Source organism: Rathayibacter sp. AY2B9 (assembly GCF_002931595.1).
Classification (GTDB): domain Bacteria; phylum Actinomycetota; class Actinomycetes; order Actinomycetales; family Microbacteriaceae; genus Rathayibacter.
This window is the reverse complement of the sequence record NZ_PSUB01000001.1, coordinates 1-109020: the sequence shown is the minus strand read 5'-3', so window position 1 is coordinate 109020 and position 109020 is coordinate 1. Positions and strand designations below refer to the sequence as shown.

The window sequence follows — 109020 nt, the reverse complement described above, 5'->3', positions numbered from 1 at the left end:
GTGACGGGGCCGGAATCCTCCGCAGACGTCGCATCCTCAGCAGGAGCCCCGTCCTCAGCAGGAGCCGCATCCTCAGCAGGAGCCGCATCCTCAGCAGGGGCCGAGTCGTCAGCAGGAGCCATGTCCTGAGCAGGAGCCGAGTCCTCAGGTGTTCCCGCGTCGTCAGCAGGAACCGCATCGTCAGCAAGGGCCGCGTCCTCAGCAGGAGCCGGCACTGCAGCAGAAGCCGTGTCCGCGCCGGGAGCCCCCGCCTCAGCGGCGACATCGTCGGCCGGAGGAGTCTCCTCCGCGGAGGCGGAGTCCTCGCCAGGAGCCTCGGTCACCGGGAGGGCGGCGTCGCTCTCACCCTCGCCGGAGGGAGCGTCGTCGACAGGAGCCGCCTCGTCAGCGGCGATCTCCTCGTCGGCTCCGCTCGCGTCCTCGGCGGAGGAGTCCTCCTCGGCAGGAGTCGTGTCCGGCTCGCCGGAGTCGCCCTCTCCCGAGGACTGCTCCACGCGAGCGTCCTCCGGGGTCGGAGCGGCAACGGTCTCCTCGACCGGGCCCTGCTCGTCGGTCGTGCCGTCGGCGTCAGGCATCCAGCTCGTCCGCAACCCGGCGCAGGAGCGCCGCGATCGTGCGCCCGTGCGCCTTGTCGGGGTAGCGGCCGCGCTTGAGCCCCGCGCCGATCCCGTCGAGCAGCTTGACCGTGTCCTCCACGATCACGGACATGTCGTCCGCGGACTTCCGGTTGAGCTTCACCAGGCTCGGCGGGGCGTCGAGGACGCGCGCCGAGAGCGCCTGCGCCCCGCGCTTGCCGTCGGCGATGCCGAACTCGAGGCGGGTGCCGGCCTTGACCGCGGTCCCGGAGGGCAGCGCGGAAGCGTGCAGGAAGACCTCCTGGCCGTCATCAGTGCTGATGAAGCCGAAGCCCTTCTCCTCGTCGTAGAACTTGACCTTGCCGGTAGGCATGCAGACCCCTCCTGGAAATGAAGCAGCCATCAGTTTAGTCGACCGGGGCCGCCCTATCCTTGACGGGTGAAGCCACAGGAGCCGGCGGGCGTCGGACGCGCGGAGCGCACGCTCGCCTACATGTTCATCGCGATCATCGTCGTGACGGTCCTCGCGTTCCTCGCGATCCTGGTCGCCCCCGCGCTCGGGATCCGCGAGTACGCCGGCCCGTTCTGGCAGTTCGTCTTCGCTGTGCCGCTGGTGGGCCTGCCCATCGCGTTCCTCATGATGATCGCGATGCTCATCGTGGGTGTCCGGCGCCGCCGCGCGCAGCCCTGATCGGACGCGCTCTCCTCCTGCCGCACCGCCTCCGATCCGGCGTTCCCCGCCGCCGAACCTGCACCGAGCGCCCGGACAACCGACTCCCAGACTCCGTACAGCCGACGGCCAGATACTGTCCTGCATGGACGGACCCCGCATTCTCATCGTCGACGACGAGCCCAACATCAGAGACCTGCTCACCACGAGCCTCCGCTTCGCCGGCTTCGCCGTGCGTGCGGTCGGCAACGGGGCCCAGGCCATCTCGGCAGTCCTCGAGGAGGAGCCGGACCTGATCATCCTCGACGTGATGCTCCCGGACATGAACGGATTCGGCGTGACCAAGCGCCTCCGCTCGGCCGGATACACCTCCCCCATCCTCTTCCTCACGGCGAAGGACGACACCGAGGACAAGATCACGGGCCTCACCGTCGGCGGTGACGACTACGTCACGAAGCCGTTCAGCCTCGACGAGATCGTCGCGCGCATCAAGGCGATCCTCCGCCGCACCATGCACGCCGAGGAGGACGCGGTCATCCGGGCCGGCGAGCTGACCATGGACCAGGACACGCACGAGGTCCTCGTCGGCGACGAGCCGGTGGAGCTCAGCCCCACCGAGTTCAAGCTGCTCCGCTACCTGATGCTCAATCCGAACCGGGTGCTCAGCAAGGCGCAGATCCTCGACCACGTGTGGGAGTACGACTTCAACGGCGATGCGGGCATCGTCGAGTCCTACATCTCGTACCTGCGACGTAAGCTCGACACGCATTCGGAGGAATCGCTCATCCAGACCAAGCGAGGATTCGGATACATGCTGAAGGTCGCGAAGGCCTAGCCTCCGCCACCTCGGCGCCACCTCCCGCCGGAGGCGCGGCGCCCGCCGATCCCGAGGGAGTTCCACCGCCATGCACCAGGGTCTGGCCGAGCGGTGGAACTCCATCTCGTTGCGCACGAAGATCACCGCGGTCACGGTCCTCCTGCTCACGCTGGGACTCCTCGTCTCCGGGATCGGGACGATGACGATGCTGAAGCCGCAGCTCGTCGCCCAGCTCGACGCACAGCTGGCCGACCAGGTCCAGCGGACGGCGAGCGACCTCTCCGTCAACGACTTGGCCGCGATCGACGAGTCCAAGGCCGATTTCGGCGCCGTCTACGACCAGTACGGCACGCTCGACAACACGAACGCGTCCGGCGCGGCCGACCCCGCCTTCCCGCAGACCTTCACCCTCGAGCAGGCGCTGCAGGGCGGCGACAAGCCGATGGAGATCTGGAGCTCCAACGGCAAGGTCGAGTACCACGTCATGTCGACGGTGTTCACGAGGGGCACCGAGTACCAGACGCTCCTGCTCGCGGTGTCGACCCGCAGCGTCGACGTCATCATGACGACGTACCTCACGATCTTCCTCGGCTTCGGAGTCGCGATCGTCGTGATCGGCGCACTCCTCACCCGCCTGCTGGTCACCACCACCTTCGCCCCGCTGCGCGAGGTCGAGCAGACCGCCGCCGCCATCGCCGACGGCGACTTCAGCCAGCGCCTGGACGGCACGACACCCAACACCGAGGTCGGACGCCTCAACCGCTCCCTGAACGCGATGCTCGGGCGGATCGACTCCGCCTTCCGCGACCGCGCCCGCACGATCGACCAGATGCGCCGCTTCGTCGGCGACGCCAGCCACGAGCTGCGCACCCCGCTGGTCTCCGTCCGCGGCTATGCCGAGCTGTACCGGATGGGCGCTCTGCAGACGCCCGAGGCCGTCGGCCAGGCGATGGAGCGCATCGAGAAGGAGGCGATCCGGATGGGCGGTCTGGTCGAGGACCTCCTCGAGCTCGCCCGCCTCGACGAGACGAAGCCTCTCGCGCTCGCGCCCGTCGATCTGATGCCGCTCGCCCGCGACGCCGCGATGGACGCGATGGCCTCCTGGCCCGACCGCGACTTCGGCGTCGAGACCCGCGACGACACCCCCGTGGAGACGCCCGCGCTCGAGCCCGACGAGGCCGGCGCCTCCGCCACTCAGACCATGGAGCTGACGAACCCCGGGCTCACCGGCCCGATCGCCGCGGCAGGAGCGAGGCTCGCCCGATTCCGCCGGCGTCCGCGCCGGGTCAACGCCGAGGAGATCGCCGCCGGCACCGCCACCGCCCCCGAGGAGCCGGGCGTGCCCGCGATGGTGATGGCGGAGGAGAACAAGATCCGCCAGGTCCTGACGAACCTGATCGGCAACGCCGTCCGCTACACGCCCGAGGACACTCCGATCGAGATCGGCGTCGCCGTCGACCGCTCCCGCCGCCTCGCCCTGCTGGAGGTCATCGACCACGGCGAGGGCATCCCGCCGCAGATCCGCGAGAAGATCTTCCAGCGCTTCTGGCGCGCGGACACGTCGCGGACCCGCGAGACCGGCGGCAGCGGCCTCGGACTGGCGATCGTGTCCTCGATCGTCGCCGCGCACAAGGGCCGCGTGGACGTCGTCGAGACGCCGGGCGGAGGCGCGACCTTCCGCGTCGCGCTGCCGTTGCTCACGGTCGGCCAGAACGGCGAGACCTCCCCCGCCTCGGTCTGATCCGCACCGCGGTCCGTCTTACCTCGGGGGCCCCTTCGGTCCGAGGTCTCCCGTCGACGTCCGCGAGCGTCACGGATCGATCCGCCCGAGCGACCGTGACCTCGCCCACCCGGCCCGCACGGCCGCGCACGGCCGCGCACGGCTCACTCTCTCCTCTTGGGGACCAACGGGCGGCGAGCCCGCCCGGACCGCTGGAGATGACACCCGACGCTCGACGGATGCCGCGTCGCCGGCTCTTGCAGAGTCGCCGTCCGCATCCGTTCGGCCGAAGACATCCCCGCCCCGACCCCGGACGTCGCGACCCGCACCGGCGCACTCCACGCGCTTCTGGTGCCGGTGTCCGCTGAGGAGACCGAGGCGGCGCGGAGGACGGTGCCACCGCAGGAGGACCGCCGTTGTGGTCGCGGAGCGGATCCAGGACCACCTGCCGGCTCGGTCGCCCGCTGCTCGCTCAGATGCCTCTGGAAACGCCGAAGGCGGCTCCCCCGGAGGGGAACCGCCTTCTGCGTGGTGGGGGGCCGGACTAGAAGTCCATGCCTCCGGTGGGGTCGCCGCCCGCGGCGACCGGGTTCTTCTCGGGCTTGTCGGCGACGACGGCCTCCGTGGTGAGGAAGAGACCGGCGATCGACGCCGCGTTCTGCAGAGCGGAGCGCGTGACCTTGACCGGGTCGATGATGCCCGCGGCGATGAGGTCGACGTACTCGCCGGTCGCGGCGTTGAGGCCGTGTCCGGTAGGCAGCTCGCGGACCTTCGCAGCGACGACGCCGGGCTCCATGCCCGCGTTGAGGGCGATCTGCTTGAGCGGAGCGTCGATGGCGACCTTGACGATGTTCGCGCCGGTCGCCTCGTCTCCGACGAGCTCGAGCTTCTCGAAGGCGAGCTTGCCGGCCTGGATGAGGGCGACGCCACCACCGGCGACGATGCCCTCCTCGACGGCGGCCTTCGCGTTGCGGACGGCGTCCTCGATGCGGTGCTTGCGCTCCTTGAGCTCGACCTCGGTCGCCGCTCCGGCCTTGATGACCGCGACGCCGCCCGCGAGCTTCGCGAGGCGCTCCTGGAGCTTCTCGCGGTCGTAGTCGCTGTCGGTGTTCTCGATCTCGCCGCGGATCTGCGCGACGCGGCCGGCGATGGCCTCGGCGTCGCCGGCACCCTCGACGATCGTGGTCTCGTCCTTGGTGATGACGACCTTGCGGGCCGAGCCGAGCAGGTCGAGGGTGACGTTCTCGAGCTTGAGGCCGACCTCCTCGGAGATGACCTGGCCGCCGGTGAGGATCGCGATGTCCTGGAGCTGCGCCTTGCGACGGTCGCCGAAGCCGGGGGCCTTGACGGCGACCGACTTGAAGATGCCGCGGATCTTGTTGACGACCAGTGTCGCCAGCGCCTCGCCGTCGACGTCCTCCGCGATGATCAGCAGCTGCTTGCCCGCCTGGATCACCTTGTCGACGACCGGGAGCAGGTCCTTGATGTTCGAGACCTTGGAGTTGACGATGAGGATGTAGGGGTCCTCGAACACCGCCTCCTGGCGGTCGGGGTCGGTCACGAAGTACTGCGACAGGTAGCCCTTGTCGAAGCGCATGCCCTCGGTGAGCTCGAGCTCGGTGCCGAAGGTGTTCGACTCCTCGACGGTGACGACTCCCTCCTTGCCGACCTTGTCGATCGCCTCGGCGATGATCGCGCCGATCTCGGGGTCCGCGGCGGAGATGGAGGCGGTCGCCGCGATCTCCTCCTTGGTCTCGATCGCCTTCGCGCCGGCGATGAGCTCGGCGGTGACGGCCTTGACGGCCTTCTCGATGCCCTTCTTGAGGCTGATCGGGTCGGCGCCGGCCGCGACGTTGCGCAGGCCCTCGCGGACGAGCGCCTGAGCGAGGACGGTCGCGGTGGTGGTTCCGTCGCCGGCGACGTCGTCGGTCTTCTTGGCGACCTCCTTGACGAGCTCGGCGCCGATCTTCTCGTACGGCTCGTCGAGCTCGATCTCCTTGGCGATGGAGACGCCGTCGTTCGTGATGGTGGGAGCGCCCCACTTCTTCTCGAGGACGACGTTGCGGCCGCGCGGGCCGAGGGTCACCTTGACCGCGTCGGCCAGAGTGTTGAGTCCACGCTCGAGGCCGCGGCGGGCTTCTTCGTCAAAAGCAATGATCTTGGCCATGTGTGTTTCTCGTCCCTCCCGGACGTCGTGAAATGTCTGTGCTGGCACTCGACCGGAGCGAGTGCCAAGGTCGATTCTGGCACTCGCGGTGGACGAGTGCAAGCGACCGGCACGCGCTCCGACACGAAGGAGCCGCCGCCCGCACGAGGCGGACGACGGCTCCCGGGAGGCTCGGCGGTCAGGCCGGGCGGACCGATTCGGCCTGGGGGCCCTTCGACCCCGTGCCGACCTCGAACGCGACCTGCTGCCCCTCCTCGAGGACCTTGTACCCCGACATGTCGATCGCGGAGTAGTGGACGAAGACGTCCTGTCCGCCGCCGTCGACCGTGATGAAGCCGTAGCCCTTCTCAGCGTTGAACCACTTGACGGTTCCGTTCGCCATCTCTGTACTCCCCAGTGCTGTGATGCCCGCGGCACGAGCGATGTGCTGGTGCCTGGTCAGGAATACTAATCCGGCTATCGGCCCCGGGAGGTGCTGGAAAGGGCCTCGCGGGGAAGAGTTGCCCGGGATTCAACACGGAGGAAACGTGCCCGTAACAGAGGGCCCCGATCAGCCCTGCTCGGAGGCGTAATCGGCCCCCAGGACCACGACGACGGAGCCCGTCTCGACGAAGTCCTGCGAGAGCAGGACGGTCCCCGTTCCGAGCGAGTCGACGAGCCCGAGGGCCGCTCCCTCGAGCGCCGGGTCGGTGTAGTAGACGGTCGTGGCGGCGATGTCCTCGGTGTTCGCGTTCGCGACGGTCGGGACGCTCCAGCCGGCCGTCGTCAGGGCGTCGCCGGCGCTGGCGGCGAGTCCGACGGTGGCGGTGCCGTTGAGGACGGCGACGGCGAGCTCGGGATCGAGCGTCGCGGCGGCGGTCGGAGTCGCCTCGGCGGTCGCGGTGGGCGGAGTGAACACGTCCGTGAACTGCACCCGGTCGTCGATGACCAGCAGCCCGATGAAGCCGAGCAGGACGATGACTCCGGTGGCGAGCGCGGCCCAGGCGAGCGCGACGGCGCGGGCGTGAGGGGCCGGCGGTCGGCGGTGGGCGCCGACGCGCGCCTCCGTCGCCGGGACCTCGTCGAAGCGGTCTCTCGGGTGCGTGTTCGACATCGGGGGTACGGCCGGCCTTCCGTTGGTGGACTCGAGCAGCTCGTCTACTCGAGGCGCCCGAGGCGTCGCGAGGCGCGGGCGCCGGCGCGCTGGTCGCGGATGCGCTGCAGCCGCGTGACGAGCATCGGGTCGTGCGCGAGGGCGGCCGGAGAGGCGAGCACCGCGCTGAGCACCTGATAGTAGCGGGCGGCCGACAGTCCGAACTGGGAGCGGATCGCGTCGTCCTTGTCCCCGGAGCGGCCCGTCCACTCGCGCTCGAAGGCGAGCACCCGCAGCTCGCGCTCGGACAGACCGGTGCCCGGCCTCGGGTCCGTCGTCCTGCTCATCCCTCCAGGGTAGGCAGGCCCACGGCCGCCGCCGGGGAGGCGCTCCGAACACCTCGTGACTGTGTCGCGGCATGGAGGCGGGGAGTCTCCTCCACAGCCCGCGGAGGCGGAATGGAGCCGTCGCCCCGGGGGTTGGACCAGGTGGAGGGGCGCGACCGCCCCCGTACACTGACGAGGATTCCGAGGGAGACCCATGTCGTCGTATTCCGTGAACAAGTCCGACACCGAGTGGCGCGAGGAGCTCGACCGCGACCAGTACGCGGTCCTGCGCGAAGCGGCCACCGAGCGCCCGTGGACCGGCGAGCTGCTCGACGAGCACCGCTCCGGCCTCTACACCTGTGCCGCCTGCAGCGCCGAGCTCTTCAAGAGCGGCACCAAGTTCGACTCCGGCTGCGGCTGGCCGAGCTTCTACGAGTCCGTGAACCCGGACGCGGTCCAGCTGATCGAGGACAGCACCCTCGGCATGGTCCGCACCGAGGTCCGCTGCGCGAACTGCGGATCTCACCTGGGACACGTCTTCCCCGACGGCTTCGGCACGCCCACCGGCGACCGCTACTGCATGAACTCGATCGCCCTGAACTTCCAGGCCGAGGGCGAGTGACCGTGTCCTCCTCCCCCGTGCTCGAGGCCGTCCTCGCGCGCCGATCGCGCTCGAAGGTGACGCCGGAGGCTCCGGGGCACGACGAGATCGCGGCGTTCGTCTCGGCGGCGTCGCGTCTCGCCGATCACAGCTCGCTGCGCCCGTGGCGGGTCATCGAGATCCGCGGCGCCGCCCGCGACCGGGTCGGCCGCAGCTTCGCGGTCGCCTCGGGGGCGAAGAAGGACCCGCGGAAGTACATCGAGAAGACGCACCGCGCCTCCCTGCTGCTGGCCGTCGTGGTCAGCGTCAAGAAGTCGAAGGTGCCGGCCTGGGAGCAGGAGGCCGTCGCCTCGGGCGTCGCCCACCTCCTGAGCCTGCTGCTCGACGAGGCGGGCTGGGGTGTCTTCTGGCGCACCGGCTCCTACACGCGCGACAAGGCCGTGCGGAAGGCGCATCGCCTCGAGAAGGGCGAGGAGCTGCTCGGCTGGCTCTACGTCGGCCGTCCCGACGGGAAGATCGGCGGCCCCAAGCGTCCCGCTCCCGCCGAGCGGCACCTCAGCATCCTCGAACCGTGAGACGCGGCGGGCCCCGATCCGGGCGGATCCGGGGCCCGCGATAGGGTGGCCGGGCGCGCGAGCGCACCTGCCGACGTGGCGCAATTGGTAGCGCACCCGACTTGTAATCGGGCGGTTACGGGTTCAAGTCCCGTCGTCGGCTCAGATCTAGACCAAAAATGAAGCCGATTGTGAAGCCTACGTGGCTACACGACGCAACAGTGGCCTGCCGCCGAGCAACCCCGGACGGCAGGCCACGGCCGGTCACTCCTCCCCCGCCAGAACAGCCCTCCAATCCGTGCCGGTGGCGGCGGTGATCTCGAGCAGATCGTTGACCGTTGGGCAGCCCAACTCTCGCCCTGCAAGCGTTCGTAGGGTGCTGCATGTTCTGCCGTGCTGGCAGATCCCGCAGCCGGGTACGGCGGGTCTGTCGTCCATGAGTCGGGCTCCTTCGTCCGGGTGTCATCCTCTTGGTGGCATGGGATTTACGGGGATGCTAGACGTGACATCCGACAGACGTCGGTTGAAAGGGCTCTCAGGAGACACGCCGTCCCGAATCGTTACGTCGGCCAGGTAGCCTCGCAGCATGAGCACGCATTCGCCTCTGCGCGTCTCCTGGACGCTTCCTGCCCTTGCCCTGGCGCTGGTTCTTGCCGGCTGCAGCTCGGCTTCATCCAAGCCGACCCCCGTGCCGACCGTGACGGTTACGACGACGGTCACCGCGACCGCGACGGTCACCGCGACGCCGCGTCCGTCCACGCCCACCCCCGCCGCAACCGCTGCTGCACCCGTGTCAACGATCCCGAGCCCGGATGCACAGCAAGAGGCCCTGCTGCGTTCCTACTTGAACGAGGTTGACCCGGCGCTCGTGAATGACGAGCGCGTCGTAAACCGCTCTCGAGACACCTGCACTGGCATCCTCGACGGCCAGAGCGAGGACGCACTGCTGTCGGCCGTCAAGCGCCGGTTCGAGGAGCCGCCCGCGTTCGAGCCGACCGATGACCAGGCGGCGGCGATCCTGGCAGGCATCCGGGCGAGCGGGTTCTGCGTCGGGGGCTGACCGACGACGAATCGCCCCGCCCTGCCGCTGGGTTGCGGTGGGCGGGGCGTTGTCGTTTCAGGAGATGCCGGCGAGGCAGACCTGGTTGAGGGCGAGCATCGACGCGGGAGCGACCGGGCTGGGCATGGTGCCCGACGTCGACTGCACCGCGGCGCGGACGAACGGCGCGGCCGGAACGGCGATCATCGTGGACGACGTCGTCGCCCGGAACGTCGCAGTACCTGCCGCCGAGGACCGCGTAAACACCACGTACAGGACCGTCCCCGCGGGCTGCGCTGCAACAGTCGACCCGAGGTCCCATGAGTACCAGTTCGAAGCCCCGCCGCCTGCCACGAACGCGGACTGCGCGAGGATCACCCCGGCCGACGTTGCGACGGCCGCCTGGATGGTGGTCGTCGTGTCGTAGACGGTCAGGTACGCGCGGACCTTCGTGATCGGCGTCGCCGACTCGACCGGTAGCCGGTGCACCATGGTCGCGGATGCATTCAGAGTGTAGGTCGAGCTGAAGATCGCCGGGTCGGCGGTCAGGGCGGTGAGGCCGTCGCGGGTGGCTGGCCCGACCGAACCGGACTCGCCGGTTGCACCCTTGTCTCCGGTTGCACCCTTGTCCCCCGCGGGGCCCTTGTCTCCCGTAGATCCCTTGTCCCCGGTAGCGCCCTTGTCGCCGGTCGGGCCCTGCGCCCCTGCCGGACCGGTGTCTCCGGTGGCACCCTTCGTTCCGCTAGGGCCTTGGTTGCCGACCGGACCCTGCAGACCGACAGCGCCCTGGTCTCCGGTCGGGCCTTTGTCGCCCGCTGGCCCCTGCGGCCCGGTGGCGCCCGTTGCGCCCTTGTCGCCAGTCGGCCCCTGGGGGCCGGTCGCACCCGCATCACCCGTCGTGCCCTTCGTGCCGGTCGGGCCTTGCGGACCCGCCGGGCCTGCCGGACCCTGATCGCCCGTTGGCCCCTTGTCTCCGACGACTCCTCCCAAGGCAGCGAGTGCCGCCTCGGTGACGAATCCGCTTCCTGATGGTCTGTTGGGCACGGTTCAGTCCTCCGTCATGGGTTCGGGGTAGAAGACGCCGTCGGTGTCCTGCTTCGGATGGAAGCCGCCGCCGGCACCGGCAGCGCCGGGGTAGTAGACACCGTCGGTGTCGCGAAGGATCGGCACGCGGAACGCATCGGATGATCCGGTGCCGGCGTAGTAGACGCCGTCGGTGTCCTGCAGGAGTGACAGCTCATCGACCCGGCCGATCTGTCCGACCCGGAACGGGGTGGACTGGTCCGACGGGTCGCCGAAGATGCCCGATTCGAGCCGGAGCCGGAGCGTTGCGAGCATCCGCGCGGGCATCGTGGCGGGGATGGTTCCGCGCGTCGTCCAGGTGTCGCCGTCCGGTGACGTGGAGAACGTGAGCGTGCTGCCCGCGTGCGCCATCCGCCACCACCGGTGCACGGCCGGGTCGAACGCGGGAATCTGGAACTGCGTCTGCACGCCGTTCTGCAGCGCCCGGACGTACAACCCGCCGGCTGAGTAGAAGAACAGCAGGAAGTTGTCGCCGTCGTAGCGGAGGAACCACAGCGCCTCCTGGCTGTACCCGCCGACCCCCTCGGGGAACGCGACCACCTCGATTTGGGCGTAGGACCCGCGGAGGTCGAGGACGGAGCCGCTGGTCGCTGACGCGTAGGTCTGCACGGACGGGAGGACGAGCTCGCCGCCGGTGATCGCAGCGCCTCCACGCAGCGCCCACCCGTACGTGTCGTCGAAGGTGTCCGTCACCGCCGCCGCCCGGCGCTGCGTGAAGGTGACGTCGGGCGTGAAGTCGAACGAGCGGAGGTAGACGTCGATCGGGCGGCCATCCGCCGGCGCGTCCCCGTTCACCAGCCACAGGTTCATCCGCACGTTCTCAGTGCCCGGGACCTGCACGCCCTCGGTGACGGTGTGCTCGCCGAGGACGACGCCGTTCGCGTCGAGGGTGCGGAAGTAGACCTGGCCGGGCTGCCAGATGAACTCGCCCGTGTACGGCGATGCCGGCGACATGGTGTGCTCGCCCATCCTCGGCTCGATCGGACCGGTTCGCGGCTCGAGTATCCCCACTGTTGGGTGCACCGAGTACCACTGGCGCGACGGCTCCCCGACCCAGTTCCACTTCGTCGTCTCGATGTCGATCTCGCGGAAGTGCGGAGCCGCCGCGGGGTCGTCGTCGTAGACGAAGAGGCCGAGTACCGGCTTCCAGTCCATCCCGAGCACGTCCATGTCGTAGACCCACCGGTACCGGCCGTAGCCGAGACTGCCCGCAGTGTCCTGCACTTCCGCGCTCGTCCACACACCGTCGACCTGAGCGATGGAGAGCCGCAGCCGCCCGTCGCTCTCGACCGCCACGTTCCGGGACGTGCCGCCGAAGTCGTTCGGCCCGGGCGACAGGGCGGTGCCGGTTCGCACCAGCCACGTCCTGCCGCCCCAGCGGATCGTCTGCGAAAGCTGCGGCCAGAGCTGGCGCAGGACGCCGCCGACCTTCGTTCGCAGGACGCGGCCGGCTCGCGGGCGGATCAGGTTCATGCGGGTCCAATCCAGAGATCGCCGTCCGCCATGTTGGCGGGCTCGACTGTACCGAGCCAGATGACGCACGCAGCGCCCGCCGGGCGAGCCGTAGAGGCGACCGACCCGTGGGTGACGACCTGCGCAACGGCCGTCATCCGCGCGTTCAGTGCCGCTTCGACGTCGGTCTTCAGCTCGTCGAGGTCCGCGTTTGTGGCGCGCTCCTCGATTGCACGGTCCCGAGCTTGCAGGGCCTCCGGGAGACCGGTGACCTTCGAGCCGTCCAGCGAGATGATCTTCGAGCTCGTGATCGACCCGTCGGGGATGAGCCGGGCGAGCTCGCCGCGGGTGGGCCGCAGGTACAGGTCCGGGTCGACCCCGGCCTGCGGCTGCAGCACTCCCTCGTAGAACACCTTCGCGAGCCGCCGCTGACCAGTGACGTTCGCGTGGACCCCATCCGCGACCCGAAGGCCGGGCTCGAGGTGCGAGAACAGCTGGTCGAACAGTGCCGCGCGGATGCTCCGGATGCGCGGGTTCCCGAGCGCGTTGACGATGCTCTCGAGCACCGGCCGGTAGAACTCGTCGACCATGCGGTTGTCAGCCCGGTACGGCGCTTCCGGACGCAGGAGCGCCCAGCCTGCGTCGGACTGGTAGACGACCGGCGCGAACCGGATCAGCGGCGAGAGGCCCCAGGGGTGGACGGAGTTCACGATGAGCGGGCCGCCCGACGTGTTCTCGATTTCGATCGTGTGCTGTGACCCGATTGCCCAGTTCGGGTTCCGGTAGGTGATCGGGACGGGGCTGTGCGTCGCGTGCAGCGCCGTGCCGTCGCCCCCGAAACCCTGCCGGATCGTCGTGTCCGTCTTCACCGGGACGCCGTCGATGCGCGCGATGTAGTTCGCGCCCGTCGAATCGACCGGAGCCATGAGGATCGCGGTGACGCCGCGCCCGGCCCGGACGGTGAACGTCAGCGAGATCTTCGACCCGGCGACCGTGGTCTGCTGCGCCTTCCCTGCGTCGGAGAACGGACCCGTCACGGTCGTCCACGTGCCGGTCTTCACCCATCCGGAATGCAGGTTCTCGAGGGACTGGTAGAGCCCCGCGAGCACCTCGATGCCGTTGGCGTAGAGGTTCCGGCCGTTCGGGAAGAACGGGTTGCCAGCGTCGTCAGGGTTACGTCCGCCGGAGCCGAAGCCGGCGTCGTTGCTGCCGACGTTGAGCACGACCTCGTCCTCAGGTCTGGCCGCGCCCGGGTTGGACGCGTCCTGATACTGAGGGGATGCGGGGTTGAGGAGGCGGAGTGCGACGTCGCCGGTGGTGGAGCCGCCGACGTGGTCGATTCGGTAGTTGCCATCAGAGCCGAGCATCTTCGCGACGAGGTAGCCGTAGACGCTCGTCGGGCTGGTGCCGTGTGCGCCGTCCGCGACGTTCAGGGAATCGCCGTTGAAAATGATCCGCTTGGCCACGTAGGCGGCGGGATCGTTCAGCGGGGTCGCCTGGTAGCCGTAGGCGGCGATGGGCTCGGGGAGGAGCGCTACTGCCGCGTCTACCTGAGCGGCGGACGCCTCGACCGCGAGGACCATTTGCGCGGCCGCCGCCTCGAAGCGGTCGGCTTTCGCCTCGAGTCCCTTCGCCCACTCCGGTAGCGACGTCCCGATGGGTGCGTCGTCCAGCCAAATGCGGTCGAGGTATTCGACGGTCGATCCGGTTGCGGTCGCCGGGAACCGGAATCGGCGTGTGCGAGTCGACGCGCGCCCATCCGGGCCGATGAACCGTTCGATCCACTCGATGTAGTCGTCCGGATTCGGCGACCGGTAGCCGCGCCACGGCTCGCCGGTCTGCGGGTCGAGGAAGTAGCCGTCGACCGCGCGAACCAGCTGCTGCGTCGAGGTCAGCTGGCGGCCGTCCGTGGTGCGGACATCGCTGCTGTACCGGACGTACACGTCACCAGACACGGGACCCGAGGCGCCATCGGTTGTGCTCGGTCCCGTCTCGAACCAGTTCGGGATGATCCCGACAGGAGCGAACGGGCTGCGGAAGCTGACCCCCGCAGGAGTCGACTCCCCGCCAGGCCCGATCGCGACGAGCGCGTACTGGTAGGCGGTGTTCTCGGTGAGCGTCTCGATGACCGTCGCTAAGTCAGCGATCGACTTGCTCGAGCGAACCACGGTCGACCCGCGGCGCAGCTCGTACCGGTCGACGTCGCCGGGCACATCGGCTGCCGCGCCGCTGAGGACGACCGACGTCGCCTTCAGGTCCGAGAACGTCAGCCGCGGACTGTTCGGGCGCGACACGACCGGCGCCTTCTCGATACGGAGAAGACGCTCGATCGAATTGACCGTCCCGTACGGGGTCGTGGCCTGTGCGCTCCAACGGACGTACCCGTTCCGGTCCGCGGCGGGGAAGTCCTCGAGGGGAACAGTGACCGTCCACGCCTGCCCGTACGGGGCGCCGTCCGCAATCTTCCTGCCGTTGATCAGCAGAGCGCTCGAGAGCGTGTACTGCCGGGGCTCGCTGGTCCACAGGAACGTCACCGCCGACGACGCGACCGCGTCCCTTGCCGGGACGAGGATCGTCACCAGGATGATCGGGTCGGGCTCCGGGGTCGGCTCCACCGGATCGGTCGGGTCCGTCGGATCGACGGGGTCCGTCGGATCGGTGGGATCGGTGGGATCGGTCGGGTCCGTCGGCGTCGGGATGTACGACGTCGGCGTGAACATCTCGATCGCCTCGAGCAGCCCCCGCGCGATCGACTCGTGGCCGGCGTAGTTCGGGTGCAGGCCGTCACCGAGCCGCTTGCTGCGGTCGTTCGGGGGGAAGTACCGGTCGATGAGCTCGCCGGGGACGCCGCCGAAAGTGCCGTCGCGGCCGAACTCGTCAAACGCCTCGTCCTGCAGCTCGCGGAACTTGACGATGATGTCGTTCGTCGGGCGCGGCTCCGGGTACAGCAGGAGACCGGTGAACGTGGTTTGCGCCGGCGGGAGCATGAGCGTGAACGGCATGTCCTGGACGCGGTCGTGCCAGATCCACAGCGAGTCGACGATCAGCGGGTCGCCTTCGGAGCCCGTGTGCTTGATGACAACCGTGTGCTCGCCGGGTGCCAGGTCGCGGAAGTGGATCGGGACTACCGAGTTCTTCGGCTTGTCCGACCCAGCGACGCCCTGCCGCTTCGTCGAGCGGCTGATCGGCGTGGACCCGTCGATCGACCACGTGAACTCCGAGCCGGCGAAGTTCGTCGCCACCTCGAGGTCGGTGTAGCCGAGCATGAACAGGGTCGCGCCGACGCCGGTGAACTTGATCGTCTGCGTCGACCCGGGAGTCGTCGACTTGCGGGTCTTCCCCGAGTACTGGTTCTCGGACTGGACCCACGAGCCGGTCTCGATGTCGCCGGGGAGAACCTTCGCCTTCGAGCGGTACTGCCCGAGCAGCCCGGTCGTGTTGTGCTTGAAGCCGCGCTTGCCCGCCTCGGTGGACCAGCAGTAGGCGGCATCGTTCCCGCCCGAGGCCTCCGAGATCAGGCCCCACTTGTTGAACTGGTAGTAGCCAGCCTTCAGGTTCCCGAGGACGACGTCGAGGCGGTGCCGTCCGCCGTTGTGCTGGTTGACGGAGGTGACGCCGAGCTCGCGTCCGAAGCGGCGGTGGAAGAGATCCGCGGCGACGTAGTCGGGCTTGTTGATCGCCGACTCTGCGACGACGATGCCCTCCGACGACCCGCTCGCGAGGTACGGCTTCCGGAGGACGAGCTCCTTCCACCTCTCGATGGGGTACATCTGTCCGGGCTCCGGCTCCTCGGGGAGAGCGGTCGTGCCGAGGGTGCGAAAGGCGACCGGTGCGGCTGCCTGCCCGGGCTCGTCCGCGGTCTCGTACGTCTCCACGACGACGGTGTAAGCGGAGTCCGGCTCGAGGTCGCGCACGAGAACCCGAGACTCCTCCGCGCCGAGCTGCCGGCCGCCGACGTTCAGCCGGTACGCGGTCGGGGTGGGTCCCGACCAGGTGATGATGGCGTCGGTCTCGCCGACCTCGGAGACGGTGACGGTGGCGGGGGTGGGCAGGGGCGGTTCCGGCGGGACGGGCTCACCGTCACCGCTGCCGAAGGGCGTCGACCCGAAGGGCGCTGTTCCGAAGCCGGCCATGTGTTACCTCCAGGAGGTCGTCGGGATGGTGGCGGTCGTGACGGACGCGGCCGACGCCTTCTTGGTGAGGGGGATGGCGGTGGTGCCGGTGAGGTTGCGGATCTCGCCGGTCCCCTTCACGGTGAGGGCGCCGCCGGTGACGTTCACCCACGCGGCGGGCATGCCGGTGACGCCCGCCTTCTGGACCACGTCGACGTTCCCCGCGAGCGCGAGGGTGAGCACGCCCGAGGAGGAGCCGGCGACGTTGATCAGTCCGCAGTCGTCGGTGGGGGCGAGGGAGAAGTCGGCGAACGTGTCGCCGATCACGCCGATGGTCGCCTTCACGCGCGTCGAGGGGGTCGGGCCGTAGTAGGAGCCCTGCTCGATGTCGATCATCGCGAGGCTGTTCTCCTGGAAGATCGGGTCGATGATCCACGTGGTCACCCCCGTCAGGCGCATGCCCACGGTCGGGTAGCGGGCGTCCTTCTTGGCGCGGGCGAGGCATCCGACGTAGACGGCAGAGTGGTGGATGGACTCGGCGGCGAGACCCTGCCGGAACCCGATCTCCTCGTAGTCGAGCGCCTGGCAGTTGATGTACGTCGTCCGCGAGTGGATCGGGGCGAGCGGCCACGTGCCGCCGTTCGGGTTCGGGTTGCCCTGCGGCACCGTGAACCCCGCGGTCGGGTCGGTGAACCCGGCGCACGCGCCGATCGAGATGCAGTCGATGAACCAGGTGTTGCTCGAGCGGGTCTGGAAACCGGCGAAGTCGGAGTCCTTTTCGCCGCCGGAGATGACGCCGTTGACCTTGCAGCCGATGAAGAAGACGCTGTCCGCTCCGTGGTGTGTGTCGAAGCCGGGCGCGTACGTGTCCTCCGTCTTGCAGTCGACGACGTAGATGAAGCGCTGGATGCCGTGGCGGAGGGTGTCACCGACCGCGGTCAGGTAGCCGGTGTTGCCGGTCGGGTTGGTGGTGACGCCGTGTCGAACGTTGGAGAAGACGCAGTCCTCGACGAGGAAGTTGTGCGCGGTGCCTTCGAGCTCGACGCCGTACCCGTAGCCGCCCTCGGTGGAGTCGGACGCGTTGGGGAGTCGGAGGATCTGAGCCCCGGACACCTTGCCGCCGTGCGGGGATGCGATGCGGTAGGCGTTGCGGTACCCGGACTTGAACACGTCGTGCTCGTAGCGGCCGTGCACAGCGCCGCGGATGTCGACGGCTGCTGCGCGGGTGATGCCGGACGCGTCGGGGTCGGTGGTGGTGTCGAAGATCATCCCGTCGGTGCGGCTGATGAGGTTCGAGAAGTAGTCGCCGGCGGGGAACTTCGTGGACGGTGCGTAGCCGCCCTGGGAGCCGCCGAGCTTGCGGAGGGAGCGGGCGACGGTGACCTTGGACCAGTCGTAGAGGGTGGTGCCCTTCGTGACGACCTGGCCGTCGGCTGCGATCTTTCCGACGACGGTGCCCTTGCGGGCGACGTTCTCGCCGACCTGGAACGTGCCGATCACACGGCGGGCGACGACGCGCTTGTTCGACGACCCGTTGTAGTCCTCGCCGTACGCCTCGATCTTCATCTTCGCGCCCGACGTCGCACCGGTGAGGGTGTCGTCCTCGACGAGGGTGGTCGTGCCCGAGATGAGGAACGTGACGCCCAGGATGGTCAGCGCCTCCGCCATGACAGCCTTGCCGGTCTCACGGGGCGTGTCGCCGTTGCTGAGCAGGTCGTGGAGGGTGGTGCCGGGAAGGCTCCACGAGAAGAACCCGTCGGTCGCCGTACTGTTCCCGGACCGCACCGCGCCGGACGCGACGACCTGCCAGGCCATGTCCGCGCAGAACTTCTGCAGGTCCGCGGCCGGCACGTCGAAGAAGTTCGCCGTGTGCTTGTTCTTCACGCCGACGGTCTTCACCGAGAAGTCGAGAACCTCGACGTTCGGGCTGGGCGCGATGAGCTGCCGGACGAGAGTGTTGCCCTCGCCGACGAACCCGCCGACCCCGCCGCCGATGAGGTGCATGTTCTTGTCGTTGAAGTTCGACGCCGAGGTGGTCGACCCGATCTTGTACAGGTTCGGGACGACAATCGCCTTCTTCTGCGCGTGCGCGGCGTTGGCGAGGGCGGTGATGTCGTTGATGACCGGTGCGTCCGGGTCCCACGGGGTGAGTCCCCACTTCGGGTCCGCAGCGTTCAGGTAGCCGACGGTCTGCTCAGCGACGCCGCCCGACTGCAGCTCCTTGACGGCGACGGCAATCGCGTCGATGAAGGGGCGCCAGTCGGTGCTGTTCGCCGCCGGGGTGGCCGGGATGCTGGTGGGGGGCACGGGTTCTCCTGTCGAGGTTTGCCCGCGTTGACCGCCGGGCTGGTGGAACGCGAAAGCCCCCGCCTGTTTGGGCGGGGGCTGAGGGGGTAGTGGAGGGGCGGTGCTACTCGGCGCGGTGACGGCCGACGGCCTGCACGGCGGACGTGGCGCCGGTCGGCTTCCACAGCCCGTAGTGGAGGCCCACGGCGATCAGGAACGCGGCCAGGCCCGAGAAGACGCCGGTCGCGAGGTCGTAGCTCACGCCGGCGTTCAGCGCCGCGAGGAGCTCCCCGCCGAGACCGGATGCGAACGCGAGCGCGGCGAGGAGGATCGCCTTCACCGACGCCGAGGTGGCGCGGGTGGTGACGAGGCCCACGAAGAGGGGCAGGACGACGGACACCAGCAGACTCAGCAGCTGAATCCAGGTGGGGGCGAACGTGATCACGGGTGCTCCTAGTTGGTGATGGGTTCGTTGAAAGTGAGGTCGCGGATCTCGGAGCGTGCGCGCTTGAGCTCGGCCTTCGCGATGTCGCGCTCGTGCTCGACGTCGTGCAGGGTTTGCGCGAGGGCGTCACGGTCGCCAGAGATCCGGTCGATGAGGTCGCGCTGCACGTTGGCGGCGGCAGACATCGCGTTGATGGTGTCGGTGAGGTTGGTGACGTTCGTGGTGAGCTGCTCGATCTGGCGCTCGTACGCACCGATCACCTTCTCGAGCGAGCCCACCGCAGACTCCTTCGAGGCGCGCTCCTGCTCGGCCATCACGCGGTAGCGGGACACCTGTTCAGACTCGTCCTCGCGGGCGTCCTTGTTCGACGCGAGCGCCGCCGCCGCGCGGGCGTCGATCTTCGCCTTCACGTAGATGCCCAGCACGGAGAGTGTCGGGCCGCCGATGCCGATCGACAGGGCGACGATGAGCTCCGGGGTCACGCCTTCTCGTCCTTCGCTCCACCGATCAGCCGCAACATGCGACTGAACAGCCAGCGGCCTCGCTTGAAGAGGAACACCACCGGCCAGAGGGAGAGGAACACGAGGTGCAGCCGGTCGAGTCCTGTCGTCGAGTTGGCCGACGGCATGATCGACAGCCCGAGCTGCAAGAGCCCGTAGGTCAGCGGGCCGATCATCAGCAGTCCGATGCCGATGAGCTCCCACGGAAGGTGCTCACGACGAAAGATCGCCCAGATAGCGACGAGTGCGCCGAGGATGGTCGCGCTGACAAAGAAGATCGTTGCGGTGCGGTCGACGGCGGTCGAGAACGCTGAGGGAGTCACGATCACGAAGACCAGCACCCACAGCGCTCCCCACGCATAGATGCTGATGTAGTGCTTCTCGTCGCTCGAGAGCGGGCGCTTACGCGTCATGGGTCCTCCTCTCAGAGGGGAGGATCGGCTAGAACTTGCGGGGCGCGGCCGGCTTGGGGAACTGGTCGTCCTTGATCCCCTGAGCGCGCAGGTTCACGTCCTGCTTGCCCTCGATGTTGATCGCGCGGGTGCGGGCGTCCTCAGCGATCTCGCGCGTCTGCTCGATGCGCTCACGGACCTCGCGGAACTTGTTCTCGAGCCACTCTTCGCTGGGCATGTCGTCTTCTTCCTTGTCGGTGTTCTGCTGGTAGGCGCGGGCCTTGGCGACGAGCGCGTCGAGGTCCATGGACGGGCCGGGGCAGGCGGTCGCGTACGAAGCGCCGAAGCGGCTGTACAGTTCGCGATGCCCGAGCACGTGGTCCCGGTCGATGGGGAAGTCGTAGCGGGTGGCGACGTCCGCGATGAGGCGCGCCAGGTGCTCGATAGTGCGCGGGTCGAACCGGTAGTCGGGCGCGAGCGTCGAGTTGATCGTCTCCACCGTGATCGCGCGCCGATCGAACGCGGCACCCTTCCCACCGTCACCGGAAGCGCCAGACGTGAACGCCCGCAGCTCCTCCCGAACCACACCGATCGGACCATCCGGGCCGACCACATAGTTCGCCGACACCTGCTTCGTCGGGATCGTCATCATGTCGACCACCGTCTGATCCCGCGTCGACACCGCGTGATGCACGATGAACCGGTCGATGCGTGCACCCTGCCGTGACGACGACTGGTTGGACTCCTTCGCGCTCGCACGCGACAGCTCCGAATACGTCATGCGCTTCTCCTAGCCGTTCGATCGGCCGAGGTACGAGAACGTGAGTGCCGAGCCGGCCGTGTAGATCGCCGCCGAGGTGGCGACCATAGTCACCCAGACCTTTACCTCGAGATCGCCGCCCGGGTGGTTGATGACGGGTCCGTCGAACTGGTGGCGGACCCGCCGGTTGTCGACGTCCTCGCGGTAGTCGCCGACAACCGACTTCCCGTTGAAGGAGCTGCCGACGAGCATCTCCGAGAACGCGGCAGCCTGGATCGTGTAGTCGCCGTGGATCATGTAGTCACCCTGCGGCGCGTTCCGCCACACTCCGGTGAGAACATCCGTGCGCTCGTTCCGGTTGAGCGGCCGATCCGCCTGAGTGACCATCTGCGACCGCGGAATCCACTTCACGCGCGGCCGGAGATCGGGCTGCTCCCAGTACGTGCCCGACCAGTAGAAAAGCTCGACGGTCAGGTCGCCCGCGGTGGGGTTGTCGGGGATCGCGACCCAGCACAGGCCCGGGAATCGCTTCTCGAGCGGGAACGCGTCGCGCTGCGCGATCGAACCCGCGACAGTCCCCGCGCGCTTCGACACGTCGCGGACCATCTGGTTGAACGCGCCCGGCATCCTGGGCGGCTCGAAAGCACCCATCTGCAGGGCGTGGGAGTCAGAGTCCCGGGTCATGACGGCGTCATCGGCCATGTCAGCTCTCCTCGCTGGTGGTCGGCACGCGTCGGCGGCCGATGATGAAACCGGCGAACACGACGACAGAGTCGCCGGGCGCCGGGTCGGTGATGTGATCCAGGACCTCGACGCGACTGAGCAGTCGGTTGTCCTGAGTGCGGACGGTGGCCGCGAGAACGGTCCGCCCTTGAGCGTCCCTCGAGGGGCCGACGTCGACGATGGAGCCGATGGGTTCCCGTGGGAACGCGAGCCCGTCGACGAGGATCGTTCCGCCGTCACGCGTGATACGGACGGTGTCGCCGGGAGTGGGCATGTAGGAGCCGACGATGCGCAGCAGCATCTCGGAGCCGCTATCGAGGCGGACGCGAGCCCGGTCGCCGTCGGAGCCGATGAACGTGCCGGTCATGGTGTCAGGCAAGGTAGGCGCTCACCTTCATCGTCGGACTAGCCATGTCGATGTCGACGGCCTTGATGCGGACGCGGGCAGAGATCGTCTCCGACCACAGCTGCCCGACGTCGCCCGGCTCGAGGCGCGGATCGACCGGCATCTCGATGGACAGGCCGACCGCCCGCGGAGTCGTATCGGACGCGAACCGTTCCGCGAGGTGCCGATCAACCTGCACCTGCTCAGTGAAAGACCCGACCTTGTACGTCTTCGTCCGCCGCCCCCAAGCACCCTCCACCCGCGGCCCATACCGGAGCGGACCAGAACGAATCCGGTTCTCCGCGATGAGAGTGCGCTGATCGGGCGTCTCCGCGATCACGACGACACGGTTCGGCACATCATCCGAATCCCACTCGTCAACCTGGATGGAACCGACAGCCACCCCGGGAGCCGACGCGAACGCACCATCGTGCAGAGAGAACGAAGGAGCCGGCCACTCGTCGGGCCGGATGCCAACCGAGCCATCCCAGCGCATGTACGGTTCGCCGCCGACCAGCTTCACGAGATCGAACACCGCCTCGAGGCGGTTCTCCGGGTACTCGACAAGCGCCGACACGTACGCGTTACGCTCCACACGCACAGGTAGCCCCAGCAGGTCGGCGAGCTCGCTGCTGATCGAACGGCCAACCGTCGACTGCATGACGTCCGAGATCGGTTCGCGCAAGGTCCCGGCGAAAGCGTCATCGAGGCGCACCGTGATCGTTTCCGCCGTGGTGCGGCGGACCCCTCCGACGTTCGCGAAGCCCTTGTCCTGCGCTTGCGGCTTCGTGATCTCGAACTTCCCGAGGACCGTCGCCGAATGGAACCGGCCAGAGCGCACATGACAGGTGACCTCGAGCCAGTTCCCGTACGGGGAAAGTGGGTCGTTGACGTGCTTCGGTTCGTGGGAGCGGCCGGAAACGTCAGCGAACGCGAGGGTCGCCGAGCCGCTGCCGCACACCTGCCGGGTCGAGTCGAAGTTGAGACGCCCGTTCACGATCGGCACCACAGGGATCGTCTCGCGATCCCACTCGCGGAGTGCGCGTGCAGTGTACGTGACCGCGTGATCGCCCGACAGGACCCGGTCGAGGCCTTCCGATCCCGGCCTCACCGCGACGCCCAACCGACGAGCTTCGGGGACCGCATCGCATCCGCCCAGGAAGTGAACGCCGCGTTGAACCCCGACCATCCGCCGTTGTCGACGAGCCACTTCTCGAGGTCAGCCCACGACGCCGTCCGGGCGACGGGACGCGTTGCCCAACCCAGCGGAATGAGCGACCGGTTCGCGGCAGCCCACGTCGGGAAGGTCAGGTTGAACCCCTCCCACCCGAAGTTGTCGCGCAGCCAAGCCGTCCAGTCCTCCGACGTCACGATCGGCTCCACGAGCGCCGGTGCGGGAGGCTGCACCTCGGTCGCGGTGAGCGTCCACTCCGCGCGCGGGTTGCCGTTCCCGTCGCCGCCCGGCCACCACTGCGGCTGCGGCTGATCCACGCGCGCGAAGAACGTGCGAGGGATGAGCGGCGGGACGTTGCCTGCGACACGGAAGCAGAGAACACCGGAACCGAGATCCTCGTCGTAGCCACCGAGGAGCGCCTCGAGCGCTTCCGCTTCGTCGTCCTGGTAGGTGACGACGTCGAGTGAGAGCTGCGACCAGCCTGCGCGGACCGTGCTGACCGAAACGGGAACCGAGCGGTTCGTGATGGGAACGATCCCGCCGCCGAGCGGTCGGCTACCCCCAGTGATCGCGTTCTTGCCGAGCGCGAGAGTCAGTGCGTTCGCGGGCCGGATCGGGTCGTGGATCGTGACGGTGCTCGGCTTCGTCTGCATCCGCACCGGACCCGACTCCGCCGTACCGAGCACCGCGCCCGCCGCGTCAACAGCAGTCGCAACGTAGGTCACGGCGATGCCGAACGGCGTCTCGAAGTCGCGGACGAACAGGTCATCGTTGCGATCAAGATCCACGAAACCGCGAGTCAGGAACTCCCGACGCTTTTGCCTCCGAGTCACGGTGACGGTCGACGTGCCAGCAGGCACAGACTCGACCGTCACCTCAGCGTGAGGAGTGAGCACCCCGAGAGGACGTGCGGCGGCGGTGACGATCATGATCTCCACTTCCCTCGCTGGCTGTCCTGCTCGATGCGATCAGTCGCCTCGCGCACGACGCCGCGAACAGTGCCCAGGAAGGCGCCCGAATCGAGGTACAGGTTTCCGACAAGTTCGCGAGGACCGCTTGTCGCTGGCGGGGCCTGAACCAAAGTGGTTCCGCCTTCCGACATCGCCTCAACGCCCATGCGACGCATCGTCTCGGCGAGGATCGCCATCGACCGCGGCGAACCGTCGAGCGGGATGTACGCCTCGGGGACGTCCGACCGGTCACCCACCACACGCCATGTCGACGCGGGAACCATCTGCGCGATCGGCTGCATGGGAGTGAGGCCTCGCATGCCGCCCTGCGCGAAGAACTCCATGACGCCGCCATCGGCCTTGTATGCAGCGGCAACAGCGCCACGGTCGGCGCCGGTGGTCTGCACCACCTGGTTGATGACGACGTCGCGCCGGCCCGGGATGTTGTTGAGGTCCCGGACGAACTGGTCGATCTTGGCCGTCGCTGTGGCAGTGTCCGCGGTGACGATCACCGAGCCGTCGGGCAGCGTGACGATCGCGTTGCCCAGCAGCTCTACGTTGCCGCGCTGCTGATTCGCGTTCGAGTCGAAGTAAGTGCTCTTCTGACCGGGCGTCTGGTTGATCGTCCCGATCAGGTCGCGAGCCTGCTCCTCGGTGAGGCCCATCTGCACGAGCTGCCCGACGAGCGCGTTTGTCGCCGTGTCGTAGCGGCCCGCGAGCTGCTCCTGCGACTCACCTGCAGCGCCCGCCGCGGCGACCTCCTCGGACATCGCGGAGATGGAGTTGCGGACCTGCTGCTCGAGCGTGGCCCCCGATTCCGACGCGGAGAGGTTCGCGAGGTCGACCCCGTCGAGGGCGATCTTCGAGCCGTCGGCTGAGTAGCCGACCGCGTCGATCGCCGACGCGAGGGCCATGGTCTTGTCGTTGAGGAAGCCGAGGTCGATCTGCGGGTCGAAGAACTCGTTGAACTTGCCGCGACCGTTCTCGAGGTTGTCGCTCAGCCCGCGGATGTTCCCTGCAGCGGCCTCCGCCTTCTCGTCGAAGACGTCCATGTCGGACGCGAGGTCCTCGATCTCGGTCGTGTCCTGCCCGAGCAGGTGCATCAGATTCGCGATCAGCAGGACCGCGTCACGTCCGGGACCAGCGACGAACTCGCCGAACGCCTCCGTACCACCCGCGGCCGACTCGATGATCGACTGCCCGAAGTCGATCGCGCCGTTCACCATGTCCGACAGGAACTGCAGGACAGGCCCGCGATTCTCGGTCACGAACGTCGCGAGCTCACCCAGACCCTCACCGAACGCGCCAGCCAGAGCGCCCTTCACGCCGTTCGAGGCGACCTCGATACTGCGGAGGGCTCCCTCGATCTTCGACGCGTCGTTGCTCGCGAGAGTGTCAAACATCTTCTGCGCCGAGCCGGTCACGCCGTTCAGCTGGTCCACCGCCGTGCTGAGATCCAGGTTGAACAGCGCCGAACCGAGATCCTCCGCCTGCGTGCCGAACAGCGCCACAGCCGCCGCGTTACGGGCGACCGGGTCCTCGATCGCGCGCAAGCCGTCGAGCACCTGGTCGAGTCCCTGCTTCGCGGAATCGCCGCCGGCCGCGATCTTCGCGGTCATCTCCTCAGCGCTCAGCCCGAGCGCCTCAAAGCCTGCAGCGCTTGTCTTCGAGCCGTCAGTGGCGCGGATCTGGAATTCCTTCAGCGCGTCGGCGGCGAGGTCGCTGTTACGCGCGCCACCCTCGAGGCCCTGATTGATGAGCCCCAGCGCTTCCTCACCGGAAAGCCCGAGACGCTGGAACAGCGCCGGGTACTCCGTGAGAGTGTCGACGAGATCTTCGTTGCGGTTCACGCCCTCGCGTGCACCCGTCGCAAGAAGATCGAAAGCCTCCTCGGCGGACTTCGCGAGCCCCGACCGCAGCAGGGTCGTCACCGCGGCGGCAACCGGCTGGATGTCCTCGCCGAGCACGTCGGCGATACCAGACAGGCCCTGAATGACCTTCTGAGCCTCGCGGTTCGTGGCCTCCGGGTCGATCAGCCCGAACTGCAGACCCAGACGGGTCGTGTCCATGTTCTGCTCGATCGACTCGCCGAAGCCATTCGCGTACGCCTCAGACGCCGAACGCCCGAAGCGCAGCGCATCCTGCTCACTGATGCCAGTGAGGGCTTGCAGGCGGTCGAAGTTCTTCTCCTGAGCGAGCCCATCCTGGAACGCCTCAAGGATCGCGTCAGCCGCAGCCTTGCCGATGCCGACGACAGCGCCCACGATCGGGATGGTCGCCAGGGCGGCGATGATGCTCGTGCCGAAGTTCTTGCCCGCATCGTCGCCCGAAGCGCCTGCAGCGGACTCAGCGTCCTCGAACGCTTCCTCCGCCGGCGAAGTATCCGCGTCGACCGTGACCTCGGCGCGAGTAGAGCGCAGGGCCGTGAGAGTCCGATCCACGCGAGACAGCTGCGCTTCAGCTCGCGCGATGTCAGCGTCCACCGACACCCGCGGCGAGATCGCGGTCAGGTAGTCGATCTGCTCACGGATCTTCGCGGCTTCAGCCTCGGCCTTCGACACGTCAGCGTCGATCTTGACGAGAGTCGCCCGCGAGACGAGACGCTTAGCCTCGTCCTCGACACGGCCCATGCCCTTGAGAGCGTCGGCCGTGTCGGCGCCGATCTTCTTGGTGGTCTTCTGCTTCTCGATCCGGTCGCCGCTGGACTTGACGTCCTTCTCGGCCTTCGCGACCTGGTCGGTGTTCGCCGTGAAGAGGACTTCGAGTTCCGCAGCGCGCAGACCAGCCATCGGTCACCTCCTGGTCAGAGCGAGCCGGAGTCGAGTGTTCGAGTCCAGGAGGGAGAAGATCACCGTCCGCACACCCGGCCACGGACGAGCGAGGACAGCAGGGTCATACAGGTCGATGTTGCGTTCGGCGAGCTCTGCGACGACCAGGCGCCAGTGAGAGACGATCGCCAGCAGGGAACCGTCAACCTCCGGGGCGGCGGCTGCCGCGGTCTGCGCAGCCGCCTCCGTCACCGACTTAGGCAGCCGGTAGTCCGCGTAGATCGGTATCCCATCAGAGTCGACGTCTATCGGCTCGCCGACGCCGTACTGCGCCCACTCTTGCGGGGTGAGCGCCGACGCGCTTTTGGGGCGGCCACGTCACCGCCCGCAGGCACGTCACGCGGAGTCCACAGGATCGTCGCGAGCATGTCCGCGTACTCACGGCCGCGCGCCCAATAAAAGACCGCGTAGTACGCCATTCGGTCGATTGTCTGCGACGGAACACCATCCGCAGCCATCTCGCGCCACGCGTTACCCAGCGCAGGGTGGTGGCCGGGCTTGATCGTCGCCAGAAGCGACTGCACCTCAGCAGGCACCTCGCCCTGGACCAGCCCCAGCTCCACCTCGCCACGCACCGCGCACGCGAGGACCAGCTTCGCGCCCTCAACGCTGGGCGGCTGCACACGGTACTCGCGGCCACCCAGCGTCAGGACGAGATCAGGCGCGACCCAGGACCCGAAGTCGATCGCGCTCACGGGTTACGCTCCCGAGTCGTCGTCGTCCCACCCAGTGAACGGGTTCGCGATGACCGAGTAGGAGCCGACACCGGTGAGGGTCCACGCCCACACCTCGACCGACCCGTCGGGGCCGGTGTTCGAGCGGGAGAACGCGACGGACGCGACACCCTGGCCGGCGTCGGTCGGGTTCGGCTTGCCGGTCTCGGGCTTGTGGTACCAGCGGACCTCGATCTGCGCGTCGGTGCCCTTCGCCGTCGGGAGGGTTCGCTCGCGCAGTGCCTCGATCTCGGGCAGGTACTCACCGGTGGTCGCCGAACGGTTCACCTGCGTCGAGAAGCTGACCGCGAAGTCCCAGCCGGTGACCTCCTGGTTCTGCGCGCCCAGGTCGTCGTACGTCTGGCCGTCCTGCAGCCGCGACGTCGGCGTGTGGCTGAAGTTGAACATGCGCCGCACCGGAATCCAGGTGGGAGCTGCGGTGGTGCCGGTGTTCACGTCGAGTCCGTATTCGAAGGACTTGCCGATCGTGGTGCCAGCGGGAAGAGGTACGCGGTTTGCCATTAGATTTCCTCCGGGTTGTCGAAGACGATTAGGTAGTTCTCGGTGCGCTCTTGGCGCCTGTTGGAGTCCGCACCCAGAGGGGTCAAGGACTGGCGGCTTATGCCGCTGATGCCGTCCACGCGGGACAAGCCGTGTAGGGCTGAGAACGCTTGCGAAGCCAGACGGTCAGCGGACGCGACGTCGCCGACCGCACCCCGGACGCGCAGCTGCACACGCCGCGACGACACGAACTCGATCGGATCGTCAGTGCCGCCGTACAGCCGCACCCCGACAGCGCGATCCGGCGTCTCACCGATCGCCCCGTAGAAGACGCCCACCTTTGAGGCGGAGTACGCGGGACCGGTCTCGCGCCACACCCAGCCGTCAATGCGGCCGAGTAACGCGCAAATGGTTTTCGTGAGCGTGACGTCATCCACCGAGCTCCCCCTGAACGCGCTTAGCGATGATCGAAGGGACGCGCGGCCGGATCTCGTCAGCTGCCGTCTCAAGGAACTTCGGCCCGCCACCACGAGGATGCTCGTACTCGAGGTTCTCGTGCTGCAGACGAGCGACGAACGAGCCGTAGCCGGCCTGAGCGGTGAGATCGTCGACCCGAGCGAACGCGGAGTCGGCTGTCTCGCCGGTGTCCTTCGGTGACAGTTCGTTGGATCGTGCGATCACCGTTTCGGCCACCTCGAGGAGTCCCGCCTGAGCGGCTTTCTCGATCAGCGACAGGACAGGGCGGTAGTAGGCCATCCGCGCCCCCTCACTTCAGGTACAGCGTCTGGAATGACGGCAGAGTCGGGTGCTGCCCTCGGGTGATCGAGATGACCGGCGCTTCACGCTCACCCGTCAGGCCCGGCCAGACGGTGACCATTGAGCCCAACGGGATGACCTCGTCAAAGTCGACGGTCACCTGCGTGCTGGATGTCGTTTCCGAACTCGAAGAAGTCGTGACCGTCTCGGTGCTGTCGACGACAAAACATGCGACGTCTCGCGCTTCGTCGTACCCGCCGCCCATGCCGCCACCCGAGCCATACGCCCGGACTACAGCGACATGCGGCTTGAAGTAGTCAGGCAGCCGCACTGTCACTCGGACCACCACAGCGGGTCATCCGTCGGCCGATAATCGACCATGCTGACCGTGAACGCCTCCTGCACCCGAGGACGCAGCATCCGCTTGTGCTCATCGGTCAGCATCAGCGTGCGACCCGGCCGATCAAACGACCACGACTCCGAAAACGGACCCATCGAACGAGACTTCTGAGTCACCGGGTCGACGTTCGCGTCCGTCATCATGACGTAGACGACCATCTCCCGAGACACCGTCCGCCGGACCGCAGCATCCGCGGGAGTCAACGGCGCGACAGGCGGCGCATACGCGTCGATCCTGACCGCCGCGTCCTCGAGCAGAGCCGCAGCACGCGCCTCCTGGCCTGCAGGGAAGCCCGGCCAGATGGCCTGCACGTCCTCAGCGGTCGCATAGACCATGACCGGGCCTCCCAGCTACTTACTCGCCGCGCGGGTGCGCTTCGGCTTCTCGTCCGCGTCCGGCTCCCACTCGGAACCGAGCTCGGCGGCGGTGACCTCGTCGACCACCACCACCGAGCGGGTCTCCTTGTTGCGGAAACGCATCAGACCGTCTTGTCCTCGATGACCGCGAAGCGGTTCGCGAAGACGTACCAGCCGTAGACGATCTCGAGACGCAGGGCGATCTGGTTGCGGCGCTTCAGGTCGCCCTGGCCGTCCGGGTCACCGAAACGGATGATCTCGATGGGCAGCTCACGCTGCACGCCCCACCGGATGCCGTTCTGGAAGTCACCGACGATCGCGCGGACCTTCGTGTCCGTCGCCTCCGGGGTGCCCGAAACGGTGTCGCCCTGGGCCACCGGGACGCCGTAGAAGTCGGTGATGTTGGTGCCGAACCCGAGCTGCGGGTAGCGGACGTCCGACGTGGCGCCGGAACCGTCGCGACGCTTCAGGTTCGCCAGCGACCACGCGAACTTCGGGTCGATCGCCGCACCGTTCACGGCGGTCGGAGTCGATGAGTTCACGAGCAGGCCGACAGCCGCACGGAAGTCATCGTCAGCGTCAGCGGTCGCGATCTCCACGCGCTTCGTGGACGCGGTGACGTAGTTGTCCCACGACGTGATCGCAGCGCCCGTGAGCGGGTTGATGCGGTGGTAGAGACCGAGGTCCAGGCCACGCGACAGCGCAGTCTGGCCGGCGTCAGCAACCTCGCGGAGAATGCCGAGCTGGTAGTCCTCGTCCGCCCACTGAACCTCCTCGTTGAAGCGGAGGGTCACCTGCCCCTTGTGGGGCTTCGCGGTCACCGAGCCGAAGGAAGTCGAGGTCGACGCCTTGTTCGCGCCCTCCTCGACGTACTCCATCTTCGGGAAGTCGTTGAACGTGATGAAGTCGGTCTCACCGAAGCGCATCGGCTCCCGGTTGGAGAGACGAGCGACCGTCGAGAGGGTCTTGGTGGTCTTGATCATGCCGTCCGCGATATTGCGGGGCAGCAGGACCTTGGCATCGGCGGAACCGAATACAGCCATGAGTGTGTCCTTTCAGGAACGGGAGGGGAGGGTCAGTCGCCGTCACCCGGGCTGAAGAGGCTGCGCACTGCCGCGCGCTCCTCCGCATCCGTGGCTGCGGGCTTATTGGGGCTGTCGCCCTGGTTGGGGATGACCGGCGCTTCCTGCGCCGTGAGGAGAGGCTTCAGAACCGCCGCATGCGCTTCGAGCTCTTCCTTCGAAGAACCCCGCAACACATCCGCGTGCACGCCCGTCGCCTTCGCGACCTCAGCGCGCCACGACGACAACTGCTCCTTCGCCTCGAAACCGGAAACCTTCGTCTCCGCCTCCGCAGCGCGAGCCTCTGCCTTCTCGCGGGCCTTCTCGAGCGCCGTCTTCTCCGACTCGGCAGCGTCAGCCCGTGTCTTCAGCTCGCCATAGTCGGCGTACTTCGCTTCGACGCGCGCGATGCGCTCCTTCACCAGACCATCGAACGCTTCCTGCGAATCGATCGTGACGGGGAACTCCATGTGCTTCTCCTTGTGCCCCGATTGACCGCTCGGGTAGGCGTAAACCCGCCGGAAGCGGGTGGTCTAGTTGGGTTGCTCGTCCGGCGGGAACGTCGAATCGACCCAGTCGCGGACTTTCGCGTTGTGCTCGGCCTTCTCACGCGGAGACATGCCGCCCGTGTACCGCGACGCCTCGTAAGCGCGCACATCGACCTCGGGAGCATTCGGGTCCCACGACGGGACAGCCACGCAGCCGCAATCGTTATGAGCCGCGAAATCCGCGTCGTACTTGTAGACGCCCTTCGTCGCGAGCGTCTTACAGAACCGGCATCCAGTCGCACGAGCACGGCGATACCAGCCCGAAGCGCGCGGATCTTTGGTCGTCGCGCCCACAATCGTCAACCGTGACGGCTCCACCACATACCGTTCGACCGGCGCCAGCAGAGACGGCAAAGTCAACGCCGCAGCCCCGGTGAACAAGTACTGCGCTGAAAAGCGCACGATCCGTTCGACGCGGAACTGCTCGACCGGATCAGCGACCTGCGCGCGGAACCGGCCCGGGATGTCCGCGCCGGCCCGCACCTCGTCGTACCAGTCCGCCGCAACCGACGCCGCACCCTCACCGAACGAACGCACCAGAAGCGGCACGTACCGCAGCAACGCGTCACGCACCGCTTCAGGCTTCTCGAGATTCAGCGAACCGAAGAACGCGTCCAGCTCCTCACGCACCTGACGGGCGACGCCAGCCTGCAACGTCCGCAGGACGTTCGCCTGCTCCGTCGTCACCAACGCCTACGCCTCCGCAGCGGGAGCCACAGGAGCGGCAGGCGTAGCGGGCTCACGAGCGGCCAGAAGAGCCTGCATCGTCGACGAACCCTGCGCGCGACGCTTGTCCGCGAGCAGACGCGTCACCTCAGCATTCGAGAAGCCCGCGTACTCGAGAGCAACCTCCGTGTCACCCAGCCACGGGAAGACCGTCACCAGCTTCGACAGAGCATCAGCGGCCGTCACAGGCGACGTAAACGCCGGGTTCAGCCAGTTCGCCTTGATCTGACGCAGCTCGTCCGTCTCCGCCGTCCGACCATCACGCAGCATCACCGTGCGACGAGCGACCTGACGAAGCGACGCACCGAAACCACGAGTCGCGGAACGGGCCGCCACGATCAGATCCTTCTCCGCCGCATACAGGGCCTCCGCCGACGGCGGATTGTCCTGCACGATGCCCAGCGACGAGATCGGGAGGCCCGTCTCGCCCGCGAACTGCGAGGCGTACAGCCTGTGCAGATCCGTGAGCGGCTGAGTCGTCATCTGCGGCAGCTGCGACACCTGAGGAAGATCGCCGTTCTCGTCACGCGTAATCGCGAACCAACGATCAATCGCCGCCTGCCACTTGCCCCGCGTGAACGCATCCGCAGCCACACCCAGGGCCAGCATCCGAGGAGCGGCGTAGAAGTCAGCGCCGATCTCCGTGCGCACCACGTTCATCAGCGCCTTGTCGGTGATCGACATGACCGCACGCGTGATCCGCGACCGACCGAACGGCCGATCCAGCTGCGGGTCATACGTCACAGGCTCAGCAAGAACCTCACCCAGCTGGTTTGGGCGACGATCCGCCACCCAAGCACCAGAAGGACGACGCGAACACATCAGAACCACGTCAGGCAGGTACACGTCCATCGCAGACGGCACACCATGATCGTCAACATCCGAGATCGCCAGGAACGCAGACACCGCACGCCGCCGCTTATCCCACAACGCAGCCGACCACTCCGCAGAACGCGGCATGATCAGAACCGCCGGCTCACCCGACGCCACATCACCCTTCGCAGTCGTGATGAACGCACACGAATGCTTCAGCGACGACGTGATCGTCTGCGGCAGCTCAAGATCGAAACGGTTAGCGTCCAGGATCGCACCCAGATCGAACGGGTCCTGATCCTGCCCCGGCGTCACAAAACCATCGAAGATAGTCCGCTGCGCCAGGCCCGAAACAGCCTTCTCCGGCCACCCCAAAACAGACCTGATACGCGCGAACGCCTCCGGAGGAATGTTCCCCGACGGCTTCAGCGCCATCTTCCCGTCGTAATACGAAGACCGGATCACGTTCCGCGGATACTTGTCCCGCCACGTAGCCAGCAGAGACCGGATCACCTGCAGCTCAGTATCCGTCACGTTCGTCATGAACCGCGGCAGAGCATCAAACGCCGAAGAAGGGGCAATAGCGATCACAAAATCACCTGCTTCCGACCTGGCACTCGTTTACTCGTCCTCGCCCCGAACAGGGCAAGACTCACGGACTCGATCGGGGTCTCATCACCAGACGGCGTCGTCGCATTCCAGCCCCACGCGCCAGAAGCCGACCGCTTCTTCATGTCACACACAGCCACAGACTGATCCAGGACCGCCTGCCCCTCAGAAGCAAGATGAGTCAGCGACCCATCCTTCACGGCCTCCCACGTCATTGCACACGCCGTCGTATAGTCCGGCGTCGTCGCAACATGAATGACCGCCTCAGGAACACCACGATCACGCAGCGCCTGCTTCAAAACCTTCGCGCCGGCAGCGCCAGAGATGACAATCGAGGCCGCAGAACGCCACGACGCCGCCAGCCAGTCAGCCAGAGCGCCAATACCAAGCTCGACAGGCCCGGACTGCGCATCAATCAACTCCACATGGATGCCCTCGTCATGCTTACGCGCGCCGGCCAGAGAAACCCGCGAACCATCCTGCGAGAACGCGACACCATACGACGCCACACCAGTAGGAGCTTCGAAGACGCCGCGCTTCTGCCAGAGATCGGCGGAGATGAGGCGAGAACCTGCCTGGTCGTCATCCCAGATACCAAGACCCTCGCGCCGGAACGACTCAGGGCCAAGATTCTTGAGCATCCGCAGCACAGCAGTCCGCGGCGTGCGCTTCGGGAACGACGCGTTAGCCTTCGCGACCGCAGACCAATCCACGAACTTCGGAGCCCACCCAGCAGGATTCACATCCGCGTCAGCAGAGAACTCGAGGTACACCATGTCGTCCGAATCGCCCGACAGGGCTTCGCGGCGACGCGACTTGAACACCTCACCAGCATCCGTCGGCCGCGGAGGCGTACCGATCAGGAAAATCAGCGGGTTAGCCGCCTGATTCGTCGTAGGAACCAAGTCATCCATCGTCTTCTCGGTCAGCCGCTGCGCCTCATCCATGACCAGGACGCCGACCTTCGTGAAGCCCAGACCGAAACCACGCTCACGCGCCCCAAACAGGATGCGCGAACCATTCATGAACTCGATCGCCTCATCGCCAGAACCGAGCAGCACACGCTTCACGTACGGCGAGATCTTCGGCTTCCGAGCCAGACCCTGCATCGACCGGAACGTCTCACCAGCAGTCGCCAACTGGTGCGCCGTCCAAATGACCAGCAGGCCAGGATTCAACAGACACAGCGCGAAAATCACAGCGCCAATGAAGAACGTCTTACCGACCTGGCGCGGGATCGAAATAACCACGCCGCCGATGGTCGCGGCGTAGGAGCCATCCGCTCGCTTGGCGAACACCACCTTGCCGGCGCCGTCCTGCCACGGATCGAACTCGATCCCCAACTTCAAGCACTCAGCATGGACCGCCGGCCAGCCAGTCGACACGATCCCCGACGGCAACACCAGATGACGAGCAGCCTCAGATAGCCGCGGCGTCGAAGCTCTCGTCTGCGACACCAACGCCACCACCAGCCTCCTCACGCTTCCGCGCGAGAATCACATCGATCTCCTTGCCCAGCTCAATCTGACGACGAGACAGAGACGCGAGATCCCGAGGCGGACAATTCGGGTCATCCAAAGCACGCGCAATCCGACGACGCATCAGCTGCAGCTCATCGAGAGTCGAACCCTCCTCCGCAGCCTGCTCAATCGACGTCGGCTTCGCCTTCGGAGCCGGCTCGCCCGCACCCACAGCACGCAGTCGTCGCTCAGCCATCACGACCACCTCCTGTGGAAAAACTGCGATAGGTAGAACGGCGCTATCCCCCCGGGGGCGCTGTCCCCCAACCCGGAGGGGGTGGTGCCCCGTCGGGTTGGGTTCAGCCGGCCGGTCCCCATCCGCTCGAGGCGATGATGGGCGGCTGCGGCGGTTGAGGTTCGGGGTCGTCCCCGTCGCTTCGTTGCCGGTTACACCAGCATTCGGTGCAAGAGACGGGTGTTGTCTCTTGCCAGTGGGTCACCGCCACGGCTGACGTGCCGGATCTCGTCGACTACGGGGAAGCGTGGGTCCTCGGTGGTCAGGTCGCGTGCCATTGCTGTGCCGAGCCAGTCGCCGGGCCAGGGGCAGGGCGGCCAGCTGCAGTGTGCGCCGGCTGCGAGTAGGCGGGTGCGTAGTTCGCGGCGCCTGTGCCCGTTGGCGTATCGCGGGTTGGTGCTCATGCTTTGTCTTCGTCGATGGCGTCGAGTAGCCGTCGGCGCGTGTCGTCGTTGATGCGTGCGCCGATGGACCATGCGTAGATGGGCGCCCCGAAGCTGTCAAAGCCGATGGGTTCGGGTTCGGTCACTGGTGGGTCCGTGCGTTGGTGACGCGCTGGTAGACGAGACAGGTGGCGCAACTGCCGACTTGGTGGCCGAGGTCGCAGTGTTGGCAGGCGTTGAGGTGGTCGCCGTATTCGGTCATGTCTGATCCGCATGAGCAGGACGTCATTGTCTGCTCCCCTCGTTACGGGTGTTGCCTCGTGCTCGCGTCGCTTGCGTGTGCGCTTAGCTGCTGTGTCGACGGCCGAGGCAAGTGGTGTCGCAGTTCTCGTCTACCCGTCGGCGACATGCCGTTCGTCTGCCGTGCGGGTAGGGCTGGCTGCGAGGCGTTGAACGCAGAAAGGCCCCCGCCGAAGCGAGGGCCTTCCAGTGAAGTGTTCCGGTTGGCTCTGGGCAGAGCTATCCGAGGTGCTCCCATTATCGCGATTCAAGCGGTGGTTTGCAACTCGTCTTTCTCTCCCAGTTCGAGTCCGAGTTCACTGATGGCGTCGATGCCGGTCCATGTGGCGGAACAGCCTCGGTTTCGGCAGGTCACTTTCTCGCGGGTGACGATGCCTTCGTTGTCCTTGCGGTAGGTGAGCTCGAGGGGATGCTTGACAGTGTCGCCGTCCGCGTTAACCCATGCGTCGCCGCACACGGGGCATGGCAGCGTGACTTCGAGGCTCTTGGGCGGGTCTTGCCTGTCGAGGATTGACCACAGCCAGCGCCGCAGCTGCCCGAGGTAGAAGTCGTCTGCGAGCATGTCGGTGCGTTGGTAGGCGATGTACCACTGGCGGAGGTTGTGGATGGCGCGTTCACCCCACGTGCCATCGGTGGAGATGGGTGCCGCGACGATCTGGCACCAGTCGCGGATTCCGTTTGTCATCATCGTGAACTCGTAGAGCGCGCCGGAGTTGATGATCGATCTGGTGTGCGCTGGTGAGGCAGATCCTCCGTCGCTGTTTGTGGATGGGGTGATTGCCCTTTCGAGCCAGAGGATGGGTGCGGGGATGTCGACGGGCACGGATCTGATGAAGGTGCCGTCGTCCGCGGTTTGGGTGACGTGTTCGATGCGGCCGATGGTGAGCGCATCGACGGCATCGAGGAGGGGCGTGGTGGTCATCAAAGCCCCCTGGCGTTCTTGGCAAGTCCTAGCAGTCCGTCGTACATCTGGTCGTCCTCAACAAAAAATGCGGGGGCGGCATAGCTGGTGTTCTTGCCGTCCGCATCGAAGTAGGGCGCGTTGTTCACAATCTGCCCGAGTCGCATATCGGGGTGCAGATACCAAGCGGCCCGTAGCGCTTGTATCATGGGCTCAATGCGCTGTACGTCGCGGGTCATGTCGTCTCCTGTTCGTGTTCGCGGTGCATGTGGTCGATCCAGAGCGACCGGACCGGGAAGGTTTCGTGGCAGTGAGGGCACGTCATGCGGTGGGCTCCTCGGGGTACTTCGCTCTCAGCTCCGCAAGCATCCTCAGCTCGCCCTCTCGCCGACGAGCTTTTTGCCGAGCCTTGGCTCGCTCGTTCTCGGCGATCTCTTCCGGCGTAGCGGCATCGACCCAAACAACGGTCGCCCAGTTCAGGCCGACATTTTCGAGCGGTACTCCTGGCGCATGCTTCTCGAGGTAGGCAAGAAGGTCCGGAAGTGATACACGCCCCTTCATGCCGACGTAGTTGTGTCGCTGGTTCTCGCTGTAGCTGCGGTTCTTGGTGCGATTGATCTCGCCGCTCCACTGAACTTCCCATTTCAGGTTGTCGCTCATGCGGTGCCTCCTTCGGGTGCGGCGACGACCCGGAAGCTGCCTTCCTGGTTGATCTCTTCGCGCACAACCTCGTCGGAGTAAATGCATTGCGACGGAAAGCCGTTGCGCCGTGCCTTCTCTTCAACGTCGTGTGGGGCTGGAAGCAGTTCCCATGCAGGCTCAAGTCCTGGCTTGTATGGGCGCAGTCGCACGAACCACCATTCACCGATCGCAATGACGGTTCCGGGAGTTGCGGGCAGGGCGATGGGCTCCGGTTCTGGCTCCCAGAGGACTTCCGCAGGTATCGGGAGGTTGGAGTCGTCCCGGTCGAGCCTGGTGGCGTTTGCGAGCCAGGCTCGACCGTTTACGTCAGACAATTCGTAGAGCCAGCCTTCATGGGTGCGGACGATGGTTCCAGGCCGAGCGCCTACGACGTGCGTACGGTGTACGAGAGTGCGCGTCATGCTTCTTCTCCTTCGGGTACAGGGAAAGCCCGCCCTCCGTGTGGAGTGACGGGCTTTCCGGTGGTCGGGTTTCGGTCGGGTTCACGCGAACCCTTCACGGTGCAGGGGGTGCGGAAAGGTGCTCCTGCATGGCGGCCGCATACCGCGCAAGTTCCCGGTCGGGTGACGTGTCGATCAGGTGCTCGATGTACGCGGTGTCGTCGAGGTCGACCGGTTCCGGCTGTTCGCGGTGTATGCGGCCGGCTCGATAGGTGGTCTCGTACTCATGCATTCTCGAGCGCCGTTTCAATGCGTTCTCGCGGCAAGTCCCGGTATTGCATGCGTCCGACCGGGCTGCGGTACGAGCAGCGGTACACGGCGCCCTGCCCACGGAACACGACGTAACGCGGGCCGGACGGTGTCAGGCGGAATGACTTGCCGATCAGCGGGTCACGCACGGTCGCCCTCCTCTTCGACCCGGGCTTCTGGGAAGCGGCGGTAGTGGTCAGCGGAGAAGCGGCGGTGCCGTCGCCAGAATCCCCGGTCCTTCGCCTTCGGGCGGTACAGGCGCACCTTCACCCGCTGATTGGCTGCAGCTCGGAGGATTGCCGGGTACAGCTCGACCGTCACTCGCTTCTGCCCGAACGAGTCAGGTCCGTCGAACTCGACGCGCGCTCCGGAACCGAACCAGTAGTTGCCACCGTTTTGTCGGATCATGACGGTGTCATGGTTGGCGTAGACGCGCGCACCGGCACCGATGGTGATGATCGGGGACTTCTTCGGATCGATGTAGAGCGCGTAAGTGTCGCGATCCGGGGTCAGGGGTTCAGTGTCAGCCACGATCGGCTCCTTCCATGTATGCGATGCCGCTGTCTCCGCGTGCAACATGCGCGAGGACGGTGAGTGCGGCGAGGGTGACGAGGATGCGCACGGTCAGTCCCACGCTCAAAACGGCAGCTCAGCGGTGTCGGTTGCGGCGGGTGCGAATGCGTCGGCTTCCCACTGGTTGACCGATGCAGCTACGGGACGGGACGGTGCGGTCGCGGCGGGGGCGTCCTTGTGGTCACGGAACCGGGCCTTGTTGATCGTGTGCTCGACGCCGCCGGGACGAGTCGCGCCTTCACGGTCGGTCCACGGTTCGCCGATCTTCGTGGACAGGACGCCGGACAGGCTCACCTGCTGGCCGACGGTGAGTGGCGTCTCCTCGTCGAACCAGACGGCCCAGCGGCGCTTCATGTCCTTGCCCTGCGCCTGCCACGCTTCGATGACGGTGTAGCCCTTGCCGCCGCGCTTGGCGTAGTCGACGGTTCCGGTGATGTTTGCGAATGCCATCAGCTGGCTCTCTTTCTCTTGTCCATGGGCATCGGTCCGGGGATTCCGACCGAAGGAAGGTTGAGGCGTAGGCGAATCGCCCGCACGCCGTTGGTGGTCATGCCGATCTGCTTGGCGATCTCCCCATCGGAGAATCGTTTGCGGTGGAAGAGGATCACTTGCTTTTCGCGTTCGCGCCGCTGTTCGACGCGCGACATGACGGTGGGCGCAAGTTGCTCCATGAGTACTTCGGAGGCGCACTCGTCCATCTTGAGATTCCGCTCCTCGGCCAGATCGAAGAGCAGCTCTGCATGCTCATCGCTGATATTGAGTGTGATCTTCACCTTCTTGCTCCTCTCGTTGACAGCGGGCACAGACGGGCTCTAGACGCGTCAGGGGGTAGCCGGGGTGACGGGAACACGTCGGGGTGCTTTCGATTGCTCTACGGGCCGTCGAGAGCCTGTGTGCGCCGCGTATGACGTGCGCCGGCATCAGGTACTCCGTCGACTCGCGGCGATGCTGGATGATCGCGTCCCGTGCGAGGGCCACGTCGAGATGGCCGACGATCTCCCACCACGCGTTCACCGTCTCCGGGGCGACCGTGCGGTTGTCGATGATCGACGCGTACGTCAGCAGTTCGGAACACTCACGCGGGGTCATCGGGGGCCTGGCTCGAGTCGTAGCGGGTCGGCCGAACGATCAGCCCTAGCGGATAGCCGACTGTTTGCGCTTCGTCCGCGTGGTGGAGGCAGTAGCGGTACTGACGCATTGCCCACGCTCGGCACTCTCGCCGTTCTCCGGTGCGGCGGTCGATCACACCGAACCACTGACACTGCAGGGCGTCGCTCATCCTTCGATCTCCAATCTCTGTCGTTCTTCGTCCTCGCGGAACAGGGCGACGGTTTGCATGTTGCGTTGCGCGGCCGTCAGCTTCGGCTGGGTGCTCGCGGGCTGGTACTTCTTCGCGTTGCCCAGCCATGTCCGGAACGCGGCATCCCAGTCCCGCTGTCTTCGATCGTTGGCGGCCGCATGGTTCCGGAACTGCGACTCCTCATGGCGGATGTCTAGGCCATGCAGCTGCGCGTACTCGTAAGCGGAGTTCGCGGGACCCCAACCGTCAGCGAGTGGCGTCTCTGGCTTACGGCGGGATGACTTCGACGTTGGCGCGCTCACACCTTCGTTAGAAGGTGTTGTCTCTGTCTCTGTCTCTGTCTTAGCTAACGTGGTCGCATCGGATCGCATTGCGGTCTGCATGGCAGGTGCCATAGCAGGTGCCATGGGTGTCGCATCCTTTGCTGCCCACCGAGCTGCTGCACCCGCCCGACCAGCCGCCCGCTTGTCCTCGATGTCCGCCGTGGTCGTCTGGTGCTTGTCGTAGTCGTGGATCTGGTACCCCGCGACCCCGCCCTTCTCGGTGCGGAACCACGACGGGCGCTCGGGATCGTTTGAGCACAACTCGTCAGCCGCCTCCTGGCCCCAGCGGCGATGCGCGACACCGAGCGCGATGAACCCGTCATTCAGCTGTCTCCGGGCGTACATGGTGCACTCGATGAGCGCACGGAATGCCGCATCGCTGAGCAACATGATCTTCGGGTGCTCGTCCATGCCGATGTCGAAGCGCGCGTAGAGGCGTCCATCTTTCGGCATCAGATCATCCGTCTCTCTACCCGCAGCAGCACGTGGCTGCGGTCCGTGTGCAGCGAGTCGTACAGCAGGTCACCGGACGGGACTTGCCAGATCGGGTCGTCGGTTGACGTGTCGGGCTCGGTCATGCGGTGCTCCTTTCCAGCCACTCGTCGAACAGGGGTTGCAGGGTCGTCGACTGCCACCAGTCGGCCGGACGCGGCACGAAGACCGTGCAGTCGCAGTAGCCGCACGAGCCGGCGCCGATACGTGACCGGGCGGGCTGCTTCTCGAGATCCCAGCCGTGACCGTGCGAGACGCCGACATGGCCGCACGTGCACGGGGCGGCGTCGCGGGTGCAGCGGCAGGGACCGGTCCACGGGCAGCCGGCGTGCGGTGGGGCGATCACTCGTCCACCTCGAGCTCCGTGATGGTGACGTCGAAGTGTGCGAGGCATCCGGGTTCGCGTCGGATGGTGAGTCGCCCCTTGTCCATGTGGCGGGGGTCGTCGTCCTCGACGATGCGTGCGGAAACTCCACGGTCGGAGCCGATGCCGTCGAAGATCGCTTTGAGCATGGGTTCGGGTCCGTCGGCGTCACGTTTGCGGCGGTCGGGTACGACCCATTCGACGTCGACCCGAATGCGTTCGAGGGCGGGCACGTGTGCGGCGCGGACGAGGTTGAACACGTCGAGTCGCACCTGCGCCGTCGAGCGCGCCTTCACCTGCCATGGGCTGCGGTCGTTCGAGTGCAGGCCTCGAGGTGGGCGCGGATACGGGAGCGTGAACGACCAGGGGCCGCGGTGTGTCACGGCGGTGGTCACGGGCGTCGCCTGTCGTACTCGTCCACTACGGACCGCACTTGCGCCAGCGCAAGAGTCGCCTGCTCATTCGAACTGCGCCTGTACGCGTGCTCCTGACATGCGAGATAGGCGACGGCATCCCACAGCTCTTCCTTCGTTGCAGCGAGGTGGCTAAGTCGAGCGACTGCCTCGTCGAGCGTGCCGGTGTGGTCGCGGAGAATTGCTTCGGCGGAGTTAGCGACGCTGAGTCGGTCTCTCTTCGCGACGATCATCCCTGCGCCTCCTTCGCCCTGGTACCAGCGGCTTTGATGGCGTTGAGTACCGCCTCGCCTGCACCGGTCCTGGTGGCGTCCTTGTGGAGCGCGAGGAGGGCCGTGTAGTCGTGTTCGACCGCCTGGATCTCGGCGGGCCAGTCGCGGGCAGGGGTGGCTGCGGGGAGGGGCTGGACGGTGAAGTTCTTGCGCTTGCTCCTCGTCGTGGTGAGGGCGATGGTAAGCGGCTTGTCGATGTCGCTCATCGCTTCGATCTCGATGCCGCCGAGCTTGGTGCCGCCGAACGCGATCTCGGGGTTGCGGAACAGCTTGAGGCGGCGTCCGGTGTAGGCGGCAGCTTCGGGTCCCCACGCGGTGACGAGGACTCTCCTCATCGACTTGGAGGGGCGATAAGCGCGTCCGGGATATTCGACCAGGCGGACGTCGACGGGCTGTTCCGCGTTGCCCTTCACGACCTCAGCGATGGTGACAACGATCGGACCTGGAAGTAGGTCATCCGCGTTGATCTGGTCCGACTTGGGGGCGATGGTTTCGGTGAGGTTCATAGTGCTCAGCTCTCTTCGGTTTCGGTTAGCCAGTCCCCGCCGTAGCTCATGAGAGGCAACCGGCCATTACGGCGAGCGGGGACAGAGATCAGTTGCCCATGACGGATAGTGGCGAATCCGTCTCGGCCAATGCGGGTCGGTCCGCCGAAAACCTGCAGCTGGAAGTGTGCAGCGGGAGGGGCTTCGGTTATCTGATCGCCTATATACCAGCGAGTGAGGGTGTTGCCGAATGCCTTCGTCTGCCATTCGTAACCGCGGCGGTCAAACATGCTGTCGAACATGCCCATTAGTTGATCTCAATTTCTGCGAAGTGGTCGAAGAGCGGCGCGATAGGCCTGCTGCCGACGACGGATCTGTATGTGGTGATGGCTTCGGTGGCGCGTTCCTCGAAGCGTTCGAGTGCTGCGGTGATTGCGTCGTCCCATGCCTGGTCCCGATAGACGCGGATGACGTGGAGGGGCCATCCGCCGGCGTAAGACACGTAGTCCCACCAGTCGCGGTCGAGGACGAGCATGCAGGCGTGAATCTGGGCGAGGTTTTCGGTGGGGACGGTGTTGGTGAGGATGGTGCGCAGCTGGGTGCGGGGTCGGCGGGACTTGATCTCAATGCCCCCGTCGACGCTTACGAGTCCGTCGGGTGATGCGCCGATCCGGTGTCCGCCGACGGTGCTTACTGCGAACCCGATCTCCTCGACGGGTGCGTACTGCTCGCGGTAGAGGTCTCGGGCGAGTGGTTCGTCGAGGGTGCCGCGTTGCATATCGAAGGATGGGTGGACGTATTCGACGTGGCCGGTGATGCGTTCGGCGATGAGGGTGTCGGTGAGGGCGCGTGACGTGTCGTTGTCGGCGACTTTCCCGGTGCCGGTGAGCAGCTTGCCAACGGTCGATGCGGTGACGATGCCGCATCTGGCTTGCAACCATTCGGGGCTACCCTGCTCGAGCTCGGCGTGGATCTGCAGGCTCATGCGATCACCCATTTCGCGTACCAGTCGTGGTTGCCGCGTCCTTCGTCGATGGCGTCGACGGTGATCCAGTCGTGTCCGCGTGCGCAGGTAGCGGTTTGGCCTGTGCGGATGGCGAGCAAGGTGGGCGTGCAGCAGGTTGCTGTCGGGGTGAGGATGCGGGCGGTCATGCGCCAAGTTCCTTCCGCAGTCGCCGCACCTCGGCGATCAGAGCGGGTATGTCCTCCCGTGCGTGGGCGATGAACTCGGCGTCCGCCTTGTCGTTCACCTCGTAGCTGATGTTCTTCCCATCAGGCTCGTTCCATGCCGTGTCGACCGACCATCTGCCGAGGATAGATCCGGCCTTGCCAAGGGACGGCGTAATCTCCCACGGGCCAGCTTCCGCCGCACCCGCGCGCGACTCGATCGCGTCAAGGTCGATCTTTTCGGTGTCACTCATTGCTTACCCGTACCTTTTGAATGCTGTTTGCAGCCCACCAGAGGAAGATGAGCCCTATGTGTCCGCCGTTGAGGGGTTCGAGGCGGGCAAAGGAAACGGCCACGAGGAAGATCGTGGCCGTGAGGAGGATTGCGGGGAGGATGTTTAGTCGCATATGTCGTCGCTTTCGAGGATGACGTGGTGTCCGCGGTCGGCTTCGTGTCCGAGTGCGTGGGTGAGTGTGCCGGTCGTGTACAGGCAGTCGAGGCAGACGTAGACGTCGTTCATCGTCCCCATCCGTTCACGAGTCGTAGGCAGTCTTCGTAGGTGCGGCACCACATGACGAGGTTGCCGCGTCTCACGGACCAGGGACGGCCGAGATAGAAGTCGTCGCCGATAGCCGGTTCGCGTGTTTTGCGGATCTTCACTGCACCCATGCCCACACCCCGCAGACGACGACTCCGGCCCACATGCCTGCGCTGAACACGCTGACGGTTACAGCTGCGGCGATGCACGCGCGGATAGTGCGCGTAGACAGGTTGACGGTCACTTGACTACCTCCCATACGACGGCGGGCCTTCCGTATCCGGTGGGCGCTCTCCTGCCCGTGTCGCGGATCAGCCCTTCCTTGTGAAGCTCGGACATGCGTTTAGCGATGCTGTCGCGCTTGGCGAGCGGCCAGTCGAAGTAGTCGCGGTACATGAAGTACGCCTCGGTCGCGTGCCAGGCTGTCGCAGGTTCCGATTCGAGCAGTTGAAGGATCGCCCGCTTCATCACCGCGAGCTGCTTCTTGTCCAGTCGCGCTACTGCTTCATGCGACGTGTCCGGGTCGTGAGTGTGAGCAAGAGCGGTCATCGGGACACCTCGTCTTCGCGAAGCAGCTGCCAATCGGTTGTCCAAGCGGACATGCGCTCGGGCGACATCAATCGTTCGCGATGCGCACCGCAGTCCAAGAACCAAGCGCCATCGACACCGCCCGAACTGGATTTCCGCGCTGCCGCCCACGCTGCACGGCTATAGACCACCGCGTTAGGACCGGCACTACGGAGCATCTCGAGAGTCGACGCTCGAAGTCGGTCCTTCCTTGCTTTCGCCTGCTCAATGGATGCGGTCATGCTGCCTTCTCCTTCATTTCGGGTCGCAGTTCGGCGGTCAACTCGGCCACCTCTTTCTCGATGATGAGCAGAAGATCCGCGATCATCGCGTCTCTAGCAGGAACCAGAGCGAGGCTCACGTTGATGCCGCGCTTACGGCACACCAGGCACTCCCTCTCCGTACCTTCCACGCGATTTGACTTCGTGATCGGGTGCTTCCGATGGCAGAAGTCGAACAGCGGCGCCTGACGTACCGGACGCTTCGGACGCTTGATCGGAGCCGGCTTCGGGGTGCGCGTTACTCGAGCCTTCGGTGCGGTCGGCTTCGGCTTGGCTGCAGGACGCACATACGGCAACGGCGACACACCTGCGTCCTTCAGAAGCTCGCGCACCGTCTTCACGTTGATACCCAGTGCGGCCTCGATCTGCCGCACCGTATGAGTCGGCGCGAGATCCGCACACCGGGCCGCCTGCACACGTCGCTTCTCCGCTCGACGTTCAGCAGGAGACGGCAACTCCATCGCCCGGTAGATGACACGCACCCGGTCGTCCTGCACATGCAGCGCCCGCACCACCTCCGTGATCGTCATTCCCGACAGAAGCGCCTCCCGCACCTCCGGCTCCGGCACCTTCGGGACACGGATGAACCGCAACCCCTCAGGAGCCATCAGCCGGTGCATCGTCGTCTTCGCCACCCTGTACTTCTCCACCGCAGCGACACCCGTGATACCGGCGCGCACATCATCGAGAAGTGCCTCCTGCTGTGCGGGTGTCAGGGCCTTACATACGTACGTCATCTGCTCGATCTCCTTCGAACGGGTACAAGAAAAGGGGCCGGGTTGGTCTTCGCCGCGCTCATGTAGAGAACGGGACCCCGGCCCCACGCCGACAGGTAGCCGGCTAGTGCGACGCCCGGAATCGAACCGGGACAAGGCCTATAACCCTCGCCGCCCCTATGTCACTCGTCGTCATCAGACCCGTCGTCGTCCATCTCGAATGCGGCGTCGATGTAAGCGAGCACGTCGGACTCTCGAAACATTCGACGACCGCCGATCTTGCCGCTCTTTGGCGCCGTTCCCTGATTGATCTGCCATCGAAGGGCATTGGGAGTCTTGCGGAGAAGCTCTGCGGTTTCATCGAGCGTCAGGAGCTTGGGGAAGTCAGTCATTTCGATCTATCTCCTTTGTGGTTGCGCTTGGTTGCGCAGTGCCCCCGGAGCGACTCGAACGCTCACGATCCCGACTGCGACTCGGGGGCTGGATAGTGCTAGATGTGCTCGGACGTGCGGAACGAGTCAGGACAGAGCACGTCATCGGCGGAGCAAGAGAACAAGTTCGGCGGCCACCCGTTAGCCAAGCAGCCCGTGCACTGCTCGAGCTCGGAAACCAGCGAGTTGAACACCGGCGTCGCATAGCTGCTCGACATTGAAACCTCCATTCGTCAGCGCGATCCGCGCAGTAGCCTCAGCCCGATTCGATCGGGCACCATCGCGGCTTGTTGAGGCCAACCCTCCTGCGCAACTTCGGGTGAAGCACAGAAGCATGTGTGGCTTTACCTGCACACCAGGAGGCCATTCCCGAGGATGTGCGTGTAGGGCGAGCGACTGGTAGCCGTCGCAGCGCCCCGTGAGCCAAGTAGTGGTGTCGCGTCGACCGCACTGAAGCGGACCCGGCGACCGTGTTTGATGGACAAGCCTTCCCCGCCCCCAATGCTTACTGGCGGGGCCCTGCGAGCCTCGTATGATGCGTCCACGCCTCGTTGCCGACCCGGGTCTAGGTAGGGGCTACTCGCGGACTATGTAGGTGTTGCTTGCTGCCCGTTTCCGGGCGCACCGAATAGCGCCTTGCGATGGGCGCGATACGGCAAGAAGGTGGGATCAGAAGATCCGGGTGGTGCGGGTGTCAGTCCTTCGGAAGTGACTTGATCCAGCGCTGCGCCTCTTCAACCTCGACGACCCGCTTGGAGCCGATGAGGGAGGCGGTGAACTCTCCGTTGCGCTTCGCTCTCTGCACCATGTCGACGGAGCAGCCGGCCGCGGAGGCGAGCTCTGCGAACGAGTAGGCGAGTACGGGCTTGTCGCTGACGACGGTCATGCGGTGGCTCCTCGAAAGAGTTCGGCGGTGGTGCAACGCAAAAAGCCACCGACACGGATCACCTCGAGGACCGCGAAGTCGACGTCTCCGAGGAGGCGCGCTTCAAGGTCCCGAGGGTCCATGTCGGTGGCTGCTGCAACACTTGCAGTGGAAGCCCCGGAGCGAACGATCGCTGCAGCTACACGCTGAGCGACCGATCCGGTGGCGGTTCTTCTTGTCATGAGAGACACATTATCTGCCGCTAGAGACAGATACAAGGGGCTGTGGCAGAAAATGTGTCGGCTGGGGCAGATTTGTTGGCTAGCCTGGGGTCGTGCCACTCGAAGAGATCGATCCCATCAACCGCGCCCTCGCTGACGAACTGGTCGCCAGGTACAAGGGGAAGCGGCTGACTCAGGCGAATCTGGTCGAGGCGACGGGCATCAACGCGACGACGATGCAGCGGATCATGGCCGGCAAGAGCAACGTGTACATCGCGCAGCTCGCCCTGATCGCGAAAGCGCTCGACACCACGATGGAGTCCATCGTTGAGGGTGCCGAGCGCCGTCGTGCTGAGGCCAGCTAGGAGTCGATCGCAGGCCGTGTCGCGGTCGCCGGGATGTCGAACATTGCTGACATGCTCGCCATGGCCTGACGGAGCCTGAGGTCGTTGCCCTTCGACTTGTACGCGCGGCTCATCGCGCGCGTCGAGTGGCCCAGGATCTCGGTGATGAGGTCTTCGGGCACGCCGGCGAGGTAGAGCAGGTCGGCCGTCGAGTGCCTCAGCCCGTGCAGCTTCACGTCCCGTCCCGGCATGTGGTCGTCCATCCACTTGCCCCAGAGCTTGCTGTCGTAGTCAGGGTCGACGGGTTTGCCGCCGCGCGTGAAGACGAGTCCGCCGACGGGTGGGTTCGTCTCGAGGTGTTGGCGGAGGATGGTGCGCAGCGGGTCGACGAGCGGGATGATGCGCCACCCGGACCGGGACTTGGGGCGGGTGAGGTAGAGCCCTCCCCCGATGCTGCGGTACTCGTAGTCGGCGGGGACGGTGATCTTCCGTTCGGGGCATTCGGCGCCTCGGGTCCAGCGGCAGGAGTGCTTGCCGTCGTCCTTGGTGGCGCATCCGTGCTCGAACAGCATCCGTTGCAGCTGCCAGGACAGGTCGAGCGATTCGCCTACCCGGTCGATTTCGAGGCCGAGCACTTCTCCGCGTCGGGCTCCGGTGAGTAGCGCGGTTGCCCAGCGTGCACCGTAGGCGGGGTCCTGCTGGAAGGTCCTGATCGCGTCCACTCCTTCTTGGAGGGTGAGGACGTCGAGGGTTTTGAGGGCCTTGCGTGGCGCGTTCATCGACTTCGCGGGGTTCGCGGGGATGCGCTTCTCACGGACGGCGGCCTCGAGGGCGACGCTCATGACCCGGTGGGCTTGGAGCGCGTACGTGGGCGAGAGGCCGGCTTCGTTGACCATGCGGTCGGTGACGGCGCGGAGGGATCGTGCGCTCACCTTCGAGAGCCGGATGTTGCCGATGGTGGGGATGACGTGGTTGTAGGTGATCGTCCGGTATCCCTCGGCGGTCTTCGGGCGGACCTCGGGCTGGACGATGTTCTTGAACCAGTATTCGAACCATTGCTTGACGGTCTGGTCGGTGGTGGACAGGTCGCCGTTGTCCATGAGGTCTTTGTGGAGCGCGATGAGGAGGCGCTTGGCGGCTTCCTTGTCGCGGGCGCGGACGGTCTTGCGTCGTCGCTTGCCGTCGCGTTGCGGGAGCTCGACGGTGGCGGTCCAGTAGCCGCGGGCGTCTTTGAAGAGGGCGCCCTCACCCTTGCCGCGTGTCGACTTGGGCATTGGGTTCTCCTAGCGTCGTACTGTCATGCGAGCGGCTTGGACCCGCTGAAGTGGTTGTGCATGTTCTCCGTGTCGGTCCAGTCGCCGCACACGGCGCAGATGAACGCGACTCGGTTGAACGACGTGAGCGGTACCGGGTCCGGGTGTGCCATGAGCCACCGTTCGAACATGCCGGGATCGTCACGTTCCGCTTCTTCAAGGAGCCGGTCGATGTCCGGGTCGCGCGGTAGCCAGTCGCTCACCATGCGCCCATCACGGCGCGGATCATGCGCTTCCTCTTGGCGCTGTCGGCCTTGCCGAAGTTGATCCACCAGATACGCGCCCCTTCCGGCTTGTAGGTCTCGTCTACGGCTCGCTCGATCATCCGGAAAGCTTCGAGCGGCGTGGTCGTCTCGGTATTCACAAGTCCCCCTTCAGCTCGGGGTCGCCGAACCGATCGAACACGCGCCGGGGTATTGCCGACGCGTGGCTGTTCGGATCGAGGGCGTACGCGTGCAAAAGTTCGCGTGCGTGGTCTTCGGGGATGTTGCGGGACATGAGGAGGGCGAGGCGGGTCATGCTTCCTCCTCTGGCGCGTAACCCAATGCAGATAGCACGTTGAGCATCTCGTGTTCATCCATCGTCACGGTGCCGTCGTCATCGAACGCGACGATCAGCGTGTGCGGCATCGGCTCAGTAGTCGGCACGCGGCGGAACGTGGTCGTGCGCGCGCTCACTCGGGTGCCTTCTGTCCGCGGACGTGACGCTGGTAGTAGTCCTCGACAGACAGCTCGTAGGCGAGCGCGGCACGGTTCTTCGCCAGCATGTCCTTCGCCGCCGCTTCGTCGATCCCTCGCAGCACGTCCTCCGCGGCCATGAGGCACATGCTCCGGTTTCTATCTGCACGCAACGCCTCGTCCCGGTTGCCTTCAATGGCGGGTATCAGCACGTCGTCCCACTCGTCCGCGTTGTATTGCAGCAGCGGCCCGGTGAACAGGAGCTTGGCGACCGCTTCGATACGCGGGTCCTTCTCGGCGGTCATGCGTCGTCCTCCTCGTCGCGGAAGCTGGACGGCCGATACGCAGGCCGTCCTGTCTCGATGCTGATCAGTCGGTTGATGGCGTACTCGCGTACGTCCCATCGGTGGTCGTCCCAGTCGAGGCCACGGAGCGAGTCTCGGAGGATCTTCTGCCGCATCCGTCCACGCGCAAGGACCAGTGCGACCACTCGGGTGTAGCGGGTGACGAACGGCGGCAGTGGGATCGAGTCGATACGCGGGTCCGGGGTGTCGGTCATGCGATTGCCTTCTTCCATCGAGCCAGGACACGGCCGAAAAGCCCAGCATGTTCTGTTACCGCTTGGTCGCACCGCAAGCATCGCCAGTTCCAGTGTTCGGGACCGGGGGTTGGCGCGTGATCAGTTATGCGGTCGGTCACCATGAGTAACACCCCGCTTCCTCGTGCGCCGTCTTCTCCTCGCGCAGTCGCCGCACCTCGGCGATCAGGGCGGGAATGTCCGTGCGAGCGTGGGCGATGAACTCGGCATCCTCTTCGCGCTCGATACCCGACGACTCCCACTCGGCCGCCTGGGTCACGTTGCGATCAACGCTGGGCGCTTCGATGTGGAAGCGATTGAACGTGGCCCACGGTCCCACGGTCGCCGCAGCTGCACGCGCTTCGATCGTGTTGAGGTCGAGCGGGTCGGTGTCACTCATGGCTGTTCTCCTTCTGGCGGCGCGCGTGGTAGTACGCGGAGTTGGCGGCGGTGCAATCGACGCAACGGCATCCCTGCTGATACGAGCGCCTACGCCCGTGTGTGACCATGCGCGGGCGACCCGCGGCCCCCGGTTCTGACCGATCCGGCCGCGAGAAGACTTGCCAGCCATTTGTTGCCGCATTCTGGTCGGTCGAGGTCAGGGGTCGGGGCACCGTTGCCCCGTCCACTCTTCTGTCATGCGCCGTCCAGACGCCGTCGCTCAGCACACCGACGTGCTGGGTTCTTCTGCGGGGGGCGTGGGTACGCTTCGTCATGTCCTTCTCCTGCTTGCTCAGGGGGTGGTCTGGGCCTCAGATCTGGCAGGATCTGGGGCCCTTTCGGGCTGTAGCCGACGCGAGCCTCATCGTGAAGCCATAGCCTCCCACCGCTGGGGGGCGCTGTGCGCCGCTAGCGACAACCTACATGCCCCGAGAGGCAGAAAACAAGCCCACGGAGGCACATCCACCCGACTTGTAATCGGGCGGTTACGGGTTCAAGTCCCGTCGTCGGCTCAGGAGAGAAGAAGGCCCCGACCGCTGTGTGCGGTCGGGGCCTTCTGTATGCGCGGGGCTCGTGCGCGTCCGGGGCTCAGCCCGCGGCGGCCGGAGTCGGCTCGGAGGAGGCCGGAGCCTCGGTGGAGACCGGGGCGTCGCCGGGAGCCGGGGTCTCGGTCGACGCGGGGGCCTCGGTCGAGGCGGGCGTGTCGCTCGGCGCCGGAGTCTCGGAGGAGGTGGGCGCGGGAGTCGCCGACGAGTAGGAGTCGGCGGCGGCCGAGAGCACGAAGGAGCTGAAGGCGTCCGGGTCGGTCAGCGAGCCCGAGTAGGCCTCGCCATTGACCAGGACGGTCGGGGTGCCCGTGACCGCGGGCACGTCCGTGCCGGGCAGCGGACCCGACGTAGCGCGCTCGGTCGCGGCGCGGACCCAGCTCACGAAGCTCTGGTCGTCGATGCAGGTGTTCACGGCCGCCGTGTCCTCGACGCCCGCCTGCGAGGCGTAGTCCTTCAACTGGTCGTCCGAGAGTCCGTCGGTCCCCTCCGCCGGCTGGTTGGCGAACAGCAGGGAGTTGAAGTCGAAGAAGGAGTCGGGCGAGCGGTCCGCGACGCACGCGGCGGCGTTGGCCGAGCGCTCCGAGTACTTGGTTCCGTTGGAGCGGGTCGTGAGGATGGCGATCGGGTGGATCTCGACCGTCGCGGCACCGCTGGTCACCCACTCCTTGATCTGGTCGCCGTTGGTCTTCTCGAACTGGCCGCAGTAGGGGCAGAGGTAGTCCAGGTAGACCCGGATGTCGACCGTGCCGGCCGAGGTGTCGAGCGCGCTGGGGGTGGGCGTCCCGTCGGCGGCGACGGCACCGCTCGTCTGCGCGACCATGTTCTCGCCGATGACGACACCGTCGCTCGCCATGTTCGCCGGGCCCGGGCCCGCGGGGCGGATGCTCGAGGTGACGGCGAAGACCACGATCACGACGACCGCGATCACGACGGCGGCGAGCCCGCCCTGCAGGGCGAAGCGGCTCACGCGGTCGCGGCGCTTCTGCTGCTCGCGCAGGCGGCGCGCCTTCTCTCGGGCGGCCTCTCGTCGCTGGTTCTTCGAGAGACGGTCGTTGGCTCCGCCGGTGGTCATGACAAGAACGCTCCGAATGAGAGAGGGGAAGAAGGGGGTCGCCGGGCGCGACTCGCCGGAATCCTACGCGCGAGCCCTGGGAAACCTCCAAACGACGGATACGCGGTGCCCGACCGACGACTGTCGGCCCGTGGCATACTGTGCCGGTTGGTCGGAGTCGCCCACGCGATGATGACCATCACTTCCATTCACTCGGATCGTCCGGCACGTACCTGCCGGTGAAGGAGCAAGAACAATGGCGTCCGTAACTTTCGACCACGCGTCCCGCGTCTACCCCGGGGCCACTCGCGCCTCCGTCGACAAGCTCAACCTCGAGGTGGGCGACGGCGAGTTCCTCGTCCTCGTCGGCCCCTCCGGCTGCGGCAAGTCCACCTCCCTGCGCATGCTCGCCGGCCTCGAGGAGGTCAACGAGGGCCGCATCCTCATCGGCGACCGCAACGTCACGGACGTTCCGCCGAAGGACCGCGACATCGCGATGGTCTTCCAGAACTACGCGCTGTACCCGCACATGTCGGTCGCCGAGAACATGGGCTTCGCGCTCAAGATCGCCGGCGTCAACAAGGACGAGCGCGCCGCGCGGGTCCTCGAGGCCGCGAAGATGCTCGACCTCGAGCCCTACCTGAACCGCAAGCCGAAGGCGCTCTCCGGTGGCCAGCGCCAGCGCGTCGCGATGGGCCGCGCCATCGTCCGCAAGCCCCAGGTGTTCCTCATGGACGAGCCGCTGTCGAACCTCGACGCCAAGCTCCGCGTGTCCACCCGCACCCAGATCGGCACGCTCCAGCGCCGCCTGGGCATCACCACGGTCTACGTCACCCACGACCAGACCGAGGCGCTCACCATGGGCGACCGCATCGCGGTCCTCAAGGACGGCCTCCTCCAGCAGGTCGGCTCGCCCCGCGACCTGTACGAGAACCCGAACAACGTCTTCGTGGCCGGCTTCATCGGCTCGCCCGCGATGAACCTGTTCCACGCGGACGTCACCGACGGCGGCGTCAAGTTCGGCGACACCGTCCTCCCGATCGCCCGCGAGGCGCTCGCGAAGACGAGCCAGAAGGTCGTCACGCTCGGCGTGCGACCCGAGGACGTCACCGTCTCGACCCAGCCCGGCGGACTGCCGATCGAGGTCGACCTCATCGAGGAGCTCGGCTCGGACGGCTACCTCTACGGCCACACCGAGGTCGAGGGCCGCCGCACCGACATCGTCGCGCGCGTCGACGGCCGCGTGCACCCGACCGCGGGCGACCGCGTGTACGTGACCGCGAACCACCGCGTGCACATCTTCGACGCGGAGTCGGGCGAGCGCCTCTCCTGAGCCTCCTCCTGCACCGCACGCTGCCGCCGTCCCCTCCAGGGCGGCGGCAGCGTCGTCTGCGGCTCCCCCACCGTCCGACACGCGACACGAACGGCGCACCATGTCCGGCTCCCTGAACATCACCTCGGCCACCGTCGACCCGGCCCTGCTCGACCTGCCGTGGAACCTGCGGCTCGACGACTGGCCCGACGAGTACATCGCCGCCCTGCCGAAGGGCATCTCGCGGCACACGGTCCGCTTCGCCCACCTCTCCGGACACGTCGTCGCCGTCAAGGAGACGACCGCCGAGATGTCGCGGCGCGAGTACGAGATGCTGAAGACGCTGCAGCGCCTCGACGTGCCGTGCGTGGTTCCGGGCGCGGTGATCACGAACCGCACCGACGACGAGGGCGAGGCCCTGCCCGCCGTGCTCGTCACCCGTCACCTCAAGTTCTCGCTCCCCTACCGGGCGCTCTTCTCGCAGACGCTGCGGCCGGACACGGCGACCCGCCTGGTCGACGCGCTGGCGCTCCTCCTGGTCCGCCTGCACGTGATCGGCTTCTTCTGGGGCGACGTGTCCCTTTCGAACACCCTCTTCCGGCGCGATGCCGGCGCCTTCGCCGCCTACCTGGTCGATGCGGAGACCGGGCAGCTCTACTCGGGCGGCCTCTCGAACGGCCAGCGCGAGAACGATCTGGAGATCGCCCGCGTCAACATCGCCGGCGAGCTGCTCGACCTCGAGGCCGGCGGTCGCGTCGACGACGACCTCGACCCGATCACGGTCTCCGACGGAATCGTCGCGGCGTACCGCAGCCTCTGGAAGGAGCTGACCGGTGCCGAGTCGTTCGCGACCTCGGAGCGCTGGCGGATCAACGACCGCGTGAACCGGCTGAACGAGCTGGGCTTCGACATCGAGGAGCTCGCGATCAGGACCGACGAGGCCGGGTCCACGGTGCGGATCCAGCCGAAGGTGGTCGACGCCGGCCACCACCAGCGGCGGCTGCTCCGTCTCACCGGGCTGGACGCGCAGGAGAACCAGGCGCGGCGCCTGCTCAACGACCTCGACTCGTACACGGCGACCTACGACAAGCAGGGCCTGGACGAGGAGATGGCGGCGCACGAGTGGCTGGCGCAGGTGTTCGAGCCGGTCATCCGCTCGATCCCCCGCGATCTCAAGGGTCGCCTGGAGCCGGCCGAGATGTTCCACCAGCTGCTCGAGCACCGCTGGTTCATGTCGCAGCAGCAGGCGCGCGACGTCCCCCTGGCGGAGGCGGTCACCGCCTACGTGAACGACATCCTGCGTCACCGCCGCGACGAGGCGACGGTCATCGCTCCTCCCACCGAGGCGCTGACCCTCCCGAACCTCGTCCTCGACGAGTCCGGCGACGCCGAGCTCACCGATGAGGACGCCGACGTCGACTGGACGAAGAACGTCTGACCCCCCACCACCGCAAGAGGGCCCGTGCCATCAGCACGGGCCCTCTTCGCATTCCCCCGGCTCGCTCGCCGCAGGCGGCGCCCCTCGATCCGCTCGCCGCAGGCGGCGCCTCTGACATCCAGACCCGTAGCGCGGGTGCCGGCGCGGGGAGCTGCAAGGCGGAGGAGGAAGCGATACCGGCGGTATCGCGCCCGACGACAACGCCGCAGATCGCCGCGCCGGTGCCCGCGCGGTGAGCTGCAAGGCGGAGGAGGAAGCGATATCGGCGGTATCGCGCCCGACGACAACGCCGCAGATCGCCGTGCCGGCGCCCGCGCTACTCGGAGGCGGAGCGGAGTTTGGAGATCTCGTAGAGCGCGACCGACGCCGCGATCCCGGCGTTGAGGGATTCGGTGGCGGAGCTGATCGGAATGGAGACGACGGCGTCGCACTGCTCGGTGACGAGGCGGGAGAGGCCCTTGCCCTCGCTGCCGACGACGACGAGGAGCGGCCGGTCGGCGAGTTCCAGGCCGGGCAGCATCACGTCGCCGTCGCCGTCGAGTCCGATGACGAAGACGCCTGCGCGCTTGAAGTCCTTGATCATGGCGGTGAGGTTGGACGCCATCGCGACGGGGATGCGTGCGGCGGCTCCGGCGGAGGTCTTCCAGGCGGCGGAGTTGAGGCCCACGGAGCGGCGCTGCGGGACGATGACGCCCTGTCCGCCGAACGCGGCGACGGAGCGGATGATCGCTCCGAGGTTGCGCGGGTCGGTGATGCCGTCGAGGGCGACGAGGAGGGGGACCGCTCCGCGGGAGACGCTGCGCTCGAGCAGGTCGCTCGGGTGGGCGTACTCGTAGGGCGGCACCTTCAGCACGAGGCCCTGGTGCACGGAGTCGGGGCCGGCGAGGCGGTCGAGCTCCGGGCGCATGACCTCGAGCACGGGAAGGCCGCGGGCGGTGGCGATCTTGAGCGCCTCCTTGACCCGGTCGTCCATCTCGATGCGGGTCGCGAGGTAGAGGGTGGTGGCCGGGATGCTGGCGCGCAGCGCCTCGAGGACCGAGTTCCGGCCCGTCACCATCTCGAAGTCGTCGCCGCTCTTGGGTTTGCGCGACGGGGCGGGGCGCCCCTGTCCGCGGGCGGCCGCGGAGAGGGCTCCGCCGGGGCGGCTCTTGCCGCCGGCGGCGACGAAGCGCTCGCGCGCGAGCTTCGCCTTGCCTGCGGGGTGGTAGGGCCGGTCCTCGGCCTTGGGCGTGGGCTTCTTGCCCTCGAGGGCCTGACGGCCCTGACCGCCGGAACCGACGGCCTTGCCCTTGCTCTTCTTTCGGACCGCTCCGGGGCGGCCGGGCTTATTCGCCATCGAGACTCCAATGCGCACCCGTCTGGGTGTCTTCGATCGTGATTCCCGCCGCGGCGAGATCGGTTCGGATGCGGTCGGCGCTCGCCCAGTCGCGCTGCTCGCGCGCGGTCTGGCGTTCGGCGACCAGGCGGTCGACCAGCACGCTGAGCGCGCGGTACGAGGGTTCGTCGTCGGAGCGCGCCCACTCGGGCGCCTCCGGGTCGATGCCGAGCACGGCCGCCATCGCGAGCACCTGGGTGCGCAGGGCCGAGACGGAGCCGAGGTCCTCGGCGTCGAGGGCGGCGTTGCCGGCGCGCACGGTCTCGTGCAGGACGCCGATGGCCTGCGGGACGGACAGGTCGTCGTCCATCGCCTCGGCGAACTCCTCCGGAACCACCGGCTCGCCGAGCGCGGCGAACCGCGTGCCGTCGAGGCGGCGGCGGGAGCGCTCGAGGAAGCCCTCGATCCGCTCCAGCGCCGCTTCGGCCTCCTCGAGGGCCCCAGCGTGGAACTCGAGGGTGGAGCGGTAGTGGGCCGAGCCGAGGTAGTAGCGGACGACGAGCGGGCGGGCCGCCTCGAGCAGCTCGGAGGCGAACACCGAGTTGCCGAGCGACTTGCTCATCTTCTGGCCGATGACGGACACGAGGCCGTTGTGCAGCCAGTAGCTGGCGAAGGCGTGGCCGGCGGCGCTGGACTGGGCGAGCTCGTTCTCGTGGTGGGGGAAGCGCAGGTCGAGCCCGCCGCCGTGGATGTCGAACCGGGTGCCGAGGTACTTCGTCGACATCGCGGAGCACTCGATGTGCCAGCCGGGGCGCCCGGCGCCCCACGGCGAGGCCCAGGCGGCCGACTCGGGCTCCTCCGGCTTGGCGCCCTTCCAGAGAGCGAAGTCGTGCGGGTCGCGCTTGCCGCGCGGGTCGGCGTCGGTCGCCGCCTCCATGCTCTCGAGGCGCTGGTGGGTGAGCGAGCCGTAGTCCGGCCAGGACCGCGTGTCGAAGTAGACGTCGCCGGAGTCGTCGGGCGCCGGGTAGGCGTGACCGCGCTCGATCAGGGTCTGGATGAGGGTGATCATCTCGGCGATGCTCGCGGTCGCGCGCGGCTCGTAGGTCGGCGGGAGGATGCCGAGGGCCGTGTACGCGGCGGTGAACTCGAGCTCGACGCGGTAGGCGAGCGCCCACCACTGCTCGACCGGCGCACCCTCGGGCACCCGACGCCGCGCGTCCTCGGCGATGGCGAGGATCTTGTCGTCGATGTCGGTGACGTTGCGCACCAGGGTGACCTGGAAGCCGCGGTACGCCAGCCAGCGGCGCAGCTGGTCGTAGGCGAGGGCGGAGCGCAGGTGCCCGATGTGGGGCGAGGACTGAACGGTGGGTCCGCAGACGTACATCCCGACCTCGTTCTCGCGGAGGGGGACGAAATCGACGAGGGCCTGGGCCTTCGAGTCATGCAGTCGCAGAGTCACGCGGGCGAGTTTACCGGGCGGACCGCTCCCGGCCGGGTCGGCCGCTCCGCCCGGGGACTACCGGGTGACAGCGGGGATGGGGAGGACGAGTGCCGTCGCGGTCGCGGCGACCCCCTCGCCCCGTCCGGTGAAGCCCAGCGCGTCCGAGGTGGTGGCGGCGACGCTGACCGGTGCGCCGAGCAGCTCCGAGAGCAGCCTCTGCGCCTCCTCGCGCCGCGGCGAGAACTTCGGGCGGTTGCCGATGAGCTGCACCGAGACGTTGCCGATGGCGAAGCCGGCGGCCTCCACCAGCTCGCGGGTCGCGCGGAGGAAGACCTCGCCGTGGGCGTCCGCGAAGCGCGGGTCGGCCGTGCCGAAGCGGGAGCCGATGTCGCCGAGACCCGCCGCCGCCAGGAGCGCGTCGCAGATCGCGTGGGCGACCGGGTCGCCGTCGCTGTGCCCGGACAGGCCCCGCTCCCCCGGCCAGTGCAGCCCGGCGAGCCAGAGCGGCGACGCGTCGTCGAACGCGTGCACGTCCGTGCCGATGCCGACGCGCGGCACGACGACGACGGGCGGCGGTGCGAGCACCTGCTCGGCGCGGGCCAGGTCCCAGGGGGTGGTGATCTTGAAGGCGAGCGGGTCGCCCGCGACGACGATCGAGGGACTGCCGCGCGAGGCGAGGAGCGCCGCGTCGTCGGTGAAGTCCTCCTCCGCCGAGGCGTAGGCCTCGTCGAGGAGCGCGCGCGGGAAGCCCTGCGGCGTCTGCACCGCGGCGAGCTCGGAGCGGTCCACCGTGCCGAGGATCCCGCCGTCGGCGCGGATGCGCTTGATCGTGTCGGTGACCGGCAGACCCGGGATCACTCCGCCGCCCGTCTCCCGGACCGCCGCGATCACCCGCTCGAACTGGTCGACGGGCGTGAGGGCGCGGGCGGCGTCGTGCACGAGCACCGTCTCGACGGCCGGGCCGAGCGCCCGGAGCCCCCGAGCGACCGACTCCTGGCGGCTGGCGCCTCCGGCGACGACGCTGACGGAGCCGTCCGGGGCTCCGGCGGCGTGCGTCAGAGCGGCCGTCTCCTCGAGGAGGGCGGCGGGAGCCACGACGACGATCTGGACCGGCTCCGCGAGCAGCAGCACCGTGCGCAGGCTGCGCTCGAGGATCGTCCTCCCCGCGCAGTCGACGTAGGCCTTGGGGCGCTCGCGGCCGAGCCTCGTGCCGCTGCCGGCGGCGACGACGACGACGGCCGCGGTCGGCGCGCCGGCCGGACCGTTCAGGATGCGAGGACCTCGTCGAGGAGCACGGAGGCGGCGTCCTCGTCGGTCTTCTCGGCCAGGGCGAGCTCGGAGACGAGGATCTGGCGGGCCTTGGCGAGCATGCTCTTCTCCCCCGCCGAGAGGCCGCGGTCGCGGTCGCGGCGGGTGAGGTCGCGGACGACCTCGGAGACCTTGACGACGTCTCCGGACCCGAGCTTCTCGAGGTTGGCCTTGTAGCGGCGCGACCAGTTGGTCGGCTCCTCGACGACCTCGGCGCGCAGGACCTCGAACACGCGCTCGACGCCCTCGCGGCCGATCACGTCGCGGACGCCGACCAGGTCGACGTTGTCGGCGGGCACCTCGATGACGAGGTCGCCCTGCGCGACGCGGAGCTTCAGGTACGTCTTCTCCTGGCCCTTGATCGTCCGGGTCTTCACCTCGGCGATCGTGGCGGCTCCGTGATGGGGGTAGACGACCGTCTCTCCGACCTCGAACTGCATGCGACGTCCTTTCAGCGGCGGACAGATTACCATGCGCGCCGAGCGGGACGGGAGTCCGGACGGGCGGAGCCGCGGTGCTCGCTACGCTAGCCTGGTGTCGGCTCGTGCACAGTGAAGTCGCCCTGTCCGGGGCGAGCGGGGCCGACGATCTGGAGGTTCCTGTGAAGGCGCGTATCGCTGCATCCGTCGTTCTCGCGGTCGGCGTCGCCCTCGCTACCGCCGGCTGCAACCTCGTCGCCCCGCAGGCGACGCGCAAGATCTACGACCCGAGCGACGGAGTCGGCGCGACGATCGGCGATCTCGCCATCCGCAACGCGATGATCGTCTCGGACGACGGCGAGGCCGGCACCCTGATCGTGACGCTCGTGAACTCCACCGATGAGGCGCTGAGCGTCGAGGTGCAGTACGAGGGCTCCGCGGGCCGCACCAGCGACACCGTCGACGCCGTCCCCGGCCGTACCGAGGTCCGCCCCGACAGCACCGAGGCCGTCCAGATGGATGACATCGACACGATCCCCGGCGGCCTGCTCCCCGTCTACTTCCAGTACGGCTCCGAGCAGGGCAAGGAGCTCCTCGTCCCCGTCCTGACGAACGCCCTCGAGGCCTACTCGACGCTGACCCCCGCGCCCTCCGCGACGCCGACCGTCACCCCGACGGCCGACCCCGCCCGGACCGCGCTCCCCACTCCGACCGCCGAGCCCGGCGTCGACGCTCCCACCGCGGAGTAGCCCCCTCCGCCCTCGAGGGCCGTCCACCCCGGTGGGCGGCCCTTCGTCGTCCCCGCAGCTCTCGATCCGCCGACTCCGTCGGCCACTCGACCACCATTCGCGCGACGTCCGGCTGCGCGCGTCTCGATACACCGACTCCGCCGACCACTCGAGCACCACGCCCTGAGCGACGCCCCCATCCGGCTCGTCGCGCAGCGACGGCCTCGTCCCCCACCCCTCCAGTACAGGGTTGATCGCGGGTCCTGGCGGGGTGAGCTGCAAGGCGGAGGAGGGCGCGATACCAGCGGTATCGCAACCGACGACAACGCCGCAGATCGCCCCGCCAGGGCCCGCGATCAAGCGTCGAAGCGGTAGCCGAGGCCGCGGACAGTAACCAGGAGCACCGGCTCCTTCGGCGTCTTCTCGATCTTCGAGCGGATGCGCTTGACGTGGACGTCGAGGGTCTTCGTGTCGCCGAAGTAGTCGCTCCCCCAGACGCGGTCGATGAGCTGGCCGCGGGTGAGGACGCGGCCCGCGTTGCGGAGGAGCATCTCGAGGAGCTCGAACTCCTTGAGGGGCATCGGGGTCTCGACGCCGTCGACTTCGACCGTGTGGCGTTCGATGTCCATGCGGACGGGGCCGGCGACGACGATCCGCTCCTCGCCGGGCTCCTCGGTGCGGCGTCGGAGGACGGCGCGGATGCGGGCGAGCAGTTCGCGGGTGGAGTAGGGCTTGGTGACGTAGTCGTCGGCGCCGAGCTCCAGGCCGACGACGATGTCCACTTCGGAGTCCTTGGCGGTGACCATGATGATCGGGACGGAGGAGCGGGTGCGGATCTCGCGGCAGACCTCGGTGCCGGGCATGCCGGGCAGCATGAGGTCGAGGAGGATCAGGTCGTAGTCGCCCTCGTCGAAGGCGGCGACGGCGCGGTTGCCGTCCTCGGCGACGGTGACGTCGTAGCCCTCGCGTTCGAGCAGGTAGCTGAGGGGCTCGCTGAGGGCGCTCTCGTCCTCGACGAGCAGGATGCTGGTCACGCGTGTTCTCCTATCGGGGCGGTCGCCGCGAAGGGCGTCCGGGCGGGGTCGGCTTCGGGGAGCCGGATGGTGAAGGTGGAGCCGCGGCCGGGCTTGGACCAGACGCGGACGTCGCCGCCGTGGTTCTGCACGGCGTGCTTGACGATGCTGAGGCCGAGGCCGGTGCCGCCGGTGTGGCGGGAGCGGGCCTGGTCGACGCGGTAGAAGCGCTCGAACACCCGGTCGAGGTCCTCCTCCGGGATGCCGATGCCCTGGTCGGTGACGGCGATCTCGACGACGCCGCCGGTGGAGCGGACGCCGATGCCCACGCGGGAGCCGGCGGGCGAGTACTGGATGGCGTTGGCGAGGAGATTGTGCAGCGCCGAGACGAGCATCTTCTCCTGCCCCACGACGTAGGCCTTCTTCATCCCGCCCTTGACCAGGGTGACGTCGTGCGACTCCGCCATGACGTGGGTGGTCTCGAGCGCCGCCGTGACGACGTCGTCGACGCGGATGATCTCGGCGGAGCCGGCGACGTCGGCGGCCTGGAGGCGGGAGAGCTCGATGATCTCGCGGGTGATCTTCGCGAGGCGGTGCGACTCCTGGGTCAGCCGGTGCGCGAAGCGGCGCACCTGCTGGGGGTCGTCGGCGGCGGAGTCGAGGGCCTCGGCGAGCAGGCCGACAGCGCCGATCGGGGTCTTCAGCTCGTGGGAGATGTTGGCGACGAAGTCCCGGCGGACGGCCTCGAGCCGGCGCGCCTCGGTGTGGTCCTCGGCGATGACGAGGACGTAGCGGGAGCCCAGGCGGGTCGCGTGGACGACGAGCGTCACGGCAGCGTCGGAGAGCGGGCTGGTCGCGAGCTCGAGGTCCTGGACGATGTCGTCGCCGAAGCGGCGGACGCGGTCGACGATGGCGGCGAGGTCGGGGTGGAGCAGCGTGTCCTGCGAGACCAGGCCGAGCGCGACGGCGCGGGTGGACGCCTTCAGCACGTTGTGCGACGGGTCGGTCACGAAGGCGGGCGAGCCGACGGCGTCGATGATCGCCTCGATCCCCTCGGGGAGCCCGACCGAGATCACGTCCTGCGCGATGCGGCCCTGGCGGGCGGCGAGCGTGAGCACGGTCGTCAGAAGGATCCCGATCGCGACACCGAGAACGAGCGACAGAACCACGATCAAGCCCGAATCCACGGACCCAGGCTAACCATCCACCGGGCGTCCCCCTACCGGACGCCCGTCGATCCTCCGGGGGTCGAGTACTGTTCAAACGCCCGGCACCGTCCGTTAACCTGCCGTGGTCATCATGACTGCGCCTGCGCCCACGGAGTGCAGTCGCAGCGGCGTGCGAGGTGCTCGCCGCAGATCCGGCGCCGTCGTCCGCGCGCGCCGTAGAGAGGGTCGAACACAGATGCGCGAAGTTTTCCAGCAGGAGCTGGCCGAGGTCCAGGAACGACTCGTCGAGATCTCCGGACTCGTCGAGATCGCCATCGAGAAGGCGACCCAGGCGTTCAACCACTCCGACGTCACCCTCGCGGAGGAGGTCATCGCGAGCGACGCGCGCATCGACGAGCTGGCCATCAGCCTCGACGAGCTCGCGATCGACATCCTCGCCCGGCAGAACCCGGTCGCCCGCGACCTGCGGATCGTCGTCTCGGCGCTGCGCATCAGCGCATCGCTCGAGCGGATGGGCGACATCGCCGAGCACATCGCCCAGCTCTCGCGCTACCGCTTCCCCGACAAGGTGGTCCCCAAGAGCCTGCGTCCGACGTTCGTCGAGATGGGCCGCCTCGACGTGGTCGTCGCGCACAAGCTGACCGACCTGCTCCGCTCGCAGGACCCGCGCATCGCCGAGGAGATCCGCGACGAGGACGACAAGATCGACGAGCTGCACGTCAGCGTCTTCGACAAGGTGCTCAGCGAGGCGTGGAAGGGCCAGGCCGCCGACACCGTCGACGCGACCCTCGCCAGCCGCTACCACGAGCGCTTCGCCGACCACGCCGTGTCGATCGCCAAGAAGGTCCAGTACCTGATCTCGGGCGACTACTCCTAGTCGACACCTCGGGCTCCGGCCCGTCTCACCGTCCGGCCCGCAGGAACGATCGTCTCCTGCGGGCCGGACGTGTCCGTGCGCTCCGCCTCCGGGGCTACGGGAACGGCCCGCCGGAGTCGAGGACTCGGGCGGGCCGTTCGCGCGTGCGGGGCGGTGCTACTTCTTGGCGCCCTGGGCGGCGACGGCGGCGGCACCGGCGGCCGCGGCCTCGGGGTCGAGGTAGCGCGCCTCCCCGATGGGCTCGAAGTCCTCGTTCAGCTCGTAGACGAGCGGGATCCCGGTCGGGATGTTGAGCTCCGCGATGTCCGAGTCCGAGATGCCGTCGAGCGTCTTCACCAGCGCGCGGAGGGAGTTGCCGTGCGCGGTGATCATGACGGTCTTGCCCGAGGCGAGGTCCGGCTTGATGTCGGACTCCCAGTACGGAAGCATCCGCTCGATCACGAGCTTCAGCGACTCGGTGCGGGGCAGGGCGTCGCCGAGGTCGGCGTAGCGCTCGTCGTGCGCCTGCGAGTACTGGTCGTCGTCGTCGAGCGGGGGCGGCGGCACGTCGAAGGAGCGGCGCCAGGTCTGGAACTGCTCGGGGCCGTACTCGGCGAGGGTCTGCGCCTTGTCCTTGCCCTGCAGGGCGCCGTAGTGGCGCTCGTTGAGGCGCCAGGAGCGCTTGACGTCGATCCACAGGCGGTCGGCGACCTCGAGGGCGATGTTGGCGGTCTGGATCGCACGGGTCTGGCGCGACGTGTAGACGATGTCGGGGTGCAGGCCCGCCTCGGTCAGCAGCTCGCCGGCGCGGGTGGCCTCCGCGACTCCCTGCTCGGTCAGGCGCACGTCGACCCAGCCGGTGAACAGGTTCTTCTGGTTCCACTCGCTGTTGCCGTGGCGCACGAGGATGAGGGTGTAGGTCTCGGACATGCGTCCAGCTTAGAGGCGGCCCCCTCGCCCGCGGATACGCTGGAGAGCATGCCCATCGGAGCCGTCACCCGCGGAACGACGGGCACGAACCGCCTCCGCCGGGTCGACCGCCGGCTCGCCGAGCTGCCCGTCCTGCGCAGCACCGCCTCCCCGCTCGTCGTCGATCTCGGCTTCGGGGCAAGCGCGGTCACCACGCTCGAGCTGCACCGCCGGCTCGTCCAGGCCGCGCCCGACGTCGAGGTGCTCGGCCTCGAGATCGAGCCCGCCCGGGTCGACACCGCTCGGCGCCAGCTCGCCCGGGTGAGGGAGGGCGGCACGCCGTTCCCCGCGGACGCGCGCGTGCGCTTCGAGCGCGGCGGCTTCGAGGTGCCCCTGCCCGCGGGGCGGCGGGCGGGCGTCATCCGCGCCTTCAACGTGCTCCGCCAGTACGACGAGGACGCGGTTAGGGGAGCCTGGGCGACGATGACGGACCGCCTGCAGCCCGACGGCGTCCTGGTCGAGGGCACCTGCGACGAGATCGGCCGCATCTGCACCTGGGTCGAGGTCGGCCGGGAGGGCCCGCGCTCGCTGACCCTCTCGCTCCGGCTCGCGGCGATCCCCTCGCCGATGACGGCGGCCGAGCGCCTGCCGAAGGCCCTCATCCACCGCAACGTGCCCGGCGAGGGCGTGCACGCCTTCCTCGCCGCCCTCGAGCGGGCGTGGACGCTGAACGCCCCTCTCGCCGTCTACAGTCCGGGTCAGCGCTGGATCGCGGCGGTCCGGGACCTCCGGCCGGAGTGGCCGGTCCTCGGCGGGCCGCGGCGCTGGCGCCTGGGCGAGGTGACGGTCGCGTGGGAGGCAGTCGCCCCCTCCTCCTGAGCGCCGGGCCTGAGCGCCGGGCCTGAGCACCGGACCTGAGCACCGGACCTCCTGAGCCCTAGGCGAGCGGGGGCAGGGCGGCCCGCGCCTCGGCGGGAGCGGCGCCTGTCGCCGTGAGCAGGTCGACGACGAGCGGGCGGAGCAGGACGAGCACCGTCTTCTCGGCGAGGCGCGCCTCCGGGATCAGCCGCTGGGGGTCGAGCGTGGTCGCGAGCAGCACGAGGTCCTGTCGCGCCAGGGCGAGCACCGACGGATCGGCGACCGCGCGGCCGAGCAGCGCGATGCCCGGGCCGAGGGCGGCGACCGCTCCGGCGAGCTCCGGCCGCGGGGCGCCGTCCCGGACGAGGAAGTCGGTGCGGCGCGCGACGATGCGCAGGTTCCGGGTCGCGAGGTCCAGCGCGGACAGCATCACGGCCTGGCGGGAGAGCTCGCCGCGGTGCCGGCGGACGAACGGCGAGATCCGGGCGACGCCGGTCGCGGAGTCGAGCGCCGCGGTCCAGCCGTCGATGACCGGCTGCGTCCCGCGGATCCGCTCGAGGGCTGCGGTGGACGCCGAGGAGTCGCCCCGGCGGAGCGCCTCGGCCAGCTCCTCCACGGTCCGGCTGAGCGCGGTGAGGAGCCGGTGCGCCTCGGCCCGCGCTGTGCGCAGCGGCGGGCGGGGCACGATCGCCGTGCAGAGCAGCGCCGCGAGCCCGCCGATCAGGCCGTCGACGCTCCGGGTGAAGACGCCTCCGTCCGGCGCAGGGAGGACCATCACCAGCATCGCCTGGGTCCCGGCGGCCACGGCGAACCCCGGCGAGGGCGAGAGGGCCCGGCCGAGCGTGAAGACGATCGCGAGGACGACGGCGAGCTGCCAGACGCCGCTCCCCCACAGCAGGAGCAGGACCTCGCTGGCCGTTATGCCGATGAGCATCCCCGTCGCTGTCTCGGCCACCTGCTTGGGGCGGGTGTCGCGCGCGATGCCGAGGCTCGAGATCGTGGCCGTCAGCGCCAGCACCGGCGAGGGGTGCCCGAGGAGGAAGTGCGCGACGGAGTAGGCGAGGATCGCCGCGAGCACGATCTGCAGCACGGCGGGGAGCGACGCCCCCGCGCGGGCGAGGGCGCGCGCGGGACTCAGCTCGGGGGTCCGGACGAGACCGCGCAGCCGCTCGGCCGCCCGGCCCCGCTCGGCGGGACGTGCGGCCACCACGGCGTGGCCTACCTGGTCGTCGCCCCGAGGCGGGGCAGGCGGGGCACTCCCGCCTCCGCTCCGGCTCCGGGCGGGACCACGACCTCCTGGGCCGCGGCCACGCGCGAGTCGCCGGCCAGCACGGTCAGCTCGAGATCCACCGGGACGCTCCGCTTGACGACCGCGAGAGCGACCGGTCCGTCCTCGTAGTGCCAGGCGCTGGAGGTGACCGTGCCGACCTCGACCGGCTCGCCGCCCTTGAGCGCCGTGACGACGTCGCCGTGGGCGGGGAGGATCGAGTCGGAGCCGTCGAGCTGCAGCAGGACCAGGCGCCGCGGCGGGTGCCCGAGGTTGTGCACCTTCGCCACCGTCTCCTGGCCCCGGTAGCAGCCCTTGGCGAGATGCACGCTCGAGCGGAGGAGGTCGAGCTCGTGCGGGATGGACCGCTCGTCGACCTCCGTCGCGTGGCGCGGGCGCCAGGCGGCGATGCGCAGCGCCTCGAGGGCGTCGACCCCGGCGAGGGCCACTCCCGCCCCGACGGCCATTTCCGCGAGGGCCTCGAGGGCCGCTCGCGGGACCAGGACCTCGCGGAGCTCCCAGGAGGCCCCGGGGTGCTCTGTGGTCAGCGCGTACTGCCAGCCGCCCGGCTGGACCTGCGACCACGGGTCGCTCCAGACGACGGGCTCCTCGGCAAGGGACAGGGCGAGCGTCAGGGCCGGCCCGTCGCCGAGGGCGGCGAGGGTCGCGAAGTCGTCGGTGCGGTCGGCGACCTCGACGCGGAGCATGAAGCGCATCCGGTCGAGCCAGGCGGCCAGGCCGGCCGTCTCGTCGCGGTCGAGCAGGAGCCAGGCGGTCTCGCCGTCGTCGACGAGGCGGATGACGTGCTCGATCCGGCCGGTCGGGTCGAGCAGGAGCGTCTCGGCGGACGCGCCGGGAGCGAGGCGCGAGACGGCCTGGCTGGTGAGCGAGTCGATCCAGGTGAGGCGGTCCGGCCCCGTGACGGTCACGACGCCGCGGCCGGAGAGGTCGACGAGCGCGGTGCCCGCGGCGAGAGCGCGCTGCTCGCGGAAGGGCTCGCCGTAGTGGGCGGCGACGCCGGGCTCGGCGGCGCTCGTAGTGGCGACGGCGCCCGGGGCGGCCAGGAGCGGGGAGGGCGCGTCAGTCGACACGGGCGAGCCGTCCGGAGGAGTGGGTCCGCAGGCCCTGGCCGAGCGCGGCGATGTCCCACGCCCAGAGCAGGTGGTCGTCGACCAGGCCGTAGAGGCGCGTGGCGGCGGCGTAGTCCTTCGCCGCGGCGGTGCGCATCACCGCGTCGGTCGCGAGGTCGATCCGAGGCCCCTTGACCTGACCGAGGTAGAGCTCGCTGACCCCGTCCGGGTGCACGAGCGAGACCTCGATGTCGAACCCGCCGGCGGCGTTGCGCAGCGTCTCGACGGACTCGGCGTCGGGGAAGGCGGGTGCGCCGCGGCCGGGCAGCATTCCCGGGCCGGCGTCGGAGTCGGTCAGCGCGCGGCTGAGGCGCCAGTAGCCCGTCTCGGTGACCAGGGGCCGGGGCGCCTCCTCGGCGCCCTCCTCGATCAGCCACGTGTAGGAGTTGTAGTTGAGGTACGGGAGGCCGTCGTAGCTGAAGCTGATGCGATGGCCGAACTCGGCCTGGACGGAGTCGTCGCCGATCGTGTAGTCGATGACGCCCGAGCCCTCCCAGACGCCGAGCAGCCAGGACAGGGGGACGAGCTCGGGCGGCAGGCCCGACGGAAGCGAGATCACTCGGGCTCCGGCGGCGGCTAGCGCTGGCCGCGGTAGAGCTTGTAGACGACCACGCCGGAGACCCACGCGATGGCGAGGGAGGCGAGCCCGAGCAGACCGAGGTAAAAGAGTTCCAGGGCGAGAAGCATGCGCTCATCCTACCCGCCGCCTCCGACGCCGGGGCGGGGCGGACGCGGCCGCTCAGGCGGTGCGGATCCGGGCGCTCGGGACGGGAGGGCGCGACCGCTCAGGCGGGGAGGAGGAGGGCGATCCCGCTCGCGACCGCGACCACGGCCATCGCTCCGACGATGCTCGTCATCGCGCGGAGGAGGTACCCCTCGGCGCGGGCCACGGCGAGCTGCACCGCGAAGGTCGAGAGCACGCAGCCGCCGAACGTCAGCGCGAGCCAGAGCTGCCGGGACTCCGGAGCGGCGATCGCCAGCGTCAGCACGGAGCCCGCGAGTGCGAGCGCCCAGACGACTCCGATGCCCACCCGATCCCTGCCCATCCGACAATTGTGCCCCAGGCGGACGCCCCTCCCGGCCCGCCGCTAGTATTGCGGGCAGACCAGTTCTGGAGGATCCGTGGCGCAGTTGTTGATACTGACCTCGGCGGGAGGCGCCGAGGTGCTCCCCGCACTGGGGCTCCTCAGCCACCGGACCCGGCAGATCCCCGCGGAGCCCGCCCAGCTCGTGAACGCCCCGAGCTGCGATCTGATCCTGGTCGACGCGCGGCAGGACCTCGCCAGCGCCAAGTCGCTCTGCAAGATCCTCACGACCACGGGCATCAACGTCCCCCTCATCCTGATCCTCACAGAGGGCGGGCTCACGGCCGTCTCGGCCGACTGGGGCGTCAACGACGTCATCCTCGACTCGGCCGGCCCCGCCGAGGTCGACGCCCGCATCCGCCTGGTGATCGGCCGGCTGGCGCAGGAGCAGTCGACCTCGCGCATCCAGGCGTCGGGCGTCGTGATCGACGAGGCCAGCTACTCCGCCAAGGTGCACGGGCGCCCGCTCGACCTCACCTTCAAGGAGTTCGAGCTCCTCCGCTTCTTCGCCACGCACCCCTCGCGCGTCTTCACCCGCGAGCAGCTGCTGAGCGAGGTATGGGGCTACGACTACTTCGGCGGCACCCGCACGGTCGACGTGCACGTGCGGCGCCTCCGCGCGAAGCTCGGCGACCTGGAGTCGCTGATCGGCACGGTCCGCAACGTCGGATACCGCTTCAACGTGTACGAAGAGGACAATGAGCGAGTCGCTCAACCTGTCCGTTGAGGACCTGGCCGATCCCGCGGTGGCGGCCGGCCTCGAGCACCTGATCGGGCGCGCCGCCTGGTTCGACCACCAGCCCCCCTTCAGCGACCAGACGCTCGTCGACGCCCGAGCCGGCTCGCGCACCCTCCTCGTGGGGCTGCGCGCGGACGTGGTCGTGGCGGCGGCGATCCTCGGGCAGGGCGAGCTGGAGTTCGTCGTCGATCCCGAGTGGCGCGGGGTCGGCTTCGGCACCGCGACCCTGGAGCAGGTCCTCGCGAGCGGCCGGACGGGCCTGCTCGCCTGGGCGCACGGCGACCACCCCGCCGCCCGGGCCCTCGCGGCCTCCCACGGCTTCGCACCGGTCCGCACCCTCCTGCACCTCGAGCTCGAGCCGCTCGCCGCCCCCGAGGTCCGCGTCCCCGAGGGCGTCGTCCTCTCGGACGCCCGCGACCTCGCTCCGGCCGAGTGGATCGCCCTGAACGCGCGGATCTTCGCCGCGCACCCCGAGCAGGGGCGGATGACGGAGGAGGACCTGGCGGCCCGCCGCGCCGAGCCGTGGTTCGACGAGGGCGACTTCCTCCTGCTCCGCGACGCCGACGGCACGCTCCTCGGCTACGACTGGCTCAAGATCGAGCCCGGATCGACGACCGGCGAGATCTACGTCCTCGGGGTCGCCCCCGAGGCGGCCGGACGGGGACTCGGCCGCACCCTGCTGAACGCCGGGCTCGCGCGGATGCTCGAGCGCGGCTGCACCACGGCCGACCTCTACGTCGAGGCCGAGAACCGGTCGGCGGTGGCGCTCTACCGCTCGCTCGGGTTCACGGACGCCTCCGTCGACGTGCAGTACCTGCAGCGCGCCGCGCCGCTGCGCTGAGCCGGCACTCCTCCACAGGGCCTCCCCCGGCCCCGTTCATCCGGCATTCACGAGCGGCGGCGCGGAGCGGACGGACGCGGTGCCAGGATGGTCGCATGGACGGCGACAACCTGCTTCTCGAAGACGGTCTCAGCGATGACCTCGACGACGACTTCGACGACGAGGAGGAGCACTCGGACCCGCTCCTCCCCGACAACCGCTACCTCGACCGGGAGCTGAGCTGGCTGGCGTTCAACCAGCGCGTGCTCGAGCTCGCGGAGGATCCGCTGGTTCCGGCGCTCGAGCGGGCGAACTTCCTGGCGATCTTCTCGTCCAACCTCGACGAGTTCTTCATGGTCCGGGTCGCCGGCCTCAAGCGCCGCATCCTCACGGGGCTCGCCCTGCCGACGAACATCGGCCGCGTGCCGGTCGACGTGCTGACCGACATCTCGGAGAAGGCGCACCTGCTGCAGCAGCGCCACTCCCGAGCGTTCAAGGAGCTCGTCGAGCCCGCCCTGCGCGACGGCGGCATCGACCTCGTCCGCTGGGACGAGCTGAGCGACGCCGAGCGCACCGTGCTGGACGACTACTTCTCGGCCCAGGTGTTCCCGGTGCTGATGCCGCTCGCGGTCGACCCGGCGCACCCGTTCCCCTACATCTCCGGCCTCTCGCTCAACCTCTCGGTGCGGGTGCGGAACCCGAAGACGCAGAAGGTCGAGTTCGCGCGCCTCAAGGTGCCGCAGATGCTCCCCCGCTTCGTGCGGATCGCCGGAGTCGCGGCGCCGGGCGAGCCGATGCGGTTCATCTCGCTCGAGGACCTGATCGCCAACCAGCTGGACGACCTGTTCCCCGGCATGGAGATCCTCGACCACCACGTGTTCCGGGTGACGCGCAACGAGGACGTCGAGGTCGACGAGGACGAGACCGAGAACCTGATCAAGGCCCTCGAGAAGGAGCTGCTGCGCCGCCGGTTCGGCCCGCCCATCCGCCTCGAGGTCACCGACGACATGGACGACGAGACGCTGGGCCTGCTGGTCCGCGAGCTCGACATCACGACGCAGGAGGTCTACAAGCTCCCGGCCCCGCTCGACCTCAGCGGGCTCTTCAGCCTGCAGAAGATCGACCGCCCGGACCTGAAGTACCCCAACCACGTCCCGACGACGGCGGTGCAGCTCTCGCCCAGCGAGCCCAACCAGCGGCAGGACGTCTTCAAGGCCGTCTCCCGCGGCGACGTGCTCCTGCACCACCCCTACGAGTCCTTCGCGACGAGCGTGCAGTCGTTCCTCGAGCAGGCGGCGGCCGATCCGGACGTGCTCGCGATCAAGCAGACGCTCTACCGCACCTCCGGCGACTCCCCCATCGTCGAGGCGCTCATCGACGCGGCCGAGTCGGGGAAGCAGGTGCTCGCCCTGGTCGAGATCAAGGCGCGCTTCGACGAGCAGGCGAACATCTCGTGGGCGCGCAAGCTCGAGAAGGCGGGCGTGCACGTGGTCTACGGGCTCGTCGGGCTGAAGACCCACTGCAAGCTCGCGCTCGTCATCCGCCAGGAGAAGGGCGGAGTGCTCCGCCACTACTCCCACATCGGCACCGGCAACTACAACCCGAAGACCTCGCGCATCTACGAGGACCTCGGACTCCTGACGGCCGACCCCGAGGTCGGCAAGGACCTCACGCGCCTGTTCAACGAGCTCTCGGGCTACGCGATCGAGAAGAAGTTCAAGCGCCTGCTCGTCGCACCGCGCCACCTCCGGAAGGGCCTGCTCAAGCGGATCGCCGCCGAGACCGAGAACGCCCGCGCGGGGCGGCCCTCGGGCATCCGGATCAAGGTCAACTCGATCGTCGACGAGTCCGTGATCGACGCGCTCTACCGCGCCAGCCAGGCCGGCGTGCCGGTCGACGTCTGGGTGCGCGGCATCTGCGGGCTGAAGCCCGGCCAGGAGGGGCTCTCCGAGACCATCCGCGTGCGCTCGATCCTCGGCCGCTACCTCGAGCACTCCCGCATCTTCAGCTTCGTCAACGGCGGCGAGCCGGACGTCTTCATCGGCAGCGCCGACATGATGCACCGCAACCTCGACCGCCGCGTCGAGGCACTGGTGCGGATCGTAGAGCCGGCGCACCTCAGCGAGATCGACGACATGTTCGAGCGGGCGATGGACGAGCGGACCGCCTCCTGGTGGCTCGGCCCGGACGGCGACTGGACGCGGCACCACCTCGACGAGGAGGGCGCTCCGCTCGCCGACCTCCAGAACCAGCTGATGCAGCACATCACCCATCGCAAGCGCGCGGCGACACGGTCCGCCAACCGGGCCTCCAGCCGCTGACGCCCGTGACGGGCACCGTCTACGCAGCAGGAGCGGTGTGCTGGCGGATCATCGAGGGCCGCCCGCACATCCTCGTGATCCACCGGCCGCACCGCCGGGACGTCAGCCTGCCCAAGGGCAAGGTCGACGCGGGCGAGTCCCTCCCGGAGACCGCGGTCCGCGAGATCCGCGAGGAGACCGGGCTCTCGGTGGCGCTCGGGGTGCCGCTGGGGCGCACCGAGTACACGCTGCCGAGCGGGCGCCCGAAGGCCGTCTACTACTGGGCGGCGCAGGTGACCGAGAAGGCCGTCCTGGCGTCCGACTTCCTCCCGAACGACGAGGTCGAGGCGCTCGAGTGGGTGACGCTCAAGCGGGCCCGGAGCTACCTGACCTATCCGCACGACGTGACGATCGTCGACGAGTTCGCCCGGATCGCCGCACGCGGTGCGCTCGAGACCTTCGCGATCGTGGTCCTGCGGCACGCGAAGGCGGTGCCCGCCTCCTCCTGGGACGGCCGCGACTCCACCCGCCGCCTCACCGGGCGCGGCCGGGTCGAGGCCGCGGCCGCCGCTCAGGCCGTGGCCGCCTGGCGCCCGCGCCGCCTCGTCTCGAGCACCGCCAAGCGCTGCCGGTCGACCATCGCCCCGCTGTCCGGTCTGGTCAGGAAGCCGGTCAAGCTGCGCGACGACCTCAGCCAGGAGGCGCACGAGCAGGGCACCGCCGACGTCCGCGCCCTCGTCGGCAAGCGGGTCCGCGCCCGCCGCACCGCCGTCCTCTGCAGTCACCGGCCGGTGATCCCCGAGATCCTGCGCGAGATCGCCCTCGCCACGGCGACTCCTCTCGGCGCCTACCTCGACGAGGCGGCAGCGCTCCCGACCGGGGGCTTCGCCGTGGTGCACCTCTCCACCGGCCACCCCGGCTCCGGCATCGTCGCGATCGAGACGCACACGCCGCTGGCCTGACCGCCCGGGCGCGCTGCGCGACCGGCTCGACGGGTCCGTCCCCACCGGGCCGGTCGCGCAGCCGGGACGCGCCCGACGCACCGCGCCTTCCCCGCCGCACCGTCGCTCCGCAATCCCCGAGGCGGACCCGTTCACCGCGCGTTCACCGAGCGGTCGGTGCCAGGACACGACCCCTCCGTACTCTCGCTCGCGGGCTGCACCAGGCCCTGTTCTGTTTTCCACGCTTTCCTACCCGAAAGGGATACTTGTGAGATTCTCGCGTCTCGGCCAGGCGGCCGTCGTCGCCGCCGTCGCAGCGATCACGCTGACCTCCTGCGCTGCCAACGAGGCACCGGCCGCAGGCGGCAGCTCCGGCTCCGCCACCACCTCCGCGCTCTCCGGCACCATCACCGGGATCGGCTCGTCCGCTCAGGGCACCGCGCAGACCACCTGGGCCGCCGCGTTCCAGACCGCGAACCCCGAGGTCACGGTCAACTACGACCCGCAGGGCTCCGGCGCCGGCCGCACCAACTTCATCGACGGCGCCGCCGACTACGCCGGCTCCGACTCCGCGCTCAAGGACGAGGAGCTCGCGGGCACCTTCGCCGCCTGCGCCCCCGACACCAAGGCGATCGACCTCCCGGTCTACATCTCGCCGATCGCGGTCATCTTCAACGTGGAGGGCGTCGACGAGCTCAAGCTCGACGCGGCCACCATCGCGGGCATCTTCAAGGGCACCATCACCTCCTGGGACGCCCCGGAGATCAAGGCCCTGAACCCCGACGCGACCCTCCCGTCGGCGAACATCACCTCCGTGCACCGCTCGGACGACTCGGGCACCACGCAGAACTTCACCGACTACCTCGCGGCCACCGCGAGCGACGTCTGGGACGCTCCCGCCGCGCAGACCTTCCCGTACCAGAGCGGTGACGGCGCCAAGGGCACCTCGGGTGTCGTCGACGCGGTCAAGAACGGCACCAACACGATCGGCTACGCCGACGAGTCCGGCGCCCAGGGCATGGACATGGCCCAGCTGAAGGTCGGCGACGCGTTCTCGACCATCTCGGCCGACGGAGCCGCGGCGGTCGTCGCCGCCTCGCCCATCGCCGAGGGCCGCGAGGACAACGACCTCGCGATCAAGATCGACCGCACCGGCACCGAGGCGGACGCCTGGCCGATGGTCCTGGTCAGCTACCTCATCGTGTGCCAGGAGTACGCGGACGCCGACAAGGGCGAGGTCGTCAAGTCCTTCGCCTCCTACGTCGCGAGCGAGGAGGGCCAGGAGGCCGCCGCCGCTCAGGCCGGCTCCGCTCCCCTGAGCTCCGAGCTCGCCTCGACCGTCGCCACCGCGATCGAGTCGATCAAGTAGTCCCACCGGCAGGGCCCGTCTCGCAGCACGATCCGCGGGACGGGCCCCGCCTGTGCCGGGCTCGACCCACCGGACGCCCCCTCCGAGCCCTAGCATCTCCCTGTGCGCCCCGCCGAACCCCTCGTCTGAAGAGAGTCCCCTGGAATGGCAACTGAGACCGTCGTCCGCCCGAAGGCGAAGGTGCGTGTCGGAGATCGGGTCTTCTCGATCTCGACCGTCGCCGCCGGCTCCCTCATCCTCCTCGTCCTCGCCGCCGTCGCGATCTTCCTGATCGCGCAGTCGATCCCCGCGTTCACCGCGCCGGCCGGCAGCCTCCCCGGCGACGCGACGAGCTTCTGGGCCTACGTCGGCCCCCTGGTGTTCGGCACGGTCTGGTCGGCGGTGATCGCCCTGGTGATCGCCCTGCCGCTCTCGATCGCGATCGCCCTCTTCATCTCGCACTACGCGCCGCGCCGCATCGCGATGGCCCTCGGCTACGTGGTCGACCTCCTCGCCGCCGTCCCCTCGGTGGTCTTCGGCCTCTGGGGCGCGACCGTGCTGGCGCCGATGGTGCAGCCCTTCTACCTCTTCCTCAACGTGAACATCGGCTGGTTCCCGCTCTTCGGCGGCCAGGCGTCGGGCACCGGCAAGACGATCCTCACCGCCTCGGTGGTGCTGGCCGTCATGGTCATCCCGATCATCACCGCGGTCTGCCGCGAGATCTTCCTCCAGGCCCCGCGCCTGCACGAGGAGGCGGCGCTCGCGCTCGGCGCGACCCGCTGGGAGATGATCCGCATGGCCGTCCTGCCCTTCGGCGCTCCGGGTATCGTTTCGGCCGCCATGCTCGGCCTCGGCCGGGCCCTCGGCGAGACGCTCGCCGTCGCGATGGTGCTCTCGCCCGCGACGGTCGTCTCCTTCCTCCTGCTCACCTCGCAGAACTCGAACACCATCGCCGCGAACATCGCGCTGCAGTTCCCGGAGGCGAGCGGAGTCGGCGTCAACGTCCTCGTCGCCTCGGGCCTCATCCTCTTCGTCATCACCCTCGTCGTGAACTCGGTCGCGCGGTTCATCGTCAACCGCCGCAAGGCCTTCTCGGGAGCCAACTGATGTCCGCCGCCACCTCGTCGATGCCCTTCTCGCTGCAGGCGGGCAAGCTGCCCAAGGGCACCCCCTGGATGCTGCTCGTCGGCAGCTGGGTCGTGTTCGCCGCCGTCTTCCTGATCCTCCAGGCGGCCGGCATGATGAACGACTTCAGCCTCGTCGGCGCGATCTTCTGGGGCACGGTCCTCTTCGACGTCGCCATCTACGTGGTCTCGCGCCTGGTCGAGGGCGGCCGCAAGGCTGTCGACCGCCTCGTGACCTCGCTGGTCGCGACCGCGTTCATCATCGCGCTGCTCCCGCTGATCTCCCTGCTCTACACGGTCGTCTCCAACGGAGTCGCGCGGTTCGATCCGCTCTTCTTCTCCTCGTCGATGCGCAACGTCATCGACGCGGGCGGCGGCGCCCTCCACGCGATCATCGGCACGCTCGAGATCACGGCCATGGCCGCGCTGATCTCGGTGCCGATCGGCCTGCTCACCTCGATCTACCTCGTCGAGTACGGCCGCGGCCACCTCGCCCGGGCGATCACCTTCTTCGTCGACGTGATGACGGGCATCCCCTCCATCGTCGCGGGCCTGTTCGCGTACGCGCTCTTCGCGCTGCTCCTCGGCCCCGGCGTCCGGATGGGCTTCGCCGGCTCGATCGCCCTCGCCGTGCTGATGATCCCCGTAGTCGTCCGCTCGTCGGAGGAGATGCTGAAGCTGGTCCCGAACGAGCTGCGCGAGGCGTCCTACGCCCTGGGCGTGCCGAAGTGGCTGACCATCGTCAAGATCGTGCTGCCGACCTCCATCGCCGGCATCACGACGGGCATCACCCTCGCGATCGCCCGCGTCATCGGCGAGACCGCCCCGCTGCTCATCGTCGCCGGCTTCACCGCGTCGATGAACTACGACCTCTTCAGCGAGCGGATGATGACCCTCCCGGTCTTCGTCTACACGCAGTACGCGAACCAGGGCCCCGACGCCGAGGCGTTCCTCAACCGGGCCTGGACCGGCGCGCTGGCCCTCATCCTGATCGTCATGGCGCTGAACCTGGTCGCCCGCCTGATCGCGAAGATCTTCGCCCCCAAGCTCGGCCGCTGACACCCACCACTCGGCTCCGGCCGGAATCCCCGAAGGAAGCAATGTCCAAGCGCATCGAGGTCAACGACCTCAACGTCTACTACAGCCAGTTCCTCGCGGTGGAGGGCGTCTCGCTCGCCATCGAGCCCCGCACGGTCACCGCCTTCATCGGCCCGTCCGGCTGCGGCAAGTCGACCTTCCTCCGCACGCTCAACCGCATGCATGAGGTCATCCCCGGCGCGCACGTCGAGGGCGAGGTCCTGATCGACGGCAACAACCTGTACGGCCCGGGCGTCGACCCGGTGCAGGTCCGCCGGCAGGTGGGCATGGTCTTCCAGCGCCCCAACCCGTTCCCGACGATGTCCATCCGGGACAACGTGCTGGCCGGCGTGAAGCTCAACAACCGCCGCATCTCGAAGTCGGACGCGGACGCGCTCGTCGAGCGCTCGCTCCAGGGCGCGAACCTCTGGAACGAGGTGAAGGACCGCCTCGACAAGCCGGGCTCCGGTCTCTCCGGCGGCCAGCAGCAGCGTCTGTGCATCGCCCGCGCGATCGCCGTCTCCCCCGACGTCCTCCTGATGGACGAGCCCTGCTCCGCCCTCGACCCGATCTCGACCCTCGCGATCGAGGACCTCATCGAGGAGCTCAAGAACGACTACACGATCGTCATCGTGACCCACAACATGCAGCAGGCCTCGCGCGTCTCGGACCGCACCGCGTTCTTCAACATCGCGGGCACGGGCAAGCCGGGCAAGCTCATCGAGTACGACGACACCGCGACGATGTTCTCGCGCCCGTCCGTCCAGGCGACCGAGGACTACGTCTCGGGCCGCTTCGGCTGATCAGCCGCAGACGAGAGCGAGCCGCGTCCCTCCGGGGTCGCGGCTCGCTCTCGTTCCACCGCGTTCCCTCCGGGAACGAGAAGAGCCGCACTCCGTCATCGGAGTGCGGCTCTTCTCGTGCTCGGGCCGTCAGGCGATGTCGATCGCCAGTATCGGATCGGTGGTCGGAGTCGGCGAGCCGCCGGCGTCCTCGACCGTCACGGCGACGACTCCGCCCTCGGTCAGGCTCCCCTCGAGCGGGGCCACGGTGCTGCCCTCTCCCCCGTCGAACGTCCCTGCGGCGACCGGACCGGATGAGCCGATGTACCAGAGCTCGTAGGTCTTGTCCTCCGGCAGCGGCGCCAGGTCGTCCACCACGAGGGCGGAGCGGCCGAGCGAGCTCGACCAGACCAGCGTCGCCTGCTCGCCGGTGGCGACCGTGCCGGTCGTCTCCTGCGCGTCGGGGGCGCTGCGGATCTGCTCCAGAGCCGTCTGCTGCTGCGTCTGGCCGGGGCCGGACGAGAGCAGCGGCGGAAGGGTCACTCCGCCGACCACGATCACCGCGGCGGCCGCGGCCGCCGAGAGGTAGACCGCGGGGCGGGCGAACCAGCGGCTCCGGGCGCGGTTCGCGGCGCTGCCGCCACCGTCCCGGCGAGCCGTCGGACCGCTCCGCTCGCCCTCGGAGGCGACGGGGACCAGACGGGGCGCGGAGGGCACCTCGTGGTCCTCGTCGGGCTCCTCCAGCGGCAGCTGCGGAGTGGTGGCGATGAGCGCCATCAGGTCGGCCTTGAAGCCCGGCGAAGGCTCCACGGCGGGTGCGTCGGCGACCAGCGCCTCCGCCACCTCGGCGAACGCGTCGGCCTCGCCGCGCGCCTCCGGGTGCTCGGAGAGGAAGCGCTCGTAGCGCTCCTGCTCCTCGGGCGTCAGGATGCCCAGTGCGTGACCCGCCGCGAGATCGCGCGGGTCGTCCATCCCGTCGGGGAGTCGCACATCGTTCACAGGGCCACCCCCATCTCTTCTCGAAGTCTGATCATTCCGTCACGCAGGCGTGTCTTGACGGTTCCCACGGGGCACTGCAGGATCCCCGCGATCTCGCTGTGCGAGTATCCGCCGTAGTAAGCGAGCTGCAGCGCCTGCCGCTGCAGTTCCGTCAGGCGGCCCATGGCGGCCGCGACCTTCTCGTGCTCGAGGGACACCTCCGCCTGCTCGGAGACCTGGTCGTAGTCGCGTCCGAGGTCTCGGATTCCGATGCGCATGTCCCGATCACGGCCGGCTTGAGCCGCGCGGACCCTGTCGATGGCCCTGCGGTGTGCCATCGTGAGGATCCAGGTCGTCGCGCTTCCTTTATTCGGAGCGAAACGCCCAGCGGTTTGCCAGATCTCGAGGAAGACCTCCTGGGCCACCTCCTCGGACTGGGAGCGGTCGACGAGGACGCGGATGATCAGGCCGAGGACCCGGCCGGCCATCTGGTCGTAGAGCGCGGCGAACGCGGCCTGCTCTCCCCCGGCGATGCGCTCGAGGAGGACAGCCGCCTCCGCTGTGGTGTCGTCCGTCATCAGCCCCGCCTCGCCCGCGCCCGGGCTGAAAGATTCCGCGTCATCCAGAAGGCTGTCACGGCCAGGCCTGCAACGACGACCGACACCTCGATCGGATGCGTCACGAATCGGACATCCAGCGCCAACGCGCCGATCGGCACGAGCGCGGGGTCGCCCAGCCGGGGGGCCAGCCAGAGCGAGATCACGGCCACCGCCGCAGCGGTGATGCCCGGATAGCTGCGCGGGCGGATGAGGACCCAGAGCCCGGCGAGCACGTCGAGGACCGCGAGGACGCGCATCACCGTGCCCTGCGAGAGCGAGACCCCCGCGGCGAACTGGGCGCCCTCCGCGTCGTCGACGCTCGGCGCGGCGAGGAGGTAGAGGGCGGCGACGACCAGCAGCCCCGTCCCCGCCCAGACGCGCGCGCCGATCCGGAGAGCTCTGCTGTTCTTCATTCCGCTGGCGCCTGTCTGTGGGGACTCGGGCGAGGATCGACTCCTCCTGGGCCCTCGCCTCGCGCACCGTGGCCTCGATGCGAGCAGAGAAGGGGCCGGACCGCAGGAACGCCTCTCGGCGCGAGGCCGCTCGAAGCGGCTATAAGTGGAGCCCGGGGTTACTGCGATCCGGCTTCCGCCAGTCTACCAAAGGCCTCCGCGGTGGCGGCGAGCGGCGTTCGCAATGGGTGAACGCGGGTTGCGCGTCACTCCAGGGAGTCGCTCCGCCACAGCCGCGCGCAGCTCACGAGCTCGGCCGCGGTGGTCGAGAGGCGCAGGGCGCGGGTGGTCAGCTCGCTCGCCCGGGCGGGGTTCACCGGCTCCACGTCGTCGGCGACCGAGACGGCTCCGGAGGCGCTCACGCGGCAGAACGCCGCGGCGCGGTCCAGTGCCACCGCGAAGTCGCCGTCGAAGACGCCGCGGAGGATCCGGTCGGCCAGCTCGGTGATCTCGGCCGGCCCCGTGGGAGTGCTGGCTCCGGCGACCACCGGGTCGATCGTGGCGGACAGCTCGACTCCGCGCTGGTAGAGGAAGCTCGTGCTCTCCGGGTCCTGCCGGATGACCAACCGCAGCAGGTAGATCCGCCAGAGGGCGCCCGGCAGGCTCGCCGCGCTGGAGCGCGCCCAGAGCTCGGCCAGCGCGTCGATGCCGTTGTGGTCGGTGTACTCGACCAGGCGGTCGATGACCACCGGGTCGGGGTCGTTCCGGACACGGCTCAGCAGCGCGATCGCGGTCTCGTGGGCGACGCGGCTGATCTGCGCCGGGTCCTCCCCTCCCTGGAACGCCTCGAAGACGTGGGAGGGGAACTTGGTCGGTTTGTGGAAGCCGTCTGTCATGGGGCCGCCTTCCGCGGTCGTGCGCGCGGACGCTCTCGCGCTCGCGCTCCGTAGGGGGTTCGAGGAGGGTAACGCCCGCGGCTGGGCGGGTATGCCCGCGCGGAGGACGCGGTCCGCTCCGGGATCGTCCGCGCTCCGGGCCGCACCTGCTACGGGCCGCACCTGCTCCGGGGGCGTCGACGGCCCGCTACCCTGGAGCGCGCGGGCCTCTAGCTCAGTTGGCAGAGCAGCGGACTTTTAATCCGCGGGTCGTCGGTTCGAGCCCGACGGGGCCCACCAGTATCTGCGTGGCGCGATCGACGATTACTCACTCCGCGCGCACCGCGAATATTGTGAATCGTCGTCCCATCGTCATCGCGTCCAACCCGAAAGCTTCAGCACCTGAAGTCCGGCTGCCGCTGTCACCAAGTGATTAGGGTCCCAGCCTGCGATCTCAGCCTCCCGCCCTTTTCTATTTACGAATTGCTGCGAGCAAGGAATCAGTGAATGACTGAACTTTAACGGTATCTCGATCGAGCACGCCCCCACCGAGTGCGCTTTCAATCGACGCGGCTGCAGCCTCGAAAAGCGCGAGACTCTTGACATCGTCCCAAAGCACATCATTTATCTTCTTGGCGTACTTTTCCACCTTGTTCGCATATAGAGGCGGCATTAGATCATCCACCGCAAGATAACGAGCCGCAGTCAACATATGGTACCGTGCAGGCTTGTAGCGGACTGGAATTTGACCATTCCGAAAAAAGTACTCGAGTTTGTAATAGGCGTATGCAGCCGTGTAGTACGGCTCGATCTGATGATCCGAGTTGAAGATAGTCTTGCCAACATAAGGCTTAAGTTCGGAATAATAGTTTGCCGCCCGGCGGGGTTCATCAAGGAACATCGCAGCGAAGGAACGAAGCTCTAGTATTTTCGTGATGATACGGACCTTCTCCACACCCTGTGAGCCGTACTGCTTCGATCGTCGCTCATAGTGGAGACGAAAACGCTCGTCGACTGACGACATAAATGCTTCCAGTTGCTTCTGGAAAGTACTTAGTGCAAAGAGATCTTCATCGGTGACCTGAGTCTGGCGGTTAGTTGCTGCAGTGATCGCATTAATCACTTCATCATCATTGGTCGCAATAACTTTGAAGGGAACACCCAGGTCGTCAGGAAGCGAGTTACGTGAGTTGAAGAGCACATGGCTAGTTTGACAACCGTTTACAATCTGATAGTCGGATGCCAAGAATTTGTTCGCAGTACTCTTTAAGCCTCGAGCGACCAGGGTCACACCATTGTTGAGCACAGCGAAACGATCTGCGCCCTGAGTAGTTGCAAGGCTTTTCGCCATCTCATTATTGACTGGATTATCACCCTGGAAGTCACGTACGTTATCTTCGAAGATATGACGACGAATGGTGTCAGTCTCGGTATCTGAGATAATTTTAATAAACTCGCTTAGCGGGAGGACGCCGACATACGATTCTGTAACACCTTCAATCTCGGGCAACGTCGCCTTATTAGCGAACGTGAACTCTACCGAGATGGCGTTTTTACTTCGGTTCCAACTGGCTTGAATTTCGGACGCACCAAGCGGGCGCAGCACAACATGCTCGAATAGATTTGTGTCACCAAGACGCTGCTCCGCCTTCGCAATCTTTCCCAAAAGATGAGCGTCGTTCGTCCATTTTCCTGTCGTGACATAGAAGAGTTCACAAGTGGGCTTGTCGTGCTTAAACTGCGAACTGTGGTCGTAGATCCAACTCATCAGCTCCCTCGCGATTATAATTCGCTCAGACATTGGTAGCGACGGGGTCTCTTCGAAGAATTCTAGTACCCCGTCACCGAACGCGGCAATTTCTTCGCCGCTGAAACCGCTAGAAGTTTTTGCCTGCATGAACAAGAAACGAACGTCCAAGAAACCATTGGTTCGAAGCAAGTCCTCCATCTCGTCGATCTCAGTGACGAGTGCACCATTGACGAGAATAGCAATTCCGTCAAGCGCAAGATCAGATCCACCGCCTGTGTGAACGTCAACTACACTTAATTCTTCGTCGTAGTTGTCGGAGAGGACGCAGTAATTTACAAAATGCTCAAAAGTAGTCGCGTTCTGGCCCGCTGGTAGCGCTTGCTCTACTCTGAAGCTTTCGACGTATGCTGTCGTGATCCGATCCATATCTAGATCATTGCACACTCTGTTCTCCCGGTCACCTCGCTACCGAGGCGTCGGACTTGGTGATCTGCGAAGTGTAGTCAGTAACATGAATATGAGTTCAAGTCATGTCTGTCGTGGCTACACTCGAGCGTCCAAGCCATCAGCTCACCTCAAACGGCTGAAACGCGGTCATTAATCACGGCGACGCGGCCGGGCGGCGAAGGTCTCAGATGCGCACATTCAATAGCTCCGCGGCGACGGTCTCGAGACGGAAGTAGTTCCGGCGGAAAGTCGTGTCGTCCGTAACTCGCGATTAGTCGGACGAGTGCTACCCCCGGCCGCTCCTTCCGGCCAGAACCGCACCGACGGACGGCCTGAGAGCCGGTGCGACAGAAGACGACGGTCGAGGAGGTCTTTCGGAGTCCGCCTCTTAATCCGCGGGTCGTCGGTTCGAGCCCGACGGGGCCCACCACCCGCCCGCCTGGTCGCGCTTTCGGGACAGTGCCAGGGCCCGGCCAGGTCGCACGACTACCGTTCAGGAGTGCTGACCTTCCTCCGCGCTCTTCTGCGGCGGCCTCGGCTGTGCGAGGCGTGCCGCCTCCGGCGGCCCCGCCGCCGCGATCCGTTCTGCTCGACGGACTGCGCGAAGACGTACTACCTCTATCACTGACGCCTGGTCCGGCGGGCGACGCTGGGCAGTGGAGTCACTCGTGGCAGAGCGACCAGACCTCGTCCGGGTAGTCGCGCACCTTCTCGCCGACGAGGAGGCGCCAGCGGCCCTCCTGATGCTCGAGCAGGCGTCCGGTGACGACTTCCGAGAGCCAGTCGGAGTCGATCCGGTACCAGCGGACGAGGCGGACCGTCGTGGCGGTGTGCGAGACGCGAGTCGTCATCGCGGACGTCCCTTCTCGACGAGGGAGCGGGGTGCTGGAGTGCAGCGGGAGGTTCGACCGGCGAACGGGAGGTGACCCGCACCGGGACGACTCCGTTGTCGACCGGCCGGGAGACTGCGGCGGGCATCCGGCGCACCGGATGCCAGGAACTCTAGACGACGCCGCAGGCCGTGTCTGTCCCACCGGTGGTCACAGCGCGGCGTCACTACCCAGCCGACACGGGGTCACGACGATCCGGGTCCGAGCGGCGCAGGACTCGTCGGATCGGGGCGCGACGGCTCAGGACTCGACGGCTCAGGACTCGACGATGCAGCCGGCCGCGCGGGCCGAACGGAAGGCAGCCGTCTCGCGGGTACGGGAGCGCAGCCTCCGCGCTCTCCGGCGGAGCAGCCGCTCGCTGGGGCCGAAGGCGCCGGATTCGAGGAGCTGGCGGAGGGACAGGGTCACCTGCCGGGCCAGACGGGGATCGATGCGGCCGGGGATCCGGATCGCGTCGATGAGGTCGAGGGCGTTGCGCGTGGTGCGGGAGATCGCCATGACGGAACCCTAGGGACGCCGGGGCGCGGTGTGCGCGCCCCGGACGGGGGCGCCGACGGGGACTGATGCTCACCCCCGGGGCGCCCCGGCGGGATCAGTCGTGCCCGTTGCTGCCGTCGCCACGGCCCGTGGAGGACTGCAGGCGGTCGATGTGCTCGGAGGCCTGGGCCTTGGTGAGATCGGCGGGCAAGGTCTCGCCCGCCTCGCGCGCGAGGGTGTCGAGGTAGCTGCGCTGCGGGCCGGTCATCGGCTCATCGCCGGTGACCCAGTCGGACGGGTCCTTGCTGGCGCTGGTGTCGCTGCCGTCGTCGGCACGGGCGCCGAGGACGTCGCCCTCGGTCTTGACATCGGGATCGGTGGTGTTGTCATCGCTCATGGTGCGACCGTACGCCCGACCACCGACGCCGACGAGGGCTTGCGGAGCGGGCCCGGGCGCCCCGCTTCACGAGCCGAGCAGCGCGTGCGCGACGGTGAAGATGACCAGCCCGGCCAGGGAGCCCACGACGGTGCCGTTGATCCGGATGAACTGGAGGTCCTTCCCGACCTGCAGCTCGAGCTTCTCGGACGTCTCGCGCGGGTCCCAGCGGTGGATGGTGTCGCCGATGATGCTGGCGATGTCGGTGCGGTAGCGGTCGACCAGGTTGGCCGCGACCGATCCGATCCAGGAGTCGACGGTCGCCGCGAGACCGGCGTCGGTCGAGAGCCGGCGGCCCAGATCGACCACGATCGACTCGATGCTGCCGCGGAGGGGGCTCGACGGGTCGTCCATCGCGCCGAGGAGGGAGGCCTTCGTCGCCTCCCAGGCGTCCCCGGCGAGCTCGCGGACGCGCGGGCTGTCGAAGGCGCGGTTCTTGATCTCCTCGACCCGGGCGATCAGGTCGGGGTCTGTGCCCAGATCCTGCGCCAGCGTGGCGAGGTAGCCGTCGATCGCGATCCGGAACGGGTGCACCTGGTCCTCGCGCACCGCGGCGACGAAGACGAGCGCCTCGCGGTACAGCCGCTCGTCCACCGCTCGGCTGACCGCGGAGGGCAGCCAGCTCGGCAGGCGGCCGCTGACCATGCGGGTGAAGCTCTGCGGGTTCGCGGTCAGCCACGCCTCCGCCTGCTCCACCAGCGTGTCCACGAGGCGCCGGTGGTGGCCCGCCTCGACCACGCTGCCCACCAGCGAGCCCAGCGGCGGGCCCCACTGCGGGTCGAGGAGGTGGCGCCGCGCCAGCGCCTCGATCACGCGCTGCACGTCGGAGTCGTCCAGCAGGGCGATCGCCGAGCGGACGGCCGCGGCGCTCTCGCCGCCGACCCGGTGCGCGTTCTCCGGCTCGGCGAGCCACAACCCCGCCCGCTGGGCGATCCCGAAGGAGTCGAGCTTCTCGCGCACGATGGCGCCGCGGAGGAAGTTCTCCTCGACGAACTGCGCGAGGCTCGCGCCGATCTCGTCCTTCTTGGTCGGGATGATCGCGGTGTGCGGGATCGGCAGGCCCAGCGGCCGCCGGAACAGCGCGGTCACGGCGAACCAGTCGGCGAGCGCGCCGACCATCCCGCCCTCGCTCGCTGCCCGGACCCACTGCAGCCACGGGTAGCGCTCCTGCAGGGCGAACGACACGGCGAAGACGACGGCCATCACCACGAGCAGGCCCGTGGCGAGCCGCTTCATCCGGACGAGGGCGACGCGCTTGGCCTCGTCGTCGCGCCCGACGGCCGCGAGGGTGGTCATGACGCGGTGGGGAACCCCTCGTGGCGGATGCCCCACGCGACGGTCCACTCCTCGCCCGGCTCGAGCCAGCGCAGGCCCTGCCCGCTGTTGAACGCCTCGGCGGGAGCGGTCATCGGCTCCACGGCGATCGCGGTCTTCACGTCGTCGCCGTCGGGGAAGATCCGGGTGATGAAGACCTGGATGAAGTTGTGCGAGGCGTCGGCCCAGAGGAGCACGCGGCGGCCGTCCACGGCGCGGAGGCCGTGCACGCTCTCGCCGTCGACCATCCGGACGTCGGCCCAGGCGTCGTCGAGCTCCAGGTCGCCGATGCGGCGGCCGGAGCGGAGGTCCCACTCGGTGCCCTCGACCGGGTTCTGCGCGGTGGGGTTGAGGCGCTCGTCGACCTCGATGTGCACCGCCGCGTCGACGGTGATCTCGAGCTCGTCGGTCGGGACGTCGCCGATGGCGAGGAAGGGGTGCGTGCCGATGGCGACGGGTGCCTCGTCGGCTCCGACGTTGACGACGCGGTGGACGACCTTCAGCCCGTCGGCCTGCAGCTCGTAGCGGACCGAGGTCTCGAGGTGGAACGGGTAGCCCGCCTGGGGCACGACCGCCGCGGCCAGCTCGACGAAGGACGGGCCCTGATCGACGAGGCGGTACGGGGTGCTGACCAGGAGTCCGTGGATGGCGTTGTGGTACTTCGGCTCGGTGATCGCGAGCTGGAGCGTCTCGCCGCGGTGGTGCCAGCGCCCGTCCTTCACGCGGTTGGGCCAGGGCATCAGGACGATGCCCGAGCCGAACGGCGGGACGGTGCTCTCCGGGTAGGAGGCGGTGATCTCCACTCCGTCGACCGAGAGGTGGCGCAGCGCTGCGGCCACCTCCGTCACGACGGCGTGCAGGGCGCGTCCCTCAGCGGTGAGGTCGAGCGAGAACTGGCGCCCGGTGGCGGGGGCGGGGGTGAAGTCGGCCATTCCTCGATCCTACGGACTGACGCGCTCGCCGAGCGCCCGGCAGCGGGTGACCGCGAGCCCCGCCTCCTCCAGAGCGGCGACGAGTCCGTCGCCGGCCCCCGCCCCCGTGAGCAGACGGTCGAACTCGTCGGGAGCGGCGACCCGGCCGAGGTCGACCACTCCGAGCTTCGAGGAGTCCGCGACCACGACCCGGCGGGTCGCCGCCTGCAGCATCCGGCGCTTCAGGGTCGCCTCGGGGAGGTTGACGTTGGTGACGCCGGCCTCGGGGTGCACGCCGGTGCAGCCGATGAAGGCGATGTCGGCGCGGATCCGCTCGAGCAGCTCGGACGCCAGCGGCTCGACCAGCGAGTGCTGCAGCGGCCGCAGAGTGCCCCCGGTGACGACGACCGTGAAGCGCGGGATGGCCGGCTCGAGCGCCAGCGCCGTGGAGAGGCCGTTCGTGATCACCGTGACGTCGCGCAGATCCTCCCGCGCCACGAGCGCGTGCGCGATGGCGAGCGGGGTGGTGCCCACGTCGAGCACGATGCTCTGCCCGGAGGAGACGGAGGCGGCGGCCTCCTCGCCGATCGCGGCCTTCTCTTCGGAGGCAGAGGTCAGGCCCTCCTCGAGCGAGCGCTCGCCGGTGGGCCTCGGCGCCGGGATCGCCCCTCCGCGCACCCGCTGGAGGACGCCCTCGCTCGCGAGCAGGGCGAGATCGGAGCGGACCGTGACGACCGAGACCCCGAGCATGTCGGCCATCGGGGCGACCCCGACGAAGCCCGAGCTCTCGGCGGCCAGACGCAGCCGCAGCCGGCGCTCGATCGCCGACGTGGACTCCTGCTCGCCGTCCGTTCTCATCCGCCCATCGTGCCCGCGGACCGGTGGACTTGTCAAAGGGAAAACGAGCTTTCCTTTTCGAAGATGCGGCCCTAGTCTGACTCCTGCCATGAACGAAGCGATCACACTCTCCGCCGGCGTCGTCAAGCGCCCGCACACGCTGGCCGACGGCCGCGAGCTCCTTTACTTCGACGACGCCGACACGACCCTCCCCCCGGAGCGCGCCGCCGACGCACGCCACCTCGACCCCCGCCCCGCCACCGCGCGGATGCGCCAGGACGTGCTGACCGGCGAGTGGGTCTCCATCGCCGCGTCGCGCCAGAACCGCGTGTTCCTGCCGCCGGCCGAGCTCGATCCGCTCGCCCCGGCGTCGCCGACGAACCCGTCGGAGGTGCCCAGCCGCTACGACGTCGCCGTCTTCGAGAACCGCTCCCCCTCCTTCGGCCCGCTCCTCGAGGACGCGGACGCGCCCGCCTCCCTGGAGGACCTGCGCACCCTCGGGCTCGGCCGGACGCTGACCAGCGTCGGCCGCTGCGAGGTCGTCTGCTTCAGCCCCGAGCACGAGGGCTCGTTCGCCACGCTCAGCGCCTCCCGCGCCCGGACCGTGGTCGAGGCCTGGGCCGACCGCGTGGGCGCCCTCTCGGCCCTTCCCGGCGTGCAGCAGGTGTTCCCGTTCGAGAACCGCGGCGAGGCGATCGGCGTCACGCTGCACCACCCCCACGGGCAGATCTACTCCTACCCTTACGTCACGCCGCGCACGACCCGTCTGCTCGCCTCGCTCGACAGCTACGGGCCGTCGATGTTCGCCGACGTCCTCGCCTTCGAGCAGGCCGGCGAGCGCGTCCTCCTCCGCGGCGAGCACTTCACCGCGTTCGTGCCGTTCGCCGCGCGCTGGCCCGTCGAGGTGCACCTCCTGCCGCACCGCCACGTCCCGGACCTGGCGGCGACGACCCCGGAGGAGCGCGACGAGCTGGCTGCGATGTACCAGCGCCTGCTCCGCGGCATCGACGCCCTCTACGACACCCCGACGCCCTACATCGCCGCCTGGCACCAGGCCCCGGTGCACGAGCGCCGCGACGAGGTGCGCCTGATGCTCCAGATCACCTCGCCCCGCCGCGCCGAGACGAAGCTCAAGTACCTCGCGGGGAGCGAGGCCGCGATGGGCGCCTGGATCGGCGACATCGCCCCCGAGACGAGCGCCGCGGCCCTGCGCGCGGCGATCGAGCGGTCCGACGCGGCCGTGCTCGAGGCCTGGATCGCACAGCGCCCCGGCGCGGCCCTGCCGGTCGCCGCACACAGCGACGACTCGCTTCCCGGCGGCGCCGCCACTCCCGCCACCACCGCCGCCGACATCGCCGAGGAGAACCGATGACCGCCGCTCCCGCCTCCCTGACCGCCGTCGCCGAGAGCGCGGCCGCCGCCTTCGAGCGCACTTTCGGCCGCCCCGCCGCCGGCGTCTGGGCCGGCCCCGGCCGCGTGAACCTGATCGGCGAGCACACCGACTACAACGACGGCTTCGTCTTCCCCTTCGCGATCGACCGCGCCACGGCGATGGCCGTCGCGCCCAGGGAGGACCGCCTGATCCGGATCAGCAGCGCCTTCTCCCCCGAGGTGGTCGAGGTCGCTCTCGACGAGCTCGGCCCCGGCGCCGTCACCGGCTGGTCGGCCTACCCGCTCGGCGTGGTCTGGGCGCTCACCGAGTACGGCGTCGACCTGGGCTCCCGCTCGGGCTTCGACGCGTACGTCGACTCCGACGTGCCGGTCGGCGCGGGGCTCTCGAGCTCGGCGGCGCTGATGTGCGCGATGGCCGTCGCCCTCGACGAGCTCTGGCACCTCGGCTTCGACCGCGCGACGATGGCCCGCGTCGGTCGTCGCGCCGAGAACGTCGCGGTCGGCGCCCCCACCGGGATCATGGACGAGTCCGCCTCCCTCTTCGGGAAGCGCGACGCCGCGGTGTTCCTGGACTGCCGCAGCCTCGACACCGAGGTCGTCCCCCTCGGCTTCGAGGAGGCCGGGCTCGTCCTGCTCGTCGTCGACACCCGCGTCGAGCACGCGCACGCCACCGGCGGCTACGCCGAGCGGCGCGCCTCCTGCGAGCTCGGCGCCGCGACCCTCGGCGTGCCGTCGCTCCGCGAGCTGACGGTCGACGACCTGCCGCGCGCCAAGGAGCTCCTCGACGACGTCACCTACCGGCGCGTGAAGCACGTCGTGACCGAGGACGCCCGCGTGCTCGAGACCGTCCGCACCCTGCGCGAGCACGGTCCCCGGGCGATCGGCGATCTGCTCGACGCCGGCCACGTCTCCCTCCGCGACGACTTCGAGATCTCGGTGCCCGAGCTCGACACCGCCGTCGAGGCGGCGCGCAGCGCCGGAGCGATCGGCGCCCGGATGACCGGCGGCGGCTTCGGCGGCTCCGCGATCGCCCTCACCCCGGTGGAGAAGGAGGACGAGGTCCGCGCCGCGGTCCTCGCCGCCTTCGCCGAGAAGGGCTTCACGACTCCGGAGCTCTTCCTGGTCACGGCCGCCGACGGCGCGGGCCGCGTGCTCTGACCTCTGCTCCAGTTGACGCCCCCTGCGACCTCGCGTCGCAGGGGGCGTCCCTCGTCCAGCCGCTACGGCGCCGGATCCGGCGGAACGACGGCGCGCGCTTCTCCCCCTGTGACCCGGACCAGCTCGGCGAAGCTCGTCGGGTAGACGGTGTGCGCGTGCCCGGCCGCAGCCCAGACCACGTCGTAAGCGGCGAGGGCCGCGTCGACCACGGTGCGCAGCGGCGCGGGATGGCCCACCGGCGCGATCCCGCCGATCGTCTGGCCCGTCGCGGACTTCACCTCCGCGGCCGGCGCCCGGGTGATCGATCCGCCCAGCTGCACGCCCAGCCAGGCGGTGTCGACGCGGTGGCCGCCGCTGGTCAGGACCAGCAGCGGCGCACCGTCGAGCAGGAACACGAGCGAGTTGGCGATCTGACCGACGTCGACGCCCAGCGCCTCGGCCGCCAGTGCGGCCGTCGACGCGGCCGAGTCGAGCCAGCGCACGGTCGGGTGCACGCCGTGCCGGTCGAGGTCGGCGAGGACGCGGTCGACGGCCGGGTGGCTCCGTTCGCTCATGCCGCCGAGGCTAGCGCCCCGGCCGCGCTCACTTCTCGAACGTGGAGGCGTCGATAACGAAGCGGTAGCGGACGTCCGAGGCGAGGACGCGCTCGTAGGCCTCGTTGATCTGCGAGGCCGAGACGACCTCGACCTCGCTCGCGATGCCCTTCTCGGCACAGAAGTCGAGCATCTCCTGGGTCTCGCGGATGCCGCCGATGCCCGAGCCCGCGAAGGAGCGACGGGCGCCGAAGAGCGTGAAGACGTGCAACGGCAGCGCCTCGGCCGGAGCGCCCACGTTCACCATCGTGCCGTTGCGGCGCAGGAGCCCCAGGTAGGCGTCGAGGTCGAGGGGCGCGCTGACCGTGTTGACGATCAGGTCGAAGGTGTTCGCGAGATCGGTGAAGGTCGCCTCGTCGCGCGTCGCGTAGTAGTGGTCGGCGCCCAGGCGGAGGCCGTCCTCCTTCTTGCTGAGGGTCTGCGAGAGCACGGTGACCTCGGCGCCCATCGCGTGCGCGAACTTGACGGCCATGTGGCCGAGCCCGCCGAGGCCGACGACGGCCACGCGCTTGCCGGGGCCTGCCTCCCAGTGCGAGAGCGGCGAGTAGGTCGTGATGCCCGCGCACAGCAGCGGAGCGGCGGCCTCGTAGGGGATCGACTCCGGCACGCGGAGCACGAAGTCCTCGACGACGACGACGTGCGTGGAGTAGCCGCCCTGGGTGATGGTGCCGTCGCGGTCGACGGAGGCGTAGGTGCCGGTGTTGCCCTTCAGGCAGTACTGCTCCTCGCCCGCGAGGCAGTTCTCGCACTCGCGGCAGGAGTTCACCATGCAGCCGACGCCGACGCGGTCGCCGACGGAGTGCTTGGTGACCTCGGAGCCGACCTCGGCGACGACGCCGACGATCTCGTGGCCGACGGTCAGCGGGTACGCCACCGGTCCCCAGTCGCCGCGGACGGTGTGGATGTCGGAGTGGCAGATGCCGGAGTAGGCGATCTCGATGAGCACGTCGTGCGGTCCGACGTCGCGGCGCTCGATGGTGGTGGGGACGAGCGGCTCGGTCGCGGAGGGGGCGGCGTAGGCGGTGACGGTGAGCATGGGTTCTCCTCGTGGGGCGGGGCGCGCTCCGAGGACGTGTCCGACGGGGTGGGGGACGCGAGAGCGCCGGGCCACGCTACCGGCAGGCGACTGGACGTCGCCCCCGAGCGCGGTCCGGCGCGGGTCCCGTGGCGCGGGGCCGGTCAGCGCAGGGCGCGCTCGGCCGCCGTCACCACGTTGTGGATGAGCATCGCGCGCGTCATCGGGCCGACGCCGCCGGGCACGGGCGAGAGCCAGCCCGCGACCTCCGCCACCTCCGGTGCGACGTCGCCGGTCAGCTTCGCGCGGCCCGTCTCCGGGTTCTCGACCCGCGTGATGCCCACGTCGAGCACGGCGGCGCCGGGCTTCACCCAGTCGGCGCGGATGAGCCCGGGCACGCCCACGGCGGCCACCACGATGTCGGCGCGGCGCACCTCCGCGGCGAGATCGGCCGTGCGGGAGTGGGTGAGGGTCACGGTGGCGTCGAGGCCCTTCCGCGTGAGCAGGAGCCCGAGCGGTCGGCCGACGGTGAGCCCGCGGCCCACGACGACGACGTGTCTGCCCGAGGTCGGGATGCCGTGGCGCTGCAGCATCTCGACGATCCCGTTCGGCGTGCAGGGCAGCGGGCTGTCCAGCTCGCCCTCGACGCCGAGAACCAGGCGGCCGAGGTTGGTGGGGTGCAGGCCGTCGGCGTCCTTGTCCGGATCCATGAGCTCGAGCATCGCGTTCTCGTCGATGCCCTTCGGCAGCGGGAGCTGGATGATGTACCCGGTCACGGCCTCCGAGTCGTTGAGCTGCCGGATGGCGGCGCGGATGTCGTCCGCCGACGCGGTCGCGGGGAGGTCCACGCGGATCGACTCGATCCCGACCTCCGCGCAGTCGCGGTGCTTGCCCGCGACGTACGAGCGGGAGGCGGGATCGTCCCCCACCAGCAGCGTGCCGAGCCCGGGCACGACGCCCCGCTCGCGCAGAGCGGCGACCCGCTCCGCGATCTCCGTCTTGACCGCCGTCGCCGTCGCGACGCCGTCGAGTACCTGTGCCGTCATCTCGGGCTCCTCGGTCGTGGCGCGGCGGAGGGGGACGGTGCCCCGGCCTCCGCCGCGCGGGTGGTGCAGCGGATCGACTACAGCCCGGGGTAGAGCGGGAAGTCGTCGGTGAGGCGGGCGACACGGCCGCACAGCGCCTCGAGGTCGGCCGAGGGCTTGAGCGCCTCGGCGATGACGTCGGCGACCTCGGTGAACTCCGTGTCGCCGAAGCCGCGGGTCGCGAGCGCCGGCGTGCCGATGCGCAGGCCCGAGGTGACCATCGGCGGGCGGGGGTCGAACGGCACGGCGTTGCGGTTGACCGTGATGCCGACCTCGTGGAGGCGGTCCTCGGCCTGCTTGCCGTCCAGCGGCGAGTCGCGCAGGTCGGCGAGGACGAGGTGGACGTCCGTGCCGCCGGTCAGGACGTCGATGCCCTCGGCCTTCGAGTCGGCCGCCGTGAGGCGCTCGGCGAGGATCTGCGCGCCGCGGATGGTGCGTGCCTGGCGATCGGCGAACTCGGGCTCGCCGGCGAGCTTGAACGCGGTCGCCTTCGCGGCGATCACGTGCATGAGCGGGCCGCCCTGCTGGCCGGGGAAGACGGCCGAGTTCAGCTTCTTGGCGTACTCCTGCTTCGCGAGGATGAGCCCCGAGCGCGGGCCGGCCAGCGTCTTGTGGACGGTGGTCGTCACGACGTCGGCGTAGGGCACCGGCGACGGGTGCAGCCCCGCCGCCACGAGGCCTGCGAAGTGGGCCATGTCGACCCAGAGCTTCGCGCCGACCTCGTCGGCGATGGCGCGGAACGCCTCGAAGTCGAGCTGACGGGGGTAGGCGGACCAGCCGGCGATGAGCACCTGCGGCCGGACCTCGAGGGCCTTCTCGCGGACCGCGTCCATGTCGATGCGGAAGGTCTGCGGGTCGACGCCGTACGCGGTCGCGTTGTAGAGCTTGCCCGAGAAGTTCAGCTTCATGCCGTGGGTCAGGTGGCCGCCGTGCGCGAGCTCGAGGCCGAGGATGGTGTCTCCGGGCTGCACGAGCGCGGCGAGCGCCGCGGCGTTGGCGGAGGCTCCGGAGTGCGGCTGGACATTGGCGAACTCGGCGCCGAAGAGGGCCTTGGCGCGGTCGATCGCGAGCTGCTCGGCGATGTCGACGTACTCGCAGCCGCCGTAGTAGCGGCGGCCGGGGTAGCCCTCGGCGTACTTGTTGGTCAGGACGGAGCCCTGCGACTCGAGGATCGCGCGCGGCACGAAGTTCTCGCTCGCGATCATCTCGAGGTAGCCGCGCTGGCGGTCGAGCTCCTGCTGGAGCACGGCGGCGATCTCGGGGTCGACCACCGACACGGGCTGGTCGAACGAGGCGGCGACGCCGGGGCTGGCGGGGGAAGAGGACACGGACGCTCCTTGGCTGGGAAACGGAAGGGGCCCGGCAGGTCGCTGCGGCGCGACACGGCTCGTTCGGGCGACCCGATCTACGGTATCCGTTCCAGCCCAGGCGTGCGGCGGGAAAAGTGTCCGGGGCGCTGCCCCGGAGGAGGTGCCGCTCCCTGATGGTCACCCATCCGAACGCCAGTCGCGGCGGGCTCACTCTAGCAAGCGGGCCGGGTGGCGCGGGAGTCGCGCCAGTCGGGGGCGGGCACGCGCGATCGTGCGACGATCCCTCGGGCGGTCCCGGCGCGGGACCGGGAGGGAGGGCGTCGCCGTGAGTCCTCGACGCCGCTCCGAGCGCGTCGACGGCCGCAGCGACGAGGAGCTCGTCGCGCTGGTCCGGGAGGGCCGCACCGACGCCGTCTCCGAGCTCTGGCGCCGCCACTCCTCGGCCGGGCGCACCGTGGCCCGGGCGTGGGCGAGCAGCTCCGACCCCGACGACCTGGTCTCGGAGGCGTTCCTCCGCGTCCTGCGGGCGATCGAGCGCGGCGGCGGACCCGAGGGCGCCTTCCGCCCCTACTTCTTCACCGCCGTCCGCAACGTCGCGGGGTCCTGGGCCCGGCGGGACCGGCACGAGCGGCCGTTCGACGAGGCCGACCGCGCCCTCCCCTCTGCCGGCCCCGATCCCGAGGCGCACGCCCTCGCCGCCCTCGAGCGCGACCTGGGCGCGCGCGCGTTCCGGGCGCTGCCGCCGCGCTGGCAGGAGGTGCTCTGGTACACGGAGGTGGAGGGCCTGTCCCCCGCCGCCGCCGCGCCGCTGATGGGCCTGCGGCCCAACGCGGTCGCAGCGCTCGGGGTGCGGGCGAGGGAGGGGCTGCGCTCCGGGTGGATCCGGGAGCACGTGGCGGACGCCTCGGCGACGGGCGAGTGCGAGTGGGTGCTCGAGCGGGCGGGGACGTACGCGCGAGGACGAGCCCCCGTCCGGGACAGGCACCGCATCGACCGGCACCTGGACGGGTGCCTCTCCTGCCGGGAGGCGCTGGCGGAGGCCGAGAGCACTGCGCGCCGCCTCGCGTCGGTGCTGCTGCCGCTCTCGGCCGGCGTGAGCGGTGCGGCCGCCTGGGCGGCGGGCGGGGGCTCCGGCGCGGCCTCCGGTCCGCTGCCGAGCGCGGTCCGGGCGTCGAGCGCGGTTCGAGCGTCGAGCGCGGTCCGAGCGTCGAGAGCGGGCAGTGGAACAGGAGTGGTCGTCGCCGCGTCCGCTGCGGCGGCACTCGCGGTCGCGGGAGTCGTCAGCGCGGCGGTGCTGCTGTCCGGGAACGGGGGCGGCGCGCTCGTGGCGGCGGAGGACGCCTCCGCGCGGGTGGACGAGCGCGCAACGGCCGAGGCGGTTGCGCCGGCGTCGAGCGGAGGAGCGACGGCGAGCGCCGACCGGCCGGAGACGGACCCGGAGGCCGCGGACCGGACGAGTGCAGCGGACGGCGATCCGGCGGGGCGGTCCAGCGGTTCCGGCGCCGCTCCGAGGAGCACGGTGCCGACCGTGGCCGGACGGGCTGCGTCGGACGATGCCGGAGCGACGCGCGCGACCCCCGGGAGGACGGGACGCCCGCCGCAACAAAAGCCGTCCCACGATCCCGTCGGCGCACCGGCGTCGAGAGGGATCGAGGCGACCGCCTCCCCGACTCCTGCCGCCGAGCCCGCCCCGTCCCGGTCCCGACCCCCGCACCGAGCACTCCGGTCCCGGTTCCTGTTCCGATCGTGACTCCCCCACCGGACACTCCGGCTCCGGCAGCGACGCACGTACCGAGCACTCCGGCGCCGGTCCCGACAGAGGCGCCGAGCACCTCCGCTCCGGTCTCGACTCCCGCACCGGTCACGACCCCCACTCCGGCCACACCTCCCGCTCCGGCCGCACCGACCCTCGCGCTCGACACCGACGGCCGGCTGCTGCCCGATGCCCGGGGCACCGCCACGCCCGGCGCCGAGGTGCTCCTCGAGGACGCCTCCGACGGACGCCGCGTGGGCTCCGCCACCGCCGACGCCGACGGCTCCTGGACCGCGCCGGCGCTCCCCCTCCCCGCGGGCACGACCACGGTGCTGGCGCGCACCGCTGCAGGAGTCAGCGCCCCCGAGACGGTCGACCTGCGCGCTCCGGTGCTCCTCGCCCGGGCCGCGTCGAGCGGGGGCGCGGTCGGCGTGCTCGTGCTCGCCGATCCCGACGCGGACGGCCTCGACCTCCTGGTCGACGGCGGGCAGGTGCGGTCCCTCGCTCCCGGAGCCCCCGTCCTCGCCGCGACCCTGGAGGTCGGTCCTGGGAGGCACACGATCGGCGTCCGCTACTCCTCCCCGGACGGGCGGACGGGACCCGTCGCCGTCGTGTCCGTCGACGCGGGCTGAGGCGCACGGAGCGCCCCGTGCCCCACCGTTATCCTGGGCGGATGCAGCCCGAACCCGCCGCGTCCGCGACTCCCCGGCCCGCCTCCGCGAGCACCCGTCCGACGGGCAGCGACGCCGCGTGGTCCGGCGCCCGGCCCGCGGGAAACCACTGGACCCTGACCTTCGCCTGCCCCGACCAGCCGGGCATCGTGCACGCCGTGTCCGGTGCCGTCGTCCAGGCCCGCGGCAACATCACCGAGAGCCAGCAGTTCTCGAGCGCCGACACCGGCCGCTTCTTCATGCGCCTGCAGGTGGAGTCGCCGATCAGCCGCGAGGAGTTCGCCGCCGCCCTGCTGCCGATCACCGAGCACTACGGGATGACCTGGCGCCTCGACGTCGTCGGCCGGCCGCTGCGCACCCTCGTCCTCGCCTCCACGGCCGCGCACTGCGTCAACGACCTGCTCTTCCGCCAGCGCGCCGGGCAGCTCGCGGTGGACATCCCGATGATCCTGTCCAACCACGGCAGCCTGCGCGACCTCGCCGAGTTCTACGGCGTGCCCTTCGAGTCGCGCCCCGTGGTCTCGCCGGAGTCGAAGCGCGGGTTCGAGGAGCGCGTGCTGGAGGTCGTCGAGGAGCACGACGTCGAGCTCGTGGTCCTGGCGCGCTACATGCAGATCCTCTCCCCCGAGCTCTGCGCGCGACTGGCCGGTCGCGCCATCAACATCCACCACTCGTTCCTGCCGGGCTTCAAGGGCGCGAACCCGTACAAGCAGGCGCACGCCCGCGGCGTCAAGCTGATCGGGGCGACCGCGCACTTCGTGACCAGCGACCTCGACGAGGGGCCGATCATCGAGCAGAACGTGGTGCGCGTGGACCACTCGCACTCGGTCGCCCAGCTCGTGGCGATCGGGCAGGACGAGGAGAGCCGCACGCTCACGCAGGCGGTCAAATGGTTCGCGGAGGACCGGGTGCTCCTCGACGGGGCCCGCACCATCATCTTCCGCTGACCTCCGGCGGCTAGCATGGTCGGCGTGAATCGAGCAGGAGCGGACACCGCGGGCACCGACATCAGGATCGGCCCGAACGCGATCCTCCGGTTCCTCCTGGAGCTCGTCGCGCTGGCGACCTTCGCCCTCTGGGGCTTCGCGTCGTGGGACCTCCCGTGGAACATCGTCCTCGGCATCGGCGCTCCGGTGGTCGCCGCGCTGATCTGGGCGCTCTTCCTCTCGCCGCGTGCGGTCCTCGCGATCGACGTCTACGGCCGCTCGCTGATCGAGCTGCTCGTGATGGGCGCCGCCGCGCTGGCGTGGCTGGACCTCGGCCAGCCGGTCGTCGCGATCGTCTTCGGCGTCCTCGCCGTCGTCTCCGGCGTCATCGCGGGACGCCGCTCCCTCTGATCCTGACGGCGGCCGCTCAGGCCGAGGGGCGCTCGCCCGGAGCCGTGCACCGCTGTCCCCGAGCGGGCACCGCTGTCCCCGAGCGGGCACCGCTGTCCCCATGCGCTCGCCGCGGCCCCGGAGCGGAACCGAACGCGTCGTCCAGGCTCGCAGCCGCTTGTCGCCACTGCGCTCTCCCGTCGATGCGCCGCCGTCGATGCGCTACCGCAGCGGGATCCAGGGCCGATCGCGCCGCCGGGCCCGCAGTCGAAGGTGCTCCGCCCCGCCTGATCGCCGCTCTCTCCCCCGACCCCCTCCCGCCTTCCCTCTCGAGCCGTTCCCCACGCAGCCCGGCCGGTCCTGCTCCCGGCACGCACCACGAGCCGCCCCGTCTCCGCCTCCCCGGGCCGGGAACGGCGAACGGCCGCCCCCGCCGCTCCGGGAGGAGCAGGGGGACGGCCGTTCGCGGCGGTCGCGGAGGACTACTCCGCGGCGCCCGCCTCACGCTGCGCCAGGGCGCGGCGTCGGAGGCCGGTGATCACAGCACCTGCACCGAGGAGGGCGAGGGCGGCGGCTCCGAGGAGACCGCCGTCGAAGCCCGTCGACGGGAGGCCGCCGGCGCCGTGGCCGGGCGCGCCCGGTCCGGCGGTCGGCGTGGAGGTGGGCTCCCCCGGTCCGGCGGTGGGGCCGGCCGTCGGCGTCGCGGTCGGCTCCGGGGTGCCCGTGGGCTCCGGAGTCGCGGTCGGCGTCGGGGTGGGGGTGACCGCCTCGGTGACGTCGACGCTCACGAGCGTCGCGAGTCCCGAATCGGTGTAGGCGACACGGCCGAGGTAGCGGGCCGGGCCCGCCAGGTTCGACCAGGAGACCGCGTACGCGATCGGCTCGCCCTGCACGGCGTCGACCACGGCGGGGTCGGTGCTCAGCGAGCCGAGACCGTTCTCCGGAGTGATGACGAAGCTGCGGAAGTCGAACGTGACGGTCGAGGATCCCGGAGCGGTCGAGTAGACATCGGCCTGGACCGTGTACTCGCCCGGAGCGGGGTCGGCGATGTCGACGCGCTCGTCGGCCGAGCCGGTCGCCGAGGTGAAGACCTTGTCGGTGCTCTCGCTGGTGACGGTGAGGTCGAGGTCGGCCGCGTCGTCGAGCGAATCGAGATCGAAGCGGGCGAACTCGGCGCCCTCCGGCACCACGACGGTGGTCGTCAGCGACTTCCCCGTGGGGAGCGTCGCCGAGTGGCCGTCAGCGGCAGTGGCGTCCACGGCGAGGACGCCCTCGGCGAGACCGCTCGCGGTGAGCGGCAGCGCGCCGGTGATGCCGGGCGTGACCGTCACCGTGCCGGTGCCGGTCGAGCCGGTGCCGGAGACCTCGTAGGGCGCGTCCAGCAGGACGGGGCGCACCGCGATCGGGCTGCGGACGTCGTGCTCCGCGCTCGCCCAGGTCAGGTAGCCGGTGGCGAACTGGTTGAGCGCCGCCGAGCCGGTGGTGAAGGAGACCGTGTACTCCGCCGTCTGGCCCGCACCCGTGAAGGAGAGGGTCGAGGGCGAGACGACGGTGTCGATCCCGGCGAGGCCGTCGACCGAGGCGGTGTAGGTGCCCGCGCCGGTCGAGGTGACCGTGCGGGTCACGGTCTGCGTGCCCGCGAGGGCGCCGATCGCGATCGAGGCCTGGTTGAGGTCGGACGGGTCGATCGCGGCGATCGGGTCGATCACCGGGTTCGAGGTGAAGACGTAGCCCGCACCCTTGAGGAACGCGATCCAGTCCTCCGTGCCGCTCTGGTAGAGCAGTCCGGGATCGAGGAACGCGGCAGGGTCGACGTGTCCGGCGCCCTGGGCGAAGACGTCCTCGGACGCGGCGCCCGACTGGTCGACGCTGTCGTAGGCGGAGGTCATCATGGCCGACTTCACCGCGGACGGCGAGGCCTTCGGGGTCGCGCCGAGGATCAGCGCGCCGAGGCCCGCCACGTGCGGCGACGACATCGAGGTGCCGGACTCGAACGCGAAGGCGGGGTCGTCGCCCTCGGCGTTGAAGCTGTCGGCGAGGATCGCGACGCCGGGCGCCGTGAGGTCGGGCTTCAGCACGTCGGCGCCGTCCGCCTCAGCGGGTCCGCGCGACGAGAAGCCGGCGACCTGCGGGACGGGGATGGAGGCTCCGGACGAGTTGCCCTCGGAGAGGGTCACGGTCGCACCGGCGGTGCCGGCGTAGGTCGTGATCGCCTGGTAGGCCTGCGAGTCGATCTGGATGCTCGGGACCGAGTGGTCGTCGACGTGCAGGGCGTTCGGGGTCGGGTTGAGCAGCAACATGCCGATGCCGCCGGCCCGCTCGACCTCGGCCGACTTGGAGACGCGCGCGGTGACGCCCGCGGTGCAGGCGACGATCGTGCCCTTCACCTTGTCGGGGTCGAGGGTGCCGGTCTCGCAGATGGCGGGGTTCTCGGCGCCCGAGCGGACGACGTCGGCGCTGTTCACCAGCGGTCCGGTGACGTCCTCGTGGACCGAGATGGATCCTCCGACGAACTTCTGGCCGTCGCCGAGAGCGGCGGTCGCGGTGTAGGTCGGGATGGAGGACGCGGCGACCGTGGTGTACCAGGGCGACGCGTGGTCGAGCGTGGAGGCGCCCGCACCCGAGTTGCCGGCCGAGGCCGCGACGAAGACGCCCGCGGCGGCGGCGTTGAGGAACGCCTCGTCGATCGCGGTCAGGGTCGAGGTGGCCGAGCCGCCGCCGATCGAGAAGTTGATGACGTCGACGCCGTCCTTGGTCGCGGCGTCGATGGCCGCGAGGATGCCCGCTCCGGAGCAGAAGTCGTCGTCGTCGGTGCCCTCGTCGGGTCCGTTCCAGCAGACCTTGTACGCGGCGACCTTGGCGGCCGGGGCGACTCCGGAGATCTTCCCGTAGTCGTAGCCGTCGACGCTCGCCTCGACGCCGTTGTTGCCGGCTGCCGTGCTCGCGGTGTGCGAGCCGTGTCCGTCGGCGTCGCGCGGGGAGCGGTACTCGGGGTTGTCCGTCGAGCCGACCTCCTCGTCCGCGAGGAACCAGCGTGCGCCGATGAGCTTCTGGTTGCACTCGTCGCCGTCCCACTGCTCGGAGGCGGGGAGCCCCGGCGAGCAGGAGCCGACGAAGGTGCCGCCGTCCGACTTCACGAAGGAGGTGGTGGTGCCGTCCGTGTAGGGGGCCGCTCCGGGCGAGGTCGCCAGGGGCGCGCCTGCGAAGGAGGGGTTCTCGGGCGCGATGCCGGAGTCGATGACGCCGACGACGACGCCCTCGCCCGCCTTGTCGATGCCGCCCAGCTTCTGCCAGACGCCGTTCTCGCCCTCGAGGCCGAGGAAGTCGGTGGAGCGCTGCTGTCCGGTGTCGGGCACCGGGGTGCCGGCGGCGGCCGCGGCGAGCGGCGAGGCCTGCGCGGCGCGGTCGACCTTCAGGTTCTCGACCTTGCGGACCTGGGCGACGTCGCGGCGGCTCGCGAGCTCGCCCGCCTGCTCGCCCGAGAGGGTCGCGGAGAAGCCGTTGAGGGCGACGGTGTAGTGGTAGCCGATGGCGGCGTCGACCGCGGAGGCGACGTCCTCCTGGCGCTGCTCGAGGTGGGCGGAGTAGTCCTCCACCGGAGCCGAGGCGGCCTGCAGCTGCGCACCGTCGACGGGCGCGGTGCGGGCGAAGCGGGCATCGCTGCCCTGGTAGGTGGCCGCGGAGGGCTCGACGAGGGTGACGACGTAGTCGCCGTCGTCGAAGCTCTGGCCGACGGAGAGCCCGCCGACGAGCGAGGCACTGCCGGCGAGAGGGGCGGCACTGGCGCCGGTGGTGGCGAAGGCCGCGGTCGCGGCGACTCCGAGGACGGCGAGGCCCGCGAGGATGCGCCTCTCAGCGCGGCGGACGGGTGGTCGGTGGGACAGGTGGATCGGCAATCGATGTCCTTACTCACATTCGCTGGGAACCGGATCGGTTTCCACACAGAAACGACCCTACGAACTCGATTGCCCAGCTTTGTTACGAACAGGTAACGAAGTTGACGCTGAAGGGGGCCGATCCGTTGGCACTCCCCCTCCCCGAGTGCTAAATTACTCGCGTTGAGCCGGGTCGGCTCAACTCTTGGAACTCTTCGTTGCACGACTGAATGGAGTGATCTCATGGCTGTCACCTACGACCCCGTCCGCGAGCTGGACCGCCTCGCCACCGCCCTCCTCGGCTCCGGTCAGGGGCCCCGCCGGATGCCGATCGACCTGTACCGGGACGGCGACCACTACGTCCTCACCGCCGACCTCCCCGGCATCGACCCGGGGTCCGTCGACGTCGACGTGGACGGGCAGCTCCTCACCATCCGTGCCCAGCGCACCGTCGCGAGCGGCGACGACGTCACCTGGATCACCCGGGAGCGCCAGTCGGCGACCTTCGTCCGCCAGCTGAGCCTCGGCCAGGGCGTCGACACCGAGCGCATCGCCGCGTCCTACGACAACGGCGTGCTCTCGGTGACCATCCCGGTCAGCGAGAAGGCGCGTCCCCGCCGCATCGAGGTCGTCTCGACCGCCCGCCCCGAGCAGGTGCGGATCGGCGAGGCGGCCGCCGAATAGGACGACGAGCGAGGGCCCGTCCGCGATCGTGCGGGCGGGCCCTCCGCCTGTCCGCACGCCCTACGCTGGCCGGATGCGCGCCTCCTCCTCCGACACCGCTGTCGGCGTCCTGCTCCCCCGCGATCTCCCCGCCTCCGAGGTGCTCGGCTACGCCCGCCGCGCCGAGGAGCTCGGCTTCGACGAGCTCTGGGTGGTCGAGGACCTCGGCTTCCGCGGCGGCATCGCCCAGGCCGGCGCGGTACTCGCCGCCACCGAGCGGATCGTCGTCGGCATCGGCATCCTGCCCGCCGCCGTCCGCACGGCGGCCTTCACCGCGATGGAGCTCGGCACTCTCGCCGAGCTGTTCCCCGGCCGCGTCCACGCCGGCATCGGGCACGGGATGCCGCACTGGATGCACGGCCTCGGCGTCTGGCCTCGCAGCCCGCTCACCCTGCTCGAGGAGCAGTTCGGCGCGATCCGCTCGCTGCTCTCCGGCGAGCGCACCGACCGCTCCGGCCGCTACGTGCACGTGGACGGCCTCGTCCTGGAGTCGCCGCCCGCCGTCGTGCCGCCGCTGCTGGCCGGCGTCCGCGGACCGAAGTCGCTGGCGCTCGCGGGCCGGATCGCCGACGGGGTCGTCCTGGCCGAGCCCGTCACTCCGGAGTACCTCGCGGCGGCCCGCGGCCACCTGGGCGGCACCGGACGGATCGTCGCCTACAACGTGGCCGCCGTGGACGACGACGCGGCCGCCGCGCGCGACGCGGTCCGGCCGGGACTCGAATGGATCGGCGAGCCGGACTGGGCGCCGCATATCGAGCCGCTCCCCTTCGCCGAGGACTTCGCCCGCCTGCGGGCCGAGAGCGCCGACCGCGCCGCCTTCGTCCGCGACCTGCCCGACGCCTGGGTCGACCAGCTGGCCGTCGTGGGCACTCCCGAGGACGCTCGTCGCCGCATCGGCCTGCTGCACGAGGCCGGTGCGTCGAGCGTCGTGCTGATGCCGTCGGGGCCCGATCCGCTCCACGCGATGGAGGAGCTCGCCCGGGCGCTCTGAGGCGCTCGGCCCGGGCGCGTCCCACCGGGCCCGGAGACGCGTCCGGCCCGCAGGATCCGAGGATCGTGCGGGCCGGACGCGTCTGCTGAAGCCGGTGATCAGGCCGACATGCGGGCCTTCAGGTTCTCATCGAGGGTCGCGAGGAACTCCTCGGTCGTCTGCCAGCCCTGCTCGGGGCCGACGAGCAGGGCGAGGTCCTTCGTCATCTTCCCGGACTCGACCGTCTTGATGACCACGTCCTCCAGGGTGAGCGAGAAGTCGATGAGCTCCTGGTTGCCGTCGAGCTTGCCGCGGTGCGCGAGACCGCGCGTCCAGGCGTAGATCGAGGCGATCGGGTTCGTCGAGGTGGGCTTGCCGGCCTGGTGCTGGCGGTAGTGGCGCGTGACGGTGCCGTGCGCCGCCTCCGCCTCGACGACGCTGCCGTCGGGCGTGGAGAGCACGGAGGTCATCAGGCCCAGCGAGCCGAAGCCCTGCGCGACGGTGTCGGACTGGACGTCGCCGTCGTAGTTCTTGCAGGCCCAGACGTAGCCGCCCTCCCACTTCATGGCCGAGGCGACCATGTCGTCGATGAGGCGGTGCTCGTAGGTGAGGCCCGCGGCGTCGAAGCGCTCCTTGAACTCGGTCTCGAAGATCTCCTCGAAGATGTCCTTGAAGCGGCCGTCGTAGGCCTTGAGGATCGTGTTCTTGGTGGAGAGGTAGACCGGGTAGTTGCGCGAGAGGCCGTAGTTCAGCGACGAGCGGGCGAAGTCGCGGATCGACGCGTCCTGGTTGTACTGGACCTGCGCGATGCCGTCGTCCGGGGCCTTGTAGACCTCGAACCTCATCGGCTCGGAGCCGTCCTCGGGCGTGAACTCGACGGTCAGCGTGCCCTTGCCCTTGAAGACGAAGTCGGTGGCGCGGTACTGGTCGCCGAACGCGTGGCGGCCGATGATGATCGGCTTGTTCCAGCCGGGGACCAGGCGCGGGATGTTCGAGATGATGATCGGCTCGCGGAAGATCACGCCGCCGAGGATGTTGCGGATCGTGCCGTTGGGCGACTTCCACATCTTCTTGAGGCCGAACTCCTCGACGCGGGCCTCGTCGGGGGTGATGGTCGCGCACTTCACGCCGACGCCGTGCTTCTGGATGGCGTGCGCCGCGTCGATCGTGACCTGGTCGTCCGTCTCGTCGCGGTACTCGATGCCGAGGTCGTAGTACTCGAGGTTCACGTCGAGGTACGGGTGGATGAGGGTGTCCTTGATCTTCTGCCAGATGATGCGCGTCATCTCGTCGCCGTCGAGCTCGACGACCGTTCCCTCAACCTTGATCTTGGACATTGCTCTCCCATGGTGTCGATGACCCCGCACCTGTGCGGGACGGGCGGCTCTGCACCGCTCCGGATGGCCTCCGCCAGCCTACCCGAGGCCCGAACTGTCTCGATGTCGAGACAGTTCTCGATCGTCCGCGCCGGGGCCGGCGCACGTCGCCCGACAGGAGGATGCCCGCCGTCCTGCGCCGCCGGTACAGTGACGGCATGAGTGACCTCCGCCTGGAAGAGCTGTCCGCCTCGAACATCTCCGCCGTGAACGGTCTGAGCCTCAAACCCGGCCAGGAGCAGTTCATCGCGCCGGTCTCCTACTCCGCCGCCGCCGCGGTGATCGACCCGGGCGCCTCCTGGCAGCGGGCCGTGATGGACGGCGACGAGCTGGTCGGCTTCATCCACGCGCACTTCGACCCGGAGGCGGCGGAGGAGTTCCGCAGCTGCATCTGGCGCATCAACATCGACGCGGCGAAGCAGGGCCGCGGCGTGGGCACCTTCGCCGTCCGCGCCACCGCCGACGAGGCCCGCGCCCGCGGCTTCGACACCCTCACGGTGATCTGGGAGTCCGGCGAGGACGGCCCGGAGCAGTTCTTCCGCTGGATCGGCTTCGAGGTCGTCGGCGAGACGCAGTACGGCGAGAACATCGGGGCGCTGACGCTCTGAGCGCGGCGCCGGAGGCAGCGGAGCCGGCCGACTTCGTCTCCGCCGTCCTCGAGGTGGTCGCCTCGATCCCGCCCGGCCGCGTGATGGCCTACGGCGAGATCGCCGCGGTCCTCGGCACTCGTGCGGCACGCGCGGTCGGCACGGTGATGGCCCGCTACGGCTCCGACACCGCCTGGTGGCGCGTCGTCCGCGCGGGAGGAGCGCCCCCGGTCGGCCACGAGGAGCGCGCCCGCCGGGAGTACGAGCGCGAGGGCACGCCCCTCGTCGTCACGCCGGGCGGCTGGCGCGTCGACGTGCGCAGCGCCCGCTGGCGCCCCTGAGCCGGGAGCGGCTCCGGGACGTGAGTCGCGAGCAGCAGCCGATCAGACGAGCGAGTCCCGCCAGGCCGCGTGCAGGGTGGCGAAGCGGCCCTCGCCGGCGATGAGCGCCTCCGGGGTGCCGTCCTCGACGATGCGGCCGTGCTCCATCACCAGCACCCGGTCGGCGATCGCGACCGTCGAGAGGCGGTGCGCGATGATGACCGCCGTGCGGTCCGCCAGGAGCGTCTGCAGGCCCTGCTGCACCAGGCGCTCGCTCGGGATGTCGAGGGAGGAGGTCGCCTCGTCCAGGATCAGCACCGCCGGGTCGGCCAGGAACGCGCGGGCGAATGAGATCAGCTGGCGCTGACCGGCCGAGACGCGGCCGCCGCGCTTGTTCACGTCGGTGTCGTAGCCCTCCGGCAGCGCCTGTATGAACTCGTGCGCGCCGACCGCCTGCGCGGCCCGGACGATCTCGTCGTAGGACGCGGTCGGCCGCCCGATCGCGATGTTGTCGGCGACGGATCCGGAGAAGAGGTACGCCTCCTGGGTGACCATCACGATCGCGCGCCGCAGGTCCTTCGGGTGCAGCTGCCGCAGGTCCACTCCGTCGAGGGTCACCACGCCGTCGCTCGGGTCGTAGAAGCGCGAGATCAGCTTGGCGAGCGTCGTCTTGCCGGCGCCCGTGGACCCGACGAGGGCGATGGTCTGCCCTGCGGGGATGTCGAGGTCGAAGCGCGGCAGCACCTCGCGGTCGGCGGTGTAGGCGAAGCGGACGCCCTCGAAGCCGAGGCGGCCCCGCGCCTGGCGCAGGTCGACCGGGCGCGCCGGATCCGGGACGCTCGGCTCCTCGGCCAGCACGCCCGAGATCTTCTCGAGCGCGGCGGCCGCCGACTGGTAGGAGTTGTAGAACATCGCCATCTCCTGCACCGGGTCGAAGAAGCGCCGGGTGTAGAGCAGGACCGCCAGCAGCGCGCCGATCTCGAGCCCGCCGTCGAGCACGCGGACGCCGCCGATGAACAGCACCACGGCGACGGTGACGTTGCCGATCAGCACGAGCCCGGGGTCGAAGGTGCCGAACACCCCGAAGACGCGCTTGTAGGCGAGCCGGTACTGCTCGACGACCCCGCCGAACACGGACTCGTTGCGCTTCTGCGTGCGGAAGGTCTGCACGGCGCGGATGCCGGTCATCGACTCCACGAACTGCACGATCAGCCGCGACGAGGCGACGCGGGTGCCGCGGAACAGCGCCTGCGACCGCTTCTGGAACCAGCGGGTGAGCAGCGCGAGCGGCACCAGGGCGCAGGCGAGCACGATGCCGCTCACGCCGTCCAGGGAGACGAGGGCGATCGCGACGAAGCCCATGTAGAGCGCACCCTGCACCAGCTGGTTGATGCCGGAGTCGAGCAGCTCGCGGATGGAGTCGAGGTCGCTGGTCTGGCGCGAGATGATCCGGCCGGAGGTGTAGTTCTCGTGGAACTCCAGGCTCAGCTTCTGGGTGTGCAGGAAGACCCGCTTGCGCAGGTCGATCAGGATCGCCTGGCTCACCCGCGCGGAGAGCACGGTGTACCAGGCGACCAGGAGCGCGCCGACGAGTCCGGTGAGGATGTAGGCGCCGACCGTGACCGCCAGCGGGGCCGCGTTCCCCGCGAGGACCGCGGGCAGGCCGTTGTCGATGCCCGCCGCGATCAGCGCCGGTCCCGCGACCTGGGCAGCGGTCGCGACGACGACCACGACCGCGGTGAGCACCAGCCGCAGCCGGAGCGGCCGCAGCAGGGAGCCGAGCAGCCGCAGCGAGCGTCGGCGCAGAGCCGCCGACTCCGCTCTGCTGAGGTCGTCGCGCTCCTCGGAGGAACCGAGCGTGCTCATGATCGCGTCTCCTGGTGGGTCGTCGTGGGGCGGGAGCCGATGCGCTCGGTCCCGGCGGGCCGGGTCAGCTCGTCCTCCTCGAGGCTCGAGATGACGAAGCGGTAGTGCGGGCTGCTCGCGAGCAGCTCGCTGTGGGTGCCGACCGCGGTGATGCGGCCCTCCTCCATCAGTGCCACGCGATCGGCGAGCGCCACCGTCGAGGGGCGGTGGGCGACGATGATCGCCGTGGTATCGCCGAGCACGCGGCGCAGCCCCGCCTCGACGCGCGCCTCCGTGTCGACGTCGAGCGCCGAGAGCGGGTCGTCGAGGACGAGCACCGCCGGACGCGCGGCCACCGCGCGGGCGAGGGCCAGGCGCTGGCGCTGGCCGCCGGAGAGGCTCATCCCCTCCTCGCCCACCTTCGTGTCCAGGCCCTCGGGGAGGCGGTGGACGAAGTCGGCCTGCGCGATCTCGAGGGCCTCGAGCAGCTCCTCCTCGGTCGCGTCGGGTCGGCCGAGGAGGACGTTCTCGCGCACGCTCGTGGAGAAGAGCGTCGCGTCCTCGAACGCCATGCCGATGTGCGTGCGCAGCTCGTCGCGGCGGAGCCGGCGGATGTCGACGCCGTCGAGCTCGATGGCTCCGCCGGTCACGTCGTAGAGGCGCGGGAGCAGCGCGGTGAGCGTCGTCTTCCCGGACCCGGTGATGCCGACCAGTGCCATCGTCTCGCCCGGCTCGACCTCGAGGTCGACGCCGTCGAGGAGGTCGCGGTAGCGCTCGGGGGCGTCCTGGTAGCGGAAGTGGACGTCGCGGAAGCGGACCCGACCGCGCGGCTCGAGGATCGTGTCGGGGTCCTCCGGGTCGGTGATGGTGTTCCGGCTGTCCATCACCTCGAAGTAGCGGTCGACCGCCGTGCGGGTGTCGAAGGTCATCGAGAGGAGGAAGCCGATCGACTCCACCGGCCAGCGCAGCACGGTCGCGGTGGCGAAGAAGGCGAACAGCTCGCCGACGCTCAGCTGGCCGGCCGCGGCGAGCCAGACCCCGCCGAGCAGGCAGAGCGCGAACGCGATGTCCGGCACCAGCAGCAGGACGAGCCAGATCCCGGCGATGGCGCGGGCCTTGTCGATCTCGGTGCCGCGGAGCTTCTCGGCCTGGCCGGCGAAGTTCTCCAGCGCGTGCTGGTGGCGGCCGAAGGCCTTGAGGACGCGGATGCCGTGCACCGACTGCTCGACGGTCGTGGCGAGGTCGCCCGCCTGGTCCTGGCTGCGGCGCGCGATGCTCGAGTAGCGCTTCTCGAACGCGAACCCGTAGATCCAGACCGGGATCGAGCACACGACGAAGAGCACGCCGAGGATCGGGTTCCAGTAGACGAGGACGCCGAAGCCGACGACGATCGTCAGCGCGTTGACCACGAGCAGGACGAAGCCGAAGGCGATCCAGCGGCGGATGAGGCTGAGGTCGCTCATCGCCCGCGACAGGAGCTGCCCGCTCTGCCAGCGGTCGTGGAACGAGACGGGGAGGTCCTGCAGGCGGCTGTAGAGCGCCGAGCGCATGCGCGCCTCGATCCGCGTGCTGGGGGTGAGGACCATCCGGCGCCGCAGCGCGATGGCACCGGCCTCGACGACGCCGAGCACGAGGATGACGGCGACCGGGCCGATCAGCGGCCCGAGGTCGCCGGAGCCGGCGGAGGCCGCTCCGTCCCCCAGCGGCCCGTCGACGAGCTGCTGCAGGACGATCGGGATGACCAGCGACACCAGGCTCGCCACGAGCGCGACCGCGATGCCGCCGACCAGCCGGGGCAGGGAGTCGCCGACGAAGGGGACGAGGCGCAGCAGGGTCTGCAGCGTGCTCGGGCGCTTCTGCGCGGGGGCGCCGGGAGACGGGCGGGCGGGAGCGGACACGGCGGAGGGCTTTCGCGACGGGGTGCGTTCCGTAGAGCGGGGTG

124 protein-coding genes and 3 tRNA genes (1 of these 127 only partly in view) are annotated in these 109020 nt (G+C 69.1%); 33 read left to right on the top strand and 94 right to left on the bottom strand.

Annotation, left to right across the window (positions count from 1 at the left end; genetic code table 11):
* Nucleotides 1-575 carry the 5' portion of a DUF3027 domain-containing protein gene (locus C5C25_RS16715; RefSeq protein WP_258069305.1) on the bottom strand. Its footprint begins 688 nt before the window's first position, so 575 of the gene's 1263 nt are visible here — the first part of the coding sequence; its start codon is at nt 573-575; its stop codon lies beyond the left edge, outside the window.
* Nucleotides 568-948: a cold-shock protein gene (locus C5C25_RS00575; protein ID WP_104224602.1), complete on the bottom strand. Its 381-nt coding sequence runs from the start codon at nt 946-948 to the stop codon at nt 568-570. Before C5C25_RS00575 ends, C5C25_RS16715 begins: the two co-directional genes overlap by 8 nt.
* A gap of 66 nt (nt 949-1014) precedes the next feature.
* On the opposite strand from C5C25_RS00575, the gene C5C25_RS00570 reads away from it, so the two are divergent.
* The 3 genes from C5C25_RS00570 to C5C25_RS00560 all read left to right on the top strand — a co-directional run bounded on the left by C5C25_RS00570 (nt 1015) and on the right by C5C25_RS00560 (nt 3803).
* Nucleotides 1015-1266, top strand: a complete 252-nt coding sequence (locus C5C25_RS00570; protein WP_258061220.1) for a hypothetical protein — start codon at nt 1015-1017, stop codon at nt 1264-1266.
* 124 nt (nt 1267-1390) lie between these two features.
* On the top strand, nt 1391-2080 hold the full coding sequence (locus C5C25_RS00565; RefSeq protein WP_055787731.1) for a response regulator transcription factor: 690 nt from the start codon (nt 1391-1393) through the stop codon (nt 2078-2080).
* 70 nt (nt 2081-2150) lie between these two features.
* Nucleotides 2151-3803: a HAMP domain-containing sensor histidine kinase gene (locus C5C25_RS00560; protein ID WP_104224601.1), complete on the top strand. Its 1653-nt coding sequence runs from the start codon at nt 2151-2153 to the stop codon at nt 3801-3803.
* 523 nt (nt 3804-4326) lie between these two features.
* Here C5C25_RS00560 and groL read toward each other — a convergent pair.
* The 4 genes from groL to C5C25_RS00540 all read right to left on the bottom strand — a co-directional run bounded on the left by groL (nt 4327) and on the right by C5C25_RS00540 (nt 7368).
* Nucleotides 4327-5949, bottom strand: a complete 1623-nt coding sequence (groL, locus tag C5C25_RS00555; protein WP_104224600.1) for a chaperonin GroEL — start codon at nt 5947-5949, stop codon at nt 4327-4329.
* 178 nt (nt 5950-6127) lie between these two features.
* Entirely contained in the window at nt 6128-6331 is a 204-nt protein-coding gene (locus C5C25_RS00550) for a cold-shock protein (protein WP_104224599.1), read from the bottom strand.
* Nucleotides 6332-6499: 168 nt separating this feature from the next.
* On the bottom strand, nt 6500-7042 hold the full coding sequence (locus C5C25_RS00545; RefSeq protein WP_104239069.1) for a LytR C-terminal domain-containing protein: 543 nt from the start codon (nt 7040-7042) through the stop codon (nt 6500-6502).
* Nucleotides 7043-7086: 44 nt separating this feature from the next.
* Nucleotides 7087-7368 (bottom strand): DUF3263 domain-containing protein, encoded by a 282-nt coding sequence (locus C5C25_RS00540; RefSeq protein ID WP_104249426.1) that lies wholly within the window; start codon nt 7366-7368, stop codon nt 7087-7089.
* A 193-nt stretch (nt 7369-7561) separates the two neighbouring features.
* Between C5C25_RS00540 and msrB the strand changes: the two genes are divergently transcribed.
* The 4 genes from msrB to C5C25_RS00520 all read left to right on the top strand — a co-directional run bounded on the left by msrB (nt 7562) and on the right by C5C25_RS00520 (nt 9562).
* Entirely contained in the window at nt 7562-7969 is a 408-nt protein-coding gene (msrB, locus tag C5C25_RS00535) for a peptide-methionine (R)-S-oxide reductase MsrB (RefSeq protein ID WP_104249425.1), read from the top strand.
* Complete coding sequence (locus C5C25_RS00530) at nt 7966-8523, top strand: nitroreductase family protein (protein WP_104226480.1); 558 nt, start codon at nt 7966-7968, stop codon at nt 8521-8523. Before msrB ends, C5C25_RS00530 begins: the two co-directional genes overlap by 4 nt.
* Nucleotides 8524-8592: 69 nt before the next feature.
* Nucleotides 8593-8665: transfer RNA gene (locus C5C25_RS00525), tRNA-Thr, on the top strand.
* A gap of 423 nt (nt 8666-9088) precedes the next feature.
* Nucleotides 9089-9562 (top strand): hypothetical protein, encoded by a 474-nt coding sequence (locus C5C25_RS00520; protein WP_146079400.1) that lies wholly within the window; start codon nt 9089-9091, stop codon nt 9560-9562.
* Nucleotides 9563-9619: 57 nt separating this feature from the next.
* On the opposite strand, the gene C5C25_RS16930 is transcribed toward C5C25_RS00520, so the two are convergent.
* From C5C25_RS16930 to C5C25_RS00315, 49 genes are all read right to left on the bottom strand, one after another.
* Nucleotides 9620-10585 (bottom strand): hypothetical protein, encoded by a 966-nt coding sequence (locus C5C25_RS16930; RefSeq protein WP_104249423.1) that lies wholly within the window; start codon nt 10583-10585, stop codon nt 9620-9622.
* Between the two features lie 3 nt (nt 10586-10588).
* Complete coding sequence (locus tag C5C25_RS00510) at nt 10589-12097, bottom strand: hypothetical protein (RefSeq protein WP_104249422.1); 1509 nt, start codon at nt 12095-12097, stop codon at nt 10589-10591.
* Nucleotides 12094-16209: a hypothetical protein gene (locus C5C25_RS00505; protein WP_104249421.1), complete on the bottom strand. Its 4116-nt coding sequence runs from the start codon at nt 16207-16209 to the stop codon at nt 12094-12096. The genes C5C25_RS00510 and C5C25_RS00505 overlap by 4 nt, the downstream gene beginning before the upstream one ends.
* A gap of 3 nt (nt 16210-16212) precedes the next feature.
* Complete coding sequence (locus tag C5C25_RS00500; RefSeq protein ID WP_104249420.1) at nt 16213-18495, bottom strand: hypothetical protein; 2283 nt, start codon at nt 18493-18495, stop codon at nt 16213-16215.
* 103 nt (nt 18496-18598) lie between these two features.
* On the bottom strand, nt 18599-18919 hold the full coding sequence (locus C5C25_RS00495) for a hypothetical protein (protein ID WP_104249419.1): 321 nt from the start codon (nt 18917-18919) through the stop codon (nt 18599-18601).
* 8 nt (nt 18920-18927) lie between these two features.
* Nucleotides 18928-19401: a hypothetical protein gene (locus tag C5C25_RS00490; protein ID WP_104249418.1), complete on the bottom strand. Its 474-nt coding sequence runs from the start codon at nt 19399-19401 to the stop codon at nt 18928-18930.
* A complete protein-coding gene (locus tag C5C25_RS00485; protein WP_104249417.1) occupies nt 19398-19832 on the bottom strand; it encodes a hypothetical protein in 435 nt (144 codons plus the stop codon). The genes C5C25_RS00490 and C5C25_RS00485 overlap by 4 nt, the downstream gene beginning before the upstream one ends.
* 28 nt (nt 19833-19860) lie before the next feature.
* Nucleotides 19861-20592: a peptidoglycan recognition family protein gene (locus C5C25_RS00480; RefSeq protein ID WP_104249416.1), complete on the bottom strand. Its 732-nt coding sequence runs from the start codon at nt 20590-20592 to the stop codon at nt 19861-19863.
* 9 nt (nt 20593-20601) lie between these two features.
* Nucleotides 20602-21273, bottom strand: coding sequence for a hypothetical protein (locus tag C5C25_RS00475; protein WP_104249415.1), 672 nt, complete (start codon nt 21271-21273; stop codon nt 20602-20604).
* A gap of 1 nt (nt 21274) precedes the next feature.
* Nucleotides 21275-21661 (bottom strand): hypothetical protein, encoded by a 387-nt coding sequence (locus C5C25_RS00470; RefSeq protein ID WP_104249414.1) that lies wholly within the window; start codon nt 21659-21661, stop codon nt 21275-21277.
* A 4-nt stretch (nt 21662-21665) separates the two neighbouring features.
* Nucleotides 21666-22802, bottom strand: coding sequence for a hypothetical protein (locus C5C25_RS00465; protein ID WP_104249413.1), 1137 nt, complete (start codon nt 22800-22802; stop codon nt 21666-21668).
* Entirely contained in the window at nt 22787-23782 is a 996-nt protein-coding gene (locus C5C25_RS00460) for a hypothetical protein (protein ID WP_146079398.1), read from the bottom strand. Before C5C25_RS00460 ends, C5C25_RS00465 begins: the two co-directional genes overlap by 16 nt.
* On the bottom strand, nt 23779-26592 hold the full coding sequence (locus C5C25_RS00455; protein ID WP_104249411.1) for a phage tail tape measure protein: 2814 nt from the start codon (nt 26590-26592) through the stop codon (nt 23779-23781). Before C5C25_RS00455 ends, C5C25_RS00460 begins: the two co-directional genes overlap by 4 nt.
* Before the next feature lie 284 nt (nt 26593-26876).
* The gene (locus C5C25_RS00445; RefSeq protein ID WP_104249409.1) at nt 26877-27326 is read right to left on the bottom strand and encodes a hypothetical protein; all 450 of its coding nucleotides are present in this window, start codon (nt 27324-27326) and stop codon (nt 26877-26879) included.
* A gap of 3 nt (nt 27327-27329) precedes the next feature.
* The gene (locus tag C5C25_RS00440; RefSeq protein ID WP_146079397.1) at nt 27330-27866 is read right to left on the bottom strand and encodes a phage tail tube protein; all 537 of its coding nucleotides are present in this window, start codon (nt 27864-27866) and stop codon (nt 27330-27332) included.
* On the bottom strand, nt 27866-28282 hold the full coding sequence (locus C5C25_RS00435; protein ID WP_104249407.1) for a minor capsid protein: 417 nt from the start codon (nt 28280-28282) through the stop codon (nt 27866-27868). The genes C5C25_RS00440 and C5C25_RS00435 overlap by 1 nt, the downstream gene beginning before the upstream one ends.
* Nucleotides 28275-28601, bottom strand: coding sequence for a hypothetical protein (locus C5C25_RS00430; protein WP_104249406.1), 327 nt, complete (start codon nt 28599-28601; stop codon nt 28275-28277). The genes C5C25_RS00435 and C5C25_RS00430 overlap by 8 nt, the downstream gene beginning before the upstream one ends.
* 10 nt (nt 28602-28611) lie before the next feature.
* Nucleotides 28612-28950, bottom strand: a complete 339-nt coding sequence (locus C5C25_RS00425) for a hypothetical protein (RefSeq protein WP_146079396.1) — start codon at nt 28948-28950, stop codon at nt 28612-28614.
* Nucleotides 28935-29336 (bottom strand): Gp19/Gp15/Gp42 family protein, encoded by a 402-nt coding sequence (locus C5C25_RS00420; RefSeq protein WP_104249404.1) that lies wholly within the window; start codon nt 29334-29336, stop codon nt 28935-28937. The genes C5C25_RS00425 and C5C25_RS00420 overlap by 16 nt, the downstream gene beginning before the upstream one ends.
* Nucleotides 29337-29351: 15 nt before the next feature.
* The gene (locus C5C25_RS16705; RefSeq protein ID WP_258069304.1) at nt 29352-29480 is read right to left on the bottom strand and encodes a hypothetical protein; all 129 of its coding nucleotides are present in this window, start codon (nt 29478-29480) and stop codon (nt 29352-29354) included.
* The gene (locus C5C25_RS00415; protein WP_104249403.1) at nt 29480-30400 is read right to left on the bottom strand and encodes a phage major capsid protein; all 921 of its coding nucleotides are present in this window, start codon (nt 30398-30400) and stop codon (nt 29480-29482) included. The genes C5C25_RS16705 and C5C25_RS00415 overlap by 1 nt, the downstream gene beginning before the upstream one ends.
* 32 nt (nt 30401-30432) lie before the next feature.
* Nucleotides 30433-30888 carry a hypothetical protein gene (locus C5C25_RS00410; protein ID WP_104249402.1) on the bottom strand — a complete coding sequence of 152 codons (456 nt, stop codon included), beginning with the start codon at nt 30886-30888 and terminating at the stop codon, nt 30433-30435.
* Between the two features lie 63 nt (nt 30889-30951).
* Entirely contained in the window at nt 30952-31653 is a 702-nt protein-coding gene (locus tag C5C25_RS00405; protein ID WP_104249401.1) for a hypothetical protein, read from the bottom strand.
* Nucleotides 31654-31659: 6 nt separating this feature from the next.
* Complete coding sequence (locus tag C5C25_RS00400; protein WP_104249400.1) at nt 31660-33096, bottom strand: phage portal protein; 1437 nt, start codon at nt 33094-33096, stop codon at nt 31660-31662.
* Complete coding sequence (locus tag C5C25_RS00395; RefSeq protein ID WP_146079395.1) at nt 33093-34463, bottom strand: terminase; 1371 nt, start codon at nt 34461-34463, stop codon at nt 33093-33095. Before C5C25_RS00395 ends, C5C25_RS00400 begins: the two co-directional genes overlap by 4 nt.
* A 70-nt stretch (nt 34464-34533) precedes the next feature.
* Nucleotides 34534-34833: a hypothetical protein gene (locus C5C25_RS16215; RefSeq protein ID WP_146079394.1), complete on the bottom strand. Its 300-nt coding sequence runs from the start codon at nt 34831-34833 to the stop codon at nt 34534-34536.
* 436 nt (nt 34834-35269) lie between these two features.
* Nucleotides 35270-35398: a hypothetical protein gene (locus tag C5C25_RS16700; RefSeq protein WP_258069303.1), complete on the bottom strand. Its 129-nt coding sequence runs from the start codon at nt 35396-35398 to the stop codon at nt 35270-35272.
* Between the two features lie 401 nt (nt 35399-35799).
* Nucleotides 35800-36474, bottom strand: coding sequence for a hypothetical protein (locus C5C25_RS00390; RefSeq protein WP_104249398.1), 675 nt, complete (start codon nt 36472-36474; stop codon nt 35800-35802).
* Nucleotides 36474-36692: a hypothetical protein gene (locus C5C25_RS00385; RefSeq protein ID WP_104249397.1), complete on the bottom strand. Its 219-nt coding sequence runs from the start codon at nt 36690-36692 to the stop codon at nt 36474-36476. Before C5C25_RS00385 ends, C5C25_RS00390 begins: the two co-directional genes overlap by 1 nt.
* A gap of 82 nt (nt 36693-36774) precedes the next feature.
* Nucleotides 36775-37113 (bottom strand): hypothetical protein, encoded by a 339-nt coding sequence (locus C5C25_RS16210; protein WP_146079393.1) that lies wholly within the window; start codon nt 37111-37113, stop codon nt 36775-36777.
* A complete protein-coding gene (locus tag C5C25_RS16205; RefSeq protein ID WP_146079392.1) occupies nt 37110-37556 on the bottom strand; it encodes a hypothetical protein in 447 nt (148 codons plus the stop codon). The genes C5C25_RS16210 and C5C25_RS16205 overlap by 4 nt, the downstream gene beginning before the upstream one ends.
* Nucleotides 37557-37650: 94 nt before the next feature.
* Nucleotides 37651-37827, bottom strand: a complete 177-nt coding sequence (locus C5C25_RS16365; protein ID WP_181133602.1) for a hypothetical protein — start codon at nt 37825-37827, stop codon at nt 37651-37653.
* Nucleotides 37820-37993 (bottom strand): hypothetical protein, encoded by a 174-nt coding sequence (locus C5C25_RS16360; protein ID WP_181133601.1) that lies wholly within the window; start codon nt 37991-37993, stop codon nt 37820-37822. The genes C5C25_RS16365 and C5C25_RS16360 overlap by 8 nt, the downstream gene beginning before the upstream one ends.
* Nucleotides 37986-38375, bottom strand: a complete 390-nt coding sequence (locus C5C25_RS00380; protein ID WP_104249396.1) for a hypothetical protein — start codon at nt 38373-38375, stop codon at nt 37986-37988. Before C5C25_RS00380 ends, C5C25_RS16360 begins: the two co-directional genes overlap by 8 nt.
* Before the next feature lie 105 nt (nt 38376-38480).
* Nucleotides 38481-38867 (bottom strand): hypothetical protein, encoded by a 387-nt coding sequence (locus tag C5C25_RS00375; protein ID WP_104249395.1) that lies wholly within the window; start codon nt 38865-38867, stop codon nt 38481-38483.
* Entirely contained in the window at nt 38867-39190 is a 324-nt protein-coding gene (locus C5C25_RS00370) for a hypothetical protein (protein WP_104249394.1), read from the bottom strand. Before C5C25_RS00370 ends, C5C25_RS00375 begins: the two co-directional genes overlap by 1 nt.
* Nucleotides 39191-39692: 502 nt before the next feature.
* On the bottom strand, nt 39693-40493 hold the full coding sequence (locus C5C25_RS00360; protein ID WP_104249392.1) for a hypothetical protein: 801 nt from the start codon (nt 40491-40493) through the stop codon (nt 39693-39695).
* On the bottom strand, nt 40493-40618 hold the full coding sequence (locus C5C25_RS16695; protein ID WP_258069302.1) for a hypothetical protein: 126 nt from the start codon (nt 40616-40618) through the stop codon (nt 40493-40495). Before C5C25_RS16695 ends, C5C25_RS00360 begins: the two co-directional genes overlap by 1 nt.
* 256 nt (nt 40619-40874) lie before the next feature.
* Nucleotides 40875-41291 carry a hypothetical protein gene (locus C5C25_RS00355; RefSeq protein WP_146079391.1) on the bottom strand — a complete coding sequence of 139 codons (417 nt, stop codon included), beginning with the start codon at nt 41289-41291 and terminating at the stop codon, nt 40875-40877.
* A complete protein-coding gene (locus tag C5C25_RS00350) occupies nt 41288-41542 on the bottom strand; it encodes a hypothetical protein (RefSeq protein WP_104249390.1) in 255 nt (84 codons plus the stop codon). Before C5C25_RS00350 ends, C5C25_RS00355 begins: the two co-directional genes overlap by 4 nt.
* Nucleotides 41539-42087, bottom strand: coding sequence for a hypothetical protein (locus tag C5C25_RS00345; protein WP_104249389.1), 549 nt, complete (start codon nt 42085-42087; stop codon nt 41539-41541). Before C5C25_RS00345 ends, C5C25_RS00350 begins: the two co-directional genes overlap by 4 nt.
* Nucleotides 42088-42092: 5 nt before the next feature.
* Nucleotides 42093-42368: a hypothetical protein gene (locus C5C25_RS16200; protein ID WP_146079390.1), complete on the bottom strand. Its 276-nt coding sequence runs from the start codon at nt 42366-42368 to the stop codon at nt 42093-42095.
* A 5-nt stretch (nt 42369-42373) separates the two neighbouring features.
* Complete coding sequence (locus tag C5C25_RS00340) at nt 42374-43051, bottom strand: lambda exonuclease family protein (protein ID WP_104249639.1); 678 nt, start codon at nt 43049-43051, stop codon at nt 42374-42376.
* Entirely contained in the window at nt 43048-43218 is a 171-nt protein-coding gene (locus tag C5C25_RS16355) for a hypothetical protein (RefSeq protein ID WP_181133600.1), read from the bottom strand. The genes C5C25_RS00340 and C5C25_RS16355 overlap by 4 nt, the downstream gene beginning before the upstream one ends.
* On the bottom strand, nt 43215-43487 hold the full coding sequence (locus C5C25_RS00335; RefSeq protein WP_104249388.1) for a hypothetical protein: 273 nt from the start codon (nt 43485-43487) through the stop codon (nt 43215-43217). Before C5C25_RS00335 ends, C5C25_RS16355 begins: the two co-directional genes overlap by 4 nt.
* A gap of 525 nt (nt 43488-44012) precedes the next feature.
* The gene (locus C5C25_RS00330; RefSeq protein ID WP_104249387.1) at nt 44013-44321 is read right to left on the bottom strand and encodes a hypothetical protein; all 309 of its coding nucleotides are present in this window, start codon (nt 44319-44321) and stop codon (nt 44013-44015) included.
* A gap of 256 nt (nt 44322-44577) precedes the next feature.
* Nucleotides 44578-45357 carry a hypothetical protein gene (locus C5C25_RS00325; protein ID WP_104249386.1) on the bottom strand — a complete coding sequence of 260 codons (780 nt, stop codon included), beginning with the start codon at nt 45355-45357 and terminating at the stop codon, nt 44578-44580.
* 161 nt (nt 45358-45518) lie between these two features.
* Complete coding sequence (locus C5C25_RS00320; RefSeq protein ID WP_104249385.1) at nt 45519-45728, bottom strand: AlpA family transcriptional regulator; 210 nt, start codon at nt 45726-45728, stop codon at nt 45519-45521.
* 733 nt (nt 45729-46461) lie between these two features.
* Nucleotides 46462-46653 (bottom strand): hypothetical protein, encoded by a 192-nt coding sequence (locus C5C25_RS00315; RefSeq protein ID WP_104249384.1) that lies wholly within the window; start codon nt 46651-46653, stop codon nt 46462-46464.
* Nucleotides 46654-46966: 313 nt separating this feature from the next.
* Here C5C25_RS00315 and C5C25_RS00310 point away from each other — a divergent pair, with 313 nt between their 5' ends.
* On the top strand, nt 46967-47218 hold the full coding sequence (locus tag C5C25_RS00310) for a helix-turn-helix domain-containing protein (RefSeq protein ID WP_104249383.1): 252 nt from the start codon (nt 46967-46969) through the stop codon (nt 47216-47218).
* Here the strand turns inward: C5C25_RS00310 and C5C25_RS00305 are convergent.
* The 8 genes from C5C25_RS00305 to C5C25_RS00285 form a co-directional block, all read right to left on the bottom strand.
* Nucleotides 47215-48471: a site-specific integrase gene (locus C5C25_RS00305; RefSeq protein WP_104249382.1), complete on the bottom strand. Its 1257-nt coding sequence runs from the start codon at nt 48469-48471 to the stop codon at nt 47215-47217. The two genes, C5C25_RS00310 and C5C25_RS00305, sit on opposite strands and share 4 nt — an antisense overlap.
* Nucleotides 48472-48494: 23 nt before the next feature.
* Entirely contained in the window at nt 48495-48716 is a 222-nt protein-coding gene (locus C5C25_RS00300; RefSeq protein ID WP_104249381.1) for a hypothetical protein, read from the bottom strand.
* Entirely contained in the window at nt 48710-48874 is a 165-nt protein-coding gene (locus C5C25_RS16350) for a hypothetical protein (protein ID WP_181133599.1), read from the bottom strand. Before C5C25_RS16350 ends, C5C25_RS00300 begins: the two co-directional genes overlap by 7 nt.
* Nucleotides 48871-49029 (bottom strand): hypothetical protein, encoded by a 159-nt coding sequence (locus C5C25_RS16345; protein WP_181133598.1) that lies wholly within the window; start codon nt 49027-49029, stop codon nt 48871-48873. Before C5C25_RS16345 ends, C5C25_RS16350 begins: the two co-directional genes overlap by 4 nt.
* Nucleotides 49026-49187 carry a hypothetical protein gene (locus tag C5C25_RS16340; protein WP_181133597.1) on the bottom strand — a complete coding sequence of 54 codons (162 nt, stop codon included), beginning with the start codon at nt 49185-49187 and terminating at the stop codon, nt 49026-49028. The genes C5C25_RS16345 and C5C25_RS16340 overlap by 4 nt, the downstream gene beginning before the upstream one ends.
* Complete coding sequence (locus C5C25_RS00295) at nt 49184-49492, bottom strand: hypothetical protein (RefSeq protein WP_104249380.1); 309 nt, start codon at nt 49490-49492, stop codon at nt 49184-49186. The genes C5C25_RS16340 and C5C25_RS00295 overlap by 4 nt, the downstream gene beginning before the upstream one ends.
* Complete coding sequence (locus C5C25_RS00290) at nt 49489-49746, bottom strand: hypothetical protein (RefSeq protein ID WP_104249379.1); 258 nt, start codon at nt 49744-49746, stop codon at nt 49489-49491. The genes C5C25_RS00295 and C5C25_RS00290 overlap by 4 nt, the downstream gene beginning before the upstream one ends.
* Before the next feature lie 136 nt (nt 49747-49882).
* Nucleotides 49883-50164: a hypothetical protein gene (locus C5C25_RS00285; RefSeq protein ID WP_104249378.1), complete on the bottom strand. Its 282-nt coding sequence runs from the start codon at nt 50162-50164 to the stop codon at nt 49883-49885.
* Nucleotides 50165-50651: 487 nt separating this feature from the next.
* Between C5C25_RS00285 and C5C25_RS00280 the strand changes: the two genes are divergently transcribed.
* Nucleotides 50652-50717, top strand: a tRNA-Leu gene (locus C5C25_RS00280).
* A gap of 76 nt (nt 50718-50793) precedes the next feature.
* On the opposite strand, the gene C5C25_RS00275 is transcribed toward C5C25_RS00280, so the two are convergent.
* Nucleotides 50794-51825, bottom strand: coding sequence for a thioredoxin domain-containing protein (locus C5C25_RS00275; RefSeq protein WP_104249377.1), 1032 nt, complete (start codon nt 51823-51825; stop codon nt 50794-50796).
* 235 nt (nt 51826-52060) lie between these two features.
* Between C5C25_RS00275 and C5C25_RS00270 the strand changes: the two genes are divergently transcribed.
* Nucleotides 52061-53137, top strand: coding sequence for an ABC transporter ATP-binding protein (locus C5C25_RS00270; protein ID WP_104224593.1), 1077 nt, complete (start codon nt 52061-52063; stop codon nt 53135-53137).
* Nucleotides 53138-53237: 100 nt separating this feature from the next.
* Nucleotides 53238-54554, top strand: coding sequence for a DUF4032 domain-containing protein (locus tag C5C25_RS00265; protein WP_104249376.1), 1317 nt, complete (start codon nt 53238-53240; stop codon nt 54552-54554).
* Between the two features lie 316 nt (nt 54555-54870).
* Here C5C25_RS00265 and rlmB read toward each other — a convergent pair whose 3' ends face one another.
* The 4 genes from rlmB to C5C25_RS00245 are packed head-to-tail and all read right to left on the bottom strand — an operon-like array spanning nt 54871 to nt 59058.
* Nucleotides 54871-55890, bottom strand: coding sequence for a 23S rRNA (guanosine(2251)-2'-O)-methyltransferase RlmB (rlmB, locus tag C5C25_RS00260; RefSeq protein WP_104249375.1), 1020 nt, complete (start codon nt 55888-55890; stop codon nt 54871-54873).
* Nucleotides 55880-57328 (bottom strand): cysteine--tRNA ligase, encoded by a 1449-nt coding sequence (gene cysS / locus C5C25_RS00255; RefSeq protein WP_104249374.1) that lies wholly within the window; start codon nt 57326-57328, stop codon nt 55880-55882. Before cysS ends, rlmB begins: the two co-directional genes overlap by 11 nt.
* A 57-nt stretch (nt 57329-57385) precedes the next feature.
* Nucleotides 57386-58582, bottom strand: a complete 1197-nt coding sequence (gene ispD / locus C5C25_RS00250; protein ID WP_104249638.1) for a 2-C-methyl-D-erythritol 4-phosphate cytidylyltransferase — start codon at nt 58580-58582, stop codon at nt 57386-57388.
* On the bottom strand, nt 58576-59058 hold the full coding sequence (locus C5C25_RS00245) for a CarD family transcriptional regulator (protein ID WP_104224589.1): 483 nt from the start codon (nt 59056-59058) through the stop codon (nt 58576-58578). The genes ispD and C5C25_RS00245 overlap by 7 nt, the downstream gene beginning before the upstream one ends.
* Before the next feature lie 161 nt (nt 59059-59219).
* Here C5C25_RS00245 and C5C25_RS00240 point away from each other — a divergent pair, with 161 nt between their 5' ends.
* Nucleotides 59220-59786: a hypothetical protein gene (locus tag C5C25_RS00240; RefSeq protein WP_104224588.1), complete on the top strand. Its 567-nt coding sequence runs from the start codon at nt 59220-59222 to the stop codon at nt 59784-59786.
* 335 nt (nt 59787-60121) lie between these two features.
* Here the strand turns inward: C5C25_RS00240 and C5C25_RS00235 are convergent, their stop codons facing one another.
* Both C5C25_RS00235 and C5C25_RS00230 read right to left on the bottom strand, forming a co-directional pair.
* Entirely contained in the window at nt 60122-60799 is a 678-nt protein-coding gene (locus C5C25_RS00235) for a response regulator transcription factor (protein ID WP_104227263.1), read from the bottom strand.
* On the bottom strand, nt 60796-61965 hold the full coding sequence (locus C5C25_RS00230) for a cell wall metabolism sensor histidine kinase WalK (protein WP_104224692.1): 1170 nt from the start codon (nt 61963-61965) through the stop codon (nt 60796-60798). The genes C5C25_RS00235 and C5C25_RS00230 overlap by 4 nt, the downstream gene beginning before the upstream one ends.
* 217 nt (nt 61966-62182) lie before the next feature.
* On the opposite strand from C5C25_RS00230, the gene phoU reads away from it, so the two are divergent.
* A complete protein-coding gene (phoU, locus tag C5C25_RS00225; protein ID WP_104224693.1) occupies nt 62183-62824 on the top strand; it encodes a phosphate signaling complex protein PhoU in 642 nt (213 codons plus the stop codon).
* Between the two features lie 156 nt (nt 62825-62980).
* Here the strand turns inward: phoU and C5C25_RS00220 are convergent, their stop codons facing one another.
* Complete coding sequence (locus C5C25_RS00220) at nt 62981-63733, bottom strand: phosphoglyceromutase (RefSeq protein WP_104224694.1); 753 nt, start codon at nt 63731-63733, stop codon at nt 62981-62983.
* 48 nt (nt 63734-63781) lie between these two features.
* Between C5C25_RS00220 and C5C25_RS00215 the strand changes: the two genes are divergently transcribed.
* Nucleotides 63782-64591, top strand: coding sequence for a class I SAM-dependent methyltransferase (locus tag C5C25_RS00215; RefSeq protein ID WP_104249373.1), 810 nt, complete (start codon nt 63782-63784; stop codon nt 64589-64591).
* A 58-nt stretch (nt 64592-64649) separates the two neighbouring features.
* Here the strand turns inward: C5C25_RS00215 and C5C25_RS00210 are convergent, their stop codons facing one another.
* The 4 genes from C5C25_RS00210 to C5C25_RS00195 form a co-directional block, all read right to left on the bottom strand.
* Nucleotides 64650-65780: an aromatic acid exporter family protein gene (locus C5C25_RS00210; RefSeq protein WP_104249372.1), complete on the bottom strand. Its 1131-nt coding sequence runs from the start codon at nt 65778-65780 to the stop codon at nt 64650-64652.
* A gap of 8 nt (nt 65781-65788) precedes the next feature.
* Entirely contained in the window at nt 65789-66928 is a 1140-nt protein-coding gene (locus tag C5C25_RS00205; protein WP_104249371.1) for a folate-binding protein YgfZ, read from the bottom strand.
* On the bottom strand, nt 66918-67526 hold the full coding sequence (locus C5C25_RS00200; protein ID WP_104224698.1) for an FABP family protein: 609 nt from the start codon (nt 67524-67526) through the stop codon (nt 66918-66920). Before C5C25_RS00200 ends, C5C25_RS00205 begins: the two co-directional genes overlap by 11 nt.
* 226 nt (nt 67527-67752) lie before the next feature.
* Entirely contained in the window at nt 67753-68013 is a 261-nt protein-coding gene (locus C5C25_RS00195; protein ID WP_146079389.1) for a hypothetical protein, read from the bottom strand.
* 76 nt (nt 68014-68089) lie between these two features.
* Here C5C25_RS00195 and C5C25_RS00190 point away from each other — a divergent pair, with 76 nt between their 5' ends.
* The 8 genes from C5C25_RS00190 (at nt 68090) to pstB (ending at nt 77204) form a co-directional block, all read left to right on the top strand.
* A complete protein-coding gene (locus tag C5C25_RS00190; protein ID WP_104224700.1) occupies nt 68090-68779 on the top strand; it encodes a winged helix-turn-helix domain-containing protein in 690 nt (229 codons plus the stop codon).
* On the top strand, nt 68751-69632 hold the full coding sequence (mshD, locus tag C5C25_RS00185) for a mycothiol synthase (RefSeq protein ID WP_104249369.1): 882 nt from the start codon (nt 68751-68753) through the stop codon (nt 69630-69632). Before C5C25_RS00190 ends, mshD begins: the two co-directional genes overlap by 29 nt.
* Nucleotides 69633-69727: 95 nt before the next feature.
* Complete coding sequence (locus C5C25_RS00180) at nt 69728-71932, top strand: RNA degradosome polyphosphate kinase (RefSeq protein ID WP_104224702.1); 2205 nt, start codon at nt 69728-69730, stop codon at nt 71930-71932.
* A 5-nt stretch (nt 71933-71937) separates the two neighbouring features.
* Nucleotides 71938-72873, top strand: a complete 936-nt coding sequence (locus C5C25_RS00175) for an NUDIX domain-containing protein (RefSeq protein ID WP_104249368.1) — start codon at nt 71938-71940, stop codon at nt 72871-72873.
* 247 nt (nt 72874-73120) lie between these two features.
* Nucleotides 73121-74221 (top strand): phosphate ABC transporter substrate-binding protein PstS, encoded by a 1101-nt coding sequence (pstS, locus tag C5C25_RS00170; RefSeq protein WP_104249367.1) that lies wholly within the window; start codon nt 73121-73123, stop codon nt 74219-74221.
* A 144-nt stretch (nt 74222-74365) separates the two neighbouring features.
* Nucleotides 74366-75307 carry a phosphate ABC transporter permease subunit PstC gene (gene pstC, locus C5C25_RS00165; RefSeq protein ID WP_104227270.1) on the top strand — a complete coding sequence of 314 codons (942 nt, stop codon included), beginning with the start codon at nt 74366-74368 and terminating at the stop codon, nt 75305-75307.
* Nucleotides 75307-76383: a phosphate ABC transporter permease PstA gene (gene pstA, locus C5C25_RS00160; RefSeq protein ID WP_104224706.1), complete on the top strand. Its 1077-nt coding sequence runs from the start codon at nt 75307-75309 to the stop codon at nt 76381-76383. The genes pstC and pstA overlap by 1 nt, the downstream gene beginning before the upstream one ends.
* Nucleotides 76384-76424: 41 nt before the next feature.
* The gene (pstB, locus tag C5C25_RS00155) at nt 76425-77204 is read left to right on the top strand and encodes a phosphate ABC transporter ATP-binding protein PstB (protein ID WP_104224707.1); all 780 of its coding nucleotides are present in this window, start codon (nt 76425-76427) and stop codon (nt 77202-77204) included.
* A 129-nt stretch (nt 77205-77333) separates the two neighbouring features.
* Here the strand turns inward: pstB and C5C25_RS00150 are convergent, their stop codons facing one another.
* The 4 genes from C5C25_RS00150 to C5C25_RS00135 all read right to left on the bottom strand — a co-directional run bounded on the left by C5C25_RS00150 (nt 77334) and on the right by C5C25_RS00135 (nt 80048).
* On the bottom strand, nt 77334-78182 hold the full coding sequence (locus C5C25_RS00150) for an anti-sigma factor domain-containing protein (protein ID WP_146079388.1): 849 nt from the start codon (nt 78180-78182) through the stop codon (nt 77334-77336).
* Complete coding sequence (gene sigK / locus C5C25_RS00145; protein WP_104224709.1) at nt 78179-78739, bottom strand: ECF RNA polymerase sigma factor SigK; 561 nt, start codon at nt 78737-78739, stop codon at nt 78179-78181. The genes C5C25_RS00150 and sigK overlap by 4 nt, the downstream gene beginning before the upstream one ends.
* Complete coding sequence (locus C5C25_RS00140) at nt 78739-79173, bottom strand: hypothetical protein (protein ID WP_104249365.1); 435 nt, start codon at nt 79171-79173, stop codon at nt 78739-78741. Before C5C25_RS00140 ends, sigK begins: the two co-directional genes overlap by 1 nt.
* A gap of 245 nt (nt 79174-79418) precedes the next feature.
* Nucleotides 79419-80048, bottom strand: coding sequence for a DNA-directed RNA polymerase subunit beta (locus tag C5C25_RS00135; protein WP_104227273.1), 630 nt, complete (start codon nt 80046-80048; stop codon nt 79419-79421).
* Between the two features lie 203 nt (nt 80049-80251).
* Here C5C25_RS00135 and C5C25_RS00130 point away from each other — a divergent pair.
* Nucleotides 80252-80327, top strand: a tRNA-Lys gene (locus C5C25_RS00130).
* Nucleotides 80328-80499: 172 nt separating this feature from the next.
* On the opposite strand, the gene C5C25_RS00125 is transcribed toward C5C25_RS00130, so the two are convergent.
* From C5C25_RS00125 to C5C25_RS00095, 7 genes are all read right to left on the bottom strand, one after another.
* On the bottom strand, nt 80500-82203 hold the full coding sequence (locus tag C5C25_RS00125; protein WP_104249364.1) for an AIPR family protein: 1704 nt from the start codon (nt 82201-82203) through the stop codon (nt 80500-80502).
* 683 nt (nt 82204-82886) lie between these two features.
* Nucleotides 82887-83075 (bottom strand): hypothetical protein, encoded by a 189-nt coding sequence (locus tag C5C25_RS00120; RefSeq protein ID WP_104249363.1) that lies wholly within the window; start codon nt 83073-83075, stop codon nt 82887-82889.
* A 294-nt stretch (nt 83076-83369) separates the two neighbouring features.
* Nucleotides 83370-83612 (bottom strand): hypothetical protein, encoded by a 243-nt coding sequence (locus C5C25_RS00115; RefSeq protein WP_104249362.1) that lies wholly within the window; start codon nt 83610-83612, stop codon nt 83370-83372.
* 94 nt (nt 83613-83706) lie between these two features.
* Nucleotides 83707-83988, bottom strand: coding sequence for a DUF3072 domain-containing protein (locus C5C25_RS00110; RefSeq protein WP_104224714.1), 282 nt, complete (start codon nt 83986-83988; stop codon nt 83707-83709).
* Nucleotides 83989-84054: 66 nt separating this feature from the next.
* Complete coding sequence (locus tag C5C25_RS00105) at nt 84055-85323, bottom strand: DUF445 domain-containing protein (RefSeq protein WP_104249361.1); 1269 nt, start codon at nt 85321-85323, stop codon at nt 84055-84057.
* The gene (locus C5C25_RS00100) at nt 85320-86273 is read right to left on the bottom strand and encodes an aldose 1-epimerase family protein (protein ID WP_104249360.1); all 954 of its coding nucleotides are present in this window, start codon (nt 86271-86273) and stop codon (nt 85320-85322) included. The genes C5C25_RS00105 and C5C25_RS00100 overlap by 4 nt, the downstream gene beginning before the upstream one ends.
* 9 nt (nt 86274-86282) lie before the next feature.
* Nucleotides 86283-87110 carry a DeoR/GlpR family DNA-binding transcription regulator gene (locus C5C25_RS00095; RefSeq protein ID WP_104249359.1) on the bottom strand — a complete coding sequence of 276 codons (828 nt, stop codon included), beginning with the start codon at nt 87108-87110 and terminating at the stop codon, nt 86283-86285.
* Between the two features lie 88 nt (nt 87111-87198).
* Between C5C25_RS00095 and galT the strand changes: the two genes are divergently transcribed.
* Together galT and galK are read left to right on the top strand one after the other, a co-directional pair.
* Nucleotides 87199-88461 carry a galactose-1-phosphate uridylyltransferase gene (gene galT / locus C5C25_RS00090; RefSeq protein WP_104249358.1) on the top strand — a complete coding sequence of 421 codons (1263 nt, stop codon included), beginning with the start codon at nt 87199-87201 and terminating at the stop codon, nt 88459-88461.
* A complete protein-coding gene (galK, locus tag C5C25_RS00085) occupies nt 88458-89639 on the top strand; it encodes a galactokinase (RefSeq protein ID WP_104249357.1) in 1182 nt (393 codons plus the stop codon). The genes galT and galK overlap by 4 nt, the downstream gene beginning before the upstream one ends.
* A 62-nt stretch (nt 89640-89701) precedes the next feature.
* Here galK and C5C25_RS00080 read toward each other — a convergent pair whose 3' ends face one another.
* The 4 genes from C5C25_RS00080 to glyA form a co-directional block, all read right to left on the bottom strand.
* Complete coding sequence (locus C5C25_RS00080; protein WP_104249356.1) at nt 89702-90193, bottom strand: YbaK/EbsC family protein; 492 nt, start codon at nt 90191-90193, stop codon at nt 89702-89704.
* A 28-nt stretch (nt 90194-90221) separates the two neighbouring features.
* Complete coding sequence (locus C5C25_RS00075) at nt 90222-91268, bottom strand: NAD(P)-dependent alcohol dehydrogenase (RefSeq protein ID WP_104233905.1); 1047 nt, start codon at nt 91266-91268, stop codon at nt 90222-90224.
* 143 nt (nt 91269-91411) lie between these two features.
* A complete protein-coding gene (locus C5C25_RS00070; protein WP_104227279.1) occupies nt 91412-92293 on the bottom strand; it encodes a bifunctional methylenetetrahydrofolate dehydrogenase/methenyltetrahydrofolate cyclohydrolase in 882 nt (293 codons plus the stop codon).
* A gap of 77 nt (nt 92294-92370) precedes the next feature.
* Nucleotides 92371-93660 (bottom strand): serine hydroxymethyltransferase, encoded by a 1290-nt coding sequence (gene glyA, locus C5C25_RS00065; protein WP_104249355.1) that lies wholly within the window; start codon nt 93658-93660, stop codon nt 92371-92373.
* Nucleotides 93661-93967: 307 nt separating this feature from the next.
* Between glyA and C5C25_RS00060 the strand changes: the two genes are divergently transcribed.
* Genes C5C25_RS00060 through C5C25_RS00045 form a run of 4 tightly spaced genes read left to right on the top strand, consistent with a single transcriptional unit; the run spans nt 93968 to nt 97403 of the window.
* On the top strand, nt 93968-95392 hold the full coding sequence (locus tag C5C25_RS00060; protein WP_146079387.1) for a sigma-70 family RNA polymerase sigma factor: 1425 nt from the start codon (nt 93968-93970) through the stop codon (nt 95390-95392).
* The gene (locus C5C25_RS00055) at nt 95389-96027 is read left to right on the top strand and encodes an Ig-like domain-containing protein (RefSeq protein ID WP_104249353.1); all 639 of its coding nucleotides are present in this window, start codon (nt 95389-95391) and stop codon (nt 96025-96027) included. Before C5C25_RS00060 ends, C5C25_RS00055 begins: the two co-directional genes overlap by 4 nt.
* Nucleotides 96028-96068: 41 nt before the next feature.
* Entirely contained in the window at nt 96069-97013 is a 945-nt protein-coding gene (gene purU, locus C5C25_RS00050) for a formyltetrahydrofolate deformylase (RefSeq protein ID WP_104227281.1), read from the top strand.
* 24 nt (nt 97014-97037) lie between these two features.
* The gene (locus C5C25_RS00045) at nt 97038-97403 is read left to right on the top strand and encodes a YrdB family protein (protein ID WP_104276971.1); all 366 of its coding nucleotides are present in this window, start codon (nt 97038-97040) and stop codon (nt 97401-97403) included.
* A gap of 461 nt (nt 97404-97864) precedes the next feature.
* Here the strand turns inward: C5C25_RS00045 and C5C25_RS00040 are convergent, their stop codons facing one another.
* Nucleotides 97865-101278, bottom strand: a complete 3414-nt coding sequence (locus tag C5C25_RS00040) for a S8 family serine peptidase (RefSeq protein ID WP_104249352.1) — start codon at nt 101276-101278, stop codon at nt 97865-97867.
* A gap of 222 nt (nt 101279-101500) precedes the next feature.
* Here C5C25_RS00040 and C5C25_RS00035 point away from each other — a divergent pair, with 222 nt between their 5' ends.
* Both C5C25_RS00035 and C5C25_RS00030 read left to right on the top strand, forming a co-directional pair.
* Nucleotides 101501-101941, top strand: coding sequence for an Hsp20/alpha crystallin family protein (locus C5C25_RS00035; RefSeq protein ID WP_104233909.1), 441 nt, complete (start codon nt 101501-101503; stop codon nt 101939-101941).
* A 73-nt stretch (nt 101942-102014) separates the two neighbouring features.
* Entirely contained in the window at nt 102015-102971 is a 957-nt protein-coding gene (locus C5C25_RS00030) for an LLM class flavin-dependent oxidoreductase (RefSeq protein ID WP_104249351.1), read from the top strand.
* A gap of 98 nt (nt 102972-103069) precedes the next feature.
* On the opposite strand, the gene C5C25_RS00025 is transcribed toward C5C25_RS00030, so the two are convergent.
* On the bottom strand, nt 103070-104287 hold the full coding sequence (locus tag C5C25_RS00025) for an NADP-dependent isocitrate dehydrogenase (protein ID WP_104224939.1): 1218 nt from the start codon (nt 104285-104287) through the stop codon (nt 103070-103072).
* Nucleotides 104288-104484: 197 nt separating this feature from the next.
* Here C5C25_RS00025 and C5C25_RS00020 point away from each other — a divergent pair, with 197 nt between their 5' ends.
* Both C5C25_RS00020 and C5C25_RS00015 read left to right on the top strand, forming a co-directional pair.
* Nucleotides 104485-104934 carry a GNAT family N-acetyltransferase gene (locus C5C25_RS00020; RefSeq protein WP_104224946.1) on the top strand — a complete coding sequence of 150 codons (450 nt, stop codon included), beginning with the start codon at nt 104485-104487 and terminating at the stop codon, nt 104932-104934.
* Nucleotides 104931-105254 carry an MGMT family protein gene (locus tag C5C25_RS00015; RefSeq protein WP_104238475.1) on the top strand — a complete coding sequence of 108 codons (324 nt, stop codon included), beginning with the start codon at nt 104931-104933 and terminating at the stop codon, nt 105252-105254. Before C5C25_RS00020 ends, C5C25_RS00015 begins: the two co-directional genes overlap by 4 nt.
* A 42-nt stretch (nt 105255-105296) precedes the next feature.
* On the opposite strand, the gene C5C25_RS00010 is transcribed toward C5C25_RS00015, so the two are convergent.
* Nucleotides 105297-107099 carry an ABC transporter ATP-binding protein gene (locus C5C25_RS00010; RefSeq protein WP_104249350.1) on the bottom strand — a complete coding sequence of 601 codons (1803 nt, stop codon included), beginning with the start codon at nt 107097-107099 and terminating at the stop codon, nt 105297-105299.
* Nucleotides 107096-108976, bottom strand: coding sequence for an ABC transporter ATP-binding protein (locus C5C25_RS00005; RefSeq protein WP_104249349.1), 1881 nt, complete (start codon nt 108974-108976; stop codon nt 107096-107098). The genes C5C25_RS00010 and C5C25_RS00005 overlap by 4 nt, the downstream gene beginning before the upstream one ends.
* Nucleotides 108977-109020: the final 44 nt, after the last annotated feature.

What these genes read in the sequence shown, in the direction of transcription:
- C5C25_RS00520 (WP_146079400.1), top strand. Translation starts at nt 9,089, where the DNA reads ATGAGCACGCATTCGCCTCTGCGCGTCTCCTGGACGCTTCCTGCCCTT.
- C5C25_RS00035 (WP_104233909.1), top strand. Translation starts at nt 101,501, where the DNA reads ATGGCTGTCACCTACGACCCCGTCCGCGAGCTGGACCGCCTCGCCACC.
- C5C25_RS00460 (WP_146079398.1), bottom strand. Translation starts at nt 23,782, where the DNA reads ATGATCGTCACCGCCGCCGCACGTCCTCTCGGGGTGCTCACTCCTCAC.
- C5C25_RS00025 (WP_104224939.1), bottom strand. Translation starts at nt 104,287, where the DNA reads ATGTCCAAGATCAAGGTTGAGGGAACGGTCGTCGAGCTCGACGGCGAC.
- C5C25_RS00385 (WP_104249397.1), bottom strand. Translation starts at nt 36,692, where the DNA reads ATGACCCGCGACGTACAGCGCATTGAGCCCATGATACAAGCGCTACGG.
- C5C25_RS00010 (WP_104249350.1), bottom strand. Translation starts at nt 107,099, where the DNA reads ATGAGCACGCTCGGTTCCTCCGAGGAGCGCGACGACCTCAGCAGAGCG.
- mshD (WP_104249369.1), top strand. Translation starts at nt 68,751, where the DNA reads ATGAGCGAGTCGCTCAACCTGTCCGTTGAGGACCTGGCCGATCCCGCG.
- C5C25_RS00475 (WP_104249415.1), bottom strand. Translation starts at nt 21,273, where the DNA reads ATGGCCGATGACGCCGTCATGACCCGGGACTCTGACTCCCACGCCCTG.
- C5C25_RS00320 (WP_104249385.1), bottom strand. Translation starts at nt 45,728, where the DNA reads ATGACTGACTTCCCCAAGCTCCTGACGCTCGATGAAACCGCAGAGCTT.
- purU (WP_104227281.1), top strand. Translation starts at nt 96,069, where the DNA reads ATGCAGCCCGAACCCGCCGCGTCCGCGACTCCCCGGCCCGCCTCCGCG.
- C5C25_RS00290 (WP_104249379.1), bottom strand. Translation starts at nt 49,746, where the DNA reads ATGACCGACACCCCGGACCCGCGTATCGACTCGATCCCACTGCCGCCG.
- C5C25_RS00480 (WP_104249416.1), bottom strand. Translation starts at nt 20,592, where the DNA reads ATGACGTATTCGGAGCTGTCGCGTGCGAGCGCGAAGGAGTCCAACCAG.
- C5C25_RS00455 (WP_104249411.1), bottom strand. Translation starts at nt 26,592, where the DNA reads ATGGCTGGTCTGCGCGCTGCGGAACTCGAAGTCCTCTTCACGGCGAAC.
- C5C25_RS00075 (WP_104233905.1), bottom strand. Translation starts at nt 91,268, where the DNA reads ATGCTCACCGTCACCGCCTACGCCGCCCCCTCCGCGACCGAGCCGCTC.
- C5C25_RS00325 (WP_104249386.1), bottom strand. Translation starts at nt 45,357, where the DNA reads ATGACGTACGTATGTAAGGCCCTGACACCCGCACAGCAGGAGGCACTT.
- C5C25_RS00275 (WP_104249377.1), bottom strand. Translation starts at nt 51,825, where the DNA reads ATGACCACCGGCGGAGCCAACGACCGTCTCTCGAAGAACCAGCGACGA.
- C5C25_RS00575 (WP_104224602.1), bottom strand. Translation starts at nt 948, where the DNA reads ATGCCTACCGGCAAGGTCAAGTTCTACGACGAGGAGAAGGGCTTCGGC.
- C5C25_RS00020 (WP_104224946.1), top strand. Translation starts at nt 104,485, where the DNA reads ATGAGTGACCTCCGCCTGGAAGAGCTGTCCGCCTCGAACATCTCCGCC.
- pstB (WP_104224707.1), top strand. Translation starts at nt 76,425, where the DNA reads ATGTCCAAGCGCATCGAGGTCAACGACCTCAACGTCTACTACAGCCAG.
- C5C25_RS00110 (WP_104224714.1), bottom strand. Translation starts at nt 83,988, where the DNA reads ATGAGCGATGACAACACCACCGATCCCGATGTCAAGACCGAGGGCGAC.
- C5C25_RS00265 (WP_104249376.1), top strand. Translation starts at nt 53,238, where the DNA reads ATGTCCGGCTCCCTGAACATCACCTCGGCCACCGTCGACCCGGCCCTG.
- C5C25_RS16210 (WP_146079393.1), bottom strand. Translation starts at nt 37,113, where the DNA reads ATGAGCGACAACCTGAAATGGGAAGTTCAGTGGAGCGGCGAGATCAAT.
- C5C25_RS00410 (WP_104249402.1), bottom strand. Translation starts at nt 30,888, where the DNA reads ATGGAGTTCCCCGTCACGATCGATTCGCAGGAAGCGTTCGATGGTCTG.
- C5C25_RS00140 (WP_104249365.1), bottom strand. Translation starts at nt 79,173, where the DNA reads ATGAAGAACAGCAGAGCTCTCCGGATCGGCGCGCGCGTCTGGGCGGGG.
- C5C25_RS00390 (WP_104249398.1), bottom strand. Translation starts at nt 36,474, where the DNA reads ATGACCACCACGCCCCTCCTCGATGCCGTCGATGCGCTCACCATCGGC.
- C5C25_RS00420 (WP_104249404.1), bottom strand. Translation starts at nt 29,336, where the DNA reads ATGGTCTATGCGACCGCTGAGGACGTGCAGGCCATCTGGCCGGGCTTC.
- C5C25_RS00430 (WP_104249406.1), bottom strand. Translation starts at nt 28,601, where the DNA reads ATGGCCTACTACCGCCCTGTCCTGTCGCTGATCGAGAAAGCCGCTCAG.
- sigK (WP_104224709.1), bottom strand. Translation starts at nt 78,739, where the DNA reads ATGACGGACGACACCACAGCGGAGGCGGCTGTCCTCCTCGAGCGCATC.
- C5C25_RS00540 (WP_104249426.1), bottom strand. Translation starts at nt 7,368, where the DNA reads ATGAGCAGGACGACGGACCCGAGGCCGGGCACCGGTCTGTCCGAGCGC.
- C5C25_RS00295 (WP_104249380.1), bottom strand. Translation starts at nt 49,492, where the DNA reads ATGACCGCCGAGAAGGACCCGCGTATCGAAGCGGTCGCCAAGCTCCTG.
- C5C25_RS00095 (WP_104249359.1), bottom strand. Translation starts at nt 87,110, where the DNA reads ATGAGAACGGACGGCGAGCAGGAGTCCACGTCGGCGATCGAGCGCCGG.
- C5C25_RS00195 (WP_146079389.1), bottom strand. Translation starts at nt 68,013, where the DNA reads ATGGGCAGGGATCGGGTGGGCATCGGAGTCGTCTGGGCGCTCGCACTC.
- C5C25_RS00545 (WP_104239069.1), bottom strand. Translation starts at nt 7,042, where the DNA reads ATGTCGAACACGCACCCGAGAGACCGCTTCGACGAGGTCCCGGCGACG.
- C5C25_RS00340 (WP_104249639.1), bottom strand. Translation starts at nt 43,051, where the DNA reads ATGAGCCTGCAGATCCACGCCGAGCTCGAGCAGGGTAGCCCCGAATGG.
- C5C25_RS16345 (WP_181133598.1), bottom strand. Translation starts at nt 49,029, where the DNA reads ATGACCCGCCTCGCCCTCCTCATGTCCCGCAACATCCCCGAAGACCAC.
- C5C25_RS00135 (WP_104227273.1), bottom strand. Translation starts at nt 80,048, where the DNA reads ATGACAGACGGCTTCCACAAACCGACCAAGTTCCCCTCCCACGTCTTC.
- C5C25_RS00350 (WP_104249390.1), bottom strand. Translation starts at nt 41,542, where the DNA reads ATGATCGTCGCGAAGAGAGACCGACTCAGCGTCGCTAACTCCGCCGAA.
- C5C25_RS00550 (WP_104224599.1), bottom strand. Translation starts at nt 6,331, where the DNA reads ATGGCGAACGGAACCGTCAAGTGGTTCAACGCTGAGAAGGGCTACGGC.
- C5C25_RS16355 (WP_181133600.1), bottom strand. Translation starts at nt 43,218, where the DNA reads ATGACCGCCCGCATCCTCACCCCGACAGCAACCTGCTGCACGCCCACC.
- C5C25_RS00485 (WP_104249417.1), bottom strand. Translation starts at nt 19,832, where the DNA reads ATGACGCGTAAGCGCCCGCTCTCGAGCGACGAGAAGCACTACATCAGC.
- C5C25_RS00285 (WP_104249378.1), bottom strand. Translation starts at nt 50,164, where the DNA reads ATGAGTGACACCGACCCGCTCGACCTCAACACGATCGAAGCGCGTGCA.
- C5C25_RS00100 (WP_104249360.1), bottom strand. Translation starts at nt 86,273, where the DNA reads ATGGCCGACTTCACCCCCGCCCCCGCCACCGGGCGCCAGTTCTCGCTC.
- C5C25_RS00505 (WP_104249421.1), bottom strand. Translation starts at nt 16,209, where the DNA reads ATGGCCGGCTTCGGAACAGCGCCCTTCGGGTCGACGCCCTTCGGCAGC.
- C5C25_RS00180 (WP_104224702.1), top strand. Translation starts at nt 69,728, where the DNA reads ATGGACGGCGACAACCTGCTTCTCGAAGACGGTCTCAGCGATGACCTC.
- C5C25_RS00470 (WP_104249414.1), bottom strand. Translation starts at nt 21,661, where the DNA reads ATGACCGGCACGTTCATCGGCTCCGACGGCGACCGGGCTCGCGTCCGC.
- C5C25_RS16205 (WP_146079392.1), bottom strand. Translation starts at nt 37,556, where the DNA reads ATGACGCGCACTCTCGTACACCGTACGCACGTCGTAGGCGCTCGGCCT.
- C5C25_RS00215 (WP_104249373.1), top strand. Translation starts at nt 63,782, where the DNA reads ATGCCCATCGGAGCCGTCACCCGCGGAACGACGGGCACGAACCGCCTC.
- C5C25_RS00510 (WP_104249422.1), bottom strand. Translation starts at nt 12,097, where the DNA reads ATGAACCTGATCCGCCCGCGAGCCGGCCGCGTCCTGCGAACGAAGGTC.
- C5C25_RS00360 (WP_104249392.1), bottom strand. Translation starts at nt 40,493, where the DNA reads ATGCCGAAAGATGGACGCCTCTACGCGCGCTTCGACATCGGCATGGAC.
- C5C25_RS00305 (WP_104249382.1), bottom strand. Translation starts at nt 48,471, where the DNA reads ATGCCCAAGTCGACACGCGGCAAGGGTGAGGGCGCCCTCTTCAAAGAC.
- C5C25_RS00440 (WP_146079397.1), bottom strand. Translation starts at nt 27,866, where the DNA reads ATGGCAAACCGCGTACCTCTTCCCGCTGGCACCACGATCGGCAAGTCC.
- groL (WP_104224600.1), bottom strand. Translation starts at nt 5,949, where the DNA reads ATGGCCAAGATCATTGCTTTTGACGAAGAAGCCCGCCGCGGCCTCGAG.
- C5C25_RS00315 (WP_104249384.1), bottom strand. Translation starts at nt 46,653, where the DNA reads ATGACCGTCGTCAGCGACAAGCCCGTACTCGCCTACTCGTTCGCAGAG.
- C5C25_RS00560 (WP_104224601.1), top strand. Translation starts at nt 2,151, where the DNA reads ATGCACCAGGGTCTGGCCGAGCGGTGGAACTCCATCTCGTTGCGCACG.
- pstA (WP_104224706.1), top strand. Translation starts at nt 75,307, where the DNA reads ATGTCCGCCGCCACCTCGTCGATGCCCTTCTCGCTGCAGGCGGGCAAG.
- C5C25_RS16365 (WP_181133602.1), bottom strand. Translation starts at nt 37,827, where the DNA reads ATGCATGAGTACGAGACCACCTATCGAGCCGGCCGCATACACCGCGAA.
- C5C25_RS00220 (WP_104224694.1), bottom strand. Translation starts at nt 63,733, where the DNA reads ATGTCCGAGACCTACACCCTCATCCTCGTGCGCCACGGCAACAGCGAG.
- C5C25_RS16695 (WP_258069302.1), bottom strand. Translation starts at nt 40,618, where the DNA reads ATGACCGAGCCCGACACGTCAACCGACGACCCGATCTGGCAAGTCCCG.
- C5C25_RS00330 (WP_104249387.1), bottom strand. Translation starts at nt 44,321, where the DNA reads ATGACCGCTCTTGCTCACACTCACGACCCGGACACGTCGCATGAAGCA.
- rlmB (WP_104249375.1), bottom strand. Translation starts at nt 55,890, where the DNA reads ATGGCGAATAAGCCCGGCCGCCCCGGAGCGGTCCGAAAGAAGAGCAAG.
- C5C25_RS00270 (WP_104224593.1), top strand. Translation starts at nt 52,061, where the DNA reads ATGGCGTCCGTAACTTTCGACCACGCGTCCCGCGTCTACCCCGGGGCC.
- C5C25_RS16705 (WP_258069304.1), bottom strand. Translation starts at nt 29,480, where the DNA reads ATGCGTTTCCGCAACAAGGAGACCCGCTCGGTGGTGGTGGTCGACGAG.
- phoU (WP_104224693.1), top strand. Translation starts at nt 62,183, where the DNA reads ATGCGCGAAGTTTTCCAGCAGGAGCTGGCCGAGGTCCAGGAACGACTC.
- C5C25_RS00120 (WP_104249363.1), bottom strand. Translation starts at nt 83,075, where the DNA reads ATGACGACTCGCGTCTCGCACACCGCCACGACGGTCCGCCTCGTCCGC.
- C5C25_RS00030 (WP_104249351.1), top strand. Translation starts at nt 102,015, where the DNA reads ATGCGCGCCTCCTCCTCCGACACCGCTGTCGGCGTCCTGCTCCCCCGC.
- C5C25_RS00070 (WP_104227279.1), bottom strand. Translation starts at nt 92,293, where the DNA reads ATGACGGCACAGGTACTCGACGGCGTCGCGACGGCGACGGCGGTCAAG.
- C5C25_RS00080 (WP_104249356.1), bottom strand. Translation starts at nt 90,193, where the DNA reads ATGAGCGAACGGAGCCACCCGGCCGTCGACCGCGTCCTCGCCGACCTC.
- galK (WP_104249357.1), top strand. Translation starts at nt 88,458, where the DNA reads ATGACCGCCGCTCCCGCCTCCCTGACCGCCGTCGCCGAGAGCGCGGCC.
- galT (WP_104249358.1), top strand. Translation starts at nt 87,199, where the DNA reads ATGAACGAAGCGATCACACTCTCCGCCGGCGTCGTCAAGCGCCCGCAC.
- C5C25_RS00245 (WP_104224589.1), bottom strand. Translation starts at nt 59,058, where the DNA reads ATGCAGTTCGAGGTCGGAGAGACGGTCGTCTACCCCCATCACGGAGCC.
- C5C25_RS00105 (WP_104249361.1), bottom strand. Translation starts at nt 85,323, where the DNA reads ATGACCACCCTCGCGGCCGTCGGGCGCGACGACGAGGCCAAGCGCGTC.
- C5C25_RS00565 (WP_055787731.1), top strand. Translation starts at nt 1,391, where the DNA reads ATGGACGGACCCCGCATTCTCATCGTCGACGACGAGCCCAACATCAGA.
- C5C25_RS00375 (WP_104249395.1), bottom strand. Translation starts at nt 38,867, where the DNA reads ATGGCATTCGCAAACATCACCGGAACCGTCGACTACGCCAAGCGCGGC.
- msrB (WP_104249425.1), top strand. Translation starts at nt 7,562, where the DNA reads ATGTCGTCGTATTCCGTGAACAAGTCCGACACCGAGTGGCGCGAGGAG.
- C5C25_RS00125 (WP_104249364.1), bottom strand. Translation starts at nt 82,203, where the DNA reads ATGGATCGGATCACGACAGCATACGTCGAAAGCTTCAGAGTAGAGCAA.
- C5C25_RS00300 (WP_104249381.1), bottom strand. Translation starts at nt 48,716, where the DNA reads ATGGTGAGCGACTGGCTACCGCGCGACCCGGACATCGACCGGCTCCTT.
- C5C25_RS00335 (WP_104249388.1), bottom strand. Translation starts at nt 43,487, where the DNA reads ATGAGTGACACCGAAAAGATCGACCTTGACGCGATCGAGTCGCGCGCG.
- C5C25_RS16200 (WP_146079390.1), bottom strand. Translation starts at nt 42,368, where the DNA reads ATGTTCGACAGCATGTTTGACCGCCGCGGTTACGAATGGCAGACGAAG.
- pstC (WP_104227270.1), top strand. Translation starts at nt 74,366, where the DNA reads ATGGCAACTGAGACCGTCGTCCGCCCGAAGGCGAAGGTGCGTGTCGGA.
- C5C25_RS00345 (WP_104249389.1), bottom strand. Translation starts at nt 42,087, where the DNA reads ATGAACCTCACCGAAACCATCGCCCCCAAGTCGGACCAGATCAACGCG.
- C5C25_RS00115 (WP_104249362.1), bottom strand. Translation starts at nt 83,612, where the DNA reads ATGGCGATCTCCCGCACCACGCGCAACGCCCTCGACCTCATCGACGCG.
- C5C25_RS00415 (WP_104249403.1), bottom strand. Translation starts at nt 30,400, where the DNA reads ATGGCTGTATTCGGTTCCGCCGATGCCAAGGTCCTGCTGCCCCGCAAT.